At 53.7% G+C, this 81,274-nt stretch carries 76 protein-coding genes, 5 tRNA genes and 4 pseudogenes; 26 read left to right on the top strand and 59 right to left on the bottom strand.

Annotated features, from left to right (window positions below):
- The 4 genes from C7386_RS08815 to C7386_RS08800 all read right to left on the bottom strand — a co-directional run.
- A partial coding sequence (locus C7386_RS08815; RefSeq protein WP_318261270.1) for a helix-turn-helix transcriptional regulator occupies positions 1-610 on the bottom strand: 610 nt, incomplete at its 3' end.
- Positions 611-647: 37 nt separating this feature from the next.
- Entirely contained in the window at positions 648-770 is a 123-nt protein-coding gene (locus tag C7386_RS13760) for a hypothetical protein (RefSeq protein WP_286050291.1), read from the bottom strand.
- 569 nt (positions 771-1,339) lie between these two features.
- Positions 1,340-2,320 carry a hypothetical protein gene (locus C7386_RS08805; protein WP_110436028.1) on the bottom strand — a complete coding sequence of 327 codons (981 nt, stop codon included), beginning with the start codon at positions 2,318-2,320 and terminating at the stop codon, positions 1,340-1,342.
- Positions 2,317-3,591 carry a RecQ family ATP-dependent DNA helicase gene (locus tag C7386_RS08800; RefSeq protein WP_110436027.1) on the bottom strand — a complete coding sequence of 425 codons (1,275 nt, stop codon included), beginning with the start codon at positions 3,589-3,591 and terminating at the stop codon, positions 2,317-2,319. The genes C7386_RS08805 and C7386_RS08800 overlap by 4 nt, the downstream gene beginning before the upstream one ends.
- Before the next feature lie 432 nt (positions 3,592-4,023).
- Here C7386_RS08800 and C7386_RS13755 point away from each other — a divergent pair, with 432 nt between their 5' ends.
- The 6 genes from C7386_RS13755 to C7386_RS08760 all read left to right on the top strand — a co-directional run bounded on the left by C7386_RS13755 (position 4,024) and on the right by C7386_RS08760 (position 11,626).
- Positions 4,024-5,580 carry a glycohydrolase toxin TNT-related protein gene (locus C7386_RS13755; RefSeq protein ID WP_286050290.1) on the top strand — a complete coding sequence of 519 codons (1,557 nt, stop codon included), beginning with the start codon at positions 4,024-4,026 and terminating at the stop codon, positions 5,578-5,580.
- The gene (locus C7386_RS08790; RefSeq protein WP_110436026.1) at positions 5,577-6,059 is read left to right on the top strand and encodes a hypothetical protein; all 483 of its coding nucleotides are present in this window, start codon (positions 5,577-5,579) and stop codon (positions 6,057-6,059) included. The genes C7386_RS13755 and C7386_RS08790 overlap by 4 nt, the downstream gene beginning before the upstream one ends.
- 198 nt (positions 6,060-6,257) lie before the next feature.
- On the top strand, positions 6,258-6,626 hold the full coding sequence (locus tag C7386_RS08785; RefSeq protein ID WP_110436025.1) for a Fic family protein: 369 nt from the start codon (positions 6,258-6,260) through the stop codon (positions 6,624-6,626).
- Between the two features lie 1,482 nt (positions 6,627-8,108).
- Positions 8,109-9,527: an MFS transporter gene (locus C7386_RS08770; protein WP_337386493.1), complete on the top strand. Its 1,419-nt coding sequence runs from the start codon at positions 8,109-8,111 to the stop codon at positions 9,525-9,527.
- A 262-nt stretch (positions 9,528-9,789) separates the two neighbouring features.
- Positions 9,790-10,560 carry a TraX family protein gene (locus tag C7386_RS08765; protein ID WP_110436024.1) on the top strand — a complete coding sequence of 257 codons (771 nt, stop codon included), beginning with the start codon at positions 9,790-9,792 and terminating at the stop codon, positions 10,558-10,560.
- 229 nt (positions 10,561-10,789) lie between these two features.
- Positions 10,790-11,626: a DegV family protein gene (locus tag C7386_RS08760; RefSeq protein ID WP_165815515.1), complete on the top strand. Its 837-nt coding sequence runs from the start codon at positions 10,790-10,792 to the stop codon at positions 11,624-11,626.
- 352 nt (positions 11,627-11,978) lie between these two features.
- Here C7386_RS08760 and C7386_RS13750 read toward each other — a convergent pair.
- The 4 genes and pseudogenes from C7386_RS13750 to C7386_RS08740 form a co-directional block, all read right to left on the bottom strand.
- Positions 11,979-12,086 (bottom strand): annotated as a pseudogene (locus C7386_RS13750) (AbrB/MazE/SpoVT family DNA-binding domain-containing protein); the annotation flags it as partial.
- A 385-nt stretch (positions 12,087-12,471) separates the two neighbouring features.
- A complete protein-coding gene (codB, locus tag C7386_RS08750) occupies positions 12,472-13,707 on the bottom strand; it encodes a cytosine permease (protein ID WP_110436014.1) in 1,236 nt (411 codons plus the stop codon).
- Between the two features lie 27 nt (positions 13,708-13,734).
- Positions 13,735-14,832: a hypothetical protein gene (locus C7386_RS08745; RefSeq protein WP_227109084.1), complete on the bottom strand. Its 1,098-nt coding sequence runs from the start codon at positions 14,830-14,832 to the stop codon at positions 13,735-13,737.
- A 219-nt stretch (positions 14,833-15,051) separates the two neighbouring features.
- On the bottom strand, positions 15,052-16,059 hold the full coding sequence (locus C7386_RS08740; RefSeq protein ID WP_110436013.1) for an ATPase P: 1,008 nt from the start codon (positions 16,057-16,059) through the stop codon (positions 15,052-15,054).
- Positions 16,060-16,455: 396 nt separating this feature from the next.
- Between C7386_RS08740 and C7386_RS08735 the strand changes: the two genes are divergently transcribed.
- The 4 genes from C7386_RS08735 to C7386_RS08720 all read left to right on the top strand — a co-directional run bounded on the left by C7386_RS08735 (position 16,456) and on the right by C7386_RS08720 (position 20,121).
- Positions 16,456-17,403 (top strand): ABC transporter permease, encoded by a 948-nt coding sequence (locus C7386_RS08735; protein ID WP_110436012.1) that lies wholly within the window; start codon positions 16,456-16,458, stop codon positions 17,401-17,403.
- Positions 17,397-18,176: an ABC transporter ATP-binding protein gene (locus C7386_RS08730; protein ID WP_110436011.1), complete on the top strand. Its 780-nt coding sequence runs from the start codon at positions 17,397-17,399 to the stop codon at positions 18,174-18,176. The genes C7386_RS08735 and C7386_RS08730 overlap by 7 nt, the downstream gene beginning before the upstream one ends.
- Positions 18,177-18,247: 71 nt before the next feature.
- On the top strand, positions 18,248-19,435 hold the full coding sequence (locus C7386_RS08725) for an ABC transporter substrate-binding protein (RefSeq protein WP_110436010.1): 1,188 nt from the start codon (positions 18,248-18,250) through the stop codon (positions 19,433-19,435).
- Between the two features lie 26 nt (positions 19,436-19,461).
- Positions 19,462-20,121, top strand: coding sequence for a DUF1847 domain-containing protein (locus tag C7386_RS08720; RefSeq protein WP_116705304.1), 660 nt, complete (start codon positions 19,462-19,464; stop codon positions 20,119-20,121).
- Positions 20,122-20,301: 180 nt separating this feature from the next.
- Here the strand turns inward: C7386_RS08720 and C7386_RS08715 are convergent, their stop codons facing one another.
- The 24 genes from C7386_RS08715 to C7386_RS08600 form a co-directional block, all read right to left on the bottom strand.
- Positions 20,302-21,207, bottom strand: coding sequence for a DMT family transporter (locus C7386_RS08715; protein ID WP_116705303.1), 906 nt, complete (start codon positions 21,205-21,207; stop codon positions 20,302-20,304).
- A gap of 179 nt (positions 21,208-21,386) precedes the next feature.
- Positions 21,387-22,661, bottom strand: coding sequence for a GTPase ObgE (gene obgE / locus C7386_RS08710; RefSeq protein ID WP_110436007.1), 1,275 nt, complete (start codon positions 22,659-22,661; stop codon positions 21,387-21,389).
- Positions 22,662-23,008: 347 nt separating this feature from the next.
- Positions 23,009-23,287: a 50S ribosomal protein L27 gene (gene rpmA, locus C7386_RS08705; protein ID WP_110436006.1), complete on the bottom strand. Its 279-nt coding sequence runs from the start codon at positions 23,285-23,287 to the stop codon at positions 23,009-23,011.
- On the bottom strand, positions 23,274-23,609 hold the full coding sequence (locus tag C7386_RS08700) for a ribosomal-processing cysteine protease Prp (RefSeq protein ID WP_110436005.1): 336 nt from the start codon (positions 23,607-23,609) through the stop codon (positions 23,274-23,276). Before C7386_RS08700 ends, rpmA begins: the two co-directional genes overlap by 14 nt.
- A gap of 4 nt (positions 23,610-23,613) precedes the next feature.
- Positions 23,614-23,925 carry a 50S ribosomal protein L21 gene (rplU, locus tag C7386_RS08695; protein ID WP_110436004.1) on the bottom strand — a complete coding sequence of 104 codons (312 nt, stop codon included), beginning with the start codon at positions 23,923-23,925 and terminating at the stop codon, positions 23,614-23,616.
- Positions 23,926-24,086: 161 nt separating this feature from the next.
- On the bottom strand, positions 24,087-25,001 hold the full coding sequence (locus C7386_RS13620; protein ID WP_207655866.1) for a hypothetical protein: 915 nt from the start codon (positions 24,999-25,001) through the stop codon (positions 24,087-24,089).
- A gap of 28 nt (positions 25,002-25,029) precedes the next feature.
- Complete coding sequence (gene rpiA, locus C7386_RS08685) at positions 25,030-25,707, bottom strand: ribose-5-phosphate isomerase RpiA (protein WP_110436003.1); 678 nt, start codon at positions 25,705-25,707, stop codon at positions 25,030-25,032.
- Between the two features lie 444 nt (positions 25,708-26,151).
- A complete protein-coding gene (gene folD / locus C7386_RS08680) occupies positions 26,152-27,006 on the bottom strand; it encodes a bifunctional methylenetetrahydrofolate dehydrogenase/methenyltetrahydrofolate cyclohydrolase FolD (RefSeq protein ID WP_110436002.1) in 855 nt (284 codons plus the stop codon).
- Between the two features lie 27 nt (positions 27,007-27,033).
- Positions 27,034-27,867: a prolipoprotein diacylglyceryl transferase gene (gene lgt / locus C7386_RS08675; RefSeq protein ID WP_110436001.1), complete on the bottom strand. Its 834-nt coding sequence runs from the start codon at positions 27,865-27,867 to the stop codon at positions 27,034-27,036.
- A 20-nt stretch (positions 27,868-27,887) separates the two neighbouring features.
- The gene (yfmH, locus tag C7386_RS08670; protein WP_116705302.1) at positions 27,888-29,150 is read right to left on the bottom strand and encodes an EF-P 5-aminopentanol modification-associated protein YfmH; all 1,263 of its coding nucleotides are present in this window, start codon (positions 29,148-29,150) and stop codon (positions 27,888-27,890) included.
- On the bottom strand, positions 29,147-30,430 hold the full coding sequence (gene yfmF, locus C7386_RS08665; RefSeq protein ID WP_116705301.1) for an EF-P 5-aminopentanol modification-associated protein YfmF: 1,284 nt from the start codon (positions 30,428-30,430) through the stop codon (positions 29,147-29,149). Before yfmF ends, yfmH begins: the two co-directional genes overlap by 4 nt.
- A gap of 1,129 nt (positions 30,431-31,559) precedes the next feature.
- Positions 31,560-31,635, bottom strand: a tRNA-Val gene (locus tag C7386_RS08660).
- A gap of 3 nt (positions 31,636-31,638) precedes the next feature.
- Positions 31,639-31,713: transfer RNA gene (locus C7386_RS08655), tRNA-Glu, on the bottom strand.
- 9 nt (positions 31,714-31,722) lie between these two features.
- Positions 31,723-31,799: transfer RNA gene (locus C7386_RS08650), tRNA-Met, on the bottom strand.
- Between the two features lie 121 nt (positions 31,800-31,920).
- Positions 31,921-32,697, bottom strand: coding sequence for a transglutaminase domain-containing protein (locus C7386_RS08645; protein WP_110435998.1), 777 nt, complete (start codon positions 32,695-32,697; stop codon positions 31,921-31,923).
- 95 nt (positions 32,698-32,792) lie between these two features.
- A complete protein-coding gene (locus tag C7386_RS08640; protein ID WP_110435997.1) occupies positions 32,793-33,575 on the bottom strand; it encodes a hypothetical protein in 783 nt (260 codons plus the stop codon).
- A gap of 25 nt (positions 33,576-33,600) precedes the next feature.
- A complete protein-coding gene (locus C7386_RS08635; RefSeq protein WP_110437178.1) occupies positions 33,601-34,326 on the bottom strand; it encodes a 16S rRNA (uracil(1498)-N(3))-methyltransferase in 726 nt (241 codons plus the stop codon).
- Positions 34,327-34,404: 78 nt separating this feature from the next.
- Positions 34,405-35,367: a 50S ribosomal protein L11 methyltransferase gene (gene prmA, locus C7386_RS08630; RefSeq protein ID WP_110435996.1), complete on the bottom strand. Its 963-nt coding sequence runs from the start codon at positions 35,365-35,367 to the stop codon at positions 34,405-34,407.
- A gap of 304 nt (positions 35,368-35,671) precedes the next feature.
- Positions 35,672-36,703, bottom strand: a complete 1,032-nt coding sequence (locus C7386_RS08625; protein WP_116705300.1) for a hypothetical protein — start codon at positions 36,701-36,703, stop codon at positions 35,672-35,674.
- Between the two features lie 54 nt (positions 36,704-36,757).
- Complete coding sequence (locus C7386_RS08620) at positions 36,758-38,242, bottom strand: S41 family peptidase (RefSeq protein WP_116705299.1); 1,485 nt, start codon at positions 38,240-38,242, stop codon at positions 36,758-36,760.
- A 47-nt stretch (positions 38,243-38,289) separates the two neighbouring features.
- Complete coding sequence (gene argS / locus C7386_RS08615; RefSeq protein ID WP_116705298.1) at positions 38,290-39,987, bottom strand: arginine--tRNA ligase; 1,698 nt, start codon at positions 39,985-39,987, stop codon at positions 38,290-38,292.
- 40 nt (positions 39,988-40,027) lie between these two features.
- Positions 40,028-40,471 carry a YwiB family protein gene (locus C7386_RS08610; RefSeq protein ID WP_110435992.1) on the bottom strand — a complete coding sequence of 148 codons (444 nt, stop codon included), beginning with the start codon at positions 40,469-40,471 and terminating at the stop codon, positions 40,028-40,030.
- 30 nt (positions 40,472-40,501) lie between these two features.
- The gene (gene murI, locus C7386_RS08605) at positions 40,502-41,299 is read right to left on the bottom strand and encodes a glutamate racemase (RefSeq protein WP_110435991.1); all 798 of its coding nucleotides are present in this window, start codon (positions 41,297-41,299) and stop codon (positions 40,502-40,504) included.
- The gene (locus tag C7386_RS08600) at positions 41,292-42,362 is read right to left on the bottom strand and encodes a D-alanine--D-alanine ligase family protein (RefSeq protein ID WP_116705297.1); all 1,071 of its coding nucleotides are present in this window, start codon (positions 42,360-42,362) and stop codon (positions 41,292-41,294) included. The genes murI and C7386_RS08600 overlap by 8 nt, the downstream gene beginning before the upstream one ends.
- A 217-nt stretch (positions 42,363-42,579) precedes the next feature.
- Between C7386_RS08600 and C7386_RS08595 the strand changes: the two genes are divergently transcribed.
- Genes C7386_RS08595 through C7386_RS08575 form a run of 5 tightly spaced genes read left to right on the top strand, consistent with a single transcriptional unit; the run spans position 42,580 to position 45,174 of the window.
- Positions 42,580-42,897, top strand: a complete 318-nt coding sequence (locus tag C7386_RS08595; protein ID WP_110435989.1) for a PadR family transcriptional regulator — start codon at positions 42,580-42,582, stop codon at positions 42,895-42,897.
- Positions 42,894-43,553 carry a DUF1700 domain-containing protein gene (locus C7386_RS08590; protein WP_116705296.1) on the top strand — a complete coding sequence of 220 codons (660 nt, stop codon included), beginning with the start codon at positions 42,894-42,896 and terminating at the stop codon, positions 43,551-43,553. The genes C7386_RS08595 and C7386_RS08590 overlap by 4 nt, the downstream gene beginning before the upstream one ends.
- Positions 43,550-44,416: a DUF4097 family beta strand repeat-containing protein gene (locus C7386_RS08585; protein ID WP_116705295.1), complete on the top strand. Its 867-nt coding sequence runs from the start codon at positions 43,550-43,552 to the stop codon at positions 44,414-44,416. The genes C7386_RS08590 and C7386_RS08585 overlap by 4 nt, the downstream gene beginning before the upstream one ends.
- A gap of 58 nt (positions 44,417-44,474) precedes the next feature.
- Positions 44,475-44,684 carry a PspC domain-containing protein gene (locus C7386_RS08580; protein WP_110435986.1) on the top strand — a complete coding sequence of 70 codons (210 nt, stop codon included), beginning with the start codon at positions 44,475-44,477 and terminating at the stop codon, positions 44,682-44,684.
- A 40-nt stretch (positions 44,685-44,724) separates the two neighbouring features.
- A complete protein-coding gene (locus tag C7386_RS08575; protein ID WP_116705294.1) occupies positions 44,725-45,174 on the top strand; it encodes a hypothetical protein in 450 nt (149 codons plus the stop codon).
- A 92-nt stretch (positions 45,175-45,266) separates the two neighbouring features.
- On the opposite strand, the gene trmD is transcribed toward C7386_RS08575, so the two are convergent.
- The 8 genes from trmD to C7386_RS08535 all read right to left on the bottom strand — a co-directional run bounded on the left by trmD (position 45,267) and on the right by C7386_RS08535 (position 54,082).
- Positions 45,267-46,001 (bottom strand): tRNA (guanosine(37)-N1)-methyltransferase TrmD, encoded by a 735-nt coding sequence (gene trmD, locus C7386_RS08570; RefSeq protein WP_116705293.1) that lies wholly within the window; start codon positions 45,999-46,001, stop codon positions 45,267-45,269.
- Positions 45,998-46,504 carry a ribosome maturation factor RimM gene (rimM, locus tag C7386_RS08565; RefSeq protein WP_116705292.1) on the bottom strand — a complete coding sequence of 169 codons (507 nt, stop codon included), beginning with the start codon at positions 46,502-46,504 and terminating at the stop codon, positions 45,998-46,000. The genes trmD and rimM overlap by 4 nt, the downstream gene beginning before the upstream one ends.
- A 668-nt stretch (positions 46,505-47,172) precedes the next feature.
- Positions 47,173-47,403, bottom strand: coding sequence for a KH domain-containing protein (locus C7386_RS08560; RefSeq protein ID WP_110435982.1), 231 nt, complete (start codon positions 47,401-47,403; stop codon positions 47,173-47,175).
- Positions 47,404-47,417: 14 nt separating this feature from the next.
- Positions 47,418-47,660, bottom strand: a complete 243-nt coding sequence (gene rpsP / locus C7386_RS08555) for a 30S ribosomal protein S16 (protein ID WP_110435981.1) — start codon at positions 47,658-47,660, stop codon at positions 47,418-47,420.
- Between the two features lie 64 nt (positions 47,661-47,724).
- Complete coding sequence (gene ffh / locus C7386_RS08550; RefSeq protein WP_110435980.1) at positions 47,725-49,083, bottom strand: signal recognition particle protein; 1,359 nt, start codon at positions 49,081-49,083, stop codon at positions 47,725-47,727.
- Position 49,084: 1 nt separating this feature from the next.
- Positions 49,085-49,456, bottom strand: coding sequence for a YlxM family DNA-binding protein (gene ylxM / locus C7386_RS08545; protein WP_110435979.1), 372 nt, complete (start codon positions 49,454-49,456; stop codon positions 49,085-49,087).
- Between the two features lie 165 nt (positions 49,457-49,621).
- Positions 49,622-52,615: an EAL domain-containing protein gene (locus C7386_RS08540; RefSeq protein WP_116705291.1), complete on the bottom strand. Its 2,994-nt coding sequence runs from the start codon at positions 52,613-52,615 to the stop codon at positions 49,622-49,624.
- Positions 52,616-52,657: 42 nt separating this feature from the next.
- A complete protein-coding gene (locus C7386_RS08535) occupies positions 52,658-54,082 on the bottom strand; it encodes an extracellular solute-binding protein (RefSeq protein WP_116705290.1) in 1,425 nt (474 codons plus the stop codon).
- Between the two features lie 365 nt (positions 54,083-54,447).
- Between C7386_RS08535 and C7386_RS08530 the strand changes: the two genes are divergently transcribed.
- The gene (locus tag C7386_RS08530; protein WP_110435976.1) at positions 54,448-54,978 is read left to right on the top strand and encodes a DUF5662 family protein; all 531 of its coding nucleotides are present in this window, start codon (positions 54,448-54,450) and stop codon (positions 54,976-54,978) included.
- 443 nt (positions 54,979-55,421) lie between these two features.
- Here the strand turns inward: C7386_RS08530 and C7386_RS08525 are convergent, their stop codons facing one another.
- From C7386_RS08525 to C7386_RS08510, 4 genes are all read right to left on the bottom strand, one after another.
- Positions 55,422-55,655, bottom strand: a complete 234-nt coding sequence (locus C7386_RS08525) for a sugar ABC transporter substrate-binding protein (RefSeq protein ID WP_165815514.1) — start codon at positions 55,653-55,655, stop codon at positions 55,422-55,424.
- A gap of 263 nt (positions 55,656-55,918) precedes the next feature.
- Positions 55,919-57,292, bottom strand: a complete 1,374-nt coding sequence (locus C7386_RS08520) for a YARHG domain-containing protein (protein WP_110437177.1) — start codon at positions 57,290-57,292, stop codon at positions 55,919-55,921.
- A 3-nt stretch (positions 57,293-57,295) separates the two neighbouring features.
- A complete protein-coding gene (locus tag C7386_RS13915) occupies positions 57,296-57,628 on the bottom strand; it encodes a DUF2085 domain-containing protein (protein ID WP_367575343.1) in 333 nt (110 codons plus the stop codon).
- Positions 57,629-57,634: 6 nt separating this feature from the next.
- Positions 57,635-58,324, bottom strand: a complete 690-nt coding sequence (locus C7386_RS08510; protein ID WP_110435973.1) for a hypothetical protein — start codon at positions 58,322-58,324, stop codon at positions 57,635-57,637.
- A 146-nt stretch (positions 58,325-58,470) separates the two neighbouring features.
- Here C7386_RS08510 and C7386_RS08505 point away from each other — a divergent pair, with 146 nt between their 5' ends.
- From C7386_RS08505 to cas9 (C7386_RS13745), 4 genes and pseudogenes are all read left to right on the top strand, one after another.
- Positions 58,471-58,836, top strand: a complete 366-nt coding sequence (locus C7386_RS08505) for a helix-turn-helix domain-containing protein (RefSeq protein WP_110435972.1) — start codon at positions 58,471-58,473, stop codon at positions 58,834-58,836.
- Between the two features lie 306 nt (positions 58,837-59,142).
- Positions 59,143-59,358, top strand: a complete 216-nt coding sequence (locus C7386_RS13615) for a hypothetical protein (protein ID WP_207655865.1) — start codon at positions 59,143-59,145, stop codon at positions 59,356-59,358.
- Positions 59,264-60,283: a type II CRISPR RNA-guided endonuclease Cas9 gene (gene cas9, locus C7386_RS08495; protein ID WP_367575342.1), complete on the top strand. Its 1,020-nt coding sequence runs from the start codon at positions 59,264-59,266 to the stop codon at positions 60,281-60,283. The genes C7386_RS13615 and cas9 (C7386_RS08495) overlap by 95 nt, the downstream gene beginning before the upstream one ends.
- Positions 60,262-60,918: pseudogene (gene cas9, locus C7386_RS13745) on the top strand (type II CRISPR RNA-guided endonuclease Cas9); the annotation flags it as partial. The gene cas9 (C7386_RS08495) and the pseudogene cas9 (C7386_RS13745), both read left to right, overlap by 22 nt.
- On the opposite strand, the gene C7386_RS13740 reads toward cas9 (C7386_RS13745), so the two are convergent.
- From C7386_RS13740 to C7386_RS08460, 6 genes and pseudogenes are all read right to left on the bottom strand, one after another.
- Complete coding sequence (locus tag C7386_RS13740; RefSeq protein ID WP_243105758.1) at positions 60,882-61,268, bottom strand: tyrosine-type recombinase/integrase; 387 nt, start codon at positions 61,266-61,268, stop codon at positions 60,882-60,884. The pseudogene cas9 (C7386_RS13745) and the gene C7386_RS13740 overlap by 37 nt on opposite strands.
- 965 nt (positions 61,269-62,233) lie before the next feature.
- On the bottom strand, positions 62,234-63,244 hold the full coding sequence (locus C7386_RS08480; RefSeq protein ID WP_116705285.1) for a succinylglutamate desuccinylase/aspartoacylase family protein: 1,011 nt from the start codon (positions 63,242-63,244) through the stop codon (positions 62,234-62,236).
- 21 nt (positions 63,245-63,265) lie between these two features.
- Entirely contained in the window at positions 63,266-64,936 is a 1,671-nt protein-coding gene (locus tag C7386_RS08475) for a M28 family peptidase (RefSeq protein WP_116705284.1), read from the bottom strand.
- A 3-nt stretch (positions 64,937-64,939) separates the two neighbouring features.
- On the bottom strand, positions 64,940-66,136 hold the full coding sequence (locus C7386_RS08470) for an amidohydrolase (RefSeq protein ID WP_158574692.1): 1,197 nt from the start codon (positions 66,134-66,136) through the stop codon (positions 64,940-64,942).
- A gap of 81 nt (positions 66,137-66,217) precedes the next feature.
- Positions 66,218-67,621 (bottom strand): YfcC family protein, encoded by a 1,404-nt coding sequence (locus C7386_RS08465; RefSeq protein WP_116705282.1) that lies wholly within the window; start codon positions 67,619-67,621, stop codon positions 66,218-66,220.
- Positions 67,622-68,008: 387 nt separating this feature from the next.
- Positions 68,009-69,070 (bottom strand): annotated as a pseudogene (locus C7386_RS08460) (DinB/UmuC family translesion DNA polymerase); the annotation flags it as partial.
- A gap of 212 nt (positions 69,071-69,282) precedes the next feature.
- On the opposite strand from C7386_RS08460, the gene C7386_RS08455 reads away from it, so the two are divergent.
- On the top strand, positions 69,283-70,461 hold the full coding sequence (locus C7386_RS08455) for a tyrosine-type recombinase/integrase (RefSeq protein ID WP_165815513.1): 1,179 nt from the start codon (positions 69,283-69,285) through the stop codon (positions 70,459-70,461).
- Positions 70,462-70,574: 113 nt separating this feature from the next.
- On the opposite strand, the gene C7386_RS08450 is transcribed toward C7386_RS08455, so the two are convergent.
- The 8 genes from C7386_RS08450 to fdxA form a co-directional block, all read right to left on the bottom strand.
- A tRNA-Ser gene (locus tag C7386_RS08450) sits at positions 70,575-70,665 on the bottom strand.
- Positions 70,666-70,731: 66 nt separating this feature from the next.
- Positions 70,732-70,820 (bottom strand) — tRNA-Ser (locus C7386_RS08445).
- Positions 70,821-70,899: 79 nt separating this feature from the next.
- Entirely contained in the window at positions 70,900-71,247 is a 348-nt protein-coding gene (locus C7386_RS08440; RefSeq protein ID WP_110435964.1) for an arsenate reductase family protein, read from the bottom strand.
- A gap of 17 nt (positions 71,248-71,264) precedes the next feature.
- Positions 71,265-72,104 (bottom strand): hypothetical protein, encoded by an 840-nt coding sequence (locus tag C7386_RS08435; protein ID WP_110435963.1) that lies wholly within the window; start codon positions 72,102-72,104, stop codon positions 71,265-71,267.
- A gap of 13 nt (positions 72,105-72,117) precedes the next feature.
- On the bottom strand, positions 72,118-72,372 hold the full coding sequence (locus tag C7386_RS13465; RefSeq protein ID WP_147358774.1) for a hypothetical protein: 255 nt from the start codon (positions 72,370-72,372) through the stop codon (positions 72,118-72,120).
- 3 nt (positions 72,373-72,375) lie between these two features.
- Positions 72,376-73,602, bottom strand: a complete 1,227-nt coding sequence (locus C7386_RS08425) for a cation:proton antiporter (protein WP_110435961.1) — start codon at positions 73,600-73,602, stop codon at positions 72,376-72,378.
- A gap of 196 nt (positions 73,603-73,798) precedes the next feature.
- On the bottom strand, positions 73,799-73,933 hold the full coding sequence (locus C7386_RS13735) for a hypothetical protein (RefSeq protein ID WP_275945093.1): 135 nt from the start codon (positions 73,931-73,933) through the stop codon (positions 73,799-73,801).
- 1,105 nt (positions 73,934-75,038) lie between these two features.
- Positions 75,039-75,209: a 4Fe-4S ferredoxin gene (gene fdxA / locus C7386_RS08420; protein WP_110435960.1), complete on the bottom strand. Its 171-nt coding sequence runs from the start codon at positions 75,207-75,209 to the stop codon at positions 75,039-75,041.
- 316 nt (positions 75,210-75,525) lie between these two features.
- Between fdxA and C7386_RS08415 the strand changes: the two genes are divergently transcribed.
- The 5 genes from C7386_RS08415 (at position 75,526) to C7386_RS08395 (ending at position 81,018) form a co-directional block, all read left to right on the top strand.
- Positions 75,526-75,981: a CtsR family transcriptional regulator gene (locus C7386_RS08415; RefSeq protein ID WP_110435959.1), complete on the top strand. Its 456-nt coding sequence runs from the start codon at positions 75,526-75,528 to the stop codon at positions 75,979-75,981.
- A gap of 210 nt (positions 75,982-76,191) precedes the next feature.
- Positions 76,192-76,737: a UvrB/UvrC motif-containing protein gene (locus tag C7386_RS08410; protein WP_116705280.1), complete on the top strand. Its 546-nt coding sequence runs from the start codon at positions 76,192-76,194 to the stop codon at positions 76,735-76,737.
- Entirely contained in the window at positions 76,734-77,735 is a 1,002-nt protein-coding gene (locus C7386_RS08405; RefSeq protein ID WP_116705279.1) for an ATP--guanido phosphotransferase, read from the top strand. The genes C7386_RS08410 and C7386_RS08405 overlap by 4 nt, the downstream gene beginning before the upstream one ends.
- A 137-nt stretch (positions 77,736-77,872) precedes the next feature.
- On the top strand, positions 77,873-80,368 hold the full coding sequence (locus C7386_RS08400; protein WP_116705278.1) for an ATP-dependent Clp protease ATP-binding subunit: 2,496 nt from the start codon (positions 77,873-77,875) through the stop codon (positions 80,366-80,368).
- 245 nt (positions 80,369-80,613) lie between these two features.
- Positions 80,614-81,018 (top strand): hypothetical protein, encoded by a 405-nt coding sequence (locus C7386_RS08395; RefSeq protein WP_116705277.1) that lies wholly within the window; start codon positions 80,614-80,616, stop codon positions 81,016-81,018.
- A gap of 73 nt (positions 81,019-81,091) precedes the next feature.
- On the opposite strand, the pseudogene C7386_RS08390 reads toward C7386_RS08395, so the two are convergent.
- Positions 81,092-81,274: pseudogene (locus C7386_RS08390) on the bottom strand (acryloyl-CoA reductase electron transfer subunit beta); the annotation flags it as partial.

Below are 81,274 nucleotides of genomic sequence, written 5' to 3'. Positions count from 1 at the left end.
CTTCCGACCGGCTGCGGTACTCGCGCGGCGAAACGCCGACGTGCTTTTTGAACAGATAGCTGAAATAGTGCGAATCCTGATAACCGACGTCAAACACAATATCGCTCTTGCGGCTGTTGCCCTTGGTCAGCAGATGCTTTGCCGCCTCGATGCGGACAGCGGTCAAATACTCGACAAAGGTCTGTCCGGTCTCCTGCGAGAACACGGTGGAGAAATGATTCGGGCTGAAGCCGACTTTCTCCGCACCCCGATGCAGTGAGATCGCACTGTCTGCATAGTTTTCACGAATAAACTCCTTTGCACGGCTGATCTCCGCGCTGTATCGCACATTCTGATGGCGATAACACAGACGAGTCATGCGCTCCAGCACGGTTTCGGCATAAGTGCGGGCGCCCTCGAGCGTTGCCGCCTGGCCGAGCACCGCCTGCGGATCCTCCGGGGGCGGGATGCTGCCCGGCTGCACCTCATCAGCCAGCTGCGAAGCCGTAGCGAGCAGATTCATCAGCAGATAATACCGGTACAGCACGCTCTGCACGTCCTGCGCCGCAGAGTCACCGAAGTAGCCCTCGACAATACGCGGCACGTCCTCGTGGGCGCGCACCGAGCTCATCACCAAGGGCTGCCGCCGCCTTGGTGTGCCGCTGCATCTAACTGAAAACGCCGATCATTCCATGGAAACCGGCGATGTCCTGCGGGATATCACAATCCTGCACACCATTCTCGAGCAGACCGATCGCTGGATGCGACAGCGTTGTATCTAACCGTGCCATCTCCGACAGCAGATCCCGTAAAATTATGTATCCGTTTGAGGAAAGCATTGCAGCTCGGTGCAAAATGTTGTGCTCTTTTCTTGTATGACCTTACAGGAGAGTTTACTATGAAAATTTTACATATCACACCCTTGCAGGACGGGTTTTATATGCCCGCGGAATTTGCGCCGCATGAAGACTGCCTGATGATCTGGTCTGAACGTGCCGATTCGTGACAGTACGGCGCCTATGCCGCACGCAAAGCCTTTCTGCGCGTGATCGAAACCATTTAAAGCGAACACATGACCGTTCTGTGCTCGGAGGGGCAGTACGACAACGCGCGTGCCCAGCTTCCCGACCTTTGTCATCCACGCCGACGGCGAGAACGACCCGCAGTATGCGCTTTCCAAGCCGAAACCGGACACTATGTTGGCCGCCTGGAAGAACTGGCGTTCAACCAAGGTGGCTGACAGCCGAACAGGTGCACAAGGACGGACAAGAGCTCGGAATAACGCTTTATGGACAGTACTTGCAGTGCTTATGATGGAGAGCATTAACGAGGAGAAAACATTGTTGTTAATCCCTCAATATTAGTAGCTAATGATGCCCATTCCCATCTCCTCAAACTTTCCCAACAATTTAATAAACTCAGATTTCTTAATTCTGCAATCTTTCTGGACGGCTGCGAGCGAAACGCAGCCGTTCGCCTTTTTCACGATACGACGGAGCTTTCTCTTCGTCTTTTCGCGGTACTTGGAGGCATTGATACAATCCAACAATTCTGGGATTGAAATCGGGTCAAAATGCGCCATATGCAGCCGGTGGAAAAACTTATGCTGCTGTTTTTTAATCTGAGAGCCAAACTCGACAAGCTGGCTTTCCCAATCTTTAGATTTGGTCAGTTTAGTGATTTTCGATCGTCCAAACCGCAATTCCAGACGGAGAATACGATCATCAATAACGATATGATGTCGTTTCTCAAGTTTATAGGATTTATCATAGACCGAGAATGCACAGCTTTTAGACTTATTCTCAACCGTCCACGAATGCTTATTGGCACCTTTGAATTTTTCATCGGAATTTGAATATTTACCGAACTTAACTGCGCTGTAGTGAGGGATAGGAAAGGATTTCTTGAAAATATCCAAACGATCTTGAACATCAGCCTTGCGCTCATAGTACAGATTGCGGGTCAAGTCACACCGTGACAGCTTGAACTCCTTGAGCCGCCGGTCAACGCCGATTTTATCAAGGATATTTCGCAGGCGGTGCTTTATCTGCTGTACAGACTTTTCGTCAGTTTGAAATAATGCAGTCGGCTCATAGGTACCGGCGAGCAGGGAAGACGGGTTAACAATCAGTATCAGCCAGCACGGATGCGAAACGGACTGGCCAAGCTGTATCTCAACGCCGATATCCTTGAACTGTGGCATCTGGTAATACGATGAAAGGCCTAATTTCCCTTTTCCGGTGCGAATACACTCGTTTTGTTCAATAATGTTCTGGATCTCGGAATATTTGCATTGTAATTTCAACGAAAAGGTGTGAATACCGTACTCGTTCGTAATCATTTGCTGTTCCTCCGTTTCTGCGCGCATGCTGTGTAGCGTTTACAGGTTTTCACCTCATGCTGCCCTTGGTACTCGAGAATATCACTTACCATGCAGTTATCGCTGTGGATAAAGTCATGCACCTGCTTCCGTTTTGTCTTTATCGTTTTAGCGGCTTTGGCTGACTGCTTTTTGACTTTCTTGATAAAGCTGTCCGAGACCGTGTCATCATCGCCGTTCTGATCGTAGAAGAGGACACAGTGCGCCTTGCGTCCGTCGCGTCCCGCTCGGCCAATCTGCTGAATGTAATCCGTCATGCTGATCGGTGCATTGAAGTGCACGACAAGTTCAATATCGGCAACATCAATGCCCATACTGAATGCCGAAGTTGCAATCATAATCTTTCTTTTGCCTTGCAGGAAGTCGAATAGCAGCTGTTTCTTGCGGCGTTCCGGCTTGATTCGTGAGTGATAGCGGGTAACGTCACCGGGGTATATTTCTTCCAGAATGTTGTACAGCGCATCTACATATGTAGTCGTCTGCGCAAAGATCAGCACCGAGCCATCTTTGTGATACTTATCAATCAGCTTGCAGAGCTTCTTGATACGGAATTCCAGCCGTTCCTCCAGCGTTTTCTTGTTGCAGGTAACGTCCTTCTTGAGCAGAATAAGATTATCACGCCGTAAATCACTGCGGAGCACAGCAGGCTTGTCCATATGCAGACTATCATGGATGATATTCAAAGAGTCAGCAGATATTGTCGCAGAGCAGGCACAGATAACCGGTTTATGTTTCAGTTTACCAATAAAATCACCGATATGCAGATAAGCGTCACGAAACGTATAACCCCATTCCGTAATGGAGTGACATTCGTCTATTACGACCATAAAGATATCCGAATGCTGCATAGTTTCAATAAATGAATGGTTTTGCAGTTGCTCTGGTGTGACATAGAGAAAATTCAGCTTTCCCTTGCGTACCTTGTTCAGTATCTTAGAGATATCCTTTTTCGAGCGGGTCATATCGATATAATCGGCAGGAATATCATGAGCCTGCAACGTCTGCACCTGATTGTATATCAGCGCAAGCAAAGGCTCGATAACAATCGTAAGCTTGTCGGAATGAGCAAGCCCAACGGTTTCATAGATGACCTGTTTGCCAGAACCCGTGGCAGCAATGACGATTGCGTCCTGTTCAGCATCCAGCGTATTCATCGGAATAATCTGAGCCTTGCGAGGCTTATCAAAACCAAGCTGTTTGAGTGCAGATTTTAAATGTCGTTTGATATCCATAGAGATAACCTCCAATGTGTTAAGATTATCTTTATGTTATCGGAATGTAAAAAGATAATGCCGAATAGTGAATATTTCTCGAAAATAAATTACATTTTTCAATATGACTGATTTTCTTCTTAAATGCCTTAACAGGATAGTTTAGACCTGAATATGGCATTGTCAATGATAGAAAGTGTAAAAAGGTTAGAATAGATAAGTGCGGTTCATGCGCAAAACGACAGGCCCTGCCGCTCGAAAAGTATCCGAATGGCAGGACCTGACTTGCTGGGTAGTTGGACTAAATCAGAGAGCAGATTTTTATGAAGTTGTTGGAAGTTCAATAGGCAATATCTATCAATTTCTTGCTTTTGAATTTATTTCTCTTGACAAAATCCCATTCCCCTCCTATTCCATAGAACAAATATTCGTGTTATTTGAAAGGAGGACTTTATGCAGGTAATCAAAACAGTCGCCTTACAGGCAGCAAACAATACCGGTCAGCGCATTCGTGAACAAGCTGCATGGTTTTATCTGCGGCATATGAATATCGACGAGGACACTTCCTCCTCTACAGCATTTCATGCGCTCCTGACACGGAAAGAACGTGAATCTCTGCCCGCACCGCAAGGCGAAAAGGAAAAAGCGGTACGGAGCCAGCTTTGTACTCGTTCAGCCTTGTTCGAAGCACAGCTTTATGATACGATAAATGCATACACAAAGCTGTTCATCATGAGCACAGAAGATATTCCCACCGGTCTGCGGTACAAGCTAAATTCTGATCTGACTTCATTCAATGAGCAGACCACGCAGGCGCTGATGAATCAATCCACAATTTGCATACGTCAGAACAGCACTACCGACCAAATGGCAAAAGAACTGCTTCTTGTATGGGATAAAGCCTCCAAGCGATTAGCCGATGATATTGACGGCGCCTATATACAAGCCAGCTGGTATTATCTTCTCCATCAATTTGATAAGGCCGGCTATCACAAATTTCAGTATATCGTCAAACATCAGCAGGGACTTTGTAATACCTGTCTTTCATTCAGCAACAAAACTTTTACGCTGAATGAATTGATTCAGCAGGATTTGCTTCCTCCGCTGCACCCGCACTGCCGCTGTGCCGTAATTCCGGTTTACGAATCTTCATCGGCATTGGAACAGCCTGTTGTTGCTGCATCCCCCAACGCCGACAATCATTCGAATTGGTATGATGCACTGCTGCGTATTCCCTCCGATGCCAGAGCACTGCTGAACGGTTTTGTTGCCGCCCAGCAGGAACGTATTGGTCGTGGAACGCTCAGCGGCTTTCTTGACTGGCTCACTATGGGTACAGTCAGCGGTCTTTATGAGGGATTAAAAACGCGCACAGATGCGATGACAAAAGATCCCTCACTTTATAATATCGTAAACTGGCTGACCCTCGGTACCGCTGATATGGTAAAGGGCGCATTTTCGCCGGAAAAAACACTGTCGCTTGAACATTGGCTGGATTCACTTGGCGTTGTCTCTATTGCTTTTGGCGCGTATGAATTAGCCCAGAAATATGCTCCGACGATGATTGATGATGTGGCGGCGTTTGAAAATACAGCGGCTCAAAACGCTGTGGAAATCAACCTGCCAGAAGATGCTCTGATTGTCCGTGATACCAAATACGTTGATGAAAGCGGTCATGTTGACTATCCTAAATACGCACCGGATAATGGATTTGTGGCAGGAACAACGCATATAGAAACACTTGATGTCGGTGCTTTAATCGACCGCTATGGCGGACCAGGTGGTGATTTTACCGCACCCAAAGGTACACCATATAAAATGCGGTCATTGCCCTATTATAAAAATCAGAATGTCTATCATGTTTATCGAGTGATCAAACCCATTGAAAATGTAGAAGCAGGAAGAATCGCTCCGGCGTTTGGCGAACGCGGCGGCGGCATACAGTACCGCCTGCCAACTAATATTAAAGAACTAATCGAAAACGGTTATCTAGAGGAGGTTATTAAATGACTGCAATGAACCAAAACCAGCTCCGTGCGATCTTCCACTATTTGAAAGTCCCTGCCAGTGCCTATGACTTGGGTAATAATATGCGACTGGGTGCCTGTGAAACAATAGAGCATACCTCGCAAGGCTGGGAAGTATATGCGACTGAACGCGGCAGCAAGTGTGCTGTTAAGGTATTCTCCAATGAAACCGATGCCTGCTATAATCTGCTCTATCGCATGACACATTATTGCGATATTGATAAAACCTTGCCGAATTTAACTATCCGTAAGCTGCATTCCATTCTGGTCTATCTGAAAGTACCCGAAGACCTGTATGACTTCAGTGCCGGCTATTTCGGCACGAACTGCTATTCCATGGAATGGACAGAACAAGGCTGGGAGGTATTCTTCGCCGTGAACGGCGAAAAGTGTGATGTTGCCGTCTTTGACAGCGAAACCGATGCCTGCCTCGACCTGCTGTATAAGGTGATGCATTGCTAAGCACCTTGCACAGCAGCAACAGATTGGGTATAATAAAAGCAAATATCTGGAACAGCAGGAGAGATAACTATGGCAGAAAGTTTTACCACTCGGCTTATCCAGCGTCTTCAAATTGAGCAGAAGAAAAATGACCACGGCGGCGTATTTGAAGATATTGCAAACGGTTATCCGATCTGAGAATACAAGAATCGCCGAAATATCGTATCGGATATTACAACTGCACTGCCGGAAGATGTTCACGCGCGCATGACGACACTGCTGGACGAATATAATGCCGCAGACAAGCATGATCTGCACGGATTGGCAAAGTTTCATGCAGATTATGAGGCTATCCACCCGTTCCAGGACGGAAACGGACGAACCGGACGGCTGATTCTGTTTAAGGAATGTCTGAAAAACGATATTATACCCTTTGTGATAAATGACCGCCGCAAAGCAGAATACTATCATGCGTTGAATACCGCGCAGACAAAACAGGATTACAGCCTGCTGGAGCGGTTCTTCCGCGAGGAGCAGTCCGAATACCGCCAGCAGGTCGAGGGTTTCCTGCCACCGGTCAAAGAATAGCCAACGCCACTGCGGCTACTACGAGGCTACTGCCACCGAATATCGGCAGTCCCAACAGGTGCAGAAAACATACAAAAACCACACAAAATGTTGGTGAACTGCGCCTTTTTAGTAGTCGCTGCGATGCAAACACCTCACATAGCACCGCTCCGACTCCAAAGGCCATGCGTTCAAATCGCACCGGGCGTACCATGTTAAACCGCTTATTTCGTTGAAATGAGCGGTTTTTCTTATTTTCTATACAAATGGAAATCGAAGAAAATTTTTTACCGCCTATTTGTCGTCCATACGGACAGCAGAAAAGCCTCAGACATTTTATCGTCTGAGGCTTTTGTTCTATCTCGCTTTCGGTAGAAGCGTTTTTTTCAAATCAGCAGACTATACTCCACCAACAGCCCTCCTTACGATCCGGCAGTTTTCCAGATTGTGCCGCCAACTTCTTTTCCTAAGATTTTACGCGCCACTCCAGTTTTTTAATATCTTCCGCAGGCGGCAGATCCTCCGGCTGAATGCCACGCTGTCCAAGCATATCGCGTACAGAGCGATCATTCTGCAAGTGTTCACACACAGGAGCAGCCGCCGTATCGGCACGAACTTGATGTACCTTGTAAGTAAGCGACAGATGCTAAAGTGTATGTCATTGATGACAAAACACACAGCACCATGCTGTTAGCTTCAGAGTATTAACCAAATAAAATGGAGGAATTACCAATGAAAGAGACTATAATTTGTGCGAATTGTGGTATCGAGCACCCACTCGATATCATGTACCAAGTAGAGGGGCGACGGGCTTTGCGAAGATTGCTTTGATGCTTGCTATGTCCGCTGTGACGACTGCGGCCGTATTCTGCGCCGCGACAATGCGTATTGGGGTGACGCTGTCAATGCCATCTGCAACGGTGCTTACAATTTTTGTTAAACCTATTTGTCTAATTTTTGGGGCGCTTCAACGTGCGGAAGTTCCTCTATTCTACTTTAATGTGCGGTACGGCGTCCGAACGAAGTCGAATACCTCGCCTTCTGCAGCGCGGGCAGAAGCGCCAGCGCATAGCCCTCCTCCATCGGTTCGTCGCTGCGATTCATATGGGTCGGTCGAAAAATACCAAGCGAAGCGTGCACTGCGTGCAACGGCGTTCGTCGGTTCTCGGTTTGCATCGTTTTTTTGATTATTACGCCTATTTATTTTATTATAAATTGTGCATCATCAACTACTAATTTTACCTATCGCACAAAATATATTTAGTTTTTTATATATAGTATACAAGAATTTCTTGCCATTCGTGTAAATTCGTGATATTATAGCAGATGCGGTCACGCCTTGCGAGGATGTAGATTTCGAAGCACGATCTCTGCAAAGCAGGCAGGCTGCACTCTAAACAATCCTATCCGCTTGCAGCAGGCCGGAAAACGCAGTTTGATCAGGTGCATTTTATTGGGGCGGCTGTAAATTGGAAGCGAAACCAGAGAAGGAGAGAATGTTTCGTGAAAACCAATCCAACCATGCAGGCAGAGGCGGTTCTGCCTACACGACCTGTTTCTGAAAACGGAAAAATCAATATTCTGACGCGCCTGGCTTACGGCGGCGGTGACGTAGCGTGCAACGTTGTCTACGGCATGATCGCCACGCTGCTGACCCTGTTCTATACCGACTATGCCGGTGTTTCCGTCGCAACCGTAGGTCTTGTCATGCTGATCTCGCGTTTCTTTGACGGCGGCTCGGATGTTGTCATGGGCTTCATTGTGGACCGCACCCATTCCAAATGGGGACAGTCCCGTCCGTGGATCCTGTGGATGTCGCTGCCGTATGCGCTGAGTGCGATCCTGCTGTTCAGCGTACCGCACACCAACGCCACGATCCAGTTCCTGTACATCTTTGTCACCTATAACTTCTGCACGACCGTCTGCTACACGGCGATCAATCTGCCGTACGGCTCGCTGTCTGCCATGATGACCCGCGACTCCAAGGAGCGCGATCTGCTGTCCGTATTCCGCATGGGCCTGTCCCCGATGGGCCGTATCATTGCCGTCACCTGCACCATGCCGCTGATCAAGCTGTTCGGCAACGATCAGGCTGCCTGGGTCAAGGTAATGAGCATCTGGGCCGCAATCGCTTTCCTGCTGCTCATCACCTGCTTTGTCAAGTGCGAGGAAACCGTACACATCACAGCCCGCTCGGAGGAAAAGATTCCGGTCGGCCGCAGCCTCAAGGCGCTGGTCACCAATCAGTATTTCTGGGCTGTCCTGCTGCTCTGGATGTTCCAGAGCACCAATCAGGCTGTTGTCGGCACGATTCTGCCGTACTACTGCAAGTATGTGTTCCATAACGACTCGTGGATGTACAGCACGCTGTATCTTTCCGAAACCATCGTTCTGATCGTATTCACCTTCCTGTGTCCGCTGCTGCGCGATACGCTCGGCAAGCGCAACATGATCGTAGCAGGCGCTGTCCTTGTACTGATCAGTCAGGGACTGTTCTTCCTCAACACCACCAGCTTCAGCTGGTGCCTGTTCACCACCATGCTGCGCGGTGTCGGCGAAGCACCGCTGTGCGCCTTTGTATTCGGCATGATCGGTGACGTTGTCGAGTTTGGCCAGTGGAAGCACCACATCCGTCAGGAGAGCTTCATCTTCGCAGGCGGTTCGGTCGGCACCAAGCTGGGCACCGGCATCGCACAGGCAAGCATTGCAGGTATTATGAGTCTGTGCGGCTATATTTCCTCGACCGGCAGCGCTGTTGTGCAGTCGCAGTCCGCAATCAACTCGATCATCAACATCTATATGTTTGGCCCGCTGCTGATCTTTGTCGGCGTCCTGATCGTCGGCCTGCTGTATCAGCTCGACAAAAAGTATCCCGCTATCATGAAAGAACTTGCAGAGCGCGAAGCGCGCGGCGAGCTGTAACTTTCTGATCTTCATATTCCCTCAACCGTTCCCGGCATGGCTGCAAAGCTGTGCCGGGAATCTGTTTCTCGCCCTGCCCGCACCGGTCGGCAGGGCGTTTTCCGTCTGTGCACCGTGTCCTCCTTGCCGAGAAGCGGATATTCACAAAAAGTTTATCTCTGCGGCATTGCGGCTGTCCGCTCTCCTGTATATAATAAATGCAGAGCACATTCCTGTGTCTCCCCTCCCGATTACCGAACGATTCAGATAAAGAAGCACCCGTATGTCAACCAACAACCTGTCCACTCCCGCCTCCGGCCGTTTTTCCCTCAGCGCCGCGGCACTTCACATTCTCGCCATGGTGCTGATGCTGATGGATCATCTCTGGGCGACCCTCCTGCCCGCGCAGGACTGGCTGACGTGTGCCGGACGGCTGGCCTTCCCCATCTTCGCATTCATGGCGGTGGAAGGATATTTTCACACCCACAGCTTCCGGAAATACGCCCTGCGACTTGCGCTGTTTGCCGTGCTCTCCGAAGTGCCATTCGACCTGATGTACGGCGGAACCTGGTTCTATCCGGTGCACCAGAACGTGATCTGGACGCTGCTGCTCGGTCTTCTGAGCATTCATCTGATGGAAACCGTGCGCAAAAAGCAAAAGACATGGCTGTATCTGCTCACCGCCCTGCTTGTTGTGCTGATCGGCACAGTGCTGGGCACCCTGAGCATGGTGGACTACTACGGCACCGGCGTGCTGACGATCTTTATCTTCTACTTCTTCCGCGGACGGAAGTGGTGGTGTCTGGCAGGACAGCTTCTCGCCCTCTACTGGGTCAATGTGCAGCTGCTGGGCGGTCTGCTGTATCCCGTCCATATATTCGGCATGGAATTTGAGATCTGTCAGCAGGGGCTTGCACTTCTGGCGCTCCTCCCCATCTGGCTGTACCGCGGACGGCAGGGCTATCACAGCAAGCCGTTCCAGTATGCCTGCTATGCCTTTTATCCCGTACATATGCTGATCCTTGTGCTGATCCTGCAATATCTGACCCGCTGACGGCCATACCAGCATCTGCAAACATCTGTAAAACTTTTTATTTATCAAATGCGCGTTCTGTTATATAATAAGTAAAACATCAAGACCGCGCATTTTCTATTTTCTGTTTTATGAAGGAAAGTGTGCAAGACAGGCCGGCTGCTGTGTGCGGTGCAGATCGACTGCAAGAGAGAGCGCTTTCCCCATGATAACACTGAAAATTTTCAGTAAGAGAGAAAGGAAAAACCATATGAACTGGAACATTATTACGGATTCAAGCTGTGATCTGCTCCCTTCCACCAGTCCAGACGGAAGGATTCGGCTGACCAGTGTGCCGTTTACCATCCGCATCGGAGAGCGGGATTTTGTCGATGATGAGCATCTGGATACGCTGGAAATGCTCTCCGCCATGGAGCAGGAACACTCGGCCGGCCACACCTCCTGCCCCACGCCGGACGCATGGCTGGCGCAGTTTGAACAGGCGGACTGCGCGATCGCGATCACCATTTCCTCGCAGCTGTCCGGCAGCATGAACAGCGCTCTTGCGGCAAGAGATATGGCGCTGGAGAAAGATCCGGATAAAAAGATCGTCATTCTGGACTCCTTATCCACCGGACCGGAGGTTCTGCTCTGCGTAAAGGAGATCGAGCGTCTGATCCGTCAGGGCCTTTCCTTTGACGATATTGCGGCGCACGCCAGAGGTTTTCTGCAGAAAACCAAAATTCTCTTTGCGCTCTCCTCATTTGACAACCTGATCAAGAACGGACGCATCCACCGTCTGACGGGTATGCTCGCCAAGGCTCTCGGCATCTGGGGCATCGGCAGCGGCAGTGACGAGGGAAAGATCGCCTTTGAAAGCAAGGCGCGCGGTGCAAAAAAGGTCGTACAGACGCTGGTCAGCACCATGAAGGAGCACGGATTCATCGGCGGAAATGTCGCGATCAGCCATTGTGATAATCTCGCACTGGCTCAGACGCTGAAAAACAGCATTCTGGATATCTGGGAAAATACAAGCATCGAGATCCTGCCGACCCGCGGGCTCTGCAGCTACTACGCCGAGCGCGGCGGATTGATCGTCAGCTACTGAGCCGGAGCCGATCGACCGTCTCCGTTTTCAACAAACAAAGGGCGAAACCGTATGGTTTCGCTCTTTTTCTGTTCGGTTGATTGTTTTCCGCTCACAGCACCTGCACCCGCTCCGCGCGGTGCAGCACATCCAGATCCTCACACGCCCCACCATCGCCAGCCATACCTTGAGCGGCTCGGCCTTCTTAGATAGCACGGACGGCGCCAATTCGCAAAAACCAGTTACTTCCTATTATGTCTTTGCATATTCTCATTGTCAGCACATCATTTTCCATCATTATGTACTAACTCCACCCATTTCTTTTGGCTAAATTGCTTACCGCAAAACAGAATTTCTCCCACTGTGCCAATGTCATCTGCAACGGGTCGCCCTCTCGAATCCTAAGCGTTCTTCTGATTTCCTTCGGAATAACAACGCGGCCGAGATCGTCGATCCGGCGCACGATTCCGGTTGCTTTCATAGCAATTCCGCCTCCCATTTTCGGTATTTCTGCTGCGATAGTGGTAGTATTTACTGAAATCGTGCAATTCATGTAGAAAAACCGTATGCACAATGTGTTCCTATTCATGAAAATTATGGTTTGCAGATCTGTTCCTTTCGCGTTAGCAGCTGCTCTGCACAGCGGACGCACGGCTGATATGTAATCAATCCGCAACCCTCTTTGTCGTTCATTGTTTTTCTGCCAGTCCTCGAAGAACGGATACAATAAACGTCAGTATATTCAATATCATGCTGTATATTCTCCTCATTTTTGTATTGCGGCAAAATAAAAAATCCCCGATCAAACCGCAAGGTCAGCAAGTTCGGCTGACCTTGGGTTAAACCGAGGATTTTTTTGATTCTGCTTACTTTTTCGCCTTGCTGCCGACCAGATAGCACACAGCGGCAACGATCATGCCGTTGATGGATGCGATACCCCACGGGACCAGATTTGCCACCACAGCGCCCAGCACAACGCCGAAAACCGCAAACCAGTTGACGTTTTCGGTCACTTCAACGTCCTTGTACTTTTCACGGTCCATGAAGAAGCTCATCACCAGAATGATGCCGACCGGCGGCAGCGTACAGTTGAGGATATTCAGCCAGCCGGTGAAATTCCAGTACAGCCAGACCGCAAGCACGGTGCCGATAATACCGGAAACCAGCACCATCGGCTTCTTTCTCTGGCCGAAAATGTTCGCCAGACCCAGACCCGCCGAATACAGTGCATTATCGTTCGTGGTCCAGATGTTGAGACCGAGGACCAGAATCGCCAGATAGAACAGACCGAGGTTGATCATAACCTCAAAAATATCATTGCCGCCGACGTAGACCGACGAAATACCGCCGAAGAAAAACATCAGCGAGTTGCCGATAAAGAACGCGATAACGGTCGTGACCGCACCAACCTTGCCGTTGCGGGCAAAGCGGGAGAAGTTCGGCGTTGCCGTGCCGCCAGAGACAAACGAGCCGATAACCAGACCGGCGCCGCCGACAACGGTCAGCGTACCGCTGGACTTGGCAAACTGATCAATCAGCGTACCGTTGCCCTGTTTGACCGCCATCACCATGGCAACCGTACCCAGGATTGCAACCAGCGGAACCGCAATATAGCTGATGAGCGTCAGCGATTTGATGCCGAAATACGCCGAGGCCGTCATGCACACACCCGCAATGATAACGAGCACCCATTCAGCCGCTGTGCTGCCGCCGAGCAGCTCATTTGCAACCGGAATGGCAAACATGGCGATACCGACGCCGAACCAGCCGATCTGCGTAAACGAGATCATCGCGCTCGGCAAGTACGAGCCTTTTGCACCGAAGGCTTTGCGTGCCAGCAGGTCAAGGCTCATGCCGGTTTCCGCGCCGACATAACCGAGCAGACCGGTGTACAGGCTCAGGATCAGGCCGCCGATGATCATGGAGATGATAAAGCCGCCGAAATCCAGTCCGTCTGCCAGCTCCTTGCCGACCCACATGCTGGCCGAGAAGAAGGTGAAACCCAGCATGATCATGAACATAGTTACGATGCCGCGGCGCGCATAATGCGGCACAGCCGCTTCCGCAAAGTCGATATCGACCGGTGTGTTGTCATTTTTCATAGATTTTATCCCCCTTTTGTGTATTTGTCAAAGAATGTACTTTTTGAGCGTCGTGGTGAACTCGTCAATGCGCTGATGCGCGATCTCCTCCAGCGTTACGTCCTTCAGGCTCTCGACAAAGCCGCGCTCCTGCTGATACAGCCAGCGCGTCAGCTTTGCGTCCAGCTTTTCATAGTGGCAGTCCTTCAGCCAGTCCTCATAGGAAATCGGCAGCGCATGACCCAGTTTTTCCTCCAGCAGCGCCTGCTTGTCGATCTTGTCGGCACGCGCGAGAATGCCGTTCCAGAATTCCAGCACCTCTTCAATGTGCTCGTGGATTTCGTAACGGCGTGCACCGCCATCGTAGATCGTGCACTTCTCAAACAGCGGATTCTGCATGGAAAGCGTCTGACGGCGGAACTCCGGCGCCACAATGCCGCCCTTCCAGTAAAAGTCGATGAGCGCACGGTTGATGCCGGAAACGCCCTTGTCGCCTTCCTCGTAGCAGCTGAAAACGCCCTCGTAGTACACGGTGATGAAGCCCTCAAAGTCCGGCCAGTAGGTGCGGATTTCTTTAGTCAGCTTTTCGAGAATCTCAATGCCCTGGGTACCGCCGATGGTAAACAGCAGGATGTTGCGCAGCTTGGCGCCCTGCTTGCGGTAATAGTCGGTGACATAGCGCAGGCACTGCACAAGCGTCTCGCCCGAGGCGATGATATCGCCGATCATCAGCGTGCTGTTGGGCACCATGGTCAGCTTGCAGTACTTGATATCGAGCGACATCTCATCATTCTCGCCGAACACGCGCTCACTGGACATAAAGCTGATGTCATGCACGCGGATATGCTCCTTGTAGCAGCTTTCCTCGAGCGGGTAGTTGAGTGCGCCGCGCAGAATGGACAGAATGTTCGCCGAAGTGATCTTTTTCTGCTCCTTGAGGTAGTACATCATCTGCGAGGTAGCCGTCACAAGCGACGCATACACCTCGTAGCCGACAACCTCCGGATGGTTCATCAGCTTGCGGGTCTCGGCCTCCGAGACGATGTAGTATTCATTGACAAAGCTGCCGCCCGCCAGACGGTAGCAGTCCACACCCTGATCGCTGAATTCCGGTACGATATGGACGTCATTCCAATTTTCGATCATATCAGTTTCCTCCCTAAAAAAAGGGACCGACTGCCATTTTGCGGGCAGAAGGTCCTTGGTTTTCATCGTTTTCCTATTGGATTCAACGGAACGCCGCATGTTCTGTTTTTACACAGCATATCCGTCCATCCCCTCTTTTTCGACTTCATTTTACTGCATTTATTATACGGGAGAAAACATACTGTTGTCAACAGCTTTGCAAGCCTCAGGCCGGATTTCTTACTTATAATCCGCATTCAGAAACAGCGGCTTGATCGTAGAAATCTCGGCGTATTCCTCCTGCGATACCTGCATATCCGCATTCATGGTCTGCAGATCGGTCTTGACGACCTCAAGCGCCTCCATGACGTTCAGCGCATGGCCTTCCGCGATGGCCTGCTGCATACGGCGCAGCACGATCGGGTGCGCGTACCGTGCGGGCAGCGGAAATGCCGGAAAACGGTCGATATAGTTCTGCATCTGTACCCGCGCCTGCTTATCCCCGCGCAGAACAGCCGCATTGTTGTTGCGCGCCGTCGGCAGCAGGCGCCATCCGCCAAACAGGAAAACTGCCGCCAGCAGACACAGCAGCAGGTATCCGCCGGAGAAACCGCGGCACACGAGCGACACCACGCCGTAAATCAGCGCCGCCGCCCCGAGCACCATGATCGCTGCAGCCGCCCAGCGGTATCCCGCGCTCCTGCTCTGGTAGTTGCGCCGCCGTTTGGCTGCACGACTGAGCCGCTTGTACAGCTCGGGCTTGCGCTCGAGGTACGCGATCGCATTCTCCAGCTCCTCAATCTCCCGCTCGGCGCGCATGCTGAGCGGCGGTCGTCGGCGTTCTTCCGCTCTCCGGCGCTCGTACTCGACCTCGAGTTCAGCCTCCTCTTCCTCGCTGACGCACGGAATCTCCGGATGCATCTTGTGCAGCACGCGCAGCAGCTCGTCAATCTGATCCTCGTACTTGAAACAGCACACCTGCTGCATGCCGCCGTCATACTCCACAAGCAGACAGGCTCTGCCTGCAAGCACACCCCGGACACCGCCGGTGCCTTCTTCTATAAACTTAAATGCCCGCGTAATGGCGGAAAACGGCACATAATAATGCCGGTCAATAAAATAACTGTTCAAATATAATGCCCGACGACCAACACCGCACGGACCGATCCGGCGGCAGTGCTGCTTATCGCGGACAAGTGAAGCGTCATCCAGCATGGTTCTGCTGAGCGGACGCGGTTTAAAAATCATATTCATCACCTGTAAATATTGTAGCACAAAAGCGTGGATTCAGCCACCCGATCCCACAAGAAATCCTGCTGCGGCGGTTCTTTATGCAAAGCGACAAATTCTCTCTTTCAGACAAATCGTTTTTGGCATACTATCCAAAATCACAGTATTCCTATTGACAATTAGGACATTCAAGTCTATACTTTCAACTACTGAAACCCGATAGGATTTATATGAATTGAAAGGAGAACCTGTCATGAGCCGAATGTACTGTATGAATCGCTGCTGTATGTGTATGCACCGCTGCTCGTGTATGCGTTCCCTTGTGACCTGGCGAATGTGCGAATAACGCGCATAAACCATCCTGGCGGAAGGCATACGTCTTCTGCCATTTTTTGTCGAAAGGAGTTCTCCCTTGTGAAGCATTTTGTCAAATCACTGCCAGTTCTCTCCATTCTTCTGGCGCTCGCCTGCGATATTCTGCTGCCGGATTCCGCGCAGCATCCTGCCGCAGAACATCCTTATTTTACATGGGCGCTGCTCATCGGACTGGCCGTGTATGTGATTGCCCTGCTGATATCGCTCGGCAACACCAAGGTACGCGATAAGCTGTCGTACAGCGCACTGTTCTATGCAGGAGCGGTTCTGGTGCTGAACATCCTCAACCTGCTGACCGCCAAGTTTGCGATTCTGCCGGTGCTGTACTTTCCCTCGCTCGACCGTGTGTTCGGCGTTCTCGTTGATGACAGCGCGTTCCTCGCGACCTGCCTTGCATACTCCGCACGCCTGCTGTTCTTCGGCTGGCTCGGCGGTGCGGTTGTCGGCGTGCTGACCGGTATCGCCATCGGCTTCAACAAGACCTTCGCCTACTGGGTACAGCCGCTCGTCCGCGTGCTCGGCCCAATCCCGTCCACCGCGTGGATCCCGCTAGTGCTCATTGCTTTCCCGACTGCGGTTTCCGCCAGTGCCTTCCTGATTGCGCTGGCTGTGTGGTTCCCGACTACCGTGCTCACCAGCAGCGGCATCGCTTCCATCCCCAACTCGTACTTCGAGGTCTCCTCGACGCTTGGCGCGGGCGGCTTCTACCGCATTGCCAAGGTCGGCATTCCGGCTGCTATGCCGCATATGTTCCTCGGCCTGTTCAACGGCACCTGCTCGTCGTTCATCACGCTGGTCACCGCCGAAATGCTCGGCGCCAAATACGGCATCGGCTGGTACATCAACTGGCAGAAGGAAATGATGGCATATGCCAACGTATATGCCGGACTGATCATCATTGCAGTCACCTTCTTCATTCTCATCACGCTGCTGTTCAAGTTCCGCGACCGCGTGCTCGCATGGCAGAAAGGAGTTATCAAATGGTAGGAAGTATTTCGATTTCGGGTGTATCCAAGCATTTTGTCAATCCCACCGGAGAGCGCATTACCGCTCTCGACAATGTTTCGCTCGATATTCCCGCCGGTTCGTTCGTTTCGCTGATCGGACCGTCCGGCTGCGGCAAGTCCACGCTGCTGCGTTTGATCTCCGGTCTGATTCCGATGGATGACGGCAGCCTGACGCTGGACGGTACACCTATCAAGGCCCCCGGTGCAGACCGCGGCTTCATGTTTCAGGAGCACACGCTGTTCCCGTGGCTGTCGATTTACGATAATATCGCGTTCGGTCTGCGCGCCCGCGGCATCTACAAGCAGGAAAAGAACCGCGTAGACGAATTTATCGAGATGGTCGGCCTCAAGGGCTTCGAGCATTCGTATCCGCACCAGCTTTCCGGCGGCATGTGCCAGCGCGCGTCTCTCGCAAGAGCACTCGTTGGCAAGCCCAAGGTGCTCCTGCTCGATGAGCCGCTCGGTGCACTCGATGCCTTCACCCGCATGAACATGCAGGACGAGATCCTGCGCATCTGGAAGGAAACCGGCATGACCGCCATCATGGTAACGCATGATGTGGATGAGGCCGTGTATCTTTCGGACAAGGTGGTCGTTATGACACCCCGACCGGGACGCATCACCGGCACGCTGGATATCAAGTTGGCCCGCCCGAGAGCACGCAGCTCGGAGGATTTTCTTCACTACCGTGCGGAGATCCTTCGTCAGCTCCATTACGGCGGCACAATCAAAGAGCCCAACTACTACATTTAAGATCGTATTAAAGAACGCACATTCATTATTATTGTTTTTATTATATATTTTCCTTGAAAGGACAGAAAACCATGAAAAAGAACGGTATTTTATTTCGAGCGGCAAGCGGACTTCTCGCAGCTGCACTGACACTCTCGCTTACCGCCTGCGGCGGCTCAAGCAGCAATTCGGACGCTTCCACGGCAGCAGATTCCGCCGATTCCGGCGCAACCCACCTGCGTCTGATCTACTCTCCTTCTCTCTGTGCCGCACCGATGTACATCGCGATCGAGAACGGCTACTTTGAGGACGAAGGTCTGGACATTGAGCAGGTAACGGTTGACGCGGCACACGTTTCCGAGGCCATCGGCGCGGATCAGGTTGATGTCGGCATGGGCCTGATCGGCAAAATGCTCCAGCCGCTCGAGAACGGCCTGCCCATCAAGTTCACCACCGGCCTGCACACCGGCTGCACCAAGCTGCTCGTACCCGGTGGCAGCAACATCAAAAGCATTGCCGACCTCAAGGGCAAGAAGATCGGCGTACCCGGTCTGGCTGACGCGGCAACCGTTGTCTCCAAGCGCTCGCTGAGCGCGGCAGGCATCGGCGTGACCGACCAGAACATGGAGGTTGAATTCTCGGTTTACTCCCGCAACGATCTTGCACAGGCACTACAGAACGGTGCCGTTGACGCAATCGCACTCGGCGACCCGGCGGCTTCTATTGCAGAGGAGCAGTACGGTCTGACCGCTCTCATCGACACCGCAACCGATCCCGAGTACAAGGACGAGTACTGCTGCGCAGCATTCGTCACCAGCAAGCTGGCTGAGGAGAACCCGAAGGCTGCAGCAGCCTTCACCCGTGCCGTACAGAAGGCATCTCAGTGGGTACAGGAAAACCCGGACGAGACCGCAAAGATCATCACCGAAAAGGAGTATGTCTCCGGCGACGCGGACTTCTGCGCACAGATTCTCAAGACCTACAACTACAAGCCTTCGGTTCAGGGCGGCTATGACGCACTCAAGCAGAACGCCGAGGAGCTGACCCAGATTGGCGTGCTCAAGGAAGGCACCGATGCGACCAAGTTCGCAGACAATGCATATATCTTCTTCGATGATGTTCCGGATGCACCAGAGAGCGACGCTTCCACCGATACCGCCACTAAATCCACAAAGGCCTCCTCTGTTAGCTTCCAGCCGGCAGCAGCAGCCGAGGCTGAGGACGACTGCTGCAGCGGCAAAATCATCAAGCCCGCACAGGACACAAACGCAAAGGCATAACATCGTTTTACAGGGAGGAAAGGATTATGTCGGAACTGAAATGCACACACAGCTGCTCGGACTGCAGCAGACTCGGCTGCCGTTCGGCCAGCGAGGAGCAGTACCCGCCGTTCTGCTTGACGACGAACGTAGATAAGGCACTGCTCGAGGAAACACTTGAAATCTACCGCAACGACCCGGAACAGGGTCTGATTGCCCGCACCTCCGCGTGCATTGAAGGCGAGTTTTACGGCCGCCTGACCCGTGTCGAGGAAACCATCGAGTTCATCAAGCGCATGGGTTATAAAAAGATCGGCATCGCGTCCTGCGTCGGTCTGATGCGAGAGACTTCCATCTTCGCCCGTATTCTCAAGGCAAAGGGCATCGAATATTTCACGGTCGGCTGCAAGGTCGGTGCACAGGACAAGACCGAGATCGGCGTGCCGAACGAGAAAAAGCTCAACGGCGGCTGCGGACACGAGTCCATGTGCAACCCGATCATGCAGGCCAAGACGCTTGCCGCGCACGGCTGCGATTTCAACATCGTGATTGGTCTGTGCGTCGGACATGATACCCTGTTTCTGCGCCACAGCAAGGTTCCGACAACGGTTATGATCGTCAAGGACCGGGTACTGCAGCACAATCCGGTGGCGGCACTGTACGGCGCACAGTCCATGTATTCGCGGTTTAAGGATTTGGGATTGTAAATTCAGCAAACCGGCTGCAATCCGGCACCGTCCGAACTGCATCCCTGCGTTTCTACCCTTTGGACTTCATCATCATCTCTCTTTCGCCGTTTTGAATGATTGCAAAAACCTCCTGCCTTCTTTCTGAAGACAGGAGGTTTTTTCAGCTTAACCTGTAACATCGGGCATAGCCGAGGCGGCTCATCTGTTTTTCTCTTTGCCGAGCGTTGAATACAGCACACCGAACACGATAAGCACCGCACCGGCAATAAAGCCGACCGTCATATGCTCGTTCAGCAGCAGGACACCGAGCACCATCGAGGTGAGCGGCTGAATCGGGTAAAACAGAGAACAGGTGCTCGCCTCTGCACGGGAGAGACAGTAATTCCACAGCGAATGCGGAATGGTCGTGCAGAAAATCGCCACATAAAACAGCACAAGGATGTACTTCGCGTGCAGGAAGTCCATCTCCGGGTGGGTGATGATCTCGCGGAGCATCAGCGGCAGCGTGCCGATAGCGGCAACGTAAATACCGTAAGTCGTGACGGTCAGCGCGTCATACTTCTGCGAGAACGAGCGCATGAACACGCTCAGCGCGCTCCACGTCAGCACCGAACCGAGCGAAAGCGCTATGCCGAGAATATGACCGCCGCCGGCGTCTCCCCCGACGATGCAGACCGCACCGGCAACCGCGCTGACAATGCAGACGACCTTCTTCATCGTCATGCGCTCATGCAGCAGCAGAACAGCGAAAAAGCAGATGGCGATCGGATTCATGCAGTTGATGAGCGAAGCCAGCGATGCGCCCGCCAGCTTGGTGCCGTACTGCTGCAAGCCGATGGACAGCACATAGCCGCCCAGACCGAACATGATAACATATTTCCAGTCGCCGCCCTTGATCCTGCGCGGCTTTCCGTTCGGGTCGGGTTTGCGAAGGCGCTGCAGGATGGTCATGGCAATGGCTGCGATGATGTAGCGCAGGCACAGAAGCGTGAACGGCTGAATCACATCGAGCAGTACCTTGCTTGCCGTGTACAGGCTGCCCCAGAAAATCGTGGTCAGCGCAAGCAACAGGCAGGTTGTTTTATCGTTCTTTTGTTGTTGCACAGTTTGTCAACTCCCCTTTTGTGCATTCTGAGTTAATTGTAGCACTATTTCAGCGAGTTGAACATAGGACGATATAATTTTTTAGTGATTCTGCATTATGCTACTCCCACTACGTTCTCCACACTTCACTCTGTATATACGATAAAAAAAGAGGACCCCAAGGTCCTCTTTTTCGCGCTTTAATAAACGTACTCGAACTCGAACTCTCCGATCACGACCGGAGCGCCCTCCTCGATGCCCATTTCCTCCAGCTTGGCGTAAATGCCTGCAGACTGGAGCATACGATCCATATACTGGCGGGATTCGTAGTCGTCGATGTTGACCGAGCCCATAATCTTGTCCACCCATGCACCGGTGACAACGTATGCGTCGCCGTCGCGCTCGATGGTCCAGTCGTTCTCGGTTGCGGCCTTCTCCTCGACCTCGACGAACTCCGGCTCGTAGATGAATACCGGCGGGAGCTGCTGCAGCTCGTGCCACGTCAGATTCATCAGCTCCTTGACGCCCTGGTTGGTCGCCGCGGACAGCTCCGCAAACAGGAAGCCGCGCTCCTCTGCGTACTTGCGGATCTTCTCGACCGGCTCACGGTCATCGCCCAGCAGGTCGGTCTTGTTGGCAACAATGATCTGCGGACGCGCTGCCAGAAACTCGCTGTAACCGGCAAGCTCGGCGTTGATCTTCTCAATGTCGTCGATTGGGTCGCGGCCCTCACTGCCTGCCGCGTCAACCAGATGCAGCAGCAGACGGCAGCGATCAATGTGGCGCAGGAAGTCGTGGCCCAGACCGGCACCCTCGCTCGCGCCCTCGATAATGCCCGGAATGTCGGCCATGACGAAGTTCTGCTCCTCACCGACCGAAACCACACCGAGGTTGGGCACCAGAGTCGTGAAGTGGTAGTTTGCAATCTTCGGACGCGCCGCCGAGACCATGCTCAGCAGCGTGGACTTGCCGACGTTCGGGAAGCCGACCAGACCGACATCGGCCAGCAGCTTCAGCTCAAGGATAATGTCGCGCTCGACACCCGGCAGACCCGGCTTGGCAAAACGCGGTGCCTGACGCGTCGGCGTTGCAAAATGCGTGTTGCCCCAGCCGCCGTTGCCGCCCTTGGCCGCTACAAACGGCTCGCTGTCGGACATATCCTTCATGACCTGACCGGTTTTCTGGTCACGGATGATCGTGCCGCGCGGTACACGAATGATCAGGTCCGCACCATCCTTGCCCTTGCAGCGCTTGCCGCCGCCCGGCTCACCGGGAGCCGCAACATACTTTTTCTTGTAACGGAAATCGAGCAGCGTGGACAGATTGTCATCTACCTTGAAGATGACCGAGCCGCCGCGGCCGCCGTCGCCGCCGTCCGGACCGCCGGCCGCCACATACTTTTCGCGGTGAAAACCAACCTTGCCGTCACCACCCTTGCCGGATACGATCTTGATTTTTGCAATATCAATAAACATGGTAGTCCTCCTTTCTTCTCAAAGGTGTAATATCTATCTAAAATCAACAAAATCCCAGACGAAGTCTGGGACAATAAAATACCAGTTTGCTTGCAAACTGCAACCACATGGCAGATTTTCCGAACGGAAAATCGAGCCATCGGCCCGCCGCAGCGAATTGCGCCTCCGGCGCAATCATTTAATCGCGGCACTCCGTGCCGCAACAAAACGTCCAGCTTTGCCGGATGTTTTGTTACCCCGACCCAGCCGCATTGTGCGGCGCCGTTGGGGTATCAAATTTCGGTTTCACAAGGAACCGGAATTTGAATATAGGGGGCTTTTGAAGCCCCCTATACGCAACGCTATAATTACTGCGGGTAAACGGAAACCTGCTTGCGGTCCTTACCCAGACGCTCGAAGCGAACAACGCCCTCAACCTTTGCGAACAGGGTGTCGTCCTTACCGCGGCCAACATTCACACCCGGGTGGATCTTGGTGCCGCGCTGGCGAACCAGGATGTTGCCTGCCGGTACGGTCTGACCGTCTGCACGCTTTACACCCAGTCGCTTGGACTCGGAATCACGACCGTTCTTGGTCGAACCAACGCCCTTTTTATGAGCGAAAAACTGTAAGCTAATCTTCAGCATCTGCTTGCACCTCCATTACGTTCAAGAAATCAGAATAATTTTGTTCCAGTTCGGAAAAATGCAGCTTCAGAGCACAAAGTGCATCCTGTCCGCGTTCCACATCGCCTTTCGGCAACGTAAAGCGGATATGCGCTCCGTCATCCTCGATGAGAGTATCGACCGGAATATGCTGTACATCATACAGCAGCGCATGCGTCAGCATAACCGCACTGGAGATCGCTGCGCAAACGATGTCTTCCCCTTCCTCCGCATAGCCTGCGTGGCCGAGAATATCTACCGCGAGGATTTTATCCTCCTGCAGCGAAAAAGTGACTTTGGTCACGGTCTTACGCCTTGATGGACGCGATGGTCACCTTGGTGTACGGCTGACGATGACCCTGACGACGGCGATAACCCTTCTTCGGCTTCATCTTGAAGATGTTGATCTTCTTGCCCTTGCCGGTCTTCTCAACCGTGCCGGTTACAACCGCGCCGGAAACGTACGGAGCGCCTACGGTGATGGAATCACCCTCGCCTACTACCAGAACCTCGTCAAAGAATACGGTAGCACCGTCCTCTACGCCGAGCTTCTCAACGTAGATTACGTCGCCCTCGGATACCTTGTACTGCTTGCCGCCAGTTTTCAGAATGGCATACATATGTTTTCCCTCTCTTTCGTTGTAGAGTCACGCTTGGCACGGCGGTGCATCGTTTGATACACACTTACAAAAGCCTATGCACAATGCGGCTTTTAATAGCATAGCACAAGAGGCACGAACTGTCAAGTCCATGCCTCTGATTTTTTTAATTTTTCCGCAGATTATGCGTTTGCATCCGCAGATGCGGAAGAAGCGCTGCTGTCAGACGAATTGTCGGACGCACTGCTGTCGCTCGAACTGTCAGAGCTGCTATCCGAGCTGCTGCTATCGCTCGAACTGCTGCCGGAAGCCGTGGTATTGCTGCTGTTATTGAAGAACGAAGCAACAAAGTCATAGAAGCCGGACGGAATCGTGCTCGTCGAGCCGGTTGCGCTGCGGTCGGTGCTGACAAAGCCGGTGTCACCCTCTGCAAGACCGATCACGCGGTCGGTGAACAGCACATAGTACTGGCAGATCGGTGCATCGCCGGTGGAGGCGGCATAGCCGGAAGCGTCATCGCGGTACTCGCCCAGCTTGTCCTGCAGGTAGCCCTTTGGAACGCTGATGTAGCGAAGCTGCGAGCCGGTGCTCTGTACTACATAAACGCCGTCGTTCAGCATCGGGATCAGATCCACGATGCTGTTGGTCTCTGCGGTCTTAGCCGCAGGAAGCGTTGCGGTGATGCTGCTCTGCAGGGTCTGATTCTCCTGCGTCAGCGCACCAATCTGTGCGGACAGATTGTCCTTATCCTTATTCAGTGTTTCGATCTGCGAGTTCAGGTCCGCAATTTTACTGCCGCGGGACTTGAACAGTCCGCCGAAGATGATCGTCAGCAAAAGCAGTACCAGCACGGCAATGCAGAGCACCATGCGGTAGTTCAGCTTGACCGATGCTCTGCGCATCGGCTTGCCTTTGCCCATGCGCATGCCGGAACGCACCGGACGTGCCGGCTGACGTCTGCCTGTGCGTGCGGGACGCTCACTGCGGTCGAGGCTGCTCGAGCGCTCACTACGGTCCGAGGCACTCTCGAACCGGCTGAAGTCCGGCTCAAAGCGGTCGAATCTGTCGAAGCGGTCGTTCTGATCGTTCTGATCCATCATTAATTCTCCTGCCTTTCAGCTGCGCTTACTTGGACGGATTTTCGATGACCTGAACCTCACCGTTGGAGTGGCCGACGATCATGCGCTTGCACATGTTGAGGAACAGACCATGCTCCAGCACGCCGAGCATGCCGGTCAGCTTGGAGTAAACGTCCTGAATGTCAAAGCCTGCGCCGAGGTGCAGATCCGCGATAAAGTTGCCGTTATCGGTAACAAAGGTCTTGCCGTCGCGTACACGCAGAACCGGATTCCAGCCGTAAGCTGCCATGCGCTCCATCGCCTGCTTGGAGCCGTACTGTGCGATCTCAACCGGCAGATGGAAAGCGCCGATCTTGTCCACCAGCTTGGACTCGTCCATGATCCAGATAACTTCCTTCGCCATGGATGCAACGACCTTCTCGCGGTACAGCGCACCGCCGCCGCCCTTGATGGCGTTGAACTGCGGGTCGATCTCATCTACGCCGTCGATTGCCAGATCAACGTGATCCAGCTCGTCGATGGTCAGCAGCGGAATGCCCAGTTCACGAGCCTGCGCCTCGGTAGCCTTGGAGGTCGGGATCGCCTGAATCTTCAGGCCGTTCTTTACCATCTCGCCTACTGCATTTACCATGTGGTACGCAGTGGAACCGGTGCCCAGGCCAACAACCATGCCGTCCTTTACATACTCTGCCGCCTTATCGCCGGCAAGCTTCTTCATATCCATTGTATTCGTCCTCCCCTGACGTGATAAACCGTATGTTGCGGTTAACTCATTAGCTTTATTATAGAATGAATCCGGACAAAGGTCAATCTTTTCTAATTTACAAAATAAAAACAATCCCGCCGAAATTTGGTGGGATTGCAAAGGCAGTCGATTTCTGATATACTTGTCGTTAAGAAAGGTGCTGCCGCGCCTGCGGTAGGCGGTTAAGTCTTGCCCCTGTAAAGGGGGTGGTTTTATGGAATATCTCGTAATTCTTGTAGTGATACTTGTACTTATTGAGCGTATTTTAGGACCAAAGAAGAAATAACCGCCTCTCACTCCCAATGATTGCGGTTATTTCTTCCGTTTTCTTTAGGGGCTGACCGTCTACCGGCAGCACCTTTCGTTATCTTTAGTATACCCGCCCGCACCCGGATTGTCAACCCGGATACGGGCGGTTTTTGTTTACTGAATGCCGTGCTGGAGCTTTGCCGCCTTGAGCGTATTCTTCATCAGCATGGTGATGGTCATCGGACCAGCACCGCCCGGAACCGGCGTCATGTAAGAGGCCTTTTCCATAACCTCCGGCGCCACATCGCCGCAGACTTTGCCCTCGGCGTTACGGTTGATGCCCACGTCAATCACCACTGCGCCCTCCTTGACCATATCCGGCGTAATAAAGCCTGCCTTGCCGACAGCGGCTACCAGAATATCCGCACGGCGGCACACCTCTGCAAGATCCTGCGTGCGGCTGTGGCAGATGGTAACCGTACCGTGACGGTGCAGCAGCAGCATGCTCATCGGCTTGCCGACGATATTCGAGCGGCCGACTACGACGCACTCCTTGCCCTTCGGGTCGATCTTGTACTCGTCAAGCAGCTCCATGACACCCGCGGGCGTGCACGGCACGAAATCAAAATTGCCGACCATGATCTTGCCGACATTAACCGGATGGAACGCGTCCACGTCCTTTTTCGGATCGATGGCGTCGATGACCGCCTGCTCGGAAATATGCTTCGGCACCGGCATCTGGCACAGGATGCCCGAAATTGCCGGGCTCTCGTTCAGTTGTGCAATCAGACCGAGCAGTTCCTCCTGCGTGGTCTCTTCGGGAAGCGCGTACTTCTCGCTGTAAAAGCCGCACTGCTCGCAGGCGCGCTCCTTATTGCGGACGTAAATCTCGCTCGCCGGATCGTTGCCGACGATAATAACCGCCAGCCCCGGCGTTACACCCTGCTTTTTCAGCGCCTCGGTCTCTGCCAGAATGCTACCGCGCACCTTCGCAGACAGTGCCTTGCCGTCCATTCTTACTGCACTCATATTGTCGTTCTCCTTTATCGTGAAATGTTATTCGCCTTTTTTCTCGTCCGCCTTGTCCTGCTCCGGCGCGTAGAATGCCTTCTCGACCTTGATGCGCTTATATCGGCACACCAGCACAGCAATCGCCGCAATGCAGCTTATGCCGGCCAGCAGCTGCGATACGCGCACCGGGCCGAGATACAGGCTGTCCGTCCGCAGGCCCTCGATCCACGCACGGCCCAGACCGTACCACGCTACATACAGCAGCGCCATTTCGCCCTTAAACTTGCGCTTCTTCGAATAGAAATGCAGCACAAGGAAACCGACAAAGTTCCACAGCGACTCATACAGGAAGGTCGGATGCACCGGAGAAGCGCCGTCAATGCTCATGCCCCACGGCAGAGAGGTTGCACCGCCATGTGCCTCACCGTTGACAAAGTTGCCCCATCTTCCGATGCACTGACCGATCAGCAGACCGAACGCCGCCAGATCGCACAGGCTGGCAAACGACAGTTTCTTAATTCTGCTGTACACCGCCAGTGCAATCACAACACCGATGACCGCACCGTAAATCGCAATGCCGCCCTTCCAGATGGCGATGATCTCATTCGGATGCTGGCTGTAATAGCCCCATTCAAATGCCACATAGTAAATACGAGCGCAGATGATGCCGACCGGCACACAGATGATCAGGCAGTCCATCAGATTGTCCGACGTAACGCCGAACTCCTTCGTCCGTCGATTGACATACAGTGCTGCCAGCACAAAGCCCAGGCAGATAATAATGCCATACCAGTAAATATCCTTGCCGAACAGATTGACGGCGACACGGTTGATGTTAAAATCCAGTCCGAGCGCCGGAAATGAAATTGCGTGTTCCATGATCTTTCTTCTTTCTATCGTTACTTCGGCTCTACCACCGACATGGTCGAGCGGTTCGGCTGTGCCCAACGGCGGAACATTTCCTGCACATCCTCCGCATGGATGGTGTCAAACAGCCCGGCAAAATCCAGATAATGCTCACCCGCAAAAACAGACGCGATCTCCTGTCGTGCATACAGATCGGGCACATCCAGCATACGCAAACGCATGCCGTACAGCGCGTTCTTCATGCGGCGGAACAGCTTCGGCTCGATACCCTCCTGCGCCAGCCGTGCAGTCTCCCGCTCAAGTGCTTCGCGCACGGCCGCCGGATCTCGGCTCTCGCCGCCGAGGATCGCGCATGCACCATCCGGAATGAGCGAATAATCCACATCAAAATCGCGTCCGAGCAGCCGCTTCTCGTACAGCTTTGCATACAGCGGAGAGGTATCGCCGCACAGAATACGCACCGCCAGATCACCGATCAGACTGCGGCGCAGGCGGCTTTCGCCTGCCGGAACCGGCTCGTCCTTAAAGCCGACCATGCACTGCGGCAGCGACACCTGCATTTTGCGCGTCACAACCGGCTGATGGACTTCCGCGCGGCGCTCGCCGTAATGACGCTGACCGATCTCGGGTGCGTCCTTCGGTGAAATCTCCTCTGCCATGCGGCATACCTGCTCGAAGTCCGCTGTGCCGCACACCACGAGTGCCATGTTCTTCGGACTGTAAAACGCACGGTGACAGGTGTACAGCAGCTCCGGTGTAATATGCGAAATGCTCTCCTCGCTGCCCGGAATGGACACGCGCACCGGATGATTGCGGTACAGGCCCTCATACGCGCCGACGAACACCTCCCAATTGGGTGTGTCCTCTACCATGCGGATCTCCTGATTGATAATGCCGCGTTCCTTCTCCACGTTTTCATCCGTGAAGTACGGCGTGAACACGAATTTAAGCAGAATCTTTAGATTCTCCTCAAACCGGTCGGTGCAGGAAAAGTGATACGCCGTCATGGTGTGGCTTGTGAACGCGTTCGGACTTGCACCGGTGCGGGCGAATTTCTGCAGTGCATTGCCGTCCTCATCCTCGAACATCTTATGCTCAAGGAAGTGCGCAACGCCCGCCGGCGTGTCATACCGCTTACCCTCAAAGGTGAACGATGCGTCCACCGAACCGAAATCGGTCGCCAGAATGGCGAAGGTCTTGCTGAAACCCTTCTTGGGCAGATAGCAGATGCGCAGACCGTTTGCCAGCGTGCGGGTCTGCATACTCTCGTGCAGAGCGGAATAATTCTTTATCATTTTGCCGCTCCCTTCATAAAGAATACCGTGTCAAGCGCTGTGCTCTGTGCCGCGGCAATGACCTGCTCGCGCGTGATGTCGGCCACCTGCTCGATGCGCTCCTCGGGCGATACGAGCGTGCCTGCAGCCGCCTGTCCCATCCAGTAGCGCTCGAGTGTAAGCGGGTCGTCGAGCATGGTACGCCAGCCGTTGACCAGCGTTTTGCGTGCGCTTTCGAGTTCTGCGTCCGTAATTTCGCCCTTGCGGCACAAATCCAGCTGGTGCAGGATTTCATCGCGTGCGACCTCGAAATTTCCGTTCTCAATGCCGGAGTTGACGATCATCAATCCCTTAGAGGCGACAAACTGTGCGCTTGCATAGTAGCACAGCGACTTTTTCTCGCGTACGTTGAGGAACAGCTTCGCGCTTGTCGAGCCGCCGTAGATGGTCTGGAACATCCAGTACGCCGCCGGTTCTCCGCCGGTCAGTGATGCACCGCCGGTACGGAAGCCGAGCGACAGCTTGCCCTGGGTTACCTCGGCATCCTCAACGACCTCACGAACATCACCGGCAGGCCGCGCCTGCACGACCGTGTGCGGCTGATACAGCGTGCCCTCGCGCGGCTGGGCCAGCGGCGTTGCCATGAAGTGCGCTTCCACCTCGTCCGGCATCATCGTACCGCAGTAGAACAGCTCCACCTGCGCCTCACTCAGCGCACGGCGATAGGCCGCGTACAACGTTTCCGGCGTAATGCGCTCCGCCTGCTCGATCGTACCGAGCGCGGACTTGCCGTAGTTCTCGTTTTCGCACATGAGCTCGTTCAGTCGGCGCGGCGCCCACGAACGCGGATCGTTTTTGAGCGCGGCAATGCGGTCGATCAGGTTGCCGCGCTCGCCCTCTACATAAGCGGCGCAGAACAGGCCGTCCTGCAGATACGGGTCATACAGCAGATCGCACAGCAGACCGATCACACCGGCGGTCAGACCGTCGGCTCCCGGTGCATAAGTCTCATCAATACAGTCGGACAGAAAGCCGATGCACAGGTTCTCTCCCTCCTTGCGCACTGCGGCTTCGATACGCGCACCGTACAGCTCGTCAAGCGCGGTGCCGAACGCCTGCATGTCGTTCAGCCTGGCCGTGCCGCGGCGCAAAACCTGCGGCAGACACGCGCGCAGCGCGGCATCCTCGCCGCCGAGCGGCAGCACCAGCATCGTGCGCAGCACTGCCCGCTTAAACTTCGGTGTGGTCACGCAGGTGAGATTGATTCCCGCACCCAGCGTTTTTCGGGTCACTTGTTGCATAATTTCCCTCGATTCCGGAAAAGTTTGTCTAACGGGTTATATTATACCGTATATGTGGGAGTAACGCAAACGTAGTTTATGTGAAGTTGCGGCGGTTTAACCGCAACGCAGGCTATTCCGGAACCGACCCGTTGGGATGCACGAACCGCGCAGGCGGTTCGCCCTATCCGGGCAGCATTTCTCAGCACCGGCTGAGCGGGGTACTCGAACTGCGCAAGCGTGTTCGTCCCTAACGGGCGGAGAGTTTTTCGCTGAAATTCAGCGAGGAGTTGCGCTCTGCGAAGCGCGGGAGATTGCCGCAGGCGCGGCTGGGACAGCGCCGTACCCACGGCGGTGGGCAAAAAGGAAGGGACACCTACGGTTTCCCTTCCTCTTTGAACTCCTGCCTTTCCCTTGCTTCCTAATCTGGCGCAGATTTCCTATATGTGACCGCTTCGAAAATAGGGAACGGCAGAGGATTTTTTCTACCGTAGGGGAGCACAGTGTGCTCCCATGCCGAAACCTATACGCAGTGCCGGATATCGTTCTGCTACACATGTGGGTTAGTTTACGCAGGCGCGGCATAGCAGTGCCGCGCAATTCGTGAGCACGTTATTATAGACAGCACCTGCGAAGATAAATCGACCAAACGCCTAAATTCGCAGGTGCCTTCCGTTACAACACGCAAAAAAATTGCGCGGCACTGTTATGCCGCGCTCTGCGTAGAGTTGACCGTATGTGTAGCAGTACGCTGTCTGTGAACTGCGAATATTTTACGAAACCCACGCTGCGGTAACCCGACTGCCGTTCCCCTTTTCGCAGCGGTCACAGGTCGGCAATCTGCGCCAGACCCTCCCAAAAGGAAGTGGGAGTTAAGAGGGTAGAAACCTTGGTGTCTACCCTCTTGCCCCGCCGCGGGGCGCGGCGAATCCCCGCGCTCCGCAGAGCGCAACTCCTCGCTTGATTTCAAGCGAAAAACCTCCCGCCCGGAAAGGGTGAACCGCCTGCGCGGTTCAGGTACCCCGGTCAATCCGTGCAGAAAAAGGTGCCGCCCAGACAGAACGTAGCGCTGCGCGCCTCGTATGCCCCGGAAAGCCAGCGGTTTCTAAAGACAAAAAGAAAAACCACTCACTTTCGTGAGTGGTTTTCGTGGTGGAAGTTAACGGGCTCGAACCGCTGACCCTCTGCTTGTAAGGCAGATGCTCTCCCAGCTGAGCTAAACTTCCAAGTGGTGACCCGTGGGGGAATCGAACCCCCGTTACCGCCGTGAAAGGGCGGTGTCTTGACCGCTTGACCAACGGGCCAAGGGAAAATGGTAGCGGTAATTGGACTTGAACCAATGACCTTCCGGGTATGAACCGGACGCTCTAGCCAACTAAGCTATACCGCCATATCCTTTTCCGTTGTTATCGCCCGCTCGCTGACGACTTGTTTAGTATAGTCCATAATCGAGCAAATGTCAACACCTTTTTTCAAAAAAATTTGAAAAAGTTTTGGAACCGGTTTTCCCGCTATTTTCCGCCCTGCTCCAGACTGTCCAGAAGCTGCTCGTAGAACGCCTCATTCCAGGTATGCGTCTGCGCCAGCTCATCTCCGGTGAGCATAAAATACTGATCGGATACATATTCGCCTCTGTCCGGAATCGGATCGTCAAACGTGCAGTCGATGTAATATGTTGTGCCGCCCAGCCGCACGGCATTCCAGCCGTGGTTCATTTCCTCGGATGCGACATAGATGACCTGAATGCCTGCCGCCTTGCACAGCATCTCATACGCGCGGCCGTAACCGGCGCACACGGCCTTATGATCGAGCAGCGCGCCGTCTGCCGCAAAAGCGGGTGCCGAGCCGTCCGGAGCGTCCTCCTCTGCCGTATCCACATCGTACTCGCACTGGCGGATGAGGGTATCGTGCAGCGCACGCAGTTTCTCCTCGGCCGTCATGGTCTGTGAGATCGAACCAGCTGTCAGCACCTTGGCATACTCCCACGCCTGCTCCTGCCGCGCCTGCCGGGAAACCTCGGCGTTCAGCTCGATGGTCTTGTTCGGCCGTGTTACCGCGTGCAGCGCGAATGCGTATGGATACTGCGCCTCCAGCGCCCGGTACACCTCGTCCGCATCCACGTTGTCCTCGCGGAAGGCAACGCCGTTTCCGCCGTTCTCCGCGTCCTGCCGGAGCAGATCTGCCGCCTGATAGACGTTATCCACCGGCTCCGCCTGCAGATACGGCAGCCAGAATACACCGCCGCCAAGCAGAGCCATGGTCAGCAGAAAGCCGAAAAACCGTCTCATATGTCCCCTCCTTCGGGTATGACAAAGCGGGCGGCTGCGCCGCCCGCTGTCTAACCGTCAAAACGCGCCGCGCTTCGACAGGAAAAATGCAATTATCACATCAGCTTCACGGTATAGTATACCGCAGTGATGAACAGATATGCCGCTGCCGCACCCAGTGCGATCATGACATGGCTTGCCGCAAGTACAACGACTGCCGTCAGCGCTACCATCACGATCGGCGTAATGGTGAGCATCAGGTACGCGTTCTTGCTGAACTGGGTGTCGATCTTGCGGCCGTGGAAGGTGAACTTGCCCTTCTTGCGGCGCAGAGAAGCCGTAACAGCGATCTGGATCAGCGCCAGCACCGCGGTACCTGCTGCCGCCACGGTGGACATCCATGTATGGTTAGCCGAAACCAGCGCGCGGTGAATCACCAGCATTGCCGCAACACCCACACCGGTATCTACTGCAATCAGGAAAAATTCCGGCGCATAAGAATGATACACCAGATAATACACTGCCAGAACCGGCAGAACAACATACATCGCCTTGATCGGCATGGTGCCGTAGTAGTTGATCGCGGTCAGGAACACGATGGCAACGATGCTTGCAATCAGCATATTGCGTCCGCACACGATGCGGCGCACGCTGCTGCGCTTGCCTGCATGCTCCTGTCCCAGCATGATGATGCCGGCTGCCGCGCCGACAATGCCCACACCGAGCAGCACCCGCGTTACCAGCACGCCGGTCTTCCATGTGTTGCTGTAGCCCAGCAGGCGCTCGAGGATCATCAGTACCAGCACGCCGAGCAGGCACACACTGAATACTGCGAGCACCTTGTTGGTGGTATACTCTTCCTGAGAAATTGGCTTTTTACCCACATTGTTTTTTGCCAATGTTTAACACTCCCTTTATTTCTTCTCACATGTTGCCGCCGGCATAGAGCACGGCCGCAAGCGCCGCAATCGGCGCAGTCTCACACCGCAGGATGCGTGTACCGAGCGAAACGCTCTGCAGTCCCGCGTCCACGGCTGCCTTTGCTTCAGCCGGATCGAAGCCGCCCTCCGGCCCGACCATCAGCGAAACCGTGTCCCTGACACCGCCTGCAAGCGCATCACGCAGACCGGTCCGTCTCTCGTTTTCGTAGAAAAACAGTGCCGTTTCGCTTTCCGCCGCCTGCGCGATTGCCTGAGCGACCGGTACAACGGCTGCCACCTCCGGCAGACGTCCTCTGCCGCACTGCTTTGCTGCCTCGGCAGCAATCTTACGCCAGCGTTCCACCTTCTTTTCGGTCTTATCCGGTCGGGAAACGCAATTCTTGGACAGATACGGCACGATACGGCTGACGCCGAGCTCTACCGCCTTCTGCACGATAAATTCCATTTTGTCGCCCTTGGGCAGCGCCATAAACAGCGTGATAGACTGCTTCGGTTCGGTATCCGCCGCGTGGCAGCTTACGACCCGGCAGGTCACAGCTTCCTTCTCCACGGCTTCCACCGTGCAGTCAAAATCCATTCCGGCACCGTCACACAGGGTAACACCTTCGCCGACACGCAGACGCAGAACACGTCCCGCGTGATGCGCGTTTTCTCCGGTAAGGGTCAGCACGCCGTCCTGCGGCTGCTGATCGACAAAAAATCGAGGCATAATAATCAAATAACCTTTCCTATTTTAGCAAAAAAACAGCCGTTTGGCAAGTGAACATTCCGTGAATCCTGAAACAAATCACTTTTTCGCAGCAAAAGCGCTCCAGTCATCGCTCTTCTCGTGCGAAAGAATCGTAAATCCGCTCTTTTCCAGCGCCGCGCGCACCTCCTCGGCACGCTCGTTGAGGATGCCGGAGCAGATCAGCGTGCCGCCCTTGACCAGCTTATCCGCAAACATGGGCGACATGCCGATGATGACATCAGCCACGATGTTCGCCACGATCACGTCGTAGCCGCCGCCGATGTCCTCGGCGAGCTTCGGATCGCGCAGCGCGTCGCCGCACAGACCCCTGCCGATCTCGACATGATTTTTTTCCGCATTTTCATGTGCAGTTTTCAGACAGTTCTCGTCGATATCGACGATGGTCTGCACATCCGCGCCGAGCATAGCCGCCGCAATGGCCAGAATACCCGAGCCAGTGCCCATATCGAGCAGCTTGTCGCCCGGCTTTACCGCATCCTCGAGCGCCATCATGCACAGCTGGGTCGTGTCGTGGCTGCCGGTGCCGAAGGACGACGCCGGATCGATTTCAAGAATACGGCGGCCCTGCGGGTCCTCAACCGTCTCCCACGAGGGTTTGATCATAAAGCTGCGTCCCACCGGGAACGGTTTGAAATACTGCTTCCAGCCCCACTCCCAGTCCTCCTGACGGGTCAGCGCGGTTTCGGTACACAGTCGGCCCCAGGCGTGCTCCTCATCGCGCGCCTTGAGGTTTTCCAGCGCGGCACGGATATCCGCGTACTGCTTTGCACCCTCGTCACTGTCCGGCAGATAGATTTTGAGACAGGTCTCCTGTGCACGCTTCTCGCGCACCAGATCCTCGTCTACATAGTCCCAGTATATTTCGGTGTCCTTGAGAAATTCTTCAAAATCCGCCGCATCCTCAAGCACATAGCCTTCTACACCATTGTCCTCGAGCAGTGCCTCGACCGGACCGATGCCCTCGGTCGTCGTGTAGATCGTAACTTCTCTCCAGTCCATAGGTTCCACCCTGCCTTTCCTATCCAGATAACCGCGCTCCGCGCGGTATTCAATAACAATTTGCTTGCATAATTGCAACTACAAGACCGGTTTTCGTCCAGAAAACCGAGTCTTTGGTCCCGCCCGCAGGCGACTGCCGCTCTGCGGCAGCATTCAATCCGCGGCGCATTGCGCCGCAACAAAACCCGCGACATGTGCGTGGGTTTTGTTTCCCCGCCCCAGTGCCCCTGGGGCACGTCATTCGGGTATCGAAAGGCGGTTTCTCCGGAACCGTCTTTCGTATATAGGGGACTTTTGAAGTCCCCTATAAGCGGATCATGCCGTATTTCGTCTCGAAGTACGAAATGACCGCGTCTTCCTGCTCCCATGTGCCGTCATACAGTGCAAGTCCCGGAAATACCCGCAGACCCTGCTCCAGCAGGTCGGCAGATTCCGCGCACAGGCACAGCGGACGCGAGATCATATAGCGGGATTCCTCCAGTGTGACAACATCCTCTTCGGTTTCGAGCAGCAGCTTGAACGCACCCGAATCATCCTCGGCTTCGATGAGATCCTCATCCAGATGCGGACCGCACTCGATCTCATCCGAAATGTCGATGGTCGGAGCGATAAAATGCGCATGCTTGCCGTCCGGCGCACAGATAAAATCATCGTGATCGCGCGGCAGCGTTTTGCACGCCACCTGATTGCCGCGCAGCGCTGCGACAAATGCTTCCGTAATGTCGGGCACAATGACCTCGGTGTTGTACAGTGTGGTTTGAGACAGCCAGTCCGCGTGCATGCACACGCCGAGCGACAGCCGCGCATACGGCGCCGCGATTTCGAGCGCCTGCGTCAGCGATTCGGGATCGTGTGCGCTGATCAGCACAGTCGTAACGCCAATGCGCTGCAGCACACCGATAGCCGCCCGCACATCCGTGCCGTCCGGCAGATGGCCTTCATCGTCCTCCACATGCAGCTCCGCAATTACCGTTCGGCCGCACAGATCACCCAGAGCCAGCACAGCGGCACGCAGTGCCGGAAACGTCGGCGCACCATGCAGATAATAGAACGCCGCATCGTCGTGCAGCAGAGGACGGAAGACCTCCTTGCACTGCTCAATGTAGTGCATGGTGATCGGGCGTTCGCAGTGCTCCGCATCGGGTTCGGGCGGGCACGCGAGCGCCAGGCCGACCGGCAGCGGCGCCAGCTCTTCAGCCCATGCATCGCACAGTTCAGCATTCGGTGCAAGCGCGCCTGCAAACTTCTCGGGCGCGGTATGATACAGCGAAATTGCCGCCGGATCGTTCAGCAAAAGCTGCGGTTTATGCTCGGATTGACATAAAGGAATATCCAAGGTTGTTCTTCCTCCTAAGAAGATGAAAAATGTTCATATTTCAGTTGATAAAGTTTACTTTTTCGTCCAGCTGCCGTCACTCTTAACGGTATACTGCTGCGGTTTTGCCGCCGCCAGCCTGCACATTTCAAGTGCGCTCTGCAGCTGATCGTCCACCAGATAGGTCTGGCCGTTCAGCGCAGTAACCGCTTCGTCCAGTGCGCTCAGCATCTCCGGAGACGCATACAGCGCCGCAGGCAGATCGTAAGCCGCCCGGAAGGACGCTACCGCGTCCGCTACGTCGCCGTCATACCTGCCGGTTGCTTCGGTGAGCAGTCCCAGCAGCGACAGGCGCTCGGTCATGGCGTAAACCGCGTCCGAGCTGTCGCCAAAACGCAGGGTTGTACTCGTATCGAGCGGTTTGAGATCCTTGGTATTGACCGTAACCTTGCGGTTTTCCAGCTGGATATCCGGCGTCAGGCCGACACCTTCCCAGCAGCCCTGCTTGGGCAGCTCGAGCTCCAGCGTGGTGATGACCAGCTTGTCGCCGTTTACCAGATCAATGTGGAACTGCCCCTGTCCCTTGCCGTAGGTCTTGCTGCCGATGAGCGTCGCCGAGCCGGTATCCTGCAGACTGCCTGCCAGCAGCTCCGCCGCGGAAGCCGTGCCGCCGTCCACCAGAACGACAATCTTGTTAAGCGGCAGCGCATTGCCGGTCGAATAGGTCTGCTCCAGACCGCCCATATCATCGCGGTAGCGCACGCCGGCAAGCTCTGCATCCTTGACCGGTGTCATAACATTGGCCATTTTGAGCGCCGCGTCGATCAGGCCGCCGCCGTTGCCGCGCAGGTCGAGAATGACCGCACGGGTGTTCTTGGACGGCAGGCTGTCCCAAATCTCCGAAAACGCCGACCAGTCGTTCTGCGAGCCGATGGCGCTGACCTTGATGTACTCCACACCGTCCGCCATCGTCTTGTTGGAAACGTACACGCGGTTGACCTGACGGCGCTCACAGGTAACGGTAATGTCCCGTCCGTAGCGGCGCACGGTCAGCTTGACCGACGTGCCTTCCTCGCCGCGCAGCTTAGATGCTACATCGGCATTTTTCAGCTTGGTTGCGTCCTCACCGTTGATTTTCACGATAAGATCGCCAATCTGCAGACCGGCTTCCTCCGCCGCTGAATAGCGCATGACCTCAGCAATCTGTACGCCGTTTTCTGTCTCCTGCAGGCCGACACCGATGCCGACAAAGCCTTCAAGCGTCGAAAAGCCCTGCGAATACTCCTCGCTCGACAGATACATGGAATGCGTATCGAGCAGCGAGAGAATGTCGTTTAGCACGTCATACATCTCATCCGGATGCTTTTCCAGATATTTATTGATATAGTTCTGCAGAACGTACGGATCATGCTCCGCCTTGAGGCCGAAAGCATCAATGAGCGCCCAAACGCCGTCAAACCACGTTTCGCTCTGTCCGTCCTGCGTGATCGCACCGGCGGAGGCGGTCATCATCGCCGCCGTCATCGCCAGTGCCGCTATTCTTTTCGCTAATTTTTTCATGTGGGTCTCCTCGCGTGAATAACGCGGTTCGATTGAGGGTATGCGAATTACATGGATTCCGGTGCGTCTACGCCGATGAGCTTCAGCACGTTCTCAATGGTCTGCTTTGCCGCCAGACACAGGGTCAGACGCGCATCGCGGACAGCCGGCTCGGCATCCTTGATGCGGCAGGCGTTGTAGAAGTGATGGAACTGCTGCGCCAGTGCAACGGCGTACTTGTTGAGACGCGACGGATCGCGGCTGACAGCGGACTGCACGATCTCCTCGGGCAGCAGAGCAACCTGCTTGATGAGCTGACGCTCATCTGCGCCGGTTAGCACGGACAGGTCGGTCTTGCCGGTATCCGGCAGCGCGATGCCGCTCTCCTGTGCGTTCTTGAGCACAGAGCAGATACGCGCGTGCGCGTACTGCACATAGTACAGCGGGTTATCGGAATCCTGCTTGATAGCAAGGTCAAGGTCGAACTCCATCTGGGTCTCAGCGGCGCGGCTGTTGAAGAAGAAACGCGCTGCATCGACCGGAATCTCGTCGAGCAGGTCGGTCAGCGTCAGGCTCTTGCCGGTACGCTTGGACATGCGGACAACCTCGCCGCCCTGCATCATGCGGACAAGCTGCATGAGCACGATCTCCAGACGGTGAGAGCCGTCCAGACCGAGTGCATCCAGTGCGCACTGCAGACGCTTTACATGGCCGTGATGGTCAGCGCCCCAGATGTTGATAACACGGTCAAAGCCGCGCTTCTCGAACTTGTTGCGATGGTAAGCGATATCGGCCGCAAAGTAGGTATAGAAACCGTTTGCACGGCGCAGAACGTCGTCCTTGTCGCAGCCGAAGTCGGTCGAACGGAGCCACAGTGCGCCGTCCTCGGTCTCGTAGGTTGCGCCCTTGGCGGTCAGCATGTCGATGGTCTCCTTGACGTAGCCGCTCTCGTGCAGAGTGGACTCCCGGAACCATACGTCGTAGTTGATCTTGTAACGCTTGAGGTCGCGCTCCATGCGGGCAATGTTGGTCGGCAGACCGTAGCCCTCGATAATGGCAAAGCGCTCCTCCGGGGTCTTTTCGAGCAAGCTGTCGCCGTACTGCTCTACCAGATCATGCGCCAGTGCCTTAATGTCATCGCCCTGATACCAGGAAGCGTCAAACTCGATGGCGTCCTCGCCGCGGATCTCCTGGATATAGCGGCCCTCGACCGAGTGCGCGAACTTGTCTACCTGATTGCCTGCATCGTTGATGTAGAACTCACGGGTAACGTCGTTGCCGGACCAGTCCAGAACCGAGGACAGGCAGTCGCCCAGAACGCCGCCGCGTGCATTGCCCATGTGCATCGGGCCGGTCGGGTTGGCGGAAACGAACTCTACCATGACCTTTTCCGGCTTTTTGCTCTCGGTACGGCCGTAATTCTCACCCATGGCGAATACACCGCGGACAGCCTGCTCGTACCAGCCCTGATTCAGCGTGAAATTCATAAAGCCGGGGCCTGCGATGGTCACGGTGTCAAAGCAGCTGCCCTCGAGGTCGAGGTTTGCCACGATGCTCTCCGCGATCTTGCGCGGCGCCATATGCAGCGGCTTTGCGCACTGCATGGCAAAGGTGGATGCCCAGTCGCCGTTGGAGGAATCCTTCGGGGTCTCTACCGCAACCGGAGGAATAGTGCCCTCAGGCAGCTCGCCTGCGGCTACAGCCTTGCGGTACGCCGCTTCTACAACGCGGGTTGCTTCGGCGCGTGCGATCTCATATGCGTTCATGTGTACACTCCTATATCTAAAATCTCTTATTTTTACTTTGTTAAACGACCTGAATGTTCGGTTTGGTCGATACCGTCATCTCAAAGTGATGTTCTCCCATGAGAGAGTTGTCCACCTCGACCGTGTAGTCGATGATGAGGTGTCCGCCGTCCTCGCCGATGGTGTTGTGCACCCGCGAGGTGTGGGTGGCGATAGCCATTTCGCTGCCGACCGGCGTCTGATACAGACCGACATGGCGCTCGTCCTCGGCGAACAGCATGTGCGAGGGAAACGTACCCGTGCGGATGAGGGCAACCGTTTTGCCGTCCAGTTTGACGGTGGTCTTGGTGCCTTCGAGTCCGGTCAGCTCACTTTCCTCGTATGCGATGTAATATTTTCCGCCGCGCTCGTACAGCGTGGCAGCGGTTTGCAGGTCGATGTTCTCCTCGTCACAGCCCGCAAACTGCTGCTGAGAGGAAATCGTCAGCCAAACGTCCTTCTTCATATTTCTATGCTCCTTAGCCGTAAAACAGCTTTAATAACGGGAAATATCCACAAGCTCCGCACCGACATCGACCTTTTCCTGCAGGAACAGCTCGGCGAGCTGGTCAAAGCCCTGCGGATCGTCCGAAACGAAATACTGCGTCGTGCCCGTGCCCTCGTTCGGGTCAAACTGCGTGGAAGCGAGGTTTGCCGCCTCGGCGCCCGAGTCTATGAGCGTCACATCCGGACCCATAAAGTCGCCGATGACCTCCTCAAGCAGCGGATAGTGCGTGCAGCCGAGAATGAGCGTATCCACACCTACGTCCTTCAGCGGCGTGAGATATTCCTTCACCACAGTCTCGATGACCACATCGCCGCGGTGCACGCGGCCGTTCTCGACCAGCGGCACGAACAGCGGACACGCCTGCGTGAACAGGTCGAGCGTGCCGTCCTTTTTATGCAGATACTTCTCGTATGCACCCGAACGGATGGTGGCCGCCGTGCCGATTACGCCGACTCTGCCGGTCTGCGTCATGGTCATGGCGCGGCGGCAGGCAGGCTCGACCGTGCCGATGATTGGGATGTCGTTCTCCTTGGAAAGCAGGTCAAGCGCGATTGCGGACACGGTGTTGCAGGCAATAATGATGGATTTCAGATCAAACTGGCGCAGAAACGCCACATCCTGCCGGGCATACTTGGTGATGATATCGCGGCCGCGCGTACCGTACGGCACACGGCCGGTATCGCCGAAATAGATGATATTTTCCTGCGGCATCAGGGCGTGCAGACGGCGCACGGCGGTCAAACCGCCCAAGCCAGAGTCAAATACGCCAATCGCACGCTTATCCATTGTGCTCCTCCAGTGCCAGAGAGATCAGGCGGTCGAGCAGCTCGGCATAGCCGATGCCCTCGTAATCAAACAGCTTGGGGTACATGCTGATCGAGGTAAAGCCCGGAATCGCGTTCAGCTCGTTGAAAACAACCTCGCCGCTGTCGTGGGTGACAAAGAAGTCTACGCGCGACAGGCCGCGGCAGCCGAGTGCGGTGTAAACGCGGACAGCATCCTGACGGACGGTCGCAATCTGCTCCTCGGTGATATGTGCCGGAATGTACAGACGCGAGCTTTCGTCCTTGTACTTGGCGTCAAAGGTGTAGAACTCCTGCGTCGGAGCAATTTCGCCGACCGTGGAGGCCTGCGGTTCGAGGTTGCCGAGTACAGCGCACTCGACCTCGTGACCGTCGATGAACTCCTCGACGAGCACCTTGGTATCCAGCTTAAATGCTTCGGTCAGGCCCTCGGCCAGCTCGAGCAGATTGTTCGCCTTGGCAACGCCCACGGACGAGCCCTGCGAGCACGGCTTGACGAATACCGGGAATGCGCCCAGCGTTTCCGCTGCCGCGGCGACAACCGCCTCGGCATTGCGCTCAAAGTCATATCTCAGCGCCAGATAGTACCGCGCCTGACGGACGCCGGTGCCCTCAACGACCTTTTTGGTCAGTGCCTTATCCATCGTGTTCGCGCTTGCAGCTACGCCGCAGCCGACGTACGGAATGCCGGCCAGCTCGAGCAGACCCTGCATCGTGCCGTCCTCGCCGCCGACGCCGTGCAGCACCGGAAATACGCAGTCCAGACGGACAATCTCGATTTCTCCCTCACGGAGCAGCACCATGCCATGCATGCCGCGGTCGGGTGCCAGAACGACCTTGACCTTGCCGGTCATGCGCTCCCACGCACCGCTCTCTACGCGGTCCGGATCGCAGTCCGGGCAGTAGAACCACTCGCCGCTGCGGGTGATGCCGACCGGATAGATTTCATATTTATCTTTATTCAGGTTTCGCAAAATAGAAGCGGCAGACAGGCACGAGATATCGTGCTCACTCGAAATACCGCCGAATAATACAGCCAGTTTCATTTATTAGATTCGCCCTTTCGTTCGTTTCCTCTGCCCATACTTATACAGATATCATTATACGCTATCTTTTCCGCGAATACAATGTGAAAACAGTGTTTTTCCTGCACTGATCCCACAAAATTTACAATTCCTTCATAGTTATTTTTGATATACCTGTTGACGGACTATATTATATTCCATATAATATTATTAGAAACACAGGAGAGGAGGATTCCATATGTCCTATCCCATCTCGTCCTCCCTGCTGGACGGCATCGTGCTTGCCGTAGTCGAGCGAGAGAGCACCTACGGCTACCGTATCACGCAGGACGTACAAAAGGTACTGGATATTTCCGAATCTACGCTGTATCCGGTACTTCGGCGGCTGATGAAGGATGGCTGCCTGACCACCTACGATCAAGCCTATGCGGGCCGCAACCGACGCTACTACCAGATCACCGAGCACGGCAGAGCCGCTCTGCGGCAGCACCGCATCGACTGGCAGAACTACCGCAGCGGGATCGACACGATCTTTTTTGGAGGGGTGAACGAATGAACAGAGCAGATTACATGACAGCGCTGCGGCGTGCGCTTTCGGTTTTGCCGGAGGAGGAACGCGCGAACGCTCTGCGCTATTACGAAGAATATTTTGATGACGCAGGCCCGGAAAACGAGGCGAAGGCCATCGAGGAACTCGGCGAGCCGGCAAAAGTTGCGGCGCAGATCCTGGCGGACTACCGCGAACTGACCGCTGTACCGCATGCACAGCCGATAAAAGAGAAGCGCCGCTGGCGCGGTATCAGTCCGCTGCTGCTGATTGTGCTGGTGCTGCTCGCCATCCCGATCGGATTGCCACTCGTATTCGGCGCAGGTGCAACCGTGCTTGGCGTGCTTCTGGCGATCGTTGTGACCGTGCTCGCGGTGATTTTCGCTGTACTGCTCATTCTGTACGGCATTCCGCTTGCGCTGATTTGCGGCGGAGCCGTGATTGCCCTGCTGTCCTGCACACTGTGGGCGACACCGGCGAACGCGCTCGTCACACTCGGCAACGGACTGGCTGCCTTTGCCGCCGGTATCCTGCTCGGACTGCTGTCCATCAAGCTGAGCATTCTGTTTGTGCCGCCGGTGTTCCGCGCCTTTGTCGCCGTGCTGCGTGCGCCGTTTAACTGGATTCGCAACAGATGCCGCCGTACAGGAGGTGGAAATGTATGAAAAAGCTCATTATTGCCTGCGCTGCCGTGCTGGTGCTTGGACTCGGACTGACAACGGTCGGTCATGTGCTCGGCGGACAGTTTTACAGCGTGTACTATAATGGTGCGCTGCACCCGTTCAGCGATGCCGCACAAAATTTTTCCGATAAGTTTGTGAACATCAGCGACCACATTGTCACCGCCGATGAAGATGATGACAGCGATTTTGACACTGACTGGGTGCAGGATTACCTCGAAACCCGCCGAAATGCCATCGAGCACGGCAATATGCCTATCCAGTCGGTCGATCAAATCGATTACATCGACTTGACGCTTAATGGCGGAGAATTTACTATCGAGAACGGTTCGGACTTTGCCGTCAGTGCAAGCGCTAATTTCGCAGATACGCAGATAAACGGTACACACTGGACTGCTTCGCTCTGGGCAAACGATGAACCGGCAACGATTACCCTGCCCCGTGACGGAAACTATCTGCAAATCCGCATTTCCTGTGGACAGCAGGCAAATGTGACTATCCGCGACCGTCTATCCGCGCAGAATATCGAGCTGTCTGCCGGAAATGGTACGCTCACCGCCGATGAACTGTATGGTCACAGAATCACGCTGGATGCAACCGACGGCCGCTTATCCGCAACCCTGCCCGAGTCGGCAGGCCAGTATCATATCCAGGCCACTACCAACTGGGGTACAGTCATAATGAACGGCACACCGCTGGTTCAGATGGACGAACTCGGAAACGGCACTGCACAATACGATAACCGCGCCGAGCACGTTCCACACGATCTGCAAGCCAGAGTGTCCGGCTCCGGCCAGATCAGCCTGCTTTCTCAGGTCGCATCCGCGAACGCTGATACCCCTGTCTGAACTGTAACTTGACGAAACCCGCAAAACAACGTATGATAAAAGAAAAGGAGACTTTACGATGAATGGCAAGAAATTGTATCGCAGTGAATCCAACCGCATGCTGTGCGGTGTCTGTGCCGGCATCGCGGAATATTTTGATCTCGACCCGACTTTGATCCGTCTGGCATGGGCACTTGTATGCTTCCTCGGCGGTTCGGGTATCCTGGCGTATATTATCGCCGCGATCATCATTCCGTCCGAGAGCACGCGCAATAACAATATGATGTGACCCATCGCCGTTTCTCCGGAAAAGAGAGGAAGTGCTCGCTATGAGCGAAAACCAGCAGCCGCTGGACGAAGAACAGGCGGTTTCCGATGTGCAGAAGCAGGAAACCCTGCCTGCCGCAGCCGAAGATACCCCGCCCGCTGCGCAGGATGAAAATGCACCCGCCATCCTCGACGCGGAACCAGAAGAGGAAGAAGAAGATATTGATCCTGCCGATGTGAAGATCTTCGGCATGAAGCGCCATGTGTTCCAGCTGACCTGTCTGGGCGCCGCTGTCGGCTATATCCTGTGCGGACTGGTCGGTATTCTCGGTGAGAAGATGCAGGGTACCGGTCTGGGCGATATTCTGGCGAAATCCCCGAGCACAACCGTCTGGGCGGTCGTTGTGGCCGCTGTCGGCTACTTTATCGGCTCGCGTCTGGAGAAAAAGCGCGAAGCTGCTCTTGCGGACGAACAGGCCGCACTCGAGCAGTCCAATGATACAAACGCATAATTTTCCTTTTGGAGCTGTCCGGAAAGAGAGTCTGTGTAAGCAGGCTCTCTTTTCGCGTTTGCACAACAAAAAAGAACCCCGAAGGGTTCTTTTTACCGCTCATCGCTGTGAATTTTATCGAGAATCTTTTTATCCCGCTTATCCTGCGGCTCAAACTGCGCAAACAGGTCAGGCCGATCCTTTTTCGTGCGGCGCAGGCTCATTTCGCGTCTCCATGCTTCGATGTTTGCATGGTGACCGGAGAGCAGCACCTCCGGTACTTCCCTGCCGCGCCAGTTTTCCGGGCGGGTGTACTGCGGATGCTCGAGCAGACCATCCCAGTGGCTTTCCGCCGTGAACGCTTCCTCGTCCGGCAGAACGCCCGGCACCATGCGGCATACCGCGTCCGCGACAGCCATCGCAGGAATTTCCCCGCCGGTCAGCACAAAGTCGCCGATGGAGATCTCCTCGTCCACGCACTCGTCAATAAAGCGCTGGTCAATGCCCTCATAATGGCCGCAGACCAGAATAAAGTGCTCCTTTGCGAGCAGCTCACGCGCTTTCTGCTGGTTAAACGGCTGTCCCTGTGCAGAGAGGAACACCGTGTGCACATGTTCGCCGGCACTCAGCGCCTGATGGCACAGATACAGCGGCTCAGCCAGCATGACCTGTCCGCGTCCACCGCCGTAGGGCGCGTCATCTGCCTTGTGGTGCTTGTCGAGCGCATAATCGCGGATGTTGGTTGCCTTGACCTCGACAACACCCTTGTCCTGGGCGCGTCCGATAATGCTTTCGCGCATAACCGCGTCGATCATCTCCGGAAACAGCGTCATAATGTCGATTTTCATTCGATCAGGCCCTCGATGCTCTCAACGTAGATCACGCCGGCTTCCATGTCGATCTCCTTGAGGAACGGCTTGATGGCCGGAATGTAGATCAGACGTCCGTCCTCACCGGCAATCTCGTACATATCGTGCGCCGGATTACTGGTCAGTACGTCACGGATGCGGCCGATTACGCGGTCAACGCGCAGATCGAACACCTTGAAGCCCAGAATATCCTGAATGAACACGAGATCCTCGGGCAGCTCTACGTCCTCGCGGTCGAGGTGGAGCACCTTGTTTCGCATCGCCTCGGCGGCTTCGACCGTGTCAATGCCCTTGATGTGCATAAGCACAACATTCTTGTGAACCTGCGCCTTTTCGACGGTCACAGGCGTTTTTTCGTCCAAATAGAGCGTGTCAAAGTCACACAGCACCTCAGGGCTGTCGCACCAGCTCTGCACCTTCAAGTCGCCGCGCACGCCGTGCGTGCCGACGATCTTGCCGGCCTCTAAAAATTTCTTCGGCATATTCGTTCTTTCCTCCTGCCTGTGAGCGTTTTTATTCCTGCGATGTTTGATATTGATGGTGATTCGTTTATCTGTCGGGGATTTCACCGTCTGCGGACGGGGCGCGCAATTCTTTAGCCCGTTACTACGCACGGCACCTGCGAATTTAGGCATTCACCACCACTGAACTGCGTAGGTGCCTTCCAACACAACACGTTAAGAGTTTGTGCGGCACTGTTATGCCGCACCCAGCGCTGATTAACCCGCCTGTGTAGCAGTCCGGTATCTGGCACTGCAAAACGGTTGAGAAAGACACGGAAGGAAAAATCCTCTGCCGCTCCTTTGCAAGTCTCGACTCTGCAAATTTCGCCGTGCCCTCTAAGGGAAAAGGGGAGATTCACAAGAGGGTGGAAAACCGCAGGTTGTCTACCCTCTTGTGCGCCCGCGGCGCGCAGCCGCAGCGTCCTCGCCGCCCGCAGGCGGCGCCACTCCCCGCTGAGGTTCAGCGAAAAACACCCCGCCTGTTAGGGACGAACACGCTTACGCAGTTCGTACCCCCCGCTGGATCGGTGCAGATAAAAACAAAAAATCGCCGCGCTGCGGCGATTTTCGGAAAAAGCCAGCGCCTGACGGCACCGGCTCTTCATTCAAGTTGAAGTGATTAACACTTCGGCGCGATCCGCGCAGGCTCAGTCGAGAATATCAACTGTGACGCGCTTGTTCTCGCGATTGCCTGCCGCTTTCATGAGTGTGCGGATTTCCTTTGCGATGCGGCCGTGGCGACCGATAACGCGACCCATATCTCCCGGTGCTACACGCAGCGAGTAGGTAATGTTATCGCCGTCGATCTCCTCAGTAATGGCAATCGCAGCCGGATCGGAAACCAGATTTTCGACTATATAAGTCAGTAACTCTTTCATTTCGACGACCTCACTCAATTCAGCACACCGGCCTTCTTCAGGATACCGCGAACGGTATCGGTCGGCTGAGCGCCGTTCTTGATCCACTCCTGAGCGCGGTCAGCGTTTACGTTGACAACAGCCGGCTCTGCCAGCGGATTGTAAGTGCCGATCTCCTCGATGAAACGACCGTCACGCGGGTAACGGGAATCAGCGACAACGATGCGGTAGAACGGAGTCTTCTTAGCGCCCATGCGACGCAGTCTGATCTTTACCATTGAAATTTCACCTCCTGTTATAGAAATTTATCTATTGTAAATTTACTTTACAAACGAATAGCGATTAAAACGGCAGCTTGAAGTTGCCCAGTCCCGGGAAGCCGCGGCGCTTTTTGCCCTTGCTGCGTGCCATGCTGGTAAGCTGCTTGGTCATCTTCTGCATGGCTTCAAACTGCTTGAGCAGCTTGTTGACCTGCTCGACCGACAGTCCGCAGCCGTTTGCAATGCGCTTCTTGCGGGAGTAGTTGATGATGGAGGGATTATCTCTCTCCTTCGGGGTCATAGACTGGATGATGGCTTCGGTATGCGCCATCTGCTTTTCGTCGATCTTTGCACCGGCGAGGGCTTTTGCGTCCACACCCGGCAGCATGCCGAGCATTTCCTCCATCGAGCCCATGTTTTTCATTTTCTGCAGCTGATCGTAAAAATCGGTCAGCGTCAGCTTGCCGGCCATCATCTTCTTGGCGGTTTCGGCTGCCTGCTTCTGATCGAAGGACTCCTGCGCCTTTTCGATCAGCGTCAGCACATCGCCCATGCCGAGGATGCGGCTTGCCATACGGTCCGGGTGGAACGGCTCGATATCGCCGAGCTTCTCGCCCGTGCCGATGAACTTGATCGGCTTGCCGGTAACGGCCTTGACCGAAAGCGCTGCACCGCCGCGTGCGTCGCCGTCCATCTTGCTCATGAGCACACCGTCGATGCCGAGAGCCTCGTCAAAGGTCTGTGCGACCGTTACGGCGTCCTGACCGGTCATTGCGTCCACCACAAGGATGATCTCGGTGGGCTTGACCGTTGCTTTGATGTTTTTCAGCTCGTCCATCAGCTTTTCGTCGATGTGCAGGCGGCCTGCGGTATCGAGGAAAACCAGATCATAACCGTTCTTACGGGCAAAGTCGATGCCGTGCTTTGCGATCTCGACCGGATCGCCCTGACCTTCGTCAAAAACGGGGATGTTAAGCTGCTTGCCAACTACCTTTAACTGTTCGATAGCCGCCGGACGGTAAACGTCACAGGCTACGAGCAGCGGTCGGCGCTGCTGCTGCTTGCGAAGCAGAGCGGCCAGCTTTGCGCAGTTGGTGGTTTTGCCGGCGCCCTGCAGACCGGCCATCATCACGATGGTGGGCGGGTTCGGCGATATGGTCAAACGAGTGGTCTGGCCGCCCAAGAGCGAAACCAGCTCCTCGTTTACGATCTTGATGACCTGCTGGGTCGGAGACAGGCTTTCGAGGATCTCCGCGTCCGTTGCCTTTTCGGTAACAGTCTTGATGAAGTCCTTTGCGACCTTGAAGTTGACGTCCGCCTCGAGCAGTGCCATGCGGATTTCCTTCATTGCGTCCTTGATATCGGACTCGGTCAGCCTTCCCTTGCTGCGCAGGTGCTTAAAAGCAGATGAAATTTTTTCGGTAAGCCCTTCAAATGCCATGTTAAGCCTCCTGCCTGAGCTGTTCGAGCAGTGCCGTCATGCGGGAAACGATCTCGTCCGCCTCGGCACTGTGCAGTTGTGCGGCGTTCAATTCATGCAGCTGCTCAACCTCGTGCTGAAGTTCCTCTGCGCACCGCTCGGTGTCGCCGTATCGGGCCACCAGACCGAGCTTGTCCTCCATCTCATGAAGGGCGTGCTCCGCTCGCTTGATGCTGTCGCGCACACCCTGACGGGTGATGCCGGCGTGCTCGGCGATCTCGGAAAGCGAAAGATCTTCATTGTAATACAGATCAAACAGCTCGCGCTGCTTCTCGGTGAGGGTCTCGCCGTAGAAGTCAAACAGCAGGCTCATTTCAAGCGGTGTTGCCTTCATGGTGATCCTCCCTGCGAAGTGTAAAGTGTTTTACCTTTACATCGAACGTGATTATTCTATCCTATATCGGCTCTTTTGTCAAGAGGAAACTTTTCATATTGTAAAGATTTTTTCGTTCCGGTTGCATCATCGGGCATTGCGGATAGAAACCGCAGCTTCTCTCGCTCACCGATTCATCCACCGAATCACGCTCAGCGCCTGCGGCGCGATCTCACTCGGAGACGCCGCCGGCTTCGCCAGAAAATATCCCTGCAGCAGATCAACGCCCAGTTCAATAACCTTGCGCAGCTCGGCTTCGGTCTCGATGCCCTCGGCAACGATCTTCATGCCGCGCCCGTGTGCGTATTCCACAATATCCTTGACCAGCTGCTGCTTATCCGCATCGGTATCAATATCGCAGATAATGGTGATATCCACCTTGATATAGTCCGGCGACAGCTCGAGCAGACTGTTGCTGTTGCTGTAGCCGCTGCCCCAGTCATCCAGCGCGAGCGCGCCCTGATCGCCCATTGCTCTGCGCTTGCGCTCCAGCGCCTCGCGGTCGATCTCCTCTTCCTCGGTGATCTCGATGACCAGATTATTCAGCAGCTCGGCAAACTGCGCCTTAAATTCCGCAACATCCTCATCCGTCAGGCTGCTGCTGGCAATCGAGTTGAGAAACAGTTTGGTGTTCCTATGCAGCTGCCCCCTGTTCTGCATCATCACAAACGTGGATGTCGCCTTGAAGGCGGTCAGCCGCTCAACCTCGTACAGCTTGTCCATCTCGCGTGCCAGTTTCATCACGGTCAGCGGCGAATTCAGAAGCTGCATTTTCACACGCATCAGCGCCTCATACGCCGCCACCCTGCCGGTATGCGCCGAGAAAATCGGCTGGAAATGGTAGTCTGCGCTGTTCTCACGCAGCATCTGCAGAAATTCCCTGCGCAGCTGTGCTGCGTAGACCTCCTGATTATAGGCGCCGATATCAAATTCACCCATTTCGCCCTTGGACTCATGCTTCACCTGATACATGGCAAAATCCGCATACTTTTTAAGCGTAGCCAGATCCCTGCCGTTCTCCGGATACCACGCGATACCGCCGGAAATGCTGATGCGCATGGTGTCGCCGTTTGGCAGAAGCGCCGTGCGCTCCTTCATTGCTTTGGAAAGCCTGTTCAGCACCTGACGGATTTCGTCCCGTCTGTCGTAGCCATAGAACAGCACAATGAATTCATCTCCCGACATACGGGCGCAAATGGTATTCTGGGGCAGCGTCTGTGCAAAGCACTGACCCGCCAGATTGATATATCGGTCGCCCCAGTCATGACCGAATGTGTCGTTGATATGCTTGAGGTTATCCATATCCATCATCAGCAGTGCAGCATGCCCCAGCTTTTCCGGCATACGGAACAGTTTTTTCGCCCGTGCATCAAAGGCACGGCGGTTGTACAGACCGGTCAGCACATCGTAATCGCGCTCATGCTCGATGCGGCGGCGCTCAAGTGTCGCTGCAGTCACATCCTCGACCAGACCGACCTGCACCTCGTCCTCGCCGGTGATGCGCAGCATGACAAACCGCTCGCTGCCGTCCTTTTGCGGAATGGTGAACACACGGCCGCCATCCTGCAGACTGAAGCTCTCCTTCTGCAGCACCAGCTCCTCCATCAGCATCTCAAACCGCTCCCGCGTCACATCATTCGGGTTGGCGTCCTGCATGCCGAGCATGGAGAAAAAGTTGTCGGTCACGAATACTTTATCGCTATCCTCACGGATTTCATAGCCGCCGAGTTCAATACTTGCCATGTCCATAATACGCAGGAATTTCGTGGAGGTATCCAGAATATCCTGACTGAGCTGGGTGATTGCGGTGGAAAAGCCGTCTATCTCGCGGATGCCGGTGCGCGAGAGCTTTGGGATTTCCGTTCTCTTATCCTGTATAGCAGCTACCTCGTCGGACAGCTGCCGGATCGGATGCGCCAGTCCGCGGCTGACCAGATAGCTGCATACCAGACCAACACCCAGCGTCAGCACGACTGCTACCAGCAGCAGACTCTGCATATCGTTGGAGATTTTATACAGCGTGCTGTTGGGCACAATGCCGAGCAGCAGCCAGTGCTCATTCGAAAATGGTGCGTTGCGGTCGTACAGCGTCAGCGGTTCCGCACAGGCGAAGTATTTTGTCTTATTGACGACAATGGTGCCGGCAGCACTGCTGTCCTGCATGACAATGCTCTGCGCGCTTTTCAGCGAACGATCCTGCGTGGAAAACGTCACCGGCTGCAGCGGAATGCTGCCGACCGGCTTTTCATCAGTCATTACGGCGAGCAGGTATGCGCCGGTGCCGTCATTCTGCAGCTCGGTCAGCGGCAGCTGCTCCTCCAGATAGCTGCACAGCAGTTCCACGCCGACAACGCCGTACACCGTGCCGTCCGGCAGGATGAGCGGCTGCGCGTACGCGATTGCTTCCCGCTTGTCTCTCGGCAAAACATACGGCGAGGTCGTCCAGCGGCCGTACTGCGCCATCAGCAGCTTGCCGCCGTCCTGATAGGCGTTCATGAACGGCTGATACACAAAATCATCAAGCTCTTCATAGTCCAGCGCGGGCTGCCAGCAGGAGTCCGTCGAAATACGCATGGACTTCACGATTCCTGCCGGTGCAAACGACAGCATCAGATCCTCGTTGCGCTCGGAAGCCGCCGCATCCGGGTCCAGATCGCGCAGATAAATGCCCGGCAGACGCCCATTGGTCTTGCGGGCATCCAGATCGCATGTATTGAGCACCACGAATACGCCCGTCACCGACGAGCTGCGCAGCTGCGTCACCAAATCATCCGCAATCGCTTCAAGCAGCGGCTCGCTCGAAGCGCTGCTCTGTCCCAGCGTATCCTTTGAGATTTGACCGGAGGTCAGCAGCGCTTCGGTCTTCTCGTTGATCCGATTCGGCATATCGCCGAGATTCTGCGCCTGCACGAGAAAATCCTCCAGATATCTGCTGCGGTTCTCAACCTGTTTGGCTAAAATATCCTCCGCATTCCGGTCCAGCTGCTGCGGCACGCGGCTTACCGCGATGGAGCCGATCAGCAGTGTGACCTCGACCGCCAGAATGACCAGTACCGATATAAATATAGTGGAAAAGACCGATCTTTCCCGTTTTTCTGTTGGCTTACTTCGAGCCTTCATACCGCACCGCCTGTTCAAACCTGATCTCTCGAGCTGTTTCTCTTATCCTTCGTATGCCTGAAGCTGCGCCAGCGTATCCCGATACCAGCTGTCAAAATATGCATCTGTCAGGAATTCCACCTCGGCCTGCTCCGCGCTCTGCCCGGCTGCAATGCGCTGCTCCACCGTGTCGCGGTCTGCCACAGCAAGATCACTCATCGCGTATTCCAGCACCTTGCGCGCGTTCTTGCTGCCCTCGAAGGCACGGGTGGTGTACAGCTTATTCTCGTTTACCGTCTTGACCGCCATCTGCAGAACGGACTTGACCTCGGGTGTCATAGCAACCTCGCTGTCAGCCAGCATTTCTTCTTTATTCGCTTCCTGGGTGACCGGCAGATAACCTGAGCCGATCGAGAACTGAATGTTGTTCTCCGGTGCGGTGAAATACTTGAGGAAGGTTACGCTCGCCTTGATCTCTGCCTCATCGCCCTTGGTTACAACCATGCCCGCACCCTGCTGCACCGAAACCGGTTCACAGCCCGCAAAATGCGGATTCGGCAGCACTTTCAGCTCGATCGAATGGCTGTCGTCATCACTGGTCATTACGCTGTCCGGAAAGAAGGTCGCGCTCGAGCTGGAGCCGACATAGGACAGGATCGTACCGGTTTTGATGTCATCGCTGCGGAAATGGCCGGTTGCCTCAAAATAGCCCTTGATAAACGGCACATAGTAGTTGTCCCACAGCTTACGGATAACATTTTTATCAAAATCAAGCGTCATTTTGCCGTTCTGCACGTCAAAAATCGTGCAGCCAAGCTCCTTTGCACCGATGAGCAGATAGTTTGCCATCGCATCTCTGCCAAACAGAGCACGGCCGTCATCCGGCGCTTCGGTCTGCGCGTCCGTCCAGTTATAGTATTTCTCGGCTGCTGCGGTCAATCCCTCAACCGTCGCAAGATCGTCATAGGTCGTGCCGGTCGCCTGCGAAAACGCCTGCCAGTCGGTATCGTTCAGATAGAGCACCTCGGTGGCCTTTGCGGTCGGGAAAATCTTGATGCTGCCATCACCGTCAAAGTCGCCCTCGGTGAGATAGCCTTCGATGTACTCGCTTTTTTCGCTTTCGGTCAGGTAGTCGTTCAGGTCCACGACCATGCCCTGCTGATCGAGCGCATACGCGGTATCCGCATAGCCGGAGAAGATATTCGGCAGCTCTTCCGCACCGACCTTGCCTTCCGCGGCGTTCAGCACGTTAGTCTCCAGATCATTTACACTGCCCTGACTGGAGCTTTCCACCGTGATCCCCTGCTCTTTGCCGACCGTATCGTTGAAATTCTGCACCATCCGGTTGAATGCTTCGAGCTGCTCACCGTTATAGTAGTTCCAGATTGTGATCGTCACCGGCTCCTTTTCCGCACCGCAGCCGCCGCATGTCAGCGCCAGCATGACCGCAGCCGCCGTTCCGGCGATCAACCGCTTGTATGCCTTCATAGTTTCCTCTTTTTCTCCCGATAGTATGTAAACAAATTCATCCGATTCTATATATTTTCCCATATACACGGAATTTTCTTTTTCCATTCATATAAATAGTGCAGCAAAAGCAGCGTGTACAGCGCGTAAAGAGCGCGGAAATTTTACGCGGGTATGCTGCCGCATGGCAAATGAACCTGATAATGGTATTTGCGTGCTGTATGCGTGCACCTGCTGCAGTATCTGTCTGAACTGCTATAGTTTATCACAATACGCGAAAAACGTAAAGCGCGAGTTCCCGAGGGCACATTGCACATTGTTTTTGCTTTTCTTTTTCCGCACAGCATGGTAGAATACTATCAGTCCGAAAAAGGAGGGCGCATGCCATGAAATGGCTTTCACATCTGCGCACGGTGCAGCACCATCGTTTTCTGGTGCTCCGGCACTGCTGGCGCGTTGGATTATACTGGCAGGGACTGACGCACGATTTGAGCAAGTTCAGTCCGGTGGAGTTTTCCGCCGGTGCAAAATATTATCAGGGCAACCGCAGCCCGAACGAGATCGAACGCCGCGAAAAGGGCTACAGCGCGGCATGGCTGCATCATAAGGGCCGGAATAAGCATCATCTGGAGTACTGGATCGACTACGCCGCCGACGGCTCCGGTATGTGCGGCATGAAAATGCCCATTCAATATGTAATAGAGATGTTCTGCGACCGCGTAGCCGCCAGCAAGACCTATCGCGGTGCTGCCTACCGCGACAGCGATCCGTATGATTACTATGCACACTCGGTCGATCACTATATCATCCATCCGGATACCGCCGCCGCACTGGAATCCCTGCTGCGTATTCTGCGCGACGAGGGCGAGGAAAGGGCGTTTGCGGCTGCACGAAAGCTGCTTAAAACGGGATATTGAGCAAAAAGGAATCAGCCGGCCGGCTGATTCCTTTTTATAATATAATGTGCAGCCGCAAAAGTATCCACAGGCTGTGGATACTTTTGTTGATATCCGCTTTGCAAGCAAAGAACCGAAACAGCGCACAGGACCTTCGTCCTGTGCGCTGTACATTTCAGCATTATCTTCCTTGGGCAATACCGCCGTCCCGAGGCGGTACGATTGGGAACGTTGGAGCGTCAGACCCGACCGTTTTTCCAAAGGAAAAGAGATTTAAGGCAATACCGCATAATTGAACAAGAGTGATTTGCGAGTAAATTTTGCGTACTGACGAGGCACAGTTTTGCGGTAATACTTGATGTATTACCGTGAAACTGCAACAAAGTCAGGACACAAAATTTCCGCAAAGCACCGCCGCTTTAATTGTGCGGTGTTGCCTTAACAGCGTGCAGCCGGTCTGTGAATTACTCCCACAGGCTCTTAGCCTTCATATCGTCGATGTACTCATCGCAGTTGGTGGGGTCAACGACCTTGGAACCGGAATCAATAAAGGACTCAACCTGTTCGCCTTCCAGAGCCTTTACCGCAGCTTCCACTGCCTTATAGCCCATGTCGTAACCGAGCTGCGCGATATCCATGCCGAGAGAACCGTCCTTGATGGCGGAGATAGCGGAGGTATTGCCGTCAAAGCCGCACACGATGGTATCGGCATACGCCTTCTATCTATAAACGCAGAAAAGCTGCACTTTTGCAATAAAAAGTGCAGCTTTCATGGCGGAGACAGAGAGATTTGAAAAGCAAAGTTTTGATTTTTTGCATCTTTTTCTGTGTTATTCCGTCTTATTCAGTTCATCATCCCGTTTTTTGAGTACATATAGCACATACAGTTTCGGTTGTTTTTATCGTGATTGCTGTCACGTTGCTGTCAGCCCGAGCGGTTTCCCGCTCGGGCTTTTGGCTTTTATACCGGTCTAAACACACCGCCGTCCAGACGGCCGATTACCCATGCGTCAGAGCCGTTGACCTCTACAATATATTCGGCTTCCCATTCATACTCGCCAATCTTTGCACAAACCAGATATTCGTTTTCTGCATATGGTCTAACATAGTCGAAACCGGTACAGTAATCGCCTTGGCTCTCCACATAGCTGCTGACCGCACCCTGCGCCAACTTTGTCGGCGAAACATCCTGCTCGGCCCAGCCCATCTTCTGCTCATATGCAGAAATAGTATCGACATTCGCCTTTTCTACATCACTCAAATCGCTTCCATCATAGGACGAATTTGGCGTATACCACGATTTAGCCGCAAAGTAATTCTGGATTTCCTGCGTCTGGAATACATAGCCGTGACGAGCAAAAATCTCGTTGCGGGCCAGCAGAGCCGTCTTTTGATCCCAGCCTGCCATATCGGACTCAGTGATATACTGGCGGTCACTCGGGAAAATATAATCAGCCGATGAGATATCCGCAGTCGATGCCAGTTCTACTGCTGTCGTATCAGCAGTGTCCTGCTGTGCATAGTCGTTCATATCCAGATAGCCATACGCATCCAGTACCCACGGAACCGAGGTTTCCAATGCGTCCTCACCAAACAGTGTACAAAGCTGTGCGCGATCACCTGTATAGTTTGCCGCTGCGCCATACAATACCGCAGAACCGGAGATTTGATCCAGCTCATCAATAAAGGCTTTCATCTTCTCTGCGCTGTCGAGTTCTGTTTCATGCTTTGTGGTGTAAGCCATAAAGTATAGACTGTTTAACTCTGCCGCAAGGTCGCTTGCCTTTTCAATCTCTGTATTGGGATCATGAAAAGCAGAAATTTTGAACACCTGCTCGTCCAGCATTTTGAACTGAATCGTTGTGTCGCCCACAGTTTCATCTGTATATTTTACTTCAACAATCTGCTGACCATCATCGTTCTCTCCGCCGTCCCACTCGGCTGTGCAACCCAGCTGATCTTCATAGTAGCTGCTGAGCAATTCCTGCACCGTCATATCGGTAAATTCGCCGAGATAGCCATTTTGTACGGTTTCGATATAAGTGTCCGTGCTGGTCGAGCCTGTATTACCACCAGACGTACCAATCATCACTGCAATCAAAATCAGTACAACCGCCACAATACCGCCGATGATAAACTTCTTTTTACCGCCCTTTTTCGATGGTACTGGCGCTCCCTGTGGTGGTATTACATTCTCATGAACGTTTTCTGTGCTTGCAGCAGCTTCCACCGTCTTTGTGTCCTCTTGAACTGCCTCTACGCCCAGCGGAGAGCCGCATTTCGGACAAAATGTTTTCTTCTCCTTAATTTCCGTACCGCAATTTGGACAGAACATCTTTTACCAACTCCTTAGCATTAAATTTTTTACGAATAACAGCAACGTTATCGCCATAGAGCAGATACCATATCCCGCTAAAACGCCTGTTGCAAATCTTCTTCGATTGGTAGACACCTGCCACTCCCATAGCTGAGTTAAACCGTCTATCACCAGTGGGATACAGCAAACGGCATACACGCTCACGTTCTTTCTGCAAACCGTATACGCTGGCACAGCGAGAATATATCCAACCAGAACACCTGTACAACGGGCACACAGCGGAAACTTCCTGCCTTTCCAGTAAAAGCTCCTATCTGCGCGTTGATGACAGCCTGCTCGATGGCCGACTGCCATCAGCATTCATACACCGTTTTCTTCATCACGAGCCTTTTTCAGTCTATCTAAATACTCTTTATATTTCTTTGCATTTTCGACTGCTTCGTTTAACTCGGTTAAGGCTGGTGATAGCTTTATGTAATACGGCGGCATCATGCACATTACTCCAATCACCATTGCAGCAAGAAACCAGATAATTATCGTAATCAGTTCGTCCATATCAATAGCCAGAAATGCTATAAAGCCCATCAATGCAATGATGATTCCTCTCCCAATCATCCGGAATGTATTCTGTACCTTACACGCCGGGTACTCTTGCAAAAATGCCTGCTTATCCGCTTTCAGGCGAGCTTTCAAAGCCTTATAGCGGTTTTCAGCTTCTATCACTTCGTTGTCGATATTCTGGAGTATTACTGGATTCGCTGCCGACAGCAATGCTTTTCGCCTGGCTTTTGCATTAAGTTCTTGTTGAATTTTCTCCTGCCGAGCCTTTTCCGCTGCTTTCGCAGTCCCCGCTTGAAACTTTTTACCGCAGGAATGGCACACCCAGTAATCATCGGTAAATCCCGGACTTGCTCCGCACAGGCCGCACAATATGCCGATCGGCCCGAAAATCATCATACCGCAGCAGGCATCTGTAAACGATCCGCTGCTGCCAGAATGATGAACAGCCACATACTGCGTATTTTCCGAACCGCACTTTGGACACTTCACGCGATCCCCTCCCCTTTGCTTTCTTATGCACAGTATATCATTTCCAGCCTCATTTGTAAATGATATAACAATCACTATTTACCAGTGTATATATCAATTTGCCGATTGGAACAACTACCTCTATGATGGTATGAGAGGTGTTGCCAATGACTGATATTTCGGCTGCAATCGGCAAACGAATCCGGACTTTCCGCAACGCACAGGGCATCAGCTTGGAAGAATTATCTTTCAAAGCCGATCTGAACGCTGCACACTTGGGACAAATCGAACGCGGTCTGCGCAATCCGACGATTGAAACGCTGAACCGTATCGCCACTGCGTTGGACATATCGTTTTATGAACTGATCGGCTCGGTCGAGGAAGTCCCGCAGAAACAACCGGAAACCAATGAGATCAAACGGAAAATCGACGCACAGTTGTCCTCCATGACTTTGGACGAGCAGAAGGACATACTGCGCATCATTCGCATATTCCGCCGCCGTTTTGATGAAGAAAACAAAAAGACTGACTGATATACTTATGTGGTATCAGTCAGTCTTTTATATTTTGTAGTTTATACACATTGTAAAACATTGCTATTCGATGCCCATTGTGGTAATATTAAACCAATAAAAGTTAAATTGTCGCAAAATAATTGGACAAAATACAAAGAGATCTCCTAAGAGATCTCTTGTTCCACACACTATGGAGCCGCATACACGGCGCTTGCGCTAAAAGCTTATTTGAACTTGTAGTGTAATACCTAATGGTAGTAAATCATTGGTACACTATTATTATCCACCCCAATCATCAATTTGTCAATCAGGGAGATAAAGAAAATGAAAGAAAAAACACAGATTCCTTATTATCTCGGAATAGATGCCGGCAGCAGTTCTGTCGGCTGGGCCGTCACGGATACAATGTATCATGTTCTAAAAACTAAAGGAAAAGCCATGTGGGGTGTTCGTCTGTTCCCCCGATGCATCAACTGCTGCAGAGCGCCGTACTCATCGTGCTGCAAGGCGTCGCTTGCAGCGCAGAAAACAACGTCTTGATATTTTAGAAATGCTCTTTGCTCCTGCATTAAATGAAAAGGATCCTCAATTTTTAGCCCGTATGCATGAGAGTGATTTATGGCAGGAAGATAAAAGTATAAATTCTAAATATTCTCTATTCTCCGATTCCAATTTTAATGACTGCGATTATCACGCCCAGTATCCAACCACATATCATCTTCGCAGTGAATTAGCACATTCCACAGATTCGCATGATGTCCGTCTTGTCTATCTTGCACTACATCATTTGATGAAATCACGGGGACATTTCCTCTACGAAATATCGGAAACATCGGACAATGACTCATCTTTAAGGGATAAGTTCGATGATTTTTGTACTCTTTTATCAGATGCATACGGATTGGATTTTGTTCCGCACAATATGGATAATTATCTAAACATTTTGAAAACTCCTAATATGCGAGTTACGGAAAAGGCAGCTTTACTTACCGAAGGTCTAAAGAAGCCCAGCAAAAATGAAGCCGGAATTTCTCCCTTTTACATTTCTGAATTGCTGGCAGGAAGGTCTGTTGCACTCTCCAACCTGTTCGGTGATGACCGATTTAAAGATGCCAAGAAAATTACGCTGCAAAATGATCTTGATGCAAATTACAATGAACTTTGTGAGGTATTAGATGATCATATATCCGTAGTTACTGCTGCCAAAGATGTATACGATGCCGCACGCTTTTCGGAAATTATCGGTACGCACAGATACCTTTGCGATGCCAAAATTGCTGTATATAAGCAAAATAACATTGACTTAAGAGCACTTAAAGATTATATTAAGGCGCACTGCATTGAACGATATAACTCTATTTTTGTGACAAAGAGGACAAGCTTGATAATTATGCTGCCTATAGCCAATATCATCATAAAAGCGGCGATTACACTTGCTCACAGGAGGCTTTTTGCAAATTCCTAAAAAAGTCTTTGCCTGAAATGGCGGAATCCAAATCCCCTGTCATTGCAACTATATATCAAAAAATCGTTGATGGTTCTTTTCTGCCGCGTTTGCGAAGCTCTGAAAATGGAGTTATCCCCTATCAGCTTCAACTGCGCGAACTAGATGCAATATTGAAAAACGCTTCTTTATATTTACCATTTCTAGCACAACAGCAATGCGATGGTTACACTCCCGCTGAGAAGATTAGAAAAACATTTGAATTCCGTGTTCCGTATTATGTCGGTCCACTAAATGATAAAGCAGCACATCACTGGGCTGTTCGTTCTAACACTGATAGCAAAGAAAAAATTTATCCGTGGAACTTTAATCAACTGATTGATCTTGATCATTCAGCTGAAGCATTTCTCGTCAATTTAATCGGTCGCTGTACTTACACAGGTGACCCTGTTCTGCCTAAGGATTCTTTACTATATAGCGAGTATATGTTGCTCAACGAATTAAATCCATTAAAAATTGATGGTCAACCGCTTTCTACAGAGCATAAAAAGCAGTTGATTAAAGATATGTTCATACACCCTGTTTCCAAGCAAAAAGGCAAAGTCACTAAAAAGAAAATCTATGAATATCTGAAATCAAAAGGCTGGATTTCTAAAGCTACAAATATAGATTCTATCAACGGAATTGATGATAAGATCAAATCTGATTTGCGCTCCGCCTTCGGCAGTGCACAGCCGTCTGCCGGATTGTGGGCGATCAGCCGCTGCTCGACTGCCAGCTTCAGGGCAGAGGAAATGATTTGATGGATGTTGCGCACTGTTTTGGCGCTCAGTCCCTTGGGCTGCTTCTGTGCTTCGATTCGCTCTACTCGCCCTTCTGCCAACAATTTCTTGTAGAACTGTTGCAGATGCAGCGTCGTCAGATCATTCAACGGGATCTTGCCGAGCTGCGGCTTGATGTGGTTTTCGATGTAGCCATGATAGGTCAGGTAGGTGGATGGGCGCATTTTGATTTTGGCATAGTTCTCATACCACACTTCTAACCAGTTACCCACGGTGTAGGTCTTGGCCCGTCCGTAGTCGATGCCCACATTTTCCTCGATGGCTTTCTTCAGCTTTTCCTTGACTTCCGCTTGCGTCTTTCCAAGGACGTTTTTAATGATGGCCTTTCCTGTTTCTGGATCGTGACCGACTGTGTACCGACCCTCCCAGCGTCCGTCCTTTCGTTTGCGGATATTTCCCTCCCCGTTTGCTCGTCGCTTTGGCATATGTTAAGCAACCAGAGATTACAAGCGGGAATCCTGTCCACAAAAGAGCCAGATCTGGAATATATGTTCCATCGCCATCCACAAAGCAACAAGAGCGGTATATGAGATACAACCTTACCCTACGGAACAATCTCAGTGCAGTCGATCACCAAAAGGGGCCCAATTACCCTCGCACAGGCCCTGCTCCTTGGAAAATGAGCAGATTCATTTTTTATCATCATGCCAGGTATGACCGCCCAAAAGATCAGGCATACTGTAGCAAAGGGGGCCTGCGTATGAGAAAACCAAGCCGCGAGGCTTTGACGAAACGAATCTGGTTTGATTACTTCAATGAGGTCCTTCGCAAACAAAACCTCATTGATTGGAACACCTATCAGAAAATCAAGTTGTCTATCCAACAATAAGAAGCTGTTGATTGCATAAGCTCAAGTCAAAACCACCAGCTAAGCTGGCTGTCAGCATGTCCAGACACCCGGTCATTGTGCCCCATTTTTCCCCGTTTCAGCATCCCTCACCACTCATTTTTCCCGTTTACAAACGAAAAAGCCCAGCTTTCGCTGGACTTTTTCGACAGACTGGGGCATCCAAAAGGGTGCCCTTTTTCATTTCTGCAGGCCATGTACAGCCCACTCTGCTTCTGCCCTGTTCGTATCTAGGATACTCAACTGGCACTTCGATTTGCAGGATGCATGGATCTGGGCGCTTTACTCCCCATCCACAGGCTTGCCAACCATGTATACCCAGCCATGAGGAGGACAGACAGAATATGTCCAGTACCCGATGACCACACCGTCAAAGGGAGCAATGACCCGATCCACTTCCTCTCCGAACAGGTTCGTAATGATGGAAAGCGTGTCGCCCTTACGCACAGAATCCATTGCCTTCTTCACAGGCACATGAATCCCGCCGTTGCGGTTATAGATATAATCAATGTCATAGTGGTGTACGCCCTCATTGGCGGGCACGCTGCCCTCCAGAATCCCCAGCAGGGTCATCACATTGCGAATTCCGGTCTCCAACATCTGCTTGTGCTCATCCCGCTGATACATGCGGGTGCACTGTCCGCCGATCTCGGGTGTAATGCAGGGAATGCCCATCTGATAGGCATACTCATCCTCAATTCCGCTGTTCTCCGCGTAGCGGGTGTTCTTCCACAAGACCTTAAAGCCAAAGCACTGGGCCATTTCACGGGACTTATACGCCACAGGAGACTCCTCTCCGCAGTACAGCACAACAGGCTCCAGATACTCGCTGTTGCCGCCGCCGTGGATGCAGATCACCGCGTCAGCCTTCTTGATGATGTTCTCACAGTACCAGCTGCACACATAAGCCGTCATGGGGCCGGTTCCGCCCGGATAGATGCGATTCAGATCCTGGGTCACAAAGTCCAGGGTATTATAGCGCTTCATTTCGGCAAAGGCCTCTGCATTCAGGGCAGGGATTCCAATGAAGCTTCCCTTCATCTTGGATACATCCAGCCCCTCAAAGGTCTTGATAATTCCCTCAGTACCCTCATACTCGTCGCCGTGGTTGCAGGCATCCACCACCAACGTGGGACCGTCCTGGGCGCCCACCGCCAGCATAATGGGAATATTCACCCATGAACCGTTGGCCCGCTGGGCCAAATGAATAAAACCATATTCCTTGGTGCCCTTCTTTTGGAGTGCCTGGGGAAGATCAAACGATTCGTCATACTCTTTGATATTGGTCTGCATAATCCATATCCCCTTTCTCTATCATACCACACTGTCCGCGTCGCTGTTCAGTGCTTGGACAATGCTTGTGCACTCAGATACAAAGCGGTTCACCTGCCGGCGGAAGGCTGTCCGCCAATACAAAAATTCCTGAGGTGGCAGGTCGTTGCGGTGCTTGCCCCTGACCAGCTGCAGACCGGGCAGCAGGCCCACTGCAAATGTGTTGTCAAAGTGATATTCATCACAGGCACTGCACAGCAGTCTCGTCAGCCGGCCTCCTGCCTCCTTCGCCTGTCTGTCACTGGAAAAGCAGATACGCCCGGCACAGGCCTTGTCCAGCTCCTCCAGTGCCCGTTCTACAGGAGCGAAATCAAAGTCATCGCCGCAATGGGTCCGGATGTCTGCCACAGTATCTCTCATTTGCGCCAGACACCCTGCCGCGTCAAAGGGAAGATGCGCTTCATCGGCAAACTCTTTTACCAGCTCCACCAGCACCCGTGTATCCCTCATCAGAAGCTGGGGGTCCACCTTATCCATGGTATCCTCCACGGAATGCCACCACCAGCCTCCGCCGCTGCCTGCACAGTGCCAGCGGCCACGGTTGGGCGGCGCCTGATAAAAGTCAAAGGACACCTGGATGGGAATGCGCGGCCCGAAAAATGACAGGTCTGATCCCCGCCCCAGCGGGCGGATCACCACCTCAGCCTGCCCGGTGCACCGACGCAGGATATCCCCAAGGGTATCCCCTGCCACACCGGACGTGGAAAACCCGATCTCCTGCGCTCCCATACAGCCGGGAGAGTCCATGTTGACCAGCGCCACACAACGGGCATCCAGGTCCTCAAACTGCTCATCGCAGTACCAAGTGCTCCCGGCATACCGTCCGTTGGAGTGGGCCGGCCACCACGCGATTTTGACACCCCGCCGCAGCTGCTTCTGGGACAGTACCCGTGCCAGTTCCAACACAGCGGCATTCCCGGTGGCATTATCCGTCACACCATAATCCCAGGAGTCATAGTGGCTGCCCACCAGCACATACTCCGGCGTTTCACCGGCCAGCTCGGCTACAGGGATCTGAAGACGCACACATCCACACTGCAGTACGCTGCGCACCGTCGCGGTACGGCTGCAGGCTCCAGGCGTCAGCAAGGGCAGTATGGATTCTCTGTCACAGCTTCTCAGGCCCACCACCGGAAAATCAGGATAGGTTTTTCCGTTTTCAGGCTCCGCGGTGCCCCACACAGGGCTGACCGTCTCGTAGTGAAGCACAGGCTCCTCGCTGGTCCACAGATGGATCAGGCCCTTTACACCGTATCCCCGCAGCTTTTGAACATAGTCCTCATAAAAATTGTCCCCAATCACGATGCAGCCCCGCGCCCCCGCGTACCAATCCTGCTCCTGTCTGGGCTTCAGCTGGTCGTGGGCATGGACATCATAAAACAAGGGGGCGGTCACTCCGTCCGGACAATGGGCGGAGAAGGAACGGGGAAGGGCTTCAAAGGTCTGATCCATCCCCTCTACAGTAACTGACGCTTCTATAGGAGTGGAGACATATCCGTCACACTCATACACGCGGCATGGAATGCCCCATTCCTGCAGCTTCTTGATCAGATAGCCGCAGGCACGGTGCTCATCTTCCGAACCGCCGATGCGCTTCAGCCCGGAAAACACATCCAGTGTCTCCATCAGGCATTCCCGTGAGAGTTCTTCCATTCCTCAATTCTCCTTTTGGTGCGCAAGGAAACACTGGTACACATCCTGCCAGGCAGCCTCATCCGTCACAAGGCGGAAGGCAGCCAGTGCACAGCACACAGCACCGTCATAGATGCCCTGATGAGCCCGCGCCTCTTTCCCGGTCTTTACCCATGCGTCCGTGTGAGGAGGATCATCTGTCTCGATGGTCTTTACCCGCAGGCAGCAGCTGGGCAGCCGGTGGGTCACCGCGCCGAAATCGGTAGAACCGCAGTCCTTCCGGGGCGGAGCAATTCCGTCACACGCAAATTTTTCTGCACACTCCATCAGCAGCGCACCCATGGCATCATTGATGGTGGTGTTGTAAATATGCGCCACAGGGGTAATTTGTACCTGTGTCTGGGTCGCCATGGCAGCAGCCTGGGCAATCTCCCGGGTCCACTGCTCCACGCTCTCCAGATACGCCATGGAGGAGTGGCGGATCTCTACCTTAACCTTGGCAAAATCGGGCACGGAGTTGACTGCCGTCCCCCCAGCCAGCACAATATTGCTCACCCGGCTGGAATCCTTGAGGTGATTGCGCATGAGCCCAAGCCCTGTCTGCAGCATGGTCACCGCATCCACTGCGCTGCGCCCAGCATAAGGCGCAATACCCGCGTGGGCGGTTTTGCCGTGAAATTCCACATCCATCTCGATCAGAGCCAGAGAGGGCGTCTCCAGCTGGGTCAATGTGCTGCCGTGCACCATGAAGGCCACATCAATATGGTCAAACCCGCCGTGGGCGGCCATCTCGTTTTTGCCTCCGTCCAGCGACTCCTCGCTGGGCGTCCCGATCACATGGATCTCAAAGGGCTGGTCCGAAGACTCCAGCACTCCCCGCAGGGCCATTGCCGCGCCGATCATGGCAGGGGTCTGCATATGGTGGGCGCAGCCATGTCCCTGGCCCCGCAGCGCATCATATTCCCCTAAAAATCCTACTGCGCGCCCTCCGGCAGCCCGCCCTCCCTTGTGGCGGTACACGGCACAAAAAGCCGTATCCAGCCCGGCGTAGGGAATGGTTACTTCAAAATCGTGGGCTCGCAGCCACTTTGTCAGCGCAGCTGAGGAGCGGTACTCCTCATAGCCCGGCTCGGCGTAATCAAAAATTTCGTCGCTCAGCGCGCACAGCTGCGGCATCAGCTCTGAAACGATATTCGCAATTTGCTTCTGAATTTCTTCCATGGCATGTCCCATCCTATATCTTTGAAATTTATAATATCCTGCCGTCGCGCCATGCAGTTGCGGCGGCCAGCTCTAAACGGATCAGTAACCGATCACCACAGCCAAAGCCAGGAAGGCCATAGAAACCAGGCTGAGCAAAATCACCAGCTTAATGACGTACTTCAGCCACACGGAATAGGGAATCTTGGACGCAGCCAAAAATCCCAGCATGGTGGACGAAGTGGGGTAGATGGCATTGGTCAGGCCGTCACCCAGCTGGAAGGCCAGCACAGTGCTCTGGCGGGTCAGGCCCACCAGATCGCCCACAGGCGCCATGATCGGCATGGTGGCTGCCGCCTGGCCCGTACCAGAGTTGATGGGCAGGTTGATGATGTTCTGCACCAGGAACATACCGATGATCTTTACCGAGCTGGGCAGTGCCACAATCGCATTGGCCAAGGCATTGATAATGGTATCAATGATCATGCCGTCCACCATAACGGTATTGATCGTACCGGCCACTCCCACAATCATCGCACCGAAGGTGATATTGGCCATGCCCTGCACATACAGATCGCAGATCTTGTTGCCGCTGAACCCGGCCAGAATACCGCATACCACACCCAGCACCAAAAACAAAGTAGCCATTTCGGTGATAAACCATCCCAAGTAGGCCACGCCGTAAATCAAAACGGCAAGCGCGATGACAACGGCCAGAAGGATCAGCTTGTGCCGTCCGGTCACTTCAATCGCAGATACATCCACATCCTCCAGGTTGGAATCCTCGTTCCCCATCAGGTTCTTGGAGGGATTCTTCTTTACCTTCTCCGCGTAATGAATAATATACAGGCTGGTCACAACAATAAACGCCACCAGGATAATCCAGCGATACCAGGCTCCGGAGAACATGGGAGTCACACCCGCGATGGACTGAGCCACACCCACATTAAAGGGATTATAGATGCCCGCCGTAAAGCCCACGATGGAGCCCATGGCGATCATGGCTGTACCTGTGATGGTATCATAGCCCACTGCCTTGGCCACTGCAATCCCAATAGGCACAAACACCAGAACCTCCACAGACATTCCCATGGTGAAGCCGCCTACGGCAAAGACCGTAATGAAGATGGGGATGAGCAGCTTTTCTTTTCCCGCAAACATCTTGCCCAGCTTGGCACAAAAGGCGGTGATCATCCCTGTCTGCATAATCAGCTCAAAGGCGCCGCCGATGATGAAAATAAAGAAGATGATCTCGTTTACGCTGGAGCTGCCCAGAGTTCTCACAAAAGCCATGGGGATTTCCAGCGGTGAAACCGGTGACGATTCCACCTGAGTGTATGTACCCGGTACAATCAGCATACGGCCGCTGGCATCCTCCTGGCGCTCAAACTGGCCGGCAGGAATCACGTAGGTCAGCAGGCAGACAACCAACACGATCAGAAACAGAATAATGTACGTGTGGGGCATCTGGATGCCTTTTTTCTTTTTCGACGTTTCAATGGACATTCTTCTCTGCACTCCTCACAATCAAGTGTCTAATAATTATACATTTATTTTTTTCTTTATGCAAGGGCAAATCGAGATTTATCGAGGAATCTGAATTTATCGTAAAAAACTCCCTTGAGCCGCTGGCGGCTCAAGGGAGTCTATGGATGTTTTGACCACTGTATCCACAAAAACTGATTAAAGTTCCAGCCCATTCCACGCTTCTGTCAGCCGACACAGCCGTTACAGAAGCGTGTGTGCTGCTGAAGTTTCCACTGGGCAGGCTGACACGGGCATAGCGGCCATCCCAAATTCAGTGTAAACTCCTCAGCTTGGAAGCGCGCAAAGTTTATCTGCAGCCACAGCAGATTCATCCCGCTGCCGCCTTCTCCTATACGATGTTCCCCCTCACAGACTGAGGGTACAGATGTAACGGATGGGTCGAATATGTCCTGCAACCGTGCGGTCTATGCGCCGATAATTCATAGTTCGTATGGGCACCATCTTCTTAATAGTGAGCATAACCTCCTGCATTTTTCGCTCCCGATCCAGTTCTGCTTGCTCTTGTTTTCGACGAGCCTCAACGGCAGCATAATCGGTGAACAGATCCATCTGCTCAAATTCGCCCTCTCTGGTCATCGCCTCACTCTCTGAAATCACCCGCCCCGCAACGATGTTAAGTCGCCGCACTATGAGGTCGGTATTCACAATACGATCAAAGAGCGCTGTAGCTGCCCCCATGATTTTCTTTGTAGAGGAGGTATAATCGTTCAGGCGCTCAGTTCCATGGGCGTGCTTTGGAACCTCGCGGCCATAGTGATCCTTGACTATTGGGCCATGATAACGATTTCGCCGTGCCGGATCAGTTAGGTTCTCAATGTCATAGCCGACCGTCAGAACAATCTGGTCGGTCATCAGCTTCTTACTCACCAAATCCAGTGCCAGTTGCTCTGCCATTTCTCTCAGCACCAACCGAGCCCTTTCTGCGGAATACGGGCAATGCAGGACCTGACCGGAACCAAGGCTGTTTTCACTGGGATGATATGCCTTAACCGCTTGGATGGTACAGGGTTCCCAGCCCCACGAATGGTCAATCAACAACTCAGCGTTTTTCCCAAAGAGCTGGTAAAGAAGATCCTCATTGCATACCGACATTCGCGCAACATCGCCCATGGTAAACATTCCGTGTGCCTCTAACTTCTTGGCGTATCCACGTCCAACCCGCCAGAAATCGGTGAGTGGCTGGTGCGACCACATGGTTTGACGGTAGGTCATCTCATCCAGCTCTGCGATGCGCACGCCGTTCTCATCCGCAGGGATATGTTTTGCCAAGATATCCATTGCGACTTTACATAAATAAAGATTCGTACCAATACCTGCGGTGGCTGTAATTCCGGTATTCTCGATCACATCCAGGATAATTTTCATTGCAAGTTCTCTGGGGGTAAGTTTGTAGGTGGATAGATAATCGCCAAGCTGGACTAGAGCATATTATAGAGAATTCTACGGGCAATAACAATAAAATTTTCGCTGATTTAAGTTATGAAATGCGATTGAATTGTGAAGATTTGAACCGAATTGCTGATGTTCGTGTATATGTCAATGATGTGCTTGAGTCCTCTGTTTACAATAATGGACATACAATCGAACTGTATGTGCCGGAAAGGAGTATTCTTTTACTTATGGCACGAAAAAATAAAAAGCGTGAAGCCGGAAGCGGCTCTATTACCAAGCGGAAAGACGGCCGCTGGCAGGGTCAGTATGTGTCCGGTTACAATCCGGAAACCGGAAAGCCTCGTCGTCATACCATTTACGGCCAAACACAGAAAGAAGTCGCAGAGAAACTGCGTGCTGCAACCTCCAGTATTGACAACGGCACCTTTCAGGAACCGCGTAAAATCACGGTAGCCGAATATGCCGCAGAATACATGACAACTCACGTTGCCACGCTGACCGATTCCACACAGCGCAGTTACGAGAAAAATCTTCGGCTGCATATTCTTCCCGCACTGGGTACTCGCCGTTTGACCGACCTCACCCACCGCGAGGTACAGCGCTTTGCTTCGTCTTTAAGCGCAGGCGGTAAAGGACTTGCCCCCAAGACTGTACACACCGTATTCGGCACGCTGCACGCCCTGTTGACCGCCGCACAGCGCGATGAGATCTTACAGCGCAATGTTGCTGACTTCTGCTCTCTGCCGCGTGTAACGCAAACCCGCGCCAAAGCGATCACCTCTGCCGAGCTGAATCAGTTTCTCGATCTGATCCGCAAGGACGAATTCTATTATCTGTTCTTCCTCGATATTTTCTCCGGTATGCGCCAGTCCGAAATTCTCGGCTTGCGCTGGGCTGATATTGACTGGAACCGAAACAGCCTTGTTGTACGCAAGCAGCTCCAGCAGAAATGCAAGAAAGGTGATTACAGCTATACGCTCATTGACCCGAAAGAGAACAAGCAGCGGCGTATTATTCTGGCGGAAACGGCTATGCTTACGCTTCAGAAGCAGCGCACCAAGCAGCAGCGTCAGCGTTTAGCCGCCGGACCGCTGTGGAACAATCCGTTTGATCTGGTTTTCACCAATGAATTTGGCCGCGCACTCAACCACCAGACCGTGTACAAGCACCTCAAGCGTCTGCTGCGTTCCTGCGGTATGGGCGATTACACGTTTCATTCTCTGCGCCACTCATTCGCTACGATTTCGTTAGAAAACGGCGATGATATTAAAACCGTACAGACAAATTTAGGTCACAGTACCGCTGCGTTCACACTGAAAACCTACGCTCATGTCAGCGATCAAATGCAGCGCAGCAGCGCCGCCCGTATGGAGGAGCTGATCTCCAGTCTGGGAGCCGTAAATTAGCCCGTTGCTGTCACGATTGCTGTCAAGAAAAATTAAGTCGTTCTAAAAGTTATCGTTTTCTATCTATAAATGCAGAAAAGCTGCACTTTTCGTAATAAAAAGTGCAGCTTTCATGGCGGAGACAGAGAGATTTGAACTCTCGCGCCGATTTCTCGACCTACTCCCTTAGCAGGGGAGCCCCTTCACCAGCTTGGGTATGTCTCCATGTCAAGGTATTGAGTTGTACGCGGAGTTATCCTCGATCGAACCCTCCGCGCGCAATCTCGTGATTGGCGGAACGGGTGGGATTCGAACCCACGCGCCCTTTCGGACAAACGGTTTTCAAGACCGCCTCGTTATGACCACTTCGATACCGTTCCGTATCTTGCCCGATAAGCAAGATTTATTATACAGGAATTCCTCCTGCTTGTCAACAGCTTTTTACAAGAAGAACGGCTGTTACAGCCGCTCTTCCCATTCTTTTACCTTAAAACCCGGAAGAGCAAAGTCCTCTCCGATGATCAGCGGGCGCTTGACCAGCATGCCGTCGGTCGCGAGCAGCGCATACTGCTCGTCCTCGGTCATAGCCGGCAGCTTGTCCTTGAGCCCCAGTGCCTTATACTGCAGGCCGCTCGTGTTAAAGAACCGCTTAAGCGGCAGACCGCTCTTTTCGTGCCACGCACGCAGCTCCTGCTCAGTCGGATTGTCCTGCTTGATATCACGCTCGTCAAACGCCACGCCGCGCTCCTGCAGCCACGTCTTCGCCTTCTGGCAGGTCGAGCATTTGGGATAGCATACAAACAGCATTTCGGTGTCCTCCCCTGTTAATCCTCGGCTGCCGTCTGCGCTGCGTCCGAGCGGCACAGGCAGAACAGCTCAGCAGCCAACATAACGCACGCTGCTGCAGCCAGAATGCCGCGCAGCACCATTTTGATCGACCACATGGACGGAATGCCCATCAGCATAGCCAGACCGTAGCCGCCGATATCCGACACCGACATGGTGACCGACACTGCGGCAAAGAACGCCAGCATAGCCGGAGCCGGCTTGCCAAACAGCAGACGCGCCAGCTCATAAAACGCCAGCACAATCATCACATCCGCTACCAGTCCAAAGCCAAACGACGCCAGCTTCGGATCGGTGCAGGTCATGCGGTAGTTGACCAGCAGATGCAGGCAGCTCCAGAACAGCGGTACGAGTGTCATTGCAGCGCTCTTTTCCGTCATCTGTACGCCCTGTGCCTTGGCCAGACTGATCATGCAGCCGCCGGTCAGCACACCCATGATTGCGTAGACGATCTCCAGAACACGCGCCCATGCAGCCACGTCCTGCTCTGCCGTGGTGATGGTCAGATACAGGTAACCCAGACTGCCCGCCGCTATAATCAGTCCCGCAACGACAGCAGCCATGCGGAACAGCGTCTCTTTCGTGCCGAGCAGCTGCTCAAACGGTACCTTATTGCGTGTCTTAAGCGGCAGCGCCAGCACAGCATATACAATTGCACTGATAACGAACAGCGCGATTACGAACCAGATCCATTTATCGCCTGCCGTCGGCAAGCCGGTGCTTACGTCAAAACCGTTCAGCAGGTGCAGCGCGCGCAGCGCAATCCCCGGAACACACAGCACGACCGCCAGAATCGGCAGGAGCTTCGTTGCTTTCATGTTGTTTCCTCCATTAAGAGATAGTATTAAACGCTACTATTATAGCATACTTGCCGCAAGGCTTCAATATCGCAAGGGCGAATATGCTGACGATAACAAGCAGGGCGGGGTGCCCCAGAAGGTGAATTGCGGCAAAGTTGCAAGAGAAGCCACTCCGGAGTGCCCCGTCCTGCAATTTAGCAAATACAAAAACAACGTCCTGCACACAATACAGGACGTTGTTTTCCTTCGGATGAAGCATTTTCCATTCTCCATCCTCAATTTTCAATTTTTAGTGCTGGCTTACCTTGGGCATCTGCACCTTTTCCTGTGCATTGAACTCCGTGTTTGCCGGGGTCTGCTTGCTCATGCCGAGCTTGAGCAGAATCGGCGTTACCAGCGTAGTAACGATAACGACCAGTACGATCGGCGGGAACATGTGCGGGTCGATCAGACCGGCCTGCTCGCCCTTCTGTGCTACGATCAGCGCAACCTCACCGCGGGATACCATGCCCAGACCGATGGAGAACGCATCATAGGTCTGGAAGCCCATGATGCGGGCACCAATGCCACAGCCGATGATCTTGGTCAGGATTGCAATGATGGTCAGTACCACTGCGAAGATCGCCATGGTGCTGGTCAGACCTTCCAGGTTGGTCTTAATACCGATGGAAGCGAAGAACAGCGGAGAGAACAGCATGTAGCCGAGCACGTTGGTCTTGCTTGCAACGTAGTCACGCGCAGAGGACAGACGGCACATTACGATGCCTGCAAAGTATGCACCGGTGATATCTGCAATACCGAAGTAACGCTCTGCAACATAGCTCATCAGGAATGCGAATGCTACCGCATAGATTGCAATACGGCGATGATGATGCCACTTCTCCTCCATCTTGAGGAATACGCGGTACATAACGAGACCAACAACCAGTACGAAACCGAAGAACGCAACGATGCGGCCGAGTACCAGAATCGGCTTTACCGACGGGTCAGTCAGTGCGGTCAGAATGGTCAGCACCACGATACCGAGGATATCGTCGATTACAGCTGCGCCGAGGATTGCTGTACCGACTTTACTTTTCAGCTTGCCCATCTCACGCAGGGTCTCGACGGTGATCGAAACCGAGGTAGCGGTCAGAACGACACCGATGAAAGCAGCCTTCAGCATGTTCATCGGGTCGGTCGGATCATTGTCGAACGCCAGATAGCATGCAACACCACCGATCAGCGGCACGATAACACCGATCAGCGCAATAACGAAGGACGCAAAACCGGTGGTTTTCAGCTCGTCCAGATCAGTATCCATACCTGCGTTAAACATCAAGATGATTACACCGATCTCAGCGGCCTTTACCAGAAAATCGGTCTCGCCTACCCAGCCGAGGCAGCTCGGGCCAACCAGCACGCCGGCAATCAGTGCACCGACAACCTGCGGCATATGCACGCGCTCCGAAGTAAGGCCGAATACCTTTGTGAACAACATGATGATCGCAATCGTCAACAGAAAGTCATATGACATTGTTCCCACCCTTTCTTAATGTGATAACCTTTTGCATAGAATATTATACTCTTTTTCGCGCAAAGAACCAGCTAAGATTTCAATTTTTGCTCCGTGATTTTGAACGAAATTACCAAACAGCGCATCCAATCTCTGTGCACTCTGCCAGTTTCGCTATTTTCTGACATTATCCAGCAGATCCTTCCGAAATCGCCTGTTATCCCTCTGCGAAGATATGCGTGCGCGCGCCCATGCGTCCGTCAAATACAAATCGGCAGAACGGACCGACCACAAAGATCTGCAGCGGATACGCCAGCAGGAAGCCTAATTCGTCTAACTTGATTTTGAACATTATTTTTCTGCCCCGTCTATGCCGCAAGGCAAAAAAGAACGCCTTGCGAGCATAAGCTTGCAAGGCATTGAAATTTTAGCTTTTTCATTATATCATATTGCACGGAAATTTCAAGTGTTTTTTCTTCGCCTATTCCTATTATATATTGTCGCCGCTTGAGAAGCGAACGAAATGTGCGCTGACGCCGCGCGGGCGCACAAGAGGGTAGACACCTGCGGTTTGCCCGTAGGCTGCTAAACCTTTTTCCCGCGCCGTGCGCGGATTAAATGAGTGCCCACCCTCTTGTGTATCTCCCCTTTCCCTTAGAGAGTCTGGCGCAGACCAGAGACCGGCGACCGCTCCGAAAAAGGGAACGGCAGTTGGGTTACCGTTGCGTGTTTTTCGTGAAATATTCGTAGTTCACAGATAGATTACTGCTACACAGGTGGTTTACTCTACGCAGGCGCGGCATGACCGTGCCGCGCAACTCGTGAGCGCGTTATAATAGACAGGGTCTGCGAGGATAAATTGTACCAAACGTCTAAATTCGTAGGTGCCGTGCGGTACAACGTGCCAAGGATTTGCGCGGCACTGTCATGCCGCGCCTTGCGTTGATTAACACGCATGTGTAGCAGAACGGTATCTGACCCTGCGAACAGGTTGCTCAAGAGGACGGACTCCGAAGGTAGTTCGTCCGTAGCAGAGAAAAAATCCTCTGCCGTCCCCCTATTTCACAGCGGTCACATGTTGGCAATCTGCGCCGGACTATCAAGCAAGGGAAAGGTAGGAGTTCAAAGAGGAAGGAAAACCGCAGGTTGTCCTTCCTTTTTGCCCCCGCGGCGGGCGCCGCGACGCTCCCGCCGTCCGCAGACGGCGAATCCCCCCGCTGAGGTTCAGCGAAAAACTCTCCGCCCGTTAGGGTGAACCGCCTGCGCGGTTCAAATACCCCACTCAGCCGGTGCAGAAAAAGGTGCCGCCCGGAAAATGACGAACACGCTTACGCAGTTCGCGTCCCCCAGCCATTCGGTGCCAAGAATGCGCGACCGCTCTGCTGTTTTAGGCAAAAGTAAAAACCCCATTCCAAACGGAACAGGGTTTTGTACTTCGCTTTATATGTGTTCAGGAATTAGCCCTGAGAGATAGCGCCTACCGGGCAGGAACCTGCGCAGGTACCGCAATCTACACATGCGTCAGCGTTGATCTCGTACTTGCCGTCGCCCTCAGCGATAGCGCCAACCGGGCACTCGCCAGCGCAAGAGCCGCACATAATGCAGCCGCCACCGATAACATATGCCATTGGTATTGCACCTCCAAATGTATTTTACAATTATCATTTTACCACAAGATTTAAAAAAAGCAACAAAAACAAGCGGTTAGTCTTTGGTAACTTTTATCATAGTACACAATTTGGGTCAGTTTATGAAAAATCGAGAAAAATCGTGATTCAAAGCGATATAGCGAGAAAACTCATGGTTAGCCTTATCTACCTCACTTTAATAGTCAGAAATGGTCAAATTTTTCTCTTGATTTTAGACGCCTCCGGATATACAATATAGACAATGATCAGGGAAGGTCAGATGAGTGAGTGCCTTCCCGGAAGGAAGTGAAACACCATGAAAATGTCCGATGTGATCGCCGACTTCATCGGTGAGATGCTGTCAGACGGCGGCGGCGTTGCTGAGCTGCAGCGCAAAAGCCTTGCTGACCGGTTTTCGTGCGTACCGAGTCAAATCAATTATGTGATAGAGACCCGCTTCACACCGGAGCATGGTTATCTGGTTGAGAGCCAGCGCGGCGGCGGCGGTTTCATCCGCATTATCCGTCTGCTGGATGACAAGCAGCGCACGCTGCTCGAAGCGGCACGCGGTATCGGCGGACGGCTGAGCCAGAACGACGCGGCGCGGCTGACACGCGCACTCGTTTCCGCTGAGCTGCTTACCCAGCGCGAAGGTCAGCTGCTGCTGTCCGCCTGCTCGGACGGTGCGCTGGCGGAGGTTGATAAGACCGACCGCGACAGACTGCGCGCCGCCATCTACCGATGTTCGGTAATGGGCGTTGCGACAGTCTAAGGGGGACGCTGTCCCCCTTAGATACCGAAAAAGTTCCGAAGAAACTTTTTCGGATAACCCCCTCTCGTTCGCACAGCGAACGAGGACGCGCCGCCACGGCGCGGGCAGCGGTATTCAAATCCGGCAAAGCTGGATTTGAATGAAAATGAAAAAGCAAACCAATTTACCTTATATAATAGTATAGAATCTCTTAGAGAGGAGTTTTGACTTATGAAATGCGAAAAATGCGGCAAGAATGAAGCTACCATGTATTATAAGGAAACCGTAAACGGTGTCACCCGTGAGATGCACCTGTGTCCGGAATGTGCACAGAAGGAAAACCTCGGCGGTGCGTTTGAAAACGCCTTTCAGTCGATGAACCACTTCTGGAGCGATCCGTTCCATTCGTTCCTCGGCGGCGGCTTTGGCAGCCTGTGGAATGACATGCTGGGCGAAGCGGCTCCGACCGCTACCATGCTCGGCACCGAGCGCAAGTGCCCGACTTGCGGCATGACCGAAAGCGAGCTGCGCCGCACCGGCCGCGTCGGCTGCCCGGACTGCTACGCCACGTTTGCGGATATTCTGAATCCGTATGTACAGAAGATTCACGGTGCAACGCGTCATATCGGCACGGCACCGGCGGCGCCCGAACAGCCCAAGGCTGATCCGGTGGCTGACCTCAAGGCACAGCTGAAAGCGGCAGTTGAAAGCGAAGATTACGAGCGCGCAGCAAGCCTGCGCGATGAGATCCGCAGAATGGAGGGTGAACAGAAATGAGTATGTTTGAGATTCACGGCGGCTTTACCGGTCTGGCTGCATCTAGCCGCGTCCGCCTTGCACGAAATATCAAGGGCTATCCGTTCCGTCTGACCGAACAGCAGCACAGTGAAATTGCTGACAAGGTATTCGCTGCACTGAAAGAAAACCCGACCATCGGTCCGGAGTTTGACAAGAAGCAGATCATCCCCCGTTCGACAGAAGCCTCTCAGTTGGTCGAGGAACACCTCATCTCCCCCGAGCTGGCGCAGAACGGCGGCTGGCTGATTGTCTCCAAGGACAGCGGCGTGTCCATCATGGTCGGCGAGGAAGATCATCTGCGTTTGCAGGTCATCGGCACCGGCCTTTGCCCGAAGGAATGTCTCGAAACCGCAAACCGTGTAGCTTCGCTCATCGAAGCGGCGCTGCCGTTCGCGTATGACGAGCGTCTCGGCTACCTGACCGCCTGCCCGACCAACATCGGCACCGGTCTCCGCGCCTCCATCATGCTGCATCTGCCAATGCTGACCGTAACCGAGCAGATGGACCGCATCATTGGCTACGCGGGCAGCCGCGGCTGTGCCGTTCGCGGCACCTACGGCGAAGGCTCGCAGGCGGTCGGCGGATTCTATCAGGTGTCCAATCAGGTTACTCTCGGTGCGTCTGCCGCAGAGCTGACCGACAAGCTGGTAGAAACGGCAACCACCATCATCGACGCAGAGAAGAAAGCGCGCGAGCAGGTACGCAGCCAGAATGAACCCGCACTGCGCGACCGCATTTACCGCGCGGCAGGCACGATGAAGAGCGCCTACCTCATCGACACGAGCGAAGCCGTACAGTGCATTTCCGATGTGCTGATCGGTCTGCAGATGGGTTTCCTGTCCGGCATGGACGCGCAGAAGCTGTACGCACTGGAGGAGCACATCCGTCCGGCAATGCTGAACGGCGCACCGCAGGACCGCGATAAGAAACGCGCGGAAATCCTACGTGAAGCGACAAAGCCGATTCAATTCAACTAATCACCTGTCCCGCAGGGGCGCACAGTGTGCGCCCACTCCAACCACGATGCTGAAATCCGGACGCACATTGTGCGCCCCTGCGAGGACGTTTTACCCCTAAATCAAGCTATTTTCCTACTCTGAAAGGAGTGTTATTTATGTTCTATCAAAACCGTTTTACCGAGCGTGCCCGTCAGGCACTGACGCTTGCACAGGAAGCGGCCGCTTCGTTCGGTCACAGCTACATTGGCTCGGAGCACCTGCTGCTCGGTCTGCTGCGTGAGGGCGGCGGCCCTGCCGCAAAGGCACTCACTGCCGCAGGCGTGACCGACGAAGCTCTCGTTCATCAGATCGAGGAGTTGTCCGGCCGCGGTACCCCGGATTCCACCGCGCCGCAGGGCATGACGCCGCGCACCAAGCGCATCGTGGAGCTGTCCGTACAGTCCGCGAACGAGATGGGCACCGGCTATGTCGGCACCGAACATCTGCTGCTCGGCATCCTGCGCGAAGGGCAGAACGTGGCACTGACCGCGCTTGCTAATCTGAAGATTACCCCGCAGATCCTTATTGAGAAGCTGAATGAGGCGCTCGGCGGCGTACAGGACAGCGTTTCCGGCGAGCCTGGCACTGCTGCAAACGGCGGCGCTGACAGCAAGGACGCGCTCAGCCAGTTTGGCCGCGACCTGACAGCCGCTGCCAAGGAGGGCAAGCTGGACCCGGTTATCGGCCGCTCCAAGGAGATTCAGCGTGTCATCCAGATTTTGTCCCGCCGCACCAAGAACAACCCGGCGCTGATCGGTGATCCGGGTGTCGGCAAGACCGCCGTTGTCGAGGGTCTGGCCCAGAAGATTGTTTCCGGCGACGTACCGGAGACCCTGAAGGGCAAGCGCCTGATCTCGCTCGACCTGACCGGCATGATCGCGGGCACCAAGTACCGCGGCGAGTTCGAGGAGCGCATCAAGAAGGTCATCGAAGAGCTGACCGCCAAGAAAGACACCATCCTGTTCATCGATGAGATGCATATGCTGATGGGCGCCGGTGCCGCTGAGGGCGCTGCCGATGCAGCGAATATCCTCAAGCCCGCACTGAGCCGCGGCGAGGTACAGGTCATCGGCGCGACCACGCTTGACGAGTACCGCAAGAATATTGAGAAGGATGCCGCTCTGGAGCGTCGTTTCCAGCCTGTTCAGATCAACGAGCCGTCCGCCGAGGATGCCGTTGAGATTTTGAAGGGTCTGCGCGACAAGTACGAAGCACATCACCGCATCAAGATTCCGGACGAGGCTATTGAAGCCGCTGTCAAGCTGTCTGTCCGCTATGTAACCGGCCGTTACCTGCCGGATAAGGCAATCGACGTAATTGATGAGGCCTGCTCCCGCGTTCGCCTGTCCAGCCTGACCACTCCGCCGGATTTGAAGCAGCTCGAGGACGAAATTGCCGCCGTTGCTGCAAAGAAGGAAGAGGCCGTCAAGGGTCAGGACTTTGAGAACGCCGCCAAGCTGCGTGACGAGGAGAAGTCCAAGCGTGAAGCGATGGAGGCCCGCAAGAAGGAGTGGGCTGACCAGCAGACCAAGTCGCACGGTGCTGTCACCGAGGACGATATTGCCGCCGTTATCTCCGGCTGGACCGGTGTTCCGGTTGCTCAGCTGACCGAGGACGAGGGACAGCGCCTGCTGCACCTCGAGGATACGCTGCATCAGCGTGTCATCGGTCAGAGCGAGGCTGTAACCGCCGTTGCTAAGGCAATCCGCCGCAGCCGTGTCGGCCTGCGCGACCCGAAGCGCCCGATTGGTTCGTTCCTGTTCCTCGGCCCTACCGGTGTCGGCAAGACCGAGCTGAGCAAGGCACTGGCCGAGGCCATGTTCGGCGATGAAAATGCGCTGATCCGCATTGATATGTCCGAATATATGGAGAAGCACGCTGTTTCGCGTATGATCGGTTCGCCTCCGGGATATGTCGGCTACGATGAGGGCGGTCAGCTGTCCGAGAAGGTTCGCCGTCATCCGTACTCGGTTGTCCTGTTCGATGAGATCGAGAAGGCACACCCGGATGTATTCAACATCCTGCTGCAGATCCTTGAAGATGGTATCCTGACCGACGGTCAGGGCCGCCATGTAGACTTCAAGAATACCATCATCATCATGACCTCCAACATCGGCGCACAGAAGATCACCGGCAGCGGCCGCAAGTCGCTCGGCTTTGCGGACGGCAAGCCGGAGGACGCTGCAGAGCGCACCTTTGAGCAGATCAAGGCCGACGTTATGGCGGAACTCAAGACCGCGGTTCGTCCGGAGTTCCTCAACCGTATTGATGACATCATCGTGTTCAACCGTCTGAACGAGGACGAGATTGCACAGATTGCTGACGGCATGCTCCGCAAGGTTGCTGCCCGCATGCAGGATATGGAGATCACCATGGATTGGACCGAGGCCGCTAAGAAGCATCTGGCTAAGGCTGGTTTTGATCCGGTTTACGGTGCCCGCCCGCTGCGCCGTGCCGTTACCAACGAGGTCGAGGATCTTGTTGCCGAGGAATCCCTCGAGGGCAAGATCAAGAAGGGCGACAGCGTAACGCTCGATACCGCCGACGACAAGCTGGTACTGACGCATAAGGACGCAAAGGCTCCGGCAGAAAACGAAAATAAGGACGAATAATCCTTATCTGGATAGCGAAAGAGGTACGATTCAGGAGAATCGTACCTCTTTTTTGTGCAGAATTGAGAATTGATAATGGATAATGAGCGTAACAATTATGCCTTCTGAATCCTTTGCAATCGTGCTCCCCTACGATGTGGGCTGTGCAAATCGTTTGATACGGTATCGTTTTCTCTAAATTTATACTTTCAGGACGAACCGATTTACAGTATAATAAAATATATATCAGACAAGGCGGTGATACCATGCTAAGCGCACGAATCAAAGCAATTTTCGTTCTGTTGTTCGCCACCATTGCGATTATGGCTGTAACGATCAAAAACACACCGCCGGTTTCGGAATATATGCAGACCGGAATCCGGCTGTCCGACCTGCCAGACAAGGAATGTGTTGCATTTATGGCATCCAAAGGGGCACACATGCCGGGTCATTACAAGCAATCGCTTTATTTTCCGGCTGCAACCAAGGACTATATCACCACTTTCGAGCAAAACCCGTATAAAACACTGCGTGGCGTATACAGCGACACATCCACAAATCAATCCGTCGAAGATGTCCGCAAAATCGTAAACGATTATTACGGGATTTACCATGTTGAATATTATCTCGACCACGACCCTGAATATCCCAGTGTAGGCGCCGAACAATGAACCCAAACAGCACAAAAAGCCTCTGTCCATCGGACAGAGGCTTTTCTATCAAATCTGAACGATATTCAGTTGATTACTTGGACTCCTTAGCAGCCTTGATTGCGTCGATCATCATCGGAACAACCTTGAACAGGTCGCCGCAGATGCCGTAGTCAGCTACATCGAAGATCGGAGCGGAATCAGACTTGTTAACTGCTACGATGCACTCGGAATCCTGCATACCAGCCTTATGCTGGATAGCACCGGAAATGCCCAG

The sequence above is a fragment of the Agathobaculum butyriciproducens genome, assembly GCA_003096535.1.
Taxonomy (GTDB): domain Bacteria; phylum Bacillota; class Clostridia; order Oscillospirales; family Butyricicoccaceae; genus Agathobaculum; species Agathobaculum butyriciproducens.
This window is presented reverse-complemented; position numbering and strand designations above follow the sequence as displayed.

Coding starts and splice junctions, on each gene's coding strand:
- C7386_RS13740 (WP_243105758.1), bottom strand. CDS start 61,268: ATGCGCCCATCCACCTACCTGACCTATCATGGCTACATCGAAAACCAC.
- C7386_RS08765 (WP_110436024.1), top strand. CDS start 9,790: ATGTCAACCAACAACCTGTCCACTCCCGCCTCCGGCCGTTTTTCCCTC.
- C7386_RS08465 (WP_116705282.1), bottom strand. CDS start 67,621: ATGTCCATTGAAACGTCGAAAAAGAAAAAAGGCATCCAGATGCCCCAC.
- C7386_RS13615 (WP_207655865.1), top strand. CDS start 59,143: ATGAAAGAAAAAACACAGATTCCTTATTATCTCGGAATAGATGCCGGC.
- C7386_RS08535 (WP_116705290.1), bottom strand. CDS start 54,082: ATGAAGGCATACAAGCGGTTGATCGCCGGAACGGCGGCTGCGGTCATG.
- C7386_RS13915 (WP_367575343.1), bottom strand. CDS start 57,628: ATGGCAGTCGGCCATCGAGCAGGCTGTCATCAACGCGCAGATAGGAGC.
- C7386_RS08720 (WP_116705304.1), top strand. CDS start 19,462: ATGTCGGAACTGAAATGCACACACAGCTGCTCGGACTGCAGCAGACTC.
- folD (WP_110436002.1), bottom strand. CDS start 27,006: ATGAGTGCAGTAAGAATGGACGGCAAGGCACTGTCTGCGAAGGTGCGC.
- C7386_RS08400 (WP_116705278.1), top strand. CDS start 77,873: ATGTTCTATCAAAACCGTTTTACCGAGCGTGCCCGTCAGGCACTGACG.
- C7386_RS08520 (WP_110437177.1), bottom strand. CDS start 57,292: ATGTTCTGTCCAAATTGCGGTACGGAAATTAAGGAGAAGAAAACATTT.
- trmD (WP_116705293.1), bottom strand. CDS start 46,001: ATGAAAATCGACATTATGACGCTGTTTCCGGAGATGATCGACGCGGTT.
- C7386_RS13760 (WP_286050291.1), bottom strand. CDS start 770: ATGGCACGGTTAGATACAACGCTGTCGCATCCAGCGATCGGTCTGCTC.
- C7386_RS08455 (WP_165815513.1), top strand. CDS start 69,283: ATGGCACGAAAAAATAAAAAGCGTGAAGCCGGAAGCGGCTCTATTACC.
- C7386_RS08645 (WP_110435998.1), bottom strand. CDS start 32,697: ATGAGACGGTTTTTCGGCTTTCTGCTGACCATGGCTCTGCTTGGCGGC.
- C7386_RS13755 (WP_286050290.1), top strand. CDS start 4,024: ATGCAGGTAATCAAAACAGTCGCCTTACAGGCAGCAAACAATACCGGT.
- C7386_RS13735 (WP_275945093.1), bottom strand. CDS start 73,933: ATGTTCAAAATCAAGTTAGACGAATTAGGCTTCCTGCTGGCGTATCCG.
- C7386_RS08725 (WP_110436010.1), top strand. CDS start 18,248: ATGAAAAAGAACGGTATTTTATTTCGAGCGGCAAGCGGACTTCTCGCA.
- ffh (WP_110435980.1), bottom strand. CDS start 49,083: ATGGCATTTGAAGGGCTTACCGAAAAAATTTCATCTGCTTTTAAGCAC.
- C7386_RS08745 (WP_227109084.1), bottom strand. CDS start 14,832: ATGATCGAAAATTGGAATGACGTCCATATCGTACCGGAATTCAGCGAT.
- C7386_RS08610 (WP_110435992.1), bottom strand. CDS start 40,471: ATGAAGAAGGACGTTTGGCTGACGATTTCCTCTCAGCAGCAGTTTGCG.
- prmA (WP_110435996.1), bottom strand. CDS start 35,367: ATGGACTGGAGAGAAGTTACGATCTACACGACGACCGAGGGCATCGGT.
- codB (WP_110436014.1), bottom strand. CDS start 13,707: ATGAAAAATGACAACACACCGGTCGATATCGACTTTGCGGAAGCGGCT.
- C7386_RS08530 (WP_110435976.1), top strand. CDS start 54,448: ATGAAATGGCTTTCACATCTGCGCACGGTGCAGCACCATCGTTTTCTG.
- C7386_RS08740 (WP_110436013.1), bottom strand. CDS start 16,059: ATGATTTTTAAACCGCGTCCGCTCAGCAGAACCATGCTGGATGACGCT.
- yfmH (WP_116705302.1), bottom strand. CDS start 29,150: ATGATAAAGAATTATTCCGCTCTGCACGAGAGTATGCAGACCCGCACG.
- C7386_RS08440 (WP_110435964.1), bottom strand. CDS start 71,247: ATGCTGTTTGTATGCTATCCCAAATGCTCGACCTGCCAGAAGGCGAAG.
- C7386_RS08560 (WP_110435982.1), bottom strand. CDS start 47,403: ATGAAAGAGTTACTGACTTATATAGTCGAAAATCTGGTTTCCGATCCG.
- C7386_RS08540 (WP_116705291.1), bottom strand. CDS start 52,615: ATGAAGGCTCGAAGTAAGCCAACAGAAAAACGGGAAAGATCGGTCTTT.
- C7386_RS08505 (WP_110435972.1), top strand. CDS start 58,471: ATGACTGATATTTCGGCTGCAATCGGCAAACGAATCCGGACTTTCCGC.
- fdxA (WP_110435960.1), bottom strand. CDS start 75,209: ATGGCATATGTTATCGGTGGCGGCTGCATTATGTGCGGCTCTTGCGCT.
- C7386_RS08585 (WP_116705295.1), top strand. CDS start 43,550: ATGAAAAAGCTCATTATTGCCTGCGCTGCCGTGCTGGTGCTTGGACTC.
- ylxM (WP_110435979.1), bottom strand. CDS start 49,456: ATGAAGGCAACACCGCTTGAAATGAGCCTGCTGTTTGACTTCTACGGC.
- C7386_RS08480 (WP_116705285.1), bottom strand. CDS start 63,244: ATGCAGACCAATATCAAAGAGTATGACGAATCGTTTGATCTTCCCCAG.
- C7386_RS08635 (WP_110437178.1), bottom strand. CDS start 34,326: ATGCCTCGATTTTTTGTCGATCAGCAGCCGCAGGACGGCGTGCTGACC.
- rimM (WP_116705292.1), bottom strand. CDS start 46,504: ATGCCGAAGAAATTTTTAGAGGCCGGCAAGATCGTCGGCACGCACGGC.
- C7386_RS08805 (WP_110436028.1), bottom strand. CDS start 2,320: ATGATTACGAACGAGTACGGTATTCACACCTTTTCGTTGAAATTACAA.
- rpsP (WP_110435981.1), bottom strand. CDS start 47,660: ATGGTAAAGATCAGACTGCGTCGCATGGGCGCTAAGAAGACTCCGTTC.
- C7386_RS08800 (WP_110436027.1), bottom strand. CDS start 3,591: ATGGATATCAAACGACATTTAAAATCTGCACTCAAACAGCTTGGTTTT.
- C7386_RS08425 (WP_110435961.1), bottom strand. CDS start 73,602: ATGTCATATGACTTTCTGTTGACGATTGCGATCATCATGTTGTTCACA.
- C7386_RS08475 (WP_116705284.1), bottom strand. CDS start 64,936: ATGGAAGAACTCTCACGGGAATGCCTGATGGAGACACTGGATGTGTTT.
- argS (WP_116705298.1), bottom strand. CDS start 39,987: ATGAACGCATATGAGATCGCACGCGCCGAAGCAACCCGCGTTGTAGAA.
- C7386_RS08730 (WP_110436011.1), top strand. CDS start 17,397: ATGGTAGGAAGTATTTCGATTTCGGGTGTATCCAAGCATTTTGTCAAT.
- rpmA (WP_110436006.1), bottom strand. CDS start 23,287: ATGCTGAAGATTAGCTTACAGTTTTTCGCTCATAAAAAGGGCGTTGGT.
- C7386_RS08575 (WP_116705294.1), top strand. CDS start 44,725: ATGAGCGAAAACCAGCAGCCGCTGGACGAAGAACAGGCGGTTTCCGAT.
- C7386_RS08590 (WP_116705296.1), top strand. CDS start 42,894: ATGAACAGAGCAGATTACATGACAGCGCTGCGGCGTGCGCTTTCGGTT.
- C7386_RS08600 (WP_116705297.1), bottom strand. CDS start 42,362: ATGAAACTGGCTGTATTATTCGGCGGTATTTCGAGTGAGCACGATATC.
- rpiA (WP_110436003.1), bottom strand. CDS start 25,707: ATGGATATGAAGAAGCTTGCCGGCGATAAGGCGGCAGAGTATGTAAAG.
- rplU (WP_110436004.1), bottom strand. CDS start 23,925: ATGTATGCCATTCTGAAAACTGGCGGCAAGCAGTACAAGGTATCCGAG.
- C7386_RS08435 (WP_110435963.1), bottom strand. CDS start 72,104: ATGAAAGCAACGAAGCTCCTGCCGATTCTGGCGGTCGTGCTGTGTGTT.
- murI (WP_110435991.1), bottom strand. CDS start 41,299: ATGGATAAGCGTGCGATTGGCGTATTTGACTCTGGCTTGGGCGGTTTG.
- yfmF (WP_116705301.1), bottom strand. CDS start 30,430: ATGCAACAAGTGACCCGAAAAACGCTGGGTGCGGGAATCAATCTCACC.
- C7386_RS08790 (WP_110436026.1), top strand. CDS start 5,577: ATGACTGCAATGAACCAAAACCAGCTCCGTGCGATCTTCCACTATTTG.
- C7386_RS08580 (WP_110435986.1), top strand. CDS start 44,475: ATGAATGGCAAGAAATTGTATCGCAGTGAATCCAACCGCATGCTGTGC.
- C7386_RS08620 (WP_116705299.1), bottom strand. CDS start 38,242: ATGAAAAAATTAGCGAAAAGAATAGCGGCACTGGCGATGACGGCGGCG.
- C7386_RS08760 (WP_165815515.1), top strand. CDS start 10,790: ATGAACTGGAACATTATTACGGATTCAAGCTGTGATCTGCTCCCTTCC.
- C7386_RS08395 (WP_116705277.1), top strand. CDS start 80,614: ATGCTAAGCGCACGAATCAAAGCAATTTTCGTTCTGTTGTTCGCCACC.
- lgt (WP_110436001.1), bottom strand. CDS start 27,867: ATGGAACACGCAATTTCATTTCCGGCGCTCGGACTGGATTTTAACATC.
- C7386_RS08415 (WP_110435959.1), top strand. CDS start 75,526: ATGAAAATGTCCGATGTGATCGCCGACTTCATCGGTGAGATGCTGTCA.
- obgE (WP_110436007.1), bottom strand. CDS start 22,661: ATGTTTATTGATATTGCAAAAATCAAGATCGTATCCGGCAAGGGTGGT.
- C7386_RS08470 (WP_158574692.1), bottom strand. CDS start 66,136: ATGGAAGAAATTCAGAAGCAAATTGCGAATATCGTTTCAGAGCTGATG.
- C7386_RS13620 (WP_207655866.1), bottom strand. CDS start 25,001: ATGGATCAGAACGATCAGAACGACCGCTTCGACAGATTCGACCGCTTT.
- C7386_RS08595 (WP_110435989.1), top strand. CDS start 42,580: ATGTCCTATCCCATCTCGTCCTCCCTGCTGGACGGCATCGTGCTTGCC.
- C7386_RS08410 (WP_116705280.1), top strand. CDS start 76,192: ATGAAATGCGAAAAATGCGGCAAGAATGAAGCTACCATGTATTATAAG.
- C7386_RS08405 (WP_116705279.1), top strand. CDS start 76,734: ATGAGTATGTTTGAGATTCACGGCGGCTTTACCGGTCTGGCTGCATCT.